The sequence below is a fragment of the Parapedobacter koreensis genome, assembly GCF_900109365.1.
GTDB lineage: Bacteria > Bacteroidota > Bacteroidia > Sphingobacteriales > Sphingobacteriaceae > Parapedobacter > Parapedobacter koreensis.
This window is the reverse complement of sequence record NZ_FNZR01000010.1, coordinates 57224-172566: the sequence shown is the minus strand read 5'-3', so window position 1 is coordinate 172566 and position 115343 is coordinate 57224. Positions and strand designations below refer to the sequence as shown.

Below are 115343 nucleotides of genomic sequence, written 5' to 3'. Positions count from 1 at the left end.
GGTGGAAGTGCAGTACCGAACGTGAATCCTGCTTGTCGGCTGTACTCAAATCCTGCTCCTCAAACGCATTACACAGTACGGTCAGAAACAGCCTATCCAGGCCGATGGACGTTTCAATCACATAAGGCACATAGTTTTGGTTGATTTCCGGATCAAAATACTGCAGCTTTTTGCCCGAGTATTTTTGGTGCTGGCTGAGGTCGAAGTCTGTCCGTGAGTGGATGCCTTCTACTTCCTTGAAGCCAAATGGAAACTCGTATTCGATATCCACAGCGGCATTGGCGTAGTGGGCCAACTTCACATGGTCATGGTAGCGGTATTTTGCCGGATTGCCCCCAATGGCGAGGTGCCATTTCAGGCGGGTAGCTTTCCACTGGTTGTACCAATCGAGCTCCGAGCCGGGCCGCACGAAAAATTGCATTTCCATCTGTTCAAATTCGCGCATGCGCATGATGAACTGGCGGGCAATCACCTCATTGCGGAAAGCTTTGCCAATCTGGGCAATACCGAAGGGCACCTTCATCCGACCGCTTTTTTGCACATTCAGGAAGTTGACAAAGATTCCCTGGGCTGTTTCCGGCCGCAGGTATACCGTCTCCGCATCTTCAGCCGAAGCGCCCATCTGCGTGGAAAACATCAGGTTGAATTGCCGCACGTCCGTCCAGTTTTTAGTACCGGATATGGGGCATACGATATCGTGAGTTTCGATGAGCGCTTTGAGTTTGGGGAGGTCATCTGCATTCAGCGCAGCGTCGAGATCGCCCTGCAATTGCTGGGCTTCTTCCGTTTTGCCGTCCGCTTCATAGCGCGCTATCTTATCTTCGATAAGCTGATCCGCCCGATAGCGCTTTTTCGAATCCTTATTGTCTATCATCGGGTCGTTGAAGCCATCCACATGGCCGGAGGCCTTCCATGTGGTGGGGTGCATGAAGATGGCGGCATCGATACCCACGATGTTCTCGTGGAGTTGTACCATGGCTTTCCACCAATAAGCTTTGAGGTTGTTTTTGAGTTCGGCACCCAATTGCCCGTAGTCATATACGGCGCTCAGGCCGTCATATATTTCGCTTGAAGGAAACACAAAACCGTATTCCTTGGCGTGTGAAATTACGTTTTTGAAGAAATCGTCCGTCTGTTTGCTCATAAGACGGCAAACTTAGATAAAATGCCCCGTATTCGCGAACACATATTCAACAAAAAATGCAGTACAGCGAGGGTCAGTGCACGTATGAGGCGGCGTTGATGTCTATCGTACTGCCGGTGGCATGGTCTGCCAATCCCGAGCAAAGCAGCGTCACCATCGGCGCGATATCCTTGGGCTCCGTGAGCATAGGCAATGCAATATCGTTCAGTGCATAATCCTCTCCGTATTGATCCATGAAATCCTGTGCCATGTCGGTACGAGTAAATCCGGGCGCTACGATAAACGCCTTAATTCCATCCTTTCCGTAGTAGCGGGCGAGCGACCGTGTAAAGCCTACGATGGCTGACTTGGAGGCGGCATAAGCCAGGTAGTCGGGCGTATCGCCACGGAATGCCGCCCGCGAGGAGATGTTGATGATCCGGCCGTTCTTATAGGCTCTTGCGTGTTCGATAAACTCCTTGCAGATGACGGCCAGCGCATGGAGGTTTACATTGATGGTTTCCTGCCAGGCTGCCAGCCAGGCATCCGTTGGGCTATTGTCTGGAATGGACAGTGCGATGCCTGCGTTGTTGACCACGGCATCGATTCGTCCGTATTGATTTGCCAAGCGGGGGATCCATCCTTTCACCGCTTCGAGGTCGGCCAAGTCGCAGGGCACCAGCGCTACCTCACCGGGGAGGTTGTCTCTGAGCTTTTCGGCAGCGGCGGCATTTTTATGATAGTGGAGCAGCACATTGGCTCCGGACTGGGCCAGTTGGTTTGCGATGGCCGCGCCTATACCCCTGGAGGCCCCGGTGACTAAGATGCGTTGCTGATCTAATGAAACGTTCATGCGTCAAAAACTAATTTCAAGGATTATGCTGGGCGGTGAGTGCATATACGGCGAAGGAGGCCAGCCAGTGTTCGCCCATGTAGTCGCCACTGGCCACCTGTGGCAAGGCAGCTTTCAGGTGCACGTTAGCCAGTGCCGTCAGGCGTTCCTCATTTTTGCCGGCGTGGTGGGCAATGCCATACAGGCACCAGGCACGGCTCAGGTTCAGGCCATCGAGATGGACAAGCTTGCCGTCGGTACGGTCGCTTACGGTACCCGGTTCAAGGTCGAAGGACTTTTTAAACAGCTGGGGGAGGAAACTTTTCAGCCATTTGCGGTACTCGGTATCCGGCAATATGCGCCACATTAAATCCGCTTCTTCCAGGCAGGGGCTTAGGAAGTCCGCGCCTCCCGGTTCCCAATTGAGCGGGCAGCCGGTATCCTGCACGTAGAAACGCACGGCCGTCTGATGGATGACGTCTTTCAGCCCTGTATCATTCACCAGCGCCGCATAGTCATAGGCCAGCCGGAGACCGAAGGCCAGGTTGGGATGTTCGCCCACGCGGATAGCATAGTTCATTTTGGGGAGGTATTCCCGGTATAACCGAGCCAGCAAATCGGCCAACGGCTGCAGGTTGTTGCTCAATTGTTTGCCCAGCGGATCTTCCCAAGATAATAGCTCGGACTGGAGCTGGAGCAGCCATGCCCAGCCATACGTCCGTTCGAAGCTCTGGTTGAGCCCTTCGAAAAGCTCCGCCTCCTTGGCAACATTTACGGCGCTGAGATTTGCGGCAAGTTTGCGTTTTATCTCGGCGGCTTCCGGCAGGTTGGGAAAAAGCTTCAGCAGCCGTATCAGCATCCAATGTCCGTGCACGCTACTATGCCAGTCAAAGCATCCGTAGAATGCAGGATGGTAGTTGATGGGTTCTTGGATGAGCGTAGTGTCAGCAAAAACAATCCCTGTTTTATACGGATAGGCCTGCTGCATGCACGCTAGGGGCAGCTGGGCAAGATGCGAAGCACCTGCTAGCGTGAGTCTGAGGGTACCTCCTTCCGCCACATAATGGGCCGGCGCTTGGGCACGGCTCATGCCATAGGTACATAACAGTAGGAATAAAAGTGTGATATTGCGCATAGTTGTTGAATATGACACCAAAGATAGGATTGCCCGCGCAATTAAAAAAATCGAGCTATGCAGTAGGCTTCGGGTCTTTCACCACGATTTCATCGCCCAAAGCCATTTCTTTCTTATTCGCCTCATAAATGCGCACGGTGATGAGAAAATAAGACAGGAGCAGCGGCCCGTACACCAGCCCCATCACGCCAAATAGCGGCAAGCCGATGATGACGCCTACTACGGTAATGATGGGATGGATATCCCCTACCCGCTTGGCAATGACCAGCCGCAAGACATTGTCGATGTTGATGACCACCACAAACCCGTATATTAACAGCCCAATCGCACCGACGTTGTTGCCCTGTGTGAACGCGATGATAGCCGCAGGCACAAAAATAAGCGGGGGGCCAAGCAAAGGGACGAACGAGAGTATGGCACATATCACTCCCCAGAATAGCGCATCGTCGAATCCGAATATCCAAAAGCCAATGGAAAGGCATCCGCCCTGTACCAATGCGATGAGCGTCTGGCCCAACACGTTGGAATAGGTGATGTTGCGCAGTTCGTGACCAAACCGTATGGCATTTTCCACCTTGAACGGCGAATAGCGGAGTAACCCCCGTTCGAAACTGCGGAAGTTGACCAAGATGAAATACAGCAAAAAATACATGACCGTGATGTCCAGAAAGAGGCCAGCAGCGCCACTAAGGAGTGAAGTAAAAAGGCCTCCCAGGTAAGAAGCACTCCGCTCCAATTGCTCTTGGAGTAAATCCGGTCTACCCAATTTGTCGCCGACAAACTCGTTGACGGTATCTACGATATTTTTAACCCACTCGGGATTTTTTACCAAGCTGATGATTTTGTTGGTCAGCATGGTGCCAATGCCCAGGAAAGGCAATACGATGATGAGAAAAGAAATGACGATGATAATTACGGCAACGAGTGGGCGGCGCCACTTCAGGTGTTCGACCATCCACATGTTGAGGGGCCTGAATATCGTATACATGACCATGGTGCCGAGCAGTGCGCCGATGATGCCTCTCACCGCATACAGGATAACGGCTCCCAATACGATCAGGAGCACAAGGGTAATGATATTCCGCTCTTTTTGGTTGAATACAGAATAGGACATACATCAAATCGATAAGCACTTTACCAATAAACGTTTAATCAGAAGTTTGGTTTTCGCTTCTCCAAAAACGCCGATACGCCTTCCTTAAAGTCTGGCGTGCCGAAGCATTGGCCAAATTCCCGGATTTCGGTTTCGAATCCCTGTTGTGTGAGGCCCGCATTCACAGCCCGGATAGCCGCTGCCACAGCATTCGGCGAGCGGGAGGCAATACGAAGGAGCAGGCTGGTAGCCTTCGGGATCAAGTCGGCAGGTTCCACCACGTGATTTACCACGCCATATTCCAGTGCTTCCGCTGCCGATATCATATCGCCAGTGAGGATGATTTCCAGCGCTTTCCCCCGCCCTACCAGTTGGGTGAGGCGTTGCGTCCCACCATATCCCGGTATCAGGCCCAGCGAGACTTCCGGTAGCCCCAGCTTGGCGTGGGTAGCGGCAATGCGGATATGGCAGGCCAATGCCAGTTCGAGGCCCCCGCCCAATGCGTAACCATTGATAGCAGCTATAACAGGCTTGTTGGCATGGTGTATGCGATCAAATACGGCGGTATGCCCTTCCTGCGCCAGCTCACGTCCTTGCTGAGCATCGAAGGCAGCAAACTCGGCAATGTCTGCTCCTGCCACAAAAGCCTTTTCGCCAGCCCCTGTAAGGATGATGCCCCGTACGCTATCCGTAGCCATCGCATCGCTTATCGCATCATGCAATGCTGCCAGCGTGGGCTTATTCAACGCATTCAATTTGTCCTCCCTGTTGATGACGATATGCCGTATCGGACCTTCGTCACGGATTACTAAGTTTTGGTATGCCATGGTGTTTATTTTAAATACTCAGCGCAGACTAAAAATCTACCTTTACGCTAAAGCGTATCCCGCCTTTGTCAATGTCGGGATGGTCAAGATACGACAATCTCCGCACATATTCCACCCGAAGTACATTCAGGATGTTTTCAAGGCCTACACTGGCTTCCATATACGGTTTGCGCGTCAGCGCAAACGTGGTGGCACGACCCTGCTCATCGGTGGGGAGCAAGAAGACATCGGGATTGTGCTGTGGTTGGTTTTCCGGCCGTACATTGCCATAGAGCAGTTTAAATCCTGCCAATTCCCGTATTTTCAATTTTTTCAGCAGCGGGATTTTATTGAGGATGAATCCATGCAGACGGTACTCGATATTCAGCTTGATGTATTGATCGCTCACAAATTCCAGGTTGTTCATCAAGCTGAAGGCATCCGGTGTCAGCACGTAGGTCTGGCTGGCATTGGGGATGTCCAGCAGCGGATAGGGTACCGTCCCGAAAATATATCCCGTCCCGACATTTACATCGGCGAGGCCCAGCTGGGAGAGGAACACCCGTTTAAACACGTTCAGCCGGAGCGCATGGTAGTTGTACTCGCCGCCCAGGATGCCACTCAGTCCCATGTTGTACCGCAGGTTGAACACAGGATATTCATTGATTATCGGCGTGCGCTCCAAATTGCGCTGATAGAACTCTTCATTTGGTGCCCAGCGCAGGTCAAGGCCAAGCTCTGACGTCCGCAGTGCACCAAGGGTATCCGCTGAAGGTCCTGCGGTGACGAAGTGCAGGCGGGCTGCGGGCGCTTGCCGTTGCATGGCTAAAAATGTTTGGAGCATCACATGGTTGCCAAATTCGATGACGTGGTTGAGTCTGAAGGCGTGGTGATACAGCCAGTTGTACTGCTCACCACTGCGAAACGAACGCGTGAAGCTATCGCCGTTGCGGAATCCGAGCAGTTGGCCCGGCTCTCGTGCATCTTGGTGATAAGTCGCCTGTAGGTAGTGCGCCGGATATTCCCCCACGCGGTGGCCATTGAGCGTGTGGGCCAGGGATCCGAATACCTTTATCCGATTGTCACGAAATCCATAAGCCGTGTACGCCTCACCGTACAGTTGTTCTGAAAATTGGCGGGTCGTCCGTCCGCTCAGCCTTATCCTGCTGCCTTCAAGGTCGTTGTGGGTGTATGAATATTCCACCGGGCCAAATTCCACCGGCCCTGCGTAGAGGAAGCTCTGGGAGAGCAGGTAGCCCAGCTTCAGCGTTCGCCGGAATGCCCGGTTGCGATGCAAGCTATCGATATTGACATACGTCTTGGCCTCTACTTCCGTCAGTTGCACGGGGCGTTTATCCTGCCAGTGACTTTCCGTTTTTAGTTCCGCATCGTCGGCTTTCACCCATTGCTGACCACTAAAGGTACCGGATGGAATGGCCGTTTCCGTATCATAGTTTTCAAAAGCGAGTGTACGCTGGCCAAAGGCCCCGCGTTTGCCTTCGAATAGTCCGAAGTTGATTTGCACATCGCTGTACGCCAGCAGGTAGATGCCACTGCGGTGGCGGCTGAAGCGCAGGGAGATATCGATCTGGTTGACCCAATTGAGGTTGGCGCGGTGGTCTATCCAGATGTCCGCACGGCGAATGCCGTAGTTGCCGTCGAGTGTTACCTGCAATTTGCCGGAGAATAGTCTGTCTTCCTCATTCCGGGGTATGAAAGTGAGCTCCACGAACTGCCCTTCCGCATTGGAGATGGTGTCTGTGATAAAAAATTTGTAAAACAACGGGGCGGCATCTGCCGTAGGGCCAAGAAACGGCTTATTGAGGATCAGGATGTTGTTTTCATAGATATCCACATCGGTGTGGATAAATTTGAAATACGTCTCAATGTTCTGATTGTTGACGTACCGTTGGTCGAGTTCCGTCTTCTTATGGGCGGTTACTATCGTTTTTCCGGCCTTGGGATGTAGCCGTTCATACCGTTGTGATAAGCTTTCCTCCAGGTAGATGGGCAATAGCGAACGCCCTGGCACTAACGTGGTGTCCACATTTTCCAAGGCAAACCGGTATCCCCGCGTTAGCGCATTGTTGGTAATGGACTTGGGTACATCGCTCACGGCCATCATGATTTTTTCGTAAGCGTCGAAGGATACATAGTCAAATCGCGAGGGACGGTTTACACGTTTGTGAGCAATGACTTGGCGGATGAGTTCCACCGCCGGATTATCGCGGTTGCGGTAGCGCCCTTTGCCGCTTACTACCACTTCATCGAGTGTTTGTGCATCCTCATCCAACTCAACATCGATGGTCTGTGATATGCCTGAGACCAGTTGCCTGATCATGGGTTTGTATCCCAATGCGTTGAATCGGATATGTGTTGCCGTCGCCTCAAGCTGTATGCGGTAGTGGCCTGCGCTGTCCGTGGAAGTGCCCTTTGAAGCATTGGGCAGCGATACTGTCACGCCCGCGATCCCCACTCCGGTAGCTGCATCCGTTACCGTTCCGCTGACGGTTATTTGCGCCAATGCTACGGAGAGGGTCAGGATCACCCCCGATATTACCAAGCCTGTCTTAACTATCGTAACATTGATGCATCTTATGCTCATAAACAACCCATTGCCGTCTTTCGTCTAACGTATACTAACGTTTATAAACGTGCCCAAGATACAATTTGTTGGGCACGTTTGGTGCAAAAGTTCAGTTTCTGTGATGACAGTCATTTTCCTACTGTTGGTATTTTTCCGACTATTTTTTGCAGCACATCAAACAAACCAAGCCTTTTGTGTTTATTTGTAACGATGGAGATGACAATTATTCGCAATCGGGGCCACAGGCGTGGCAGCTCGGGCCTGCTTTATGGTGGAATCATTTGGTTAGCATTATCACTATACGCCTGCCAGTCAATCAACGGCAGCGGAGCTACTGCAGACGCACATACCGCAGATACCTTGGCGGTCAATGTCGTCGAAGTGGCTGACGTGCCGCACCCACAGGAGCCTGCTACGGCCACGGTCGATTCTGCGGCCTATCACGAGGTGTTGCACGCGCTCGCCAATGGCGACACGACCGGTCGTTGGCCGGTAGCTGATCAGCCCCTGCCCCCATCGGACGCCATCCTACCCCACAAGCGTATTATCGCGTTTTACGGTAATTTATATTCCAATAGGATGGGCATCCTCGGCGAGCTCCCGCCGGATGAGATGCTGGACAAGCTGGATGGGGAAGTCGCGCGGTGGAACGAAGCAGATACCGCTACCGAAGCTATTCCGGCACTCCACTATATTGCCGTCACCGCGCAGGGCAGTGCCGGCAGGGATGGCAAGTACCGCGCCCGCATGCCGTTTAGCCAAATCGACTCCGTACTCCGCATTGCGGAGAAAAGGAACGCCCTTGTATTTCTGGACATCCAGGTCGGCTTCAGTACCCTGGCCGATGAGGTGCCTCGCCTGGATACGTTTCTCCGGATGCCCCATGTACATCTGGGGATTGATCCGGAGTTTTCGATGAAAGACGATTCGCCCCCCGGTAAGCGCATAGGCCATTTCACGGCGGATGATATCAATTTTGCAGCCCAGCACCTGGCTGAGCTGGTTCGTGCGCACGGGCTGCCACCAAAGGTATTGGTGGTACACCGCTTTACGCAGGGGATGGTGAGGGACTATCGGCAGATAAAGTTACAGCCGGAGGTACAGGTGGTCATCGATATGGATGGCTGGGGTGCTCCGGCACTCAAGAAAAACACCTACCACAGCTACGTCTACCGGGAGCCCGTGCAGTTTACTGGCTTTAAATTTTTCTACAAAAATGATTTGACAAGGCCGCCACACCGGATGATGACCCACGAAGAGGTATTAGCATTGACGCCAAAGCCTATTTATATCCAGTATCAGTAAGATAGGATGGCTCGTCCCATCGCGGGGCAACTGTAAATTATACCTGCCAAAATTGGATTTGGCTATCTCGAACGCTAACTTTGGCCATCATGAACATTCTGCTCATCGAAGACGACAGTCGTATCAGTGATTTTGTGATAAAGGGCTTGGAGGAGGCGGGATACAGCGTGGCGCTGGCCACGTCTGCCGAAGCTGCGCGGGAGCTGGTGAATAGCCACGATTGGGATACCATCTTGATGGACATCATGCTGCCCGGCATAGATGGGGTACAGCTTACCAAGCTCATCCGCTACCGCCGCAATCAGACGCCCATTCTGGTGATCAGTGCATTGGACGGACCCGATGACAAGGTCAACGCGCTGGACAGCGGTGCTGATGATTACCTCGTGAAGCCCTTCCATTTCAAAGAGTTGCTTTCGCGCATCAACGCACTCGTGAGGCGCTCCAAATTGGCCCATCAGGCTGACAGCAAGATTTACCGGAGCGGCATGCTCACGGTCAATGCGACCGAGCACGCCGTTTCATGGGGCGAAGACCGGGTGGAACTGTCACCCAAGGAATACAAGCTCCTGGTCTACTTTCTCGAACATCCGGGCCGCGTGCTGCCGCGTACGCAAATGCTGCATGCCGTGTGGGGGATCGACTATGACAACAGTACCAATGTCGTAGATGTATACATTTCTTACCTGCGTGCAAAAATTGAGCGCGGGGGCACAAAATTCATCCATACCGTCAAAGGTACCGGCTACCTTTGGAAGGAACCGTTATAAAACCTCGCACTATGACCATCCGCAATAGGCTCACGCTGATTTCGTCACTCACCTTCGGGGTGGTATTTGCCGTGGCAGCCTTTGCGGTATATTACACCTTCCATGTCACCTCCGAGCGCATCATCTTCAGCGAATTGCAGAAGACCGGGTTGTTGTCGGCCATGTTTTACCTCGAAGAAGACGAGCTATCCACGCGCGAGCACAACCGCATACGGACGGATTTCGAGGCCGAGATACAGCAGACGGATGTAAAGGTGTACGACAGTGCCGATCGGCTCCGGTATGGCAACGGCCAGTCCAAGGAGCAGGCGCCCGCTGCTGCGCTCCAGCGCATCCGGGAAGAAGGGCGGGTACAGTTCAAACGCGAAGGCTCCTATTATTATGGCCTTCATTATCCGGACAATCAGGGCGACTTCGTGGTAATCGTGGCCACAAGCAATGACTTCTTTGCCTCGCAGAGCAATCAATTGCTGCTCATGATGGGGGTCGCATTGGGCGTGGGCCTGCTGGTTATTTTCCTGCTCAGCTATTGGCTCTCCCGAATAGCCTATCGGCCCATTTCGTCGGTCATCCATCAGGTCAACCAGTTGCAGGCCGACAACCTGGAGACCGCGCTGACACTACCGCGGGCTAAGGACGAGCTTCACGAATTGGTCAACACATTCAATGGACTGCTGCTTCGCCTGTCAGACACCTTCGTTATCCAAAAAAATTTCATCAATTACGTGTCGCACGAATTCAAGACACCGCTGGCGTCCATCACCGGCAATCTTGAAGTATTCGCCCAGAAAGATCGTTCACCCGCCGAATACCGGGAGGTCAGCCAAACCGTATTGGCGCAGGTATCAGAGCTGGAGCGCATTTTCAACAACCTCATGATGCTCGCCGGACTACGCACTAATCCCCAGGGCAGCACCACGTACCGCGTGGATGAGCTACTGTGGGATGTACTGGATCGAATCTTTGATAGGTGGCCCGAGGCCAGACCGCTGCTCCACGTAGATGTCTCCGTACCCAATCCGGATAGCCTATCCGCGCGTGGGAATGGCCATCAGATGCAGATGGCCGTGTACAATCTGATAGACAACGCCGTTAAATATGCCAATGACCAACCCATACATGTTAGGCTGACCCAGCAAGGCAAGCTACTGCAGCTCATCATCGAGGACCACGGCAGCGGCATTGCTGCCGAAGAGCTGAAGCAGGTACACCGACCATTTTACCGGGGCGGCAATGTGGGCCATACCAAAGGAAGCGGCATCGGGCTGTCACTGGCGGTACTTATCTGCAAACAAAACGGCGTATCGTTTTCCCTCGCATCGGAGAAGGGGCAGGGCACCACCGTCACGCTGGGCTTTAGCCAACTTTAACCCCATTCTAAGCCGTTTCTAATGTTGCGGATTTACCTTTGCCGCAACTCAAAAATGCAGACTATGTTTTACGGAAGGACTATATTGCTGGGTGTCATGGGCATCGGTGGGCAGGAACTGCTCCTGATTGTCTTTGCCTGTTTGCTGCTCTTTGGCGGCAAGAAAATACCCGAACTGATGCGCGGCCTTGGCCGGGGTGTACGGGAGTTTAAGCAGGGGCAGGAAGAAGCGCCCCAATCGGAAGCGGTAGACCACCAATCGACTGAACAGTAGCGATGAGGAGCAGCTTTTTTTATTCGGTTGTAGCCCTGCTGTGCTGCCTTACGGCAACCGTTCATGGGCAGTCATCCGCCGATACCTTGGTGATGAGCCGTGCAGAGGCCGAGGCAGTCTTCTTGCAACGCAACCTGCAATTGCTGGCGGGCAAGCTGGAAATTGACGAAGCAAAAGCGAAAGTGATACAAGCCAAGCTGTGGCCCAACCCCACGCTCTCCATCGGGGAGGTCAATCTCTGGTCCAATGCCGGAGCCGAAGCGCTTGGTCACCTGTTTGGCACATGGGGCAATCACGCGCAGGTGGCCGTGGATGTAGAGCAACTCATCCAGACGGCGGGCAAGCGCAAGAAGCTCATCGCCATCGAAGAGACGGGCGCGGCGATTGCCGAGCAGGATTTCGAAGATTTGCTGCGCAGCCTCAAAGTCGAATTCCGAACCGAGCTAGCCCAGCTGTACAGCACCCAGCAGCGGCTGGGGACATACCAGCAGGTGCTCGGCCAACTGCAACGGTTGCTCGATGGCTATGGTCGGCAGGTACAGCAGGGAAACGTCAGCCGTAGCGAATACCTCCGGCTAAAAGCGTCGGAAGTAGCATTGATGAAAACCATTGACGACATCCGCAGGGAGAATGGCGAGGCCCAGCGGGCATTGAAGACCTGGATGGGCGTTGGACAACAGGAGACGCTGGTGCTGGCAGGCGAAGCCCTGCCCGATATACCCCTGGCGGCCATCCGCGCATTAGACGCCGGTACCGTGCAGGAGTGGGCACAAGCCCATAGTGCCGAGCTCACAGCCCTGCAACTGGGCGCTACTTATGCCGAACGCGAGCTCAGCTACGAGCGTGCGCAGCGCGTGCCGGATCTCACATTGAGTGCTGGCTACGACCGCGGAGGCAACATCATGCGCGATTTCATCGGGGTGGGTGTATCAGTAGACCTTCCCATATTCCATCGCAACCAAGGTCATATCAAAGCCGCCCAGTATCGATTGGAGCAAAGCTTGCTACGGGCTGAAGACAAAAAAAATGAAGTCTCGGGCCTCGCCGTCCAGGCGTGGAAAGACCTACTGGCCATTATCGCGCGCAAGGAGCATATCGGTGCCACATACGATGCCGATATGGAGGAACTGCTGGCGGGCTATCACAATAGCTTTGTCCAACGCCACATCAGTCTGCTGGAATACCTGGATTTTCTGGAGGCTTACCTCACGACCAAGGATACCTTGCTGGATACCGATAAGGAATTGCTGACGCAATATGAAACCCTACGGTACCATGTGGGAAATCAGTTTCCCTGATCGCTTTGAAGAAACAAAAAAACGCAACCCATGATACACACGATAAAATCGTACAGCTGGATAATGCTATTGCTTGCGGTCGCTTGTGACCAGCGCGAGCAACTGGTGGACGAACAGTCCGAAGGCTTCTGCCTGAGTGAAAACCTGCGTCATCAATTGGTGCTGGATACCTTGCGCGAGCGGGATATCACCCAGCATATAACGCTCACGGGCGAAGTCTCCTACAATCCCGATAAGGTGGTGCAATTCGTCAGCTGGATAGCAGGCATCGCCGTACAGACTCATTTTTCCCTGGGCGACTTCGTGCGGCAAGGGCAGGTGCTGGCCACCCTCAAAAGCCCCGCCCTCAATACGATGCTGGCCGAGCAACGGAGCCTTCAAGCCCAGCGGCAGCTGGCCGAGCGGCAATATACGGCGGCTCAGGGGATGTATGACGATAATATCGCTGCCGAGCGGGATCTCATCGAGACAAAATCCGCACTTGAAAAACTGGATGCCGAGCTGGCTAATATTGAGGCCAATCTGGCTCTTTTCCATCCCAATCCCGCACAGGGGATCTTTGAGATCCGATCGCCCTCCAGCGGCTACATCGTCGAGAAAAATATCAATCCCGGCATGCCCATCAACGATGGGGACAACCTCTTTACCGTATCGGGGCTTAGCGAAGTATGGGTAATGGCCAATGTCTACGCCACCGATATGCAATTTGTGCAGCAGGGCATGGACGTTGAGATACGGACGCTGGCCTATCCGGGGGCGGTTTTCCATGGGCGTATCTCGGCCCTTCCCCAGGTATTTGATAGCCATGAGCGGGTGCTCAAGGCCCGCATCGTGATTCCCAACGAAGGGCTTGAGCTGAAACCCGGCATGTCTGCCGATATCGCTGTGGAACGGCGCGGGGCGGGCAAGGCCGTAGCCTTGCCCGCAGACGCGGTTATCTTTGATGACAACCAGTATTTCGCTGTGGTATATGGCGGCGACTGCGATCTGCAACTGCGCCGGATCTCCTTTGTCGCGCGCGATGACCAGTGGTACTTCGTGGATAATGGGCTTGAGCCGGGCGAGCGCGTTGTTTCCCAAAACCATTTACTCATCTACGAAAGGATCAAGGGATGAAGAAGCTTGTGCAGGGAGTCGTCTCCTTTTCGCTCAAAAATACGTTTATTGTCTTTTTCTTTACCGCCCTCCTGCTGGGCGTAGGTATCTACTGCCTGGTGCATACCCCTATCGAGGCGTACCCCGACGTGACCAATACCAGGGCCCGCATCATCACCCAGTGGCCGGGTCGCAGCGCCGAGGAAGTCGAAAAGTTCGTCACGCTGCCAATATCCAAGGAGGTCAATACCATTCCGCGCAAGGCTGAGGTACGCTCCATCTCGCTATTTGGGCTATCCGTGGTGACCATTATCTTTGATGACGGGGTAGATGATTTCTATGCCCAGCAGTATGCCTCCAACCGCTTGCAGGGCGTAGACCTTCCCGAAGGCGCTGCCGCCGATATCGAGCCACCCTCCGGAGCCACGGGCGAGATATTCCGCTACGTGGTCAAAAGCGATTTGCCCATCAAGGAGGTGACGGCCATCCACGATTGGGTCATCGAACGAGAGCTGGTAGCCGTGCCGGGCGTGGCAGATGTGGTGAGCTTCGGCGGCGAAGAGAAAATCTACGAAATCAAAATCAACCCCACGGAGTTGGTCAACTATGACCTGTCGCCGCTGGACGTGTACGAAGCCGTCAGCAAAAGCAACATCAATGTGGGGGGCGATGTCATCCAGCGGGGTGACCAGGCCTACGTGGTGCGCGGTATTGGTCTGCTTGATAAAGTGGAAGACATCGAAAATATCCTCATCACCGTGCGGGGTAGTACCCCCATATTGGTAAAGCACGTGGCCGAAGTGGAAGTATCAGCTAAGCCCCGGCTGGGGCAGGTGGGCCTGCAAGACGATGATGACCTGGTAGAAGGCGTCGTCATCATGCTGCGGGGTGAGAATCCGGGCGAGGTCATCGCGCGGCTGAAAGACAAGATCACCGAGCTGAACGAACGCATCCTGCCCGTCAATGTCAAGATAGCCCCCTTTATCGACCGTACGGAACTGGTGGGCGCCACGGTACATACCGTAAGTAAAAACCTGATGGAAGGCATCGTACTGGTATCGGTTATCGTATTCATCTTCCTGTTCAACTGGCGCACTACGGTCATCGTCGCTTCCGTCATCCCGCTGGCGTTTCTCTTTGCCATCATCATGCTGCGCATCCAGGGCCTGCCTGCCAATCTCATTTCCATGGGCGCGCTGGATTTCGGATTGCTGCTGGAGGGGACGCTGGTCATCGTGGAGAGCGTGTTTGTGGGCATGCGCAAGCGCGCCGAGCTGGTGGGCATGGCGCGGTTCAACAGCTCCATCAAGCTGGGTATCATCAAGAAGAGCGTCGCCAGTGTAGCCACCTATGTGTTTTTTGCGCAGCTCATCCTCATCGTGGCCCTGCTGCCCATCTTTTCCTTCCAGAAGGTGGAGGGCAAAATGTTTTCGCCGCTGGCCTTCACGCTGGGATACGCCCTGCTGGGCTCGCTCATCCTCAGCCTTACCTATGTGCCTGCGATGTGCAAGGCATTGCTGCAAAAAAATATCCGCGAGCGCGAAAACGTGATTTCCCGCGCGTTCCACCACGGAGCTTCGCGGCTGTTTGCCTGGAGCCAGCGCCGCCGAAGGCTTACCCTTTGGGGCTTTGCCCTGTTGCTGGTAGCCTGCGTGGTGCGCTTCCTGTTTTACGGCTCGGAGTTTATCCCCAGCCTCAATGAAGGCGCCATTTATGTACGGGCTACCCTGCCCAACAGTGTCAACTTGGATGAATCCGTGAGGCTGGCGAAGGAGATGCGGCAGCGGCTACGGACATTTGACGAGGTCAAATTTGTGATGAGCCAGACCGGCAGGCCTAATGATGGTACCGACCCCACTGGATTTTTCAATATTGAGTTTCATATCCAGCTCTATCCCGAAGGGGAGTGGAAGCGGCATATCAGTAAAGAGCAACTGCTTGGCGAGATGCGCGCCGAGCTGGAGTCTTACCCCGGCATCAACTTTGGCTTCAGCCAACCCATCCAAGACAATGTGGAAGAGTATGTCGCGGGGGTCAAAAGCTCATTGGTAGTCAAGATTTTCGGGGACGACCTTTATCAATTGGAAGACTATGCCGGACAGGTGGAAAAAGCGTTAGTTTCGGTGCCGGGTATTACCGATTTGAAAGTTTATAAAAATATTGGCCTGCCGGAGCTGAGCATCCAGCTGCACGACCACAAGATGGCCCGCTACGCTGTAAACACGGCCGATGTGCAGGCCGTGGTAGCGATGGCCATCGGCGGGCAGGCCGCTACGCAGTTTTATGAAGATGAGCGGATATTTGACGTGCGGCTCCGCTTCCAGCAAGTGTATCGCGATGATGAGGAGAAGATTGGCAACATCCTGATCCCCACGATGGACGGCAAGTCCGTCCCACTGCGCGAGATTGCTACTATTGGCTTCCATACCGGGCCGGCCTTCATCTATCGGGAGGGCAGCAACCGCTACATCGGTGTAGGTTTCAGCATCGAGGGGCGCGATTTGGGCAGCACCATTGCCGAAGCCCAGCAGCGCGTGGCCGCCGAGGTAAACCTCCCGAAGAGCAACAAGATGGAATGGGCCGGCGAGTTTGAGAGCAAGGAGCGCGCATCGCGCCAGCTGGCCGTGGTGGTACCGGTGGTGCTGGTGCTTATCCTCTTTTTGCTGTATTTTAATTTCGGAAACTACAAAGACACGCTTGTGGCCGTGGGCACCATCCCCTTTGCCTTCATCGGCGGCTTCGTGTCGCTATGGGCTACCGGAACGGTATTCGGCATATCCGCCGGCATCGGGTTCATCATCCTGTTCGGCGTCAATACCATCAATGCCATCATCCTCATTGCGGTGATGAAAGAAAACCTGCTGCGCAGGAAGCTGCCGTTGGCCGAGGCTATCCGCCAGGGTGTAGACAGCCGCATCCGTCCTATCGTAATGATTGCGTTAATGGGATCAATGGGCTTATTGCCCGCCGCCCTATCCACCGGCATGGGGGCTGAAATCCAGAAGCCCCTGGCCATCATGATTGTAGGGGGGCTGCAAGTGTGCATGCTGTTGTCGTTTACCGTGTTGCCGCAGTTGTTTTACTGGATGTATCGCGGAGAGAGAAAATAGCGAGAATAACCATTGCACATGAGTTGCCGAAAGCTTAGCTTTGTTTATTATTCACCAGTTTTAAACAATAAACGCAATGAGTCAGCCCCTTAATGCGATCTGTTGGTTCGAAATCTATGTCGATGATATGGAGCGGGCCAAAATGTTTTACAGCACCGTGCTCGGCATAACGTTTCAGGATGTGCCCTCTCCTGGAGATGAGGGCGATTTCAAGATGTCCTTTTTTCCATCCGATCCCGATCCGGCAAAGATGGGTGTAGGTGGCGCCCTGGTACACATGGCCGGGTCAAGAGGCGAAAGCCAGTCCGTCAATACCATCGTCTATTTTCCCTGCATGGATTGCAGTGTGGAAGAGCGTCGTGTAGAAGCTGCTGGAGGCAGCGTACACAAATCCAAATTTTCCATTGGCGAATATGGATTCTGTGCGATCTGCCTGGATACGGAAGGCAATACATTCGGGTTATATTCCATGCAGTAACAGGAGTCAAGCCAGTAGCCGCCATACCGCTGCTGCCAGCAAGACAAAGGCCAGCGTAGTATAGATGAGCTTGGTATGCTTTGCAAGCCAATTGGGCAGGTAAATGTCAAAATTGTCCTTCCGAGAGGACGAATAGTTTCTGGCCAACAGCGTCAGCGGGCAGGTCCATCGAAAGGTCACCAGTACCACGCCTTCGACGGTTACAAGGCCAAAGCATAGCCAAAGCCATCCGTCCAGTTTGTTAGCAGCCACAGCATAGATCATATATCCGATTATCAAGTTGAAAAACACCCAGATAACGGTATGGATAGTCTTGATGAGCGCTAATTTTGCATTGCCTGTCATACCCTGCAAACATAGCCTGCAAGCGGCGATTTTAGCATGATCGCCGTCATTTCTGTATAGGACTGTTGTCACCGGGAGTTTTTCAACGCCTTCAGCTACCAAAGCATATATTATGGAAATACGAGTGAAAAACTTAACTTGTAACGCATGGAAAAAAAATATAAATCCAAAATAGGACTCGAATTGGTGATACCGTTGACGTTGATTTTTGGGGTAGCTTTATTCGCGACGGTAATAAATAAGCCTAATTGGCTTGTGGTAGCGATCCTATTGCCTGTTATGTGCTTCATTGTCCATATGTTTTTGACAACTTGCTACACCATTGAAAATAAGGTGCTGAGAATAAAGTGTGGTTTTTTGTACGATTCCCAAATCGATGTCTTTGCTATTCGAAAAATTGAGGAAACGAACAATCCTTTGAGTTCACCGGCAACATCATTGGATAGGCTCGAAATCAGCTATAACGATTATGACAGTGTTATCATCTCACCGAAAAAGAAAGTGGAATTTATCAATGACCTTAAATCCATAAATCCCGGTATTGAAGTGAAGTTTAAGAAGCTTAAGAACGCTTTATAAAGGATGCACGCGCTGCTACAGCCTCGGAAATATCCATGGCACAGCGTGATCCGAATTTTGGTCAAATAGGGTTTGTTTCTTATATTTATGAATTGAAAACTTTTATTGCCGCAATGTTTAATTGTTTGGGCTGCGAGTGCTTGCCATTATAAGCTACAGTATCTGTTTAAACGTAATTTTTATGCCTATTGTCCAATCAGCCAAATGGATGTTATTTTATGTTGTATTAGCTACGTTGCTCTCGATAATCGCGTATATTTTAATTTTTGGTGTAGAAAATTTGTTTGTTCCCGCAATAGATATAAATATTTATGATACGTATGTTGTAGTGCAACCGATCGTTGTAATAGCATACCTTATACCTGTAGTAGCGGTTTTGCTTTTTGGCATCTCATGGCTGGTACTGAAACAAAGACAGTTAGCAATTGGATTCTTTTGCAGTTTAATAATTTGGCTGATTGGGTCAATATATATCCTGTCGTGGCGGATATGATATGTCCAAGCTACACAGAAGGGATTTTATCAAATTATCCGCAACGGCAGGGCTTGCCGCATCCATTTTGAGTATGATCATGCCAAAGGCGGTATTTACATGCTGTTACGGAATGACTCATCCATTCCTTTAAATGTAGAAATTGTAGCTAATGCCTATGATTACGGAAAGCTGGATCCGATTCCCCTGGCTCCCGAGGATGAGCAGCAAAAATACGGTTTTTCATATCGATTTGCTGGAAGGGTAGAGACTGGTGAGCACGGTATTAGCGATCCGGCAATGGCGACAGAACTATAGGGGGCTACTCACATTATTTAAAGTGCAACGCCTTTTGAAGTGTGGCCTAATTTTTGTTGCTTTGTATTAGGTTTAGGTTGATAGCCCCTAATCCCATTGGGGCGGATTCCCGTTATCTATGAGGTAACGGGTTTCTTTTTTTATGTCTATTCGTGGTTCCTGACTTCAAAGGGATTAGTACCTAATCCTGATGTACAATACGAGTAGGCAAAGCGCTACCCCTAAAAAAAAACAAGTAATGCCAAAGCGCTTTATACTATTGCGCGCACTTGCTGATAGAAAAGGGTATTCATTATTTTTGGATAATAGGTACGAGCATAGGTATCCACCGGCAAATAACAGCACCACCACTAAAAAGAGTAACTTCATTGTATCCTAACTAATCGAGTCGATTGGTGCTATTCGGTCACCACTACCTGTATGGCTTCCCCGTCAGCCATGCCACTGACATTGCCTCCGTTGTACCGGATGGTATAGGTGCCGGAGGTTTCGATACGGTAGCCTTTTCTGATGTCAATGCTTACCGTATCACGGCCCATAGGGGGTACCTTACGGTAGCTTTCTGCCACTGGCGGCATCACCCTTTTGGCCATGGGGCCGATGTAGGGCATTTCTTGGCCTTCACTATTGGTAATGGTAAGAAAATTGTTCAGAAATCCTTCGAAGGGGGTGTGATATTGCGTAAATCGTAAGGTGTCAATCGTAGGATTGTATACGGCGAAGTGCAGTACAAGAGGGCCGTCCAAACGATATTCGCCATCCATTCGAAGCTCAGCCACTAAGGTTGTATCACTCGCTTCGGTATTCTGTTGGTGATTATTCGGCTGTTGGCACTGGGTGGCAAGCAACAATATACCTGCGCATACAGCAAGTAGGTTTCGTGTCTTCATTGTTTGTTGTCGTTTGCGGTATTGTGGTGCAAAATACGCGCCATAAATGCGTTAGCTATCATCCGATGGCTAGCTCGTGGGACGAGCATCCAATTCACTGCTGATACGACGCACAACGTCTACGGGCACTTCAGCTGCATATGCCGCTTGTTTATCGGTAAACCCAAATTCAGCGAGGAGGTTTTTTACCACAGTTATTTTGCCTTTTTCAATGCCGTTCTGTTCGGCTTTTTTCAGCAAATCTGTCATAGCGTTAGCAGATATGTTAGGGCTTTCTGCGCTTATTCGGTCTGCTATCTTTTCGATATTCTTCTCTCGTTTCGCTTTTATATACAATCCGAGAGCGGATGTGTTAAACCGGGCGTGTTTTTTTAGCGGTCGGAGATCCATACGCAAGGCTTCTCCGTGTTGCCATAAGTAACCACCTGCTGTCACGTAAATCCCTTTTAATGCTCGTTGGATGGTTGATCGGCCGACACCCGTTGCACTGCTGGCTTCGCGGATACTTGCATACGTCTGAATGCGTATCCCCTCATAGTTGTACTGCGTGACTTTCCGCTCCGCTGCTGATAAAAGGGAATAACGGTATGAGGTCTCGCTGACGTCGTCTTTCACGTCGACCTTGGGGGCATGTCCTTTGCGCCAAACGAAGCCTTTGCAAGTTAGTCGTCTACCATTTACAGCTGCCCGGAGATCAGATGGGCTCCCGATTTTCATAAACGATGCTGCTTCAGCCACCGAGGCAAATGTCCGGATTAATTTACCCTCTAAATCATATTGGCTTATCTTATATTGCCCAAGACTGACTTTAGGCCTCGGTGTTTTTTTTAGTATAGCTTTATGCTTTTTTGGGGTTAGTGACCAAGTGAGTATCTCGTGTCCGTTGCGCGCTAACATACGCTTAGCTTTCTCCCGTGTATCACTTAGGTACAGATTGTCAGCGCAGACATTCAATGAATCGTCGTCACGGTACAATACAACATGACCGAAATCGGTGAGATCAAAAGGTTCCACGAAACAATGGTAAATCATACGCGCGGTGTTGATTTGGCGCCGTTTGCCGCCTACCGTAATGGAAAAGCGCAGATGATACCGATATGTTTTGGCGAATGAATTGTAAGATGCATGTGTTTGCTGACACAGGATTACAGCAGGCATTGGGATGCGTACACCCTGTTTGGTCTGTCGGTAGTGAGCTACTCTGCGCGCTCTTCCTTTATTGGAAATTTGATAATGGCCAGATGCCCCAGGGATATCTTTCCATTCTTCTTCGGTTAATTGGGGAGTAGTGAGATCTTGATACGGATATGCACTTTTTTTCATAGCAGATTTAGCGAGGTTTGGTAATGTTGACGGTAAATATAATATTTTTTATGCAAAAAAAGCATTTTGCTAATTTTCTTCAAGGTCATTGAAGTCAAAAAGGCCGATCGGTCCCTACAAAGGATCGATCGGCCCGCAGTATCCAGCTATTGAAGCTAGATGACTAGACTGAACAATTTAAAAGGGCAGCGTAAGCTTCACACTGATATTACGTCCCATATTATAAATGCCTAATCGACCAGTTGGCGATGCACTGAAGTATTCAAAATACTTCAGTCGGCTTAAATGAGATTGGTAAGCCCGATCGAATAGATTATTCGCTTGTAGGCTGATTTTCAGTGAATGACTGGCGCTATATCGGATATCGGCGCCTGCGGAAATATTGAAAATCACATAGCCCGGTGTATAGGTTTCTGTGTTATTCAGCGCGAGGAAACGGTTTTGAGCCGCGTTGATATCTGCTTCAAGACCAATATTGGCAGTCGGTAGCCAACTGCTGTTGAAGGTAAACCCTTGATGCATGCTACTGGTGGCATGGATGGGTGGTATCAACGGAAGGTATTCACCCTGTATTCCATCTCCTTTGAAGATCTCATCCCGATTGAATCCATAGGTAATGGCCAGCGCGTTGTCAAAAGAAAAACCAGGCAAAAAAGGTGGGCTTAAGCTTAGGGTCGCTTCAATGCCATAGAGTTGCGCCTTGGATTGCTGGTATTGGAAGGTACGGTTTCCCTGTGCATCTGTAATGGCATCTCCGGCTTCATCTGTGAGCTGGGTGAGGTAAATGAAATTGGTCAAGTTGTTGTTGAATACACTCAATGTGGCTGATACGTATGGATTGGAATAGTCTATGCCAATATCTTCCTGCAAAGAGAATTCGGGCTCGAAGTCGCGGTTGCCGCGGTAGATGATGTGGGCCCCAGGGTCGAGGCCGTTGGCCGCATATTCGTTGATATTGGGGGCCCGGTATCCCCGTGCGATATTGGCTTTTAAACTTAGCGACGGACTGATTTCATAGGTGCCGCCCAGACTAAGCGATACGCCATGGAAGGTCTCGTCTATCGCAGGAAATTGCAGGTAAGCACCTTCGATATCCGGGGGCAGTGCGCGCTCACTAAACCCAGTAGCCGGATTAGTGCGGGTATAGAAATCATCACCAGTCAACCACCGCCGATCATAACGGATACCTCCACTTACTGTCCATTCCTCGTACTTCCATTTCGCTAGTCCGAAAATGCCTGCATCAAACAATGCATAGTTGGGTATAGGGAAATCGGTGGCGTCTACGCTTTCATTTTGCTGGTACATACCGTTGACGCCTACCGTCACCTCGGTGTTTAAGAAGGTGGGCAGGTGATAGTTTGCACCATAGTTGACGGTATTCAGCCTCACGTCCAACGACGGCTGATCCGTAGCTAATGGATGGCTGTATTCCCGGCGTCGGTTTTGCTGGTAGGCAAGTAGGGCGTCCATCGCACCGTCTCCAATGGTGTAATTGCTCTTGGCATAAAGGCGATAGTGCTGGATATGCTGATGCAATGGACTTAATGTGTAGGCGTTGAGCATGCTGGAAGGAACGATAGGCCTGTTGAGCAAATCGTCATCCTCTCCTTCGGCGATCTGCTCAGTGAATCGCCTGGATAGCGAATCCCGGCTGCCGTCCGGTATGCTTTGCAAATTGTTGTAATAGGTGGCGTTCAATGACGTGAAACCCGCTACGCTCGTATACCTGGTCGATGCGGAAGCGTTTGCTTCCTTGAAGCCGGAATTATACACCCGGCCATCGACGGAATTGGTGTAGTTCTTTGCCAATCGATAAGAACCCCGCAATGTAAATGCCCAACGTTCGTTGGCATAGGAGAGGCGTCCCCCATTTCCGATAAGGCCATTATTACCTTGATATTCCGAGGTGAAAGAGCCGTGTAATCGGCCATCGGTTTCTTTCGGCATGGTAGGCAGCAGACCTACCACGCCGGCCACAGCGTCCGAACCATAGATAAGGCTTGCCGGGCCTTTGACGACTTCAGCGCGTTCCAGGTTATAGGCATCCACCTCCAAGCCATGTTCGTCTCCCCATTGCTGCCCTTCTTGGCGGATGCCATCGAATAGCGTGAGCACCCGGTTGTAACCCAGCCCCCGGATAAAGGGCTTGGAAATATTGGGGCCGGTCTTGACAGCGGTCAGACCCGGTACATTCTTGACGAGCACATCCACGATATTGCTCTCCACGCTCTGCTCGATCTTGGCAGCGGATACTCCTACGATGGGCACCGGATTTTCCTTGGCCAATGATGCCCGGGATACACCGGTGACGATGACCTCGTCCAATGTTTGGTTGTCTGCGTCCACAAGCGTGAAATGGAGGGGCTCCAGTACAGCGGCACCGAGTGTGATGGAACGGGTCTGTATGCCGTAGCCAATAGCCGACGCTTTTACTTGGTATGTCCCTGCGGGGATGTTGATGATCCGGTATGTGCCTGTTTCGTCCGTGGAAGCGCCATAAGAGGTGTTTTCGATAATGATACTTACGGCAGGTAATGGTTGCCCTTTACCGTCGGAAACTTTCCCGGTCAATACATGCTGGTTTTGTTGGGCGTGGGTAAGGGGGGCAACCGATATGATGATTAATGATATCAAAAGTATATAGTGTAATTTCATGATGTGTAGTTTTCTGCAATGTTAAAAACGGAGGGAAATACCTGGAGCCAGCGGAAAGGCGTCATTAATCGGTGAGTCCATTGTTTCTCGTCATCAACCAACAGAAACAATCAATTCAGTAATTATAAGGAACGCTATTCTCAAAGCGGTACCCAACGGCAACAGAATAATAAAAAGAAGAAATGTAGCAGACTAACACATCGGTGGGCCACGGAGGTAGGCCGTATTTGCTGGTGGTTGTAGGGTATTAACAACCTGCGGCACGGCAAATATGCGTTTGTACGTAGATACAGCTGGCACGCAGATGGATTGCGGTGTCTCAAGCAGGAGAGCGGCATGAAACGTATAATCCAACATGTACAATCCGCGCTCGCTGTGGCGGTGCTGTTGACCGTCTTTCTTATTGAGCTTGTATGGATGGACGTGGATGATGACACGGCCATTTACCGTGCTGTGGGAGTGCATGAACAGCGTGTTGCTGGCCAAGTTCAAGCTGAACAAAACGGCGAAGAAGTAGCCGACGTATGGCCTGAAATTGATTTTTGTTTTCAATGCATCCCTATTTTAGAAAAAATGGACCTTTTCAGGCAGCAGTAATACAAAAATAGGTATTCGATGATAATTTTCTGTAACATTTATGCAAAATAATCGTTTATTTTTTTCTTCACTTCAAAAATGTTCATGGGATTACCAGTAGTTTTTGTATTTGTATAGGGTTTCACAAAAACTTGGTGTACATTTGTTTAGCGGTGTCAGCCTTATCATGACAGTTATATGCTTATGCAACAAAACCATTCCCAATCGCCTAAGGACATCCTCAAGCAGACGCTTTACCAGTTTGCGTCCGTAGACGAATCGGCATTCAATCTAAGCAGGGATTATTGGCAGGAACGGACCTACGCTAAGGGCGAATATTACAACGAATACCGAAATGTCTGCAAGTATCTGGGATTTATCCTTGATGACGTATTTCGTACTTATTTCATCGATGATAAGACAGGGGAGGAAAAAAATGTTTTTTTCTTCACGAAATATCAAGTAGTTGTATCCTTCCAAAGTTTTATCCATCAAGCACCCTGCAATTATTATACACAGTCCATGACGGATTCGCACATTTTATATATCCACTTTGATCGGTTACAAGAACTTTATCGGTCGTCCCACCAATGGGAGCGGTTTGGCCGTATCATTGCTGAAATGGCCTTCGGTATCACGATGCAGCGCACCGAAAGCTTTCTCTTCCAAACCCCCGAACAGCGATACCTTGACCTTATCGCACAGCATCCTGATATTTTCAACAGTGTCCCCTTGTATCATATCTCCTCTTACCTCGGTATCCAGGGGCCTTCATTGAGCCGTATACGCAAACGATTGGTTCTGCGGTAATTGATTTTGTTAAATGCCTGCTGAATGAAACTGTAAATCATACAGCCGCTTATAATAGCCATCTATCCGGAGCAACTCTTGGTGCGAACCCATTTCTTTCACCTCACCCTTATCCAGTACGATAATTTTGTCAGCCTTTTGTATGGTAGAGAGGCGATGGGCGATAATGATGGATGTGCGGCCTTTCATCAGGGTGTCAATGGCCCGTTGGATGAGTCCTTCGGTTTCGGTATCTACCGATGAGGTAGCTTCATCCAATACAAGTATTTTCGGGTCATGCACCAGCGCCCGGATAAACGAGATAAGCTGTGCTTGACCAGCAGATAACGTGGCACCGCGTTCTTGCACTTTATAATCATATCCGCCCGGTAGTCGTATGATAAAATCGTGTGCACCTACCTGCTTAGCGGCTTCGATGATTTGCTCACGGGTAATGGCCGGATCGTTGAGACTGATATTGCTTGCTACGGAATCAGCAAACAGGAAGACATCCTGCAATACCGTTGCGATGGTGCGGCGCAGGTAGTTGAGCTCGTATTCGCGAATATCCGTGCCATCCAATTGTATCGCGCCTCTATTGACCTCATAAAAGCGACTAAGGATATTGATGGTAGAAGATTTGCCTGCGCCGGTAGCACCTACCAAGGCCAGTGTTTCACCGGGATTGACCTTGAAGCTAATATCCTTAAGTACCCACTTTTCTTCGTCGTATGCAAACCATACCTTATCGAAAATAATCTCCCCCCGGATGGTGCTGGGGTGTTTCGTGCCGGTATTGGGTGTCTGCTCGTTGGTATCCAGTACGGCAAAAATACGCTCGGCGCTCACCATGCCCATTTGCAGCGTGTTGAACTTATCTACCAGCTCGCGTATCGGGCGGAAGATCATGTTGATATACATGATGAACGCGACAATCACACCGGGCGACAGCTCATCCGCCAGTACCTGCTTGGAGCCATACCATACCAGTAGACCAAGTGCGATGGCCATGATGATTTCGATGACGGGGAAGAAAATCGAAAAATACCAGTTAGCCCGGATATGGGCATTGCGGTGCTCGGCATTGGCCGTTTTAAATTTGCGCATTTCCTGTTCTTCGCGCGCAAAGTACTGGATAATGCCGATGCCGGATATGTGTTCTTGTAGGAACGTATTCAGGTTGGCTACCCATTGCCGCACATCCTGAAATGCGGATTTCATGGCTTCCTTGAAAACATAGGTGGCGCCGATCATCAAAGGCATCGGAATCAATACAATGAATGTGAGTCTCCAATCGGTGTAAAACATGACGCCGAGAATCACCACCAATTGCAAGATATCTCCGATGATTTGGATAAGCCCTTCGGAAAAAATGTTAGCAATGGTTTCCAGATCGGATATGGTGCGGGTGATGAGCCGGCCGATTGGTGTGTGGTCAAAGTATTTGAGGCGCAGACGCGTGATGTGGTTGAATACGGCGATACGCAGATCGCGGATGACGGATTGCCCTAAGGTACTTGTCATCAAGGTATGGTAATAGCGAATCACCGTCTGGAGTAGCAGCAAGCCCAGCATGAGCAGCAGCATGAGCCGGAGGCCGTCGGTATCATTCTGGAGAATAAACCGATCAAGCGTGTACTCCACCAGCATGGGCAGCGCAGGAGCGATACCCGCCATGAGAATGGTCAGCACTACGGAAACGACGAAGATGCCCTTGTAAGGTCTTACATAACGCATCATCCTGCGTAGCAAATGCGCGTCGTACGTCTTGCCGGTTATTTGGGGTTCGCTCATGGGTACGTGCAAAAGTACGATTTTGCGGCATATCTTCGTTCATCGATTTGTCAAACGAAGATCCGTGGTTGGTTCATTCGGTCTTAAACAACCTGTTGAGCGTTTCCGGGGAAACAGCGGCATCTACGACCTTCCCATCGGGTTGGATGAGTACATAACGTGGCAGTTCCGTAAGATACAATGAGTCTATCAAGGGCTGCTGGACCTCGTTCCGTAGCTTGTAATTGTATCGTAAGTTTAAGGACGGGCTCATTTTTTTCCATTGGCTGAATCGGCTATCGACCGACAGGTGAATGAGCGCCGTCTCTTGCGGCTTAAATGCCGTTGCCTGCGCCTCAATCCGCTTGATATCAGCATGCGCGGCCTTATCCATGCTATTCCAGAAACAAAGCAAAAGGTAGTTATAAGCATCAAAATCTGACCATGATACGCGTTTTAGCCCCTCGTCGACAGCAATTATCTGGGTTGTTGGATGCAATTGCTGAATAGGATTCGTGATGCGATCCAGGCGTTGGATGAGGTCGATGCCGTATTTGGTTTGCCGGGCCTGATCGGGAACCGCATGGTATAACTCCTTGTAAGCTGTCATGTGCCTCCGGTGGGTATTGGTGGTATACGCCAGAAACAAGGAGACAGCTAACGGTCTTTTTTGCCGGATAAAGCGTTGTGTGATATCCATTCCTTGACTTGCTGTGTCGCCCTGCTCATGATCGGCCATGCCGCTACCGAATGTATATTGGACAGCCCTTCCCTCGGCATCGGCTTGCTGGTCATTCAGCGCCTCCTGCCAATCGTTTAACAGTTCCTGTTCGTCGCTGCCGCCCTGAATGGAAAATTTAGCTTTGCTGATAGCACCGGGATGGTCAAAAAAACGATGGCCCAGCGTTAAATGGGCATTGCTCTTTTCCAAATATACGGGGACATATTCCGTCCAGCCCAGTCCACTGGTGCCACTGCGGGTTGATGTACCGTTGATTACTAAAAAATAAACTTCCTGCATGGGCAGGTGGTTGACGGTCAGTGTAAATTTGCCATTTTGGGACATGGCAGTTCCCAACGAATCTTTCTTTTTGTCATTAAGTAGCTTGATACTCGTTATTTCCGGATTGTCTACATCGCTCACTATGCGCAGAGTACCCATCGTAGGTTCGTAAGTGGCATACGCGGCTTCGGTGCCATTCTCCGTTGAGGTTGATTGGCAGCCTACAGAGCAGGTAAATAAAGCAACAAGAAGAAACAGTAGTGAAGGTGGTGTGTTCATATGAAAGGGCAGGTTTAAAGATAGGGATACGTTACTTCGGTGAGATACAAACCGCAAGCCGGTACGGATGCGCCCGCCACGGAGCGATCTTTGCTGCGAATGACGGTGTGCATGTATTCCGGCGGGTGTTCGCCCTGGCCGATTTCCATCAGGGTGCCTACGATGGCTCGCACCATGTTGCGGAGAAACCGATTCGCTGAAATATAGAAGACCAATCGTTGTTCATCGACCCATTTCCATTCGGCCCGTGTAACGCGGCAAATATTGGTATACACCTGCGTATTGGACTTACTGAAACAGGAAAAATCCTCATGTTGCAGCAAAATTGCGGCGGCTTCGTTCATTGCGCCGACATCAGGTGTGCTACGCAATTGCCATGAACGGCCATGCAAAAAAGGATCCTTTTGAAAATGGGTATGGTATTCGTATGACCGTTGTGCCGCATCAAACCGCGCGTGGGCGTCGGGCGCAACAGCAATAAGCCTTTTTGCAGCGATATCAGGCGGAAGCAATGCATTGACGCGATAAAGTAATGCATCCGTATCGCCGACGGTCGCCTCGTGCGCGACATCAAAATGCGCATAGAGTTGTTTAGCATGCACGCCGGTATCGGTACGGCCGCATCCTACCGTGCCGATGGGATCGCGTAGCAATGTGGTCAAGGCTTTATCCAGCAATTCTTGTACGGTCACCGCATTAGGCTGGATTTGCCAGCCGTGATAAGCCCCGCCATCAAAGGCGATTTCAATGAAGTAACGTCTGCGTAGGGTTTCCACAGTCACAAAGATAGGAAATTAGGTTTCAGCCGTAGGCCGACAAAAAAAGAAACGGCAAACTTACGAATCACCAAATTAACGTATCTTTGCAGCCTATGATATATCTGACACGGCGCGAACGGTTTAACGCGGCGCACAAGTTGTACCGCGATGAGTGGACGTTGGAACAAAACGAAGCGGTATTCGGCAAATGTTCCAACCCGAACTGGCATGGACACAACTACGAGCTTTTTGTGACGGTAAAGGGCGAAGTCAATCCGAAGACGGGGTTTGTCATCGATTTGAAAGAATTGAAAAACATCATCATGGCATATGTGATCGATAAGGTAGATCACCGAAACATCAACCTTGACGTGGATTTTATGCGGGGCAAGATGGCATCCACAGAAGTGTTGGCCATCGAAATATTCAACCAGTTGCGGCCGCATATCGAGGCACATGATGTGATTTTGCATTCGGTAAGGTTGGTAGAGACGGAAAACAACTCCGTGGAATATTTTGGATCATAAGGGATTCCGCAGACGAATTAATGAATACGATTATGGAAAATAATTTTCCGCTCAATGAAGAGGAGATTGACGGATACGTCAAAATCGACCGCTACAATCCGGAAAAAATAGCCCGTATCGCTGGGCACTATGCCGAGATTTTGGAGTTGTTGGGGGAAGACCCTTCCCGCGCAGGTTTGGTGAAAACCCCGGAACGGGTAGCGAAAGCACTCCAATTCCTTACCCATGGCTATGACTTGGATGCAGCAACGGTATTGCGCGGCGCCATGTTTGAGGAAGAATACAGCCAAATGGTGGTGGTAAAGGATATCGAAGTTTATTCCATGTGCGAGCACCATATGCTGCCCTTTTTCGGTAAGGCCCATGTAGCTTATATCCCTAATGGCCATATCGTAGGACTGAGCAAAATCCCCCGGGTGGTCGACATCTTTGCACGCCGCCTACAAGTACAGGAACGCCTCACCAATGAAATCCGTGATTGCATACACGAGACGTTGCAACCGGTTGGTGTGGCTGTGGTCATCGAATGCAAGCACCTCTGCATGTGCATGCGTGGGGTGCAAAAACAAAATTCAGTGACGACAACGTCTGCTTTCACGGGCGAGTTTGTGCATGAGCGCACGCGTCATGAGTTTCTCCGGCTGATCACCGCCTCATTGGACTAAGCCTGTGTCTGGCCTAAAATAGCCGCAGCCCAATCCGTATCGCGTCCTTTCCTCGCAGACCCGGCTCCGCACCGAAGGAACGGGCGTAGATGACCCGCAGATTTTGCCATTGCAATCCGAAGTGTGCTTCACCGTAATGGGATACTTCATTGGTGTTCAGGTAATGCAGCCCGATGATTTCCTGCAATTTGAGCTTGCGGAGCAAAGGCACCTTGCTGGTTAATAGTGTCGAAAGATTGTATTCGCCATGCGCCTCCACAAAATTTTCCGTTGTACTATGCTGGTAATAATCCAGCAGCAAGAATGTACTCAATTGCTGGTCGCTGATGAGCGTGCGTGTGCCATTGAAATGACGGTAATCCGTATAGTACAGCTGTTTGGCGTTTAAGAACGTGCCTGCGATGACATCAAAGGACAGGTGCCCATATAGTCCCATTCCGATTTGTGTCTTGTGCAACCGGGCCGTCAACAAATCATAGTCCGCATCAGATCCGAAAATACCCGGGATGCCTTTCGTATAGTTTATCGACAGCGTAGGCCATTTGGAAGGCAGGTATATCCGCCTATTGGGATAGGTTTCGTACCGCGTGCCAAAGTCGTAGCTGACACCCAATGAGACCTTAAACGCTTGGTTTTCGGCAAAGAGTGGTAGGTCTTCGTCGGGGATGAACGGATTGTTTGAAGTGATGTACCGCTTATTCCGCTCCCAGAAGGTATAGTCGGTACTATTAGGCAGCCACAGACGGTTTTCCCACATCGCTGATGCAGATACTTTTACGTTAGCTGGCAGTGTGTATTGCCAGGAGGCTCCGCCGAAGGCACGCTCATACACTTTCATGTAGTTACGTCCGAAGAAGGTGGTGCTGATGGTATTGAAGAGCGGCGGTAACGATCCTCGATCATTTAAATCCTGCACGCTGCTGCCGCCGTACAGGCCGAAAGTACTTTTTCCCCACGGAAACGATGTGCCCAGGTAGCCGTTGAAACGTTTGTTGGCAAAGCCATATCGGGCGTTGCCGTATAGGGTAAAGCTGCGATTGAGGATAGTATCTACCTGCTTAATATATTGTGCGCCATAATTCAACGCCAAACCTTCCACACTGTTGAAGAGCAGTGAAGTGGCTGGGCCATCAAGGGAAAGACGCCAGCGTTGCGCGCGGTTGCGGTAGGTGTACCCCGCCGCGAGGAAACCCAGGGGTTTGAACCGGTTTGCGCGGCTATCCACAGAGTCGAGGTATTCCTTTGATTCGCGCCGCCGCTGAATGCTGTCCTTACGGATGTAATCCAGCTCCTCTTCTTCGGTGAGCAGTAGCGGGCGGTTTTCAGCCCAATAGGCGGAATCCCGTTTATTGACCCCCTCGGTGATGCGCAGGGTTTCATTGAAGCGATTCTTTTTAATGTCGGGCTGGAGGTTATAATCGCTGTATACCGCAGCGAAGTAGCCGCCGATGCGGAAGCCCAGCAGTCCGCCTACAAAATCGAATCGGATGCTGGATGGTTGCCATTGCTGGTGTTCGAGCGGAATAAATTCCTGCTGGATACCGAGCGTATCGAGGATATTGATGCTTGATCCCTTGGTGAGCTGCAAGTTGACGCCATATATGCGCCAGGATTCGTCTATGATGTAGATATCGCCTGAATAGAGCGGCTCGGCCTTGCGGCGCGGAATGACCTGTATTTTGTTGATGGTGAGTCCATTCTCTTCAGTGGTGCCCAGCAGGCGGTACCGGTAGTAGCTCAGTGCATTGTCTGCTATGGGCGATACGAAAGGCCGGGGACTCAATCCCTCAATGATGGGCTGATGGTTTTCGTAGAAATTCAATTTTAAATCCGCTGCGCGGTTGAAGCTGAACCCCCGGTTGTTGCCCGAAAATTTGGAACTGATCATCTCCTCGTGGAAGTTGTCTGGCGGGCGTACCGTGATGCGGGATTCGGACTCAGAGAGGTACACGATGCCAGTGCGGTTGGAGTCGAGCCCTATTTCCTGCGCGACCTGATCGACATCAAATCCCAAGAATTTCTTCGGTGCCTGCAACAAGCGCTGCATCCCTTTGATGTATACCTTTGCCGTATAGGGGCTGGTCTCATTCAAGTGTTTCCGGCGTTCGCGGATAGCATGCCGTATAATGGCATACGCCGGATCTTCACCATTGCCGATGACTACCTCAGCGAGCAGGTAGGATTCCGTATGTAGCGTGATGGTGATGGATGTGTCGCTCGGCACCGTTAGTTGCTGAGCAACCTGCTGGTAGCCAACGGCACGGACGAGCAGCTCGTGTTCGCCGGGCGGCAACTGCAGCTGGAATATTCCTTCACTGTTGGCTGCTGTACCTATCGTGGTACTTGCTTTATAAATGCTGGCAAAAGGTACAGGCTGTCCCTGTTCGTCCCTGATTTGTCCGGTCAATTGGTACGACTGGGCGTAGGTGTATGTAACAAAGAACCCTGTAACAACGAAGGTGGCAATGACGGATTTCAGCATGATAAAGCGTTCACTATGTTTTCTCGGCTATGATTCTGATGCCCAAACTTACAAAACGTTACATCGTAGTGGTTGTTAAATTGTGTTAAGTTTATTTACTTTGCGGGTACAATGGATATGTTCGATGATATATTGACGAGCTATCTGGAGCGGACTTGTGATGCTGAGCCTGCTTTATTGCAGCGTATCAACAGGGAAACCTACCTGAAAGAAACAAGGCCCCATATGTTATCGGGCCCATATCAGGGCAGGCTGCTTGCATTGCTGAGCAAGTTGGTAGCACCCAAATTTATCCTTGAAATAGGTACTTTCACGGGGTATGCCACGCTATGCTTAGCGGAAGGCCTGGTGCCGGGGGGTGAAGTTCACACGATTGATAATAACCCTGAATTGGAAGATCGCGTGCGTGGGTATTTTGAGCAATCGGAATGGAAGCATGCCGTTCATTACCATATAGGCGATGCCGCCGCCGTTATTCCCGGACTGGTTGGTCCGTTTGATTTCGTTTTTATTGATGCCGATAAAAAAAATAATCCTATTTATTATGAGCTTGCACTTGAAAAGTGTCGTGCGGGTGGCCTGATTTTAATTGACAACGTATTATGGAAAGGGAAGGTGGTCGCCGGTGCCGGTGATTCACAAACCCAACAAATCGTCTCATTGAATGAACAGCTTGCAGCTGATGAACGCGTAGATAAACTGATTCTTCCCATTCGCGATGGATTGTTTGTGTTGCGGAAGCGGTGAAGCTAAAATCATGTACTATGAAAGGAATCAACAAGACTACCATTGCCTTATCCCTTGCTATGTGGTTGACCTCGACGTTGGCTACTCGCACCTTGGCCCAAGAATCACCGGAAACCTATATCGAACACTATAAAGATGCCGCCATCCAGCACATGGAAGCCTATGGATGTCCTGCGAGCATCATCCTCGCTATTGCGATGCATGAGAGCGCACACGGTACCAGTCGCGTAGCTCGGCATCTCAACAATCACTTTGGCATCAAGGGACCTAATAGCAGCACGGAAATCCGTTCGGCCTACAAAGGATACGATTCAGTAACCGACTCCTACCAGGATTTCATCGATTTTCTGAAACGTCGTAAAGGTACTGAAGAACTGTTTGATTTGTACCAGCCCCATGAATACCAAAAATGGGTACAAGGCATTGCCCGCTCCGGGTATGCCCATAGTGGCTCCTGGTCATCCAAGGTACTTGGTATCATCCGGAAATACAACCTGCATGAGTTGGATAAACAGCCGGAAGAGGGAATGGCGCTTGCAGCGATGGATGAACCGGAGGAAACCGCTTGGTACACCGTGAAACAGGGGGATACCTTATATGATATTGCCCGCAAGTACGGCACAACGGTGAAGACCATCCAGCGCAACAATGGACTTACCAACTCGCGCTTGCACATCGGACAACAATTACTCCTCTAACTAAATGAAAGGACAGCTATACGCATTACTCACCGTCTTATTATTTACTTCGTGCCTATCCAAGCATGACGTGCTCCAAAATCCCCGCGTGAGTAGGCGCCCTGTGCCGACCCGCAGCACCCAGCCGACCCGTACACCATCCGTAGCGCCTGCCAAACCATCTATTTCCTATACCAGTACATCGGGATATGAATACATTGATCGGTATAAAGATGTTGCCATCTCCGAAATGGACAAGTACGGGATTCCTGCCAGCATTAAGTTGGCGCAGGCGCTGCTCGAATCGGGAAACGGCAATAGTACACTGGCGCGTGAAGCGAATAATCATTTTGGCATCAAGTGCACTCCCGAGTGGATAGGAGGGAAAACCTATCAGGATGACGACCGCCGTGACGATTGTTTTCGGGTATACGAACATGCGGAAGATTCATTTAAAGACCATTCACAGTTTTTGCTTCGGAAGCGTTACGAGTCACTTTTCGAGCTCGATAAGGATGATTATAAGGGATGGGCAAAAGGACTGAAATCAGCAGGTTATGCAACCAATCCGCGGTATGCCGATATGCTGATCGATCTTATTGAGCGCTACCAACTGCACCAATACGATCGAGCGGAAAGCCGCAATGAAAAAATCAGGCGCGAGGAAGTCGTGCAAACCGAGATTGTCGAAAATAAGCCGGAAGAACTTCAGGTTGCTCAGGCGAAAGCACCTGTACGTATCGATATCCATGAGGTGAAACAGGGTGATACCTTGGCCGAAATTGCCCGCAAGTACGGGATGTCTACCGCCGATTTAATGGATTTGAACGGTTTAAAAACGGAATCCTTATTTGTCGGGCAGCTTATCTTGGTGTCACAATGACCTGTTTGTATTTGCAAAATGATGTTAAATTTTTCGCCAACTGCCAACTTAACTGTAGTTTTACGACAGTGAAACATAGGCTTTTTCTTTTTGTTGGAGTGTTCTTTTTGCTGCTGTGGTCTGGCATGACCGTAGCACAAACCGCTGTGGAAGGTATCGTGTTCGACAAGCATACCCAGCAACGCATTGCTCAGGTATATGTTTATAACACCGCAAATGATGACGGCGGATACAACAACACACGGGGCGAATTTTCGATTCAGGCGTCCCCCGGGGATATTCTGATAGCCGCGGCCAAGGGCTATCATCCCGATACCTTGGTGGTAAAAGATAAAAAGATTGTGCTCTTTAATATGGAACGTTCCACGATATGGCTTGACGAGGTGTCCGTCATCGCTAGGCGTAGCCCCGAAGAGCGATTGGAGGAAAACAAACGGGAATATAGCACAGCTTACAGCAAAGGCGATGCTGGTTCTATCTTCTCGGTGGCCCCCACTGGAGCAGGGTTGAGTATTGATGCGTTATACAAGCTAATCAGCAGGGAAGGCAAAAATTCGCGTAGGCTCCAGGAAATTATTGAACAAGACTATCGCGAAACGGTCATCGATTATCGGTTTACTCCTGAATTGGTGAGCGGGGTCACCGGTCTCAAGGGCGAGACATTGATTGATTTTATGCGGCAGTATCGACCTTCTTACTTTTTTGTCCTGAGTGCAAACGATTATAACTTGGCGTTTTATATCCGTTCGTCGCTGGCGCAATACCGGCGAAATCCAGCCGCCCGACGGTTGCCGCCGTTTCCTGAAACGGGGAAATAGGGGAGGTACTTTGGATACGCAACGCAACTGGGAGACTCGCTCCGTTCATCTCCCTAGGTTGCTTATGCGCATCCAAAGATGTCTTAGGAAGAAGAAGGGAAGCATAGCGGAGAGGGGCGGTACTTTGGATACGCAACGCAACTGGGAGACTCGCTCCGTTCATCTCCCTAGGTTGCTTATGCGCATCCAAAAGTGTCTTAGGGAAGAAGAGAAAAGCATACGGGTGGCACCGGGTCCGGACGTGAAGCAACGGCACAGAACCAATTTACTAAAAGCAAAATCCACCCGAGAAATAGCCCGCTTAATAAAAAGCAGCACGATATTTGCTAATTTTGCAACAATTATGAGACGACAGTTTTACTTTTTGCTTGCAACTCTGCTGCTAGGCGTTTCAATCGGGAAAGCCCAGATTTATAACTTGGACGAATTGCGGCGTAAGCCGGATTCCAATAGCCTCAAAGTGGACAGGCCAGCACTGAATATCCGTCCGGTTACGTTGCCCGTATCGGCTTTGGATCTGCAGGTGATTTACTGGCGACATTGGTCTTCCTTTGGCGTCAATGCCAACCAGGCGTCGTTCAGCGATAACTGGCAATCCGGTGGTGTCAACTCCATTTCCGTAGGGGCGCTTATCAGTCACAAATCCGATTATACGCGCAACAATACCAACTTTGTCACGGAGTTAAACTTGCAATACGGTAAGATGAAGAACAGGGATCAGCTGCCCCGTAAAAATAATGACCGGATTTTTTGGGATAATAAACTTTCGTTGAAAGTGGCCACCTATTGGTCACTATTTACCTCGCTCACATTTGAAAGCCAGTTTGATGTCGGCTATAATTACGCAACGAGCAGCACTGGTCGGGATAGCATCGCCAATGTGAAGTCCAATTTCATGGCTCCGGGTTACTTGACCGAATCATTCGGTCTTGAGTATAAACCGGATAATACCTTTTCCTTGCGTATTGGTACGGGTACGGCACGGCAAACGTTCGTATGGGATGATAGCGTGGCGCCGACAGCGACCGATGGATCGCGGTATGGTGTCGAGCCCGGAAGGCGATTCCGGAACGACCTTGCATTCCAGCTCACCGCCAACCTCGATCGTAACATTGGGCAAAACCTTAATCTCAAGAGCCGCTACAATATGTTTGCCAACTACGAAGAACTCGGTGATCCGGCCCACCGCTTGGATGCAACGCTAATAGCGTCCGTCACGAGGTTGATCAATGTGACACTGACCGGTATTCTGGTGTATGATAGTCGGCAGCATACCGACATCCAAACCAGCCAAACCCTGGCATTAGGCCTGCTGTTCAAGATTCCGAGGTAATCCAAAGACGTATGGCAAAGATAGGCTTCCCATCTCTGCGTATCATCATCCACGTCGCATGTGTAGGACTTGTCGTTTCAGCATGCAGTGCCAATCGCTACGCCAAGACCAACAAACAGTACAAGCAACAGGTGAAGGTGCTTGCCGAGCAAATCCGGCAGCCGCTGCCTTATGCCACACCGCGCCTTGGGGTCACTTATGATACCTCCGGGGTGGCCACCGTATCCGAAGGTCCACAGGCAAAACGTGATGCGCAATGGGTAGGTGCTATTCACTTCAACCTACGCAAACCCAATTATGTCATTATACACCATACCGCACAGGACAGCTTGGAGCAAACCTTGCATACCTTCACCGTGCCGCATTCGGAAGTAAGCGCCCACTATGTAATTGGTCGTCATGGAGAGGTGTACCAGCTGCTCAACGATTACGTACGCGGGTGGCATGCCGGAGCAGGCAAGTGGGGCAGTGTAACTGATCTCAATTCCGTTTCATTAGGTATTGAACTCGACAACAACGGGAATGAGCCATTTTCCGATCCGCAGATTTACAGCTTACTAAACGTATTGGATACACTGAAACGGAAATATAACATTCCAACGGCCAACTTTATTGCGCATTCGGATATTGCACCTACACGGAAAGAGGATCCCAGCGCCTTTTTTCCGTGGAAACGGCTGGCTGAGCGTGGATTTGGCCTTTGGCCTCATGAAGAAGAGCTGACAGTACCGCCGGAAAATTTCAATCCCATGGATGCCTTGCGCATTATCGGTTACGATACACGTGATGAGGCCGCTGCCATCAAAGCATTCAAACTGCATTATGTTCAACGTGATACGAGCGCTGAATTGACCGATTACGACCTTCAGGTGCTGTATGCTTTGTATCGGAAGCTTTGAAAAAGCAATGCAAAGAGCACGACACCCGCGCAACCCACGAGATTGAGCCACAGGAAAGCCATCGTATCAGACCACCAGAGGGCGATTACGATAATTTCGGTGAAGATAGCTGCCCATAGCACGGCCTTGCCATCGGCTCGTTTGACATAAAAGGCTACAACGAAAATGCCAAGTATAGTGCCGTAGAAAAGCGATCCTAAAATATTTACGGCTTCCAGCAAGTTGCCCAATTTGCTGGCATATAAGGCAATGATGACGCAGAATATTCCCCAAGCTAAGGTAAAAATCCGTGAAGCAGAGAGATACCCGCGTTCGCTACCTGTTTTGCTGACAAAACGTTTATAAATATCGATGACCGTCGTAGACGCCAGGGAATTGATGGCGCTCGCCGTAGCACCCATGGAAGCCATGAATACGATAGCCACCAATAAACCAATAAGTCCCTTTGGAAAATTTTCCGTGACAAAAGACAGGAAGATGTAGTTGTTATCATTGGTGTCGGCCAGGCTGTCGTGTTCCTGCATGAGCGTTATCAAATTGTGCCGTACTTCGTGAGCCTGTGTATCCGAGTGGCGCAACTGCTCGCGCACATCTGCAATGGTCGCCTCGTCGCCATGGTCAAGCGCTACTGTCAACCGGTTTATTTGCTCCTGCTTCTTTTTAAAAATCAATTCATGCTCGGCCTTTAGCTCATTTACTTGGGCAGCATATCCGCTGTTTTCAATTTTATTGAGCTCATATTTATTGAAAAATATCGGCGGGCTGTTATACTGATAGAAGGCAAATACCAATATGCCGATGAGCAAGATGGCAAATTGCATGGGCACCTTCAAGAGGCCATTCATCAGCAGGCCGATGCGGCTCTCGCGGATAGATGATCCCGTGAGGTAACGCCCAACCTGGCTCTGGTCGGTGCCGAAATACGAAAGCTGCAGGAAAAAACCGCCAATAAGGCCGCTCCATAAGGTATATTGGTTGTTCCAATCAAACGTCAAATCAATGGCATTGGCCTTGCCCGACTTGCCGGCAATATGCAATGCCTCTATCAGGCCGATGTCTTTAGGAAGCATGTGTACCACCAGTATCCCAGCTGTGAGCAATCCGCCAAAGATGATGGTCATCTGTAGCAGCTGTGTATAGGAAACTGCTTTTGTACCGCCATATACGGTATAAAGCACCACAAGTGTGCCGATGAACAGCGTGGTATAGACCACATTGATTTGGAGGATGCTGGATAAGATGATGGCAGGGGCATAGATGGTAATGCCGGTGGAAAGGCCCCGTTGGATCAGAAACAGCAGCGCCGTAAATGCACGTGTGCGCACGTCGAAACGTTTTTCCAGAAATTCGTAGGCGGTGAATACCCGTAGGCGATGAAACATGGGCACGAAGGAGATGCTGAGTACAATCATGGCCAATGGTAGGCCGAAGTAGAACTGCACGAAACTCATACCCGACGAGTAAGCCAGGCCCGGTGCTGAGAGAAAGGTAATGGCACTGGCTTGCGTAGCCATCACGGATAGTCCGACATGATACCAAGACAGGGACTTATTGCCCAATAGGTATCCGTCGATATTCTGGATACCTTTGCTCTTGTATACGCCATAGGCAACGATGAAGAGCAGCGTGCAGAACAATACAATCCAGTCCGTTGTACTCATCCGAAATACGTAGTGAATAAGTAAAACAGTAGGATTAATACCAGCAACCAGATTACGACGATCCAATAAAACCGCTTCCAGCTGCGCACAAAGGGAGGTAATCCCCTATCGGTCATGCTCGCGGCCTTTGAGCAGGCTGCCAACAAAGAAGCCGGCAAACAGCAGCCCTATCACGGCACCGATAAGGGCAGCGAGGAAGCTTTCTTGCGTGAAGCCGCCGGTCAAACCGCCAAATATCGCACCAAGCAAATAAAAATAGCCATTGGTGTTTGTACCCTTGGTAGGCTCTTCAATGTGTTGTTCCATGTTAATATATCTGTTTAATCAATTGGGTTTCGCGAGCAAATTTACAAATAATCTATAAGCCCCCGGCACGCCGGCGGGCAATTGCCTGAAAAAAGCCAGCGATGTATAAACAAAGTTACCTTTGCCATAAGAGGCCACCAATAGCGAGCCATCGCTGGCCGTTTCGCCGGGGTCAGCCATACGCAGCGGCTGTTCATAGTGTCCATCAACGCCTTCTGCGAAATACAGCCCGCGCTCCTGTATCCACCCCTCAAAGTCTGCTGCCGTGATTTTATTCGGGTAGTTCAACACCCGGCTATCGGGCGTGCGAATGGTTACGGGAGCTGTCTCATCGGTGACCCGATTGCGGGTGAGTTGGAAGGGGTAAGGTCCCAGATCCACAGGTTGCAGTCCACCACTTACATTGTATTGCACCACCAATGTGCCGCCATTTTTGACATATTCCAATAAGCGGGATTGCATATACGGTATGCGATCGTTTATGTTGTAAAGCCGAACGCCGGTGACGATAGCATCATATTGTGCAAGGTTTCCGGACAGGACCTCTTGTTCAGTAAGCATATCTACACGGAGCCCGATTTCGCGCAAGGACTGGGGAATCAAGTCGCCTGCTCCGGGCAAGTAGCCAATGCGGGTAGCCGATACACCTGTTTCCACCTTAGCGAGGCGTGCTGCCGCTGGAGGAAACCAGGTAATGCGCGGAATGTGCTCGTAAGCGATGGTACGGATAGCTTTAGCCGTTTCCGTACCATCGCCATATTGCAGTGCAATGCTCAACGAATCAGCGAGTGAAGCCTGCTGTGCAGGATAGATGGTGAATTTGGCCGTGGTCTCCTCGGCCTTCGCTGAAAAGTTCAACGGCAGTTGCTGCGGTTCTGCCCGCCATCCCGGAGGCAAGCTTAGCATCGCGACAGCCGAAACTTGCTCTTGGGTATGGCCAGTGAAGACCACTTCGAGTGTCTTGGGTTCATCACCATTAAATACCAAAGCTTTTTGGCTGAGGTTAGCCGTTATCCTCGGTGCAACGACCAGGGGCTCGTATACCTCACCGCGCACGGGATGAGTGTATTTATATACAATTGGACGTTCGAAAGTAAGCGTTTTCCCATTGATGCGTAAGGAGACCGTAGTCTTAGGATTATCCTTATTCCCTGGGTGACCTATATCCTCCTGATCATCCACTACAAAGCTGCCCAACCCATGAGGCTGGCGCAGCCAATAAGGCTGAGTAAGGGTTGAGGCGGTAAAAACGGATGATTCCTCATGTAGCTCATTAAAAGGGAGTGTGGTATTGCCCACTGTCACGGTTACATCGGGACGGCGCACGATAAATGCAGTACGGATGGGAATCTGTTCGTTTATGGCGAATTTGCCCGTAGGCGCATAGCTTTCAAACCAAATGCCACCACAAGCGAGAATAAGATCCTTGATTTCGGTCGACTTTTGGGTTTTCCAATACTCGTCGTCCAGCTTTTCCACCTCACTAAGCAAGGCCAAAAGGTCGGTGATGGAATTTTCCGGATGCTCCAGGTCAAACTGTTCGTCTATCTTAGCAATCAGCTGAGCAATGTTGTCGCTTCCATCTACGCGCTTCCACGACGTTTCAATCCCATCAAAAAGCGTTTCCGCTGGTATGTCGCCCTGTAGTGCCTCAAAACGTTCGACACTGTTGCCACGTTGGCGGGCCGATCCGAAACCTTGGCTTTTGTGGTTTGAGCGACTCTCGGCAGCAATCTCTCCATAAGATTCACCAATATAGGGATTATATTCACCGATATTCGTCAGGAAATGGCTGGAAGAAGAAGGCGATCCCTGGAAGAAGCTGGATGTGTTCCACAGCAATCGTTTGGCTTGCCATACGCTCACATCGGCAAGTTGTTCCGGGAAACGGGCGGGATCCGCTGCCGCTTTGAAGGCCTCAATGGCCAGCAAGGCAGACGCTTGGTGGTGCCCATGGCCCGCCCGTTCATCGGGCGGAAAGCGTGTGATGATCACATCAGGTCTGAATTTGCGGATGACCCATACCGCATCGGCCAGAATTTTGTCACGTCCCCAAAAACGGAACGTTTCATCCCATGTCTTTGAAAACCCGAAATCAAGGGCCCGTGAAAAGAATTGCTCACCGCCGTCTACACGCCGTGCGGCAAGGAGCTCGTTGGTGCGAATAAGGCCGAGTTCTTCCGCCTGCTCCGTGCCGATAAGGTTTTGCCCACCATCGCCGCGGGTGAGCGACAGGTAGCCCGTCCGGTAACGTTTTTCTTTGGCAAGCCAGGCAATCAACCGCGTATTCTCATCATCAGGATGCGCGGCAAAGTACAGTACGGAACCTAGGGTATTCAGTTTTTTTATCGCCTGCTTGATTTCACCAGCATGCTGCGGCTGCTGGCTCTGCGCAATGGATAAAGAGGTTATGCCAAGGAAAAAAAGCAGATTGACAAGGATTCTTACGTTCATGGCCCTAAAGATAGGGGTTTGGCGTGAACAAACAAAAGCCGTCCCGACAAACATCGGGACGGCTTTTGCAAATTAACAATTAAAAAATCATTTAAATCTTAAAACCGTTGATTTTAATAACTATTAAAACAAACGTATGCTTATTCCAACCAACAGACGAATAAAACGGCCTTAAGAAGTTAACCTTTAACAACGGTAAAGATACGAGAATAAGCCCGACGTAAGACCAGCTTTCTGCAACAAGTTTTCCACAAAAGATTCGTTTTAAACACTTTTTTGTGGAAAACCAGTCGCTTTATTTATCCCTTGTCGATGGAGCCCAGCACCCGTTTCATAAAGGTATTGAGGGCCTCTTTGCGTTCCATTCCGCCTTTTACGAGTTTGTCCACTTCGATAGCCCCGTACATGTTCGAGATAAGCTCACCAATTACATCCAGTTCCTCATCTTTCAATGAAGGCACTTCAGTGAGCGATTCAAGCGTTTCGATGGCTTCGAGCACGTAGTCTTGGTCGTTTTGCTCGATAAACTCAGTCAGGTGCTTAATTATGGGCAACTTCATTCAGCAAGTCAATTAATGGGTCAAATTTATTGGTCTGCACCTGATTCACCAATTGGCCACCCTTGAATGCCGCGAAGGTAGGCAGGTTACTGACATTGGCCAGCTGCCGCGACTGCGGAAACCGCTCGGCATCAGCAATGACAAAAGGGATTTGTTCATTTTCCGATGCCAATTTCTTGAACTTCGGTTTCATGATTTTGCAATTGCCGCACCAGGTGGCTGAGTACTGTACCAGTACCACGTCGTTATTTTTTACGATATCAGCAAGGTTATCGTTTTCTAATTCCTGTAACATAATACATTTTGTTTTTTGTTTGAATCCTCTTTTGAGGGGACAAGGACGCCCAAGAAATCAGGTTGATTTTTCAGGCATCCTTGATGAGCTTTTGTGTTAGCTCAATGAAACTTGGCTGGCCAGGTAAGTGGCTACACCATCACGGGTGGCGTTCATGGCTTCTTTGCCTTCTTCCCAGTTGGCCGGGCATACTTCGCCGAATTTCTGCACGTGTGCGTACGCATCGATTAGGCGGAGGTATTCCTTCACGTTGCGTCCTACAGGCATATCGTTCACACTTTCGTGGAAAACTTTGCCATCCTCATCGATGAGGTAAGTAGCGCGGAACGTCACATTCGAGCCTTCGAAAATGTAGCCGAATTCTTCGCTTTCCTTTTCTTCACCTTCCAATATGCCCAATACGCGGGAAAGATTGCGGTTGGTGTCAGCAAGGATGGGATACGTTACGCCCTCGATACCGCCATTATCTTTGGCCGTGTTCAACCAAGCAAAGTGTACCTCATTGGTATCGCATGATGCACCGATAACGATGGTGTTGCGTTTTTCAAATTCAGGCAATGCTTCTTGGAATGCATGCAATTCGGTAGGGCATACAAACGTGAAGTCTTTAGGATACCAGAATAATAAGACTTTTTTTCCTTTTTTGGTCGCTTCTTCAAAAACGTTGATGGACAAGTAATCACCGAGGTAATCAATCGCATCAACGGTAACACTGGGGAATTTTTTTCCTGTAAAACTCATAGCTAATCTGTTTATTTTTTGACACTGCAAAAGTACGCTTTATCTCCATGACGTGATATCGTTTTTATCAATGGGCTATATAAAATGTTTATGGGAGCGTTTTTTTGAAGTTTTCATTACATTATTTCTTGCCAGCCTGTTGTTAAAATGATTGCCATCACTTTTGTGCCGTCCGTTAGATGAGCGGGAAAATTTTTCCATTGTTCGCTTAAAAGTGTATTTTTGTCGGAGATTTAATGGCCTCGTAGTTCAACGGATAGAATAGAAGTTTCCTAAACTTTAGATATGGGTTCGATTCCCGTCGAGGCTACTGGCCCGCTTCATTTGAAGCGGGTTTTTTGTTTTTATCTTCAATTGTTGTTTCCACCAACTATCCCTTTTCTCCCACCATCCCCCGTGCGCGATGCGGGGCTGATCCGGGGCGTATCCGTAAAAAATCCAGATCCGCACCGCATCCGGGCCGGATAGCACCCGCATTATGGTAGAAGAATGGGAGGAGAATGGCGGAAGAAAGTGGGGTAAAACGTAGATGATGCCAAAACAAGCGACCCAGCGCTTCTGTAACTGCTCCAAGACTGCTGCGCGTGGGGTAGCTGTCTGCCAGCGGTGAGCTGGGTGTCTGCCGGGTGTTTGACGCACCCTTACAGCACGCTCACCGCAGCCTGATCGCCAGCTCACTGCACTGGGATGTGGGGCTTTCCGGCCGCGGGTAGGTGATCGGCAACGCCACAGGTGATCAGGTCATATTGATGAATGCATCAAAAAAATTATCTTTGTCCCATGATTTATGCATGGATAGCTGTTTTGCTGTTTGCCGCCATGTTGGTGTATTTTCGAATTGCCGACCGTTATAATATCATCGACAAGCCCAACGAGCGCAGTAGCCACACGCAAGTGACCATCCGCGGCGGAGGGATCGTTTTTTACCTCGGGGTATTGGCGTGGTTTATCTGGAGTGGCGGGGGCTATCCCTATTTTTTTGCCGGCCTTACGCTGATTATGTTCATTAGCTTTCTTGACGATATGCTTACGCTTTCAAATCGGCTGCGCATCAGCGTTCATTTGATTGCCGTATTGTTACTTTTTGCCGAAGTGCAGCTGTTTGATTTTGCTTGGTATGTCATTCCAATAGCGTTGATATTGGTCATTGGTACTATCAATGCGTATAATTTCATGGATGGTATTAACGGTATTACCGCTATGTACAGTTTCGCGGTGTTGTTATTGCTTTGGCTGGTCAACTGGGACGTTGGCTTCATCGATGACCGCCTGCTGTATTGTACCACCATTGCCAATGGCGTGTTTGCCTTTTTCAACTTCCGGGGGCGTGCAAAGTGTTTTGCAGGGGATGTGGGTAGTGTAGGCATGAGTTTTATTTTGATTTTTGCCACGTTAAATCTGATTCTCGCTACAGGTAACTTCGTATATATGATGTTTTTTGCGGTGTATGGAGTGGATAGTGTGCTTACTATCATTCACCGGCTATTCAGGCGGGAAAATATTTTTAAGGCGCACCGGACGCATTTGTATCAGTATTTGGCGAACGAGGGGGGAGGGGATAAGTTGTTCATCTCATATTGTTACGGTCTATTGCAGGTGGGGGTGGGATTGTTGGTCTTTAGACTGGCTGACTATTCCGCGGCTACACAGATTTGGGGCAGTATTGGCGTGTTGGTGGGATTAGGTATGATGTATATCGGTGTGAAGGGTTATGTATTGAAGCGACATATTAAAAACTTCTCAACGTCTTAAGCAATCCTTCCCTTGCTGATACAGGCATGTGACCGATTTTTAGAGCGTCTTTGATTTTGCTGTTATCTACTACATAGTTTTCCGTCAGTTTTTTAAGGCGTTCGGTATTGAATGGTAATGTAAGTCGGTCGCCCCATCCGGCTACACTTTTGATAATGTTTGGCGACAACCTCCAGAGCCTCGTCTTCTTTCCTCGGGCCTCTCCTAGAATCCGTATCAATTCGTTGGTAGAGAGGGCTTCGTCGTCTGCTAAGTTGTAGGTGCCGCTCGGAATATCCGGATTTTTAATTAACCACTTGACCACAAATTGGAGGTTATCAATGGAAAGGAAGGAACGGCGGTTATCAAAAGCAGCCAAAGGATAAGGGATTCCCGTTTTGACGACTTTGTAAAGTAGGTTGAGATTTCCTTTGTTCCCCGGCCCGTGAATCATACAAGGACGAAGGATAAACAGTCGTTTGCCAGGCGGTAATGGTTGACTATTGAGGTATTTCTCAGCCTGCTGTTTTGACTGTCCGTACGGCGTTTGGGGATTGGGGTGTATGGATTCTTCTAAAATGCCTTCCACAGTATCTGCTACGGCCTTCACACTGCTAAAGTAAATGAAATCTTCTGCCTTGCTTTGCAAGAAATGATCAAAAAGCTGTTTTGTCAGTTCTGTGTTGACTTGGAAATATTCATCGGCTGCGCTGGTGTTCTTTGTATCATGCGCTTTGCCAGCTAGGTGGACGACAGCGGTGTAATTGTCTATCAATTTTTGTTGCCATTTGCTGTCTCTAAGCATAACGGGTAGACAGTCCATGCCTTGTCTCTTCAGGTAAGGTGTAAGATTTTGGCCAACAAAGCCGGTGGATCCTGTGAGTAATACAATCATTCTTAATGGTTTATTTTCTCAACAGACGCAAGGTAATATAGTTTGTGATGTAATACAACGATGTAAAAAAAGGCTGTTGTTCAATATGTCGATAAATATGCCAATGGTATTTTATCAGTTTCCATTTATTGCTGGATATCGATCCTTTTCTTATACGATACCTGGCTAGGATTTCTGGCACGCAATACGCGTATTTCACCTTCTTCAACAATTGTAGCCATAGAGTATAATCTTGGCGATTTCTAATATCAGCCATGTATACTTTGCCAAAGTAGACGGTGTCATACATTGCCGTCAGGCATCCAATTTTGTTGGACATCATGGTTGAACGATAGTCGACCTTATCGGGGAAATAGTCCATTTTTTTAAGGAAATTGCCTTCTTCATCCAGCTGTTCGTAATGTGTGAATGTAAAAGGGGTTTTATTTTTCTCCATAAAGTGTAGTTGCACCTCCAACTTGTTAGGCAACCAAATATCGTCACTATCTAAAAAGGCTATGTAACGGCCAGTCGCCACCTCTATGCCTCGATTGCGTGTTCGTGCTGGGCCAAGGTTATGGTCGTTACGGATGAATTTAATTCTATTATCCTTTTTTTTGTATTCTTCCACAATTTGAGGACCACTATCCGTGGAACCATCATCAATAATGAGTAACTCTAAATTTTGATACGATTGAAGTAATACACTCGCAATTGTCTCAGATACAAATTGCGCTCCGTTAAAAAGTGGTGTGATTATTGATACTTTTTTGTTCTCAGACATTCAAGTGATGCTTCGGAGGTATTGATGATTGAATCTACGAGCAATATTAAGAAATTTTAGTAATATAATAAATATATTTAGTTCTATTTGAATATCTATCGGCAATTCAATAGTTATGATTAAACAATTATTTCTATCACTCATTTTGGTCGTTTACATTGCTGCCTTAAACGGACAGTCGGTTCAATCAGCTTCGTCTGTGATAAGTATTGGCCGAAATGGCAAAATAGCCTCCAAAAATTGGGCTGCCAATGGAGAGAAAGAAGCTATTAATATTGTGCCGGATTATTCTTATGCCGGATACAAGGGAGGAGGAGTTGCAATACCCGATGTGCCTGTCAAAATTACCCTTTCCCCAGGAAAGGGTGATCAAACGAAAATTATTCAGAATGCCATAGATAAAATAAGTAAATTGCCTTTGGATAAAAATGGGTTTAGGGGTAAAGTATTATTACGCAAAGGAACGTATAATATTAATGGGACGCTTTCCATTAGAAATGAAGGAGTGGTGCTAGCAGGCGAGGGACAAGGAGAAAATGGTACAGTGTTAAAAGCAACCAAAAAATCAAAACAAACATTGATAAGTATCGGAGGAAATTCAAAAATCAGCCCTATATCGAATACTGAACAAAATATAATAGATGACTTTGTTGGAGTCGGAGCCAGCAGTTTTTCTATCCAATCCGCGAAAGGACTCAAACTAGGAGACACAATTCTTATAGAGAAAACGCCGAACGCGGCATGGTTCAAAGTAATTGGTATGACGCAATATGGATGGACTCCCACAGCATATCGTATCAAACATGAACGGATTATTACAGGGATAAATGGTAATGAACTAAGTCTTAATATCCCTGTGGTGGATGCTATATATAAGAAGTATGGCAGTGGGATCGTATATAAAGCAAATATCACAAGGGTCGTCGCGAATTGTGGTGTGGAGAGTTTGCGTTTGATTTCGGATTACGCCAGCGAAACAGATGAAAACCATGGATGGGAAGCAGTTAAAATTGGAGGAGCTGAGCACTGTTGGATACGAAAAATTACTGCTCAATATTTTGGGCAATCTTGTGTTACCATTCTTAATGGGGCGAGCTTTATCACTGTGGAAGACTGCGCGATGCTTGATCCGAAATCGAGAGCTGTCGGAGGAAACAGATATTCCTTCAATATTGTCAATGGATCTTTTAATTTAATTCAACGATGTTATACCCGATCGGGGAGGCATGATTTTGTTACAGGGAGTAGAGTCGCTGGTCCAAATGTTTTTTTGGATTGTTATGCCGAAAATGGCCGTGCTGACACCGGGCCTCATCAACGTTGGGCTACAGGAATTCTCTTTGATAATGTGTTTGCAAACTCCATCCGAGTCATTAACGCAAAGTCCAATGGTACTGGTCATGGCTGGACCGGAGCACAAATTATGTTGTGGAATTGCGAGGGAAATAAATTAGAAGTTCAAATACCACCAACAGCTATGAATTGGAACATTAATACGAATTCCGCTATCGCTGAAAGTAATACGTTGTTTGGCAAAATTATCAATGTGGTATTTAATTCAGCTACCCAACAACCTCGCTCTTTGTATGTTAAGCAACTAGAGGATCGCTTGGGTGCAACGGCAGTTAATAATGTAACTACACCGGAACAAAGACGGGGCAATCTTTTCAATATACTTAAGCAGTGGAAAGGAGGTTAAATAAGCCTATTTATTTATATCCATCGATTAAATGATTATAGATGCCTACTAGCAGTTTTTCTTGTGATGCCCAATTTAACTCACTAGTTACGCGTCGTCGGCCGTTGGATCCCATGAAACTTCGTAATTCAGCATTTTGTAGAAGTTTATCTATCGCCTTTTGGATTTCCGTATAATTTAAAGGGTCTACAGCAATACCACATTGATTATCTTCCACAAATTGCTTCCATGCGGGGAAATCCGAACAAATTATAGGAAGGCCATTGAGCATGTATTCAAAAAACTTGGTCAATTCTTTTTTTTCATAATGTTTGGTTTTAGGAAAAAGGGCTATGCCAGCTAGCCAATCTCCTGATTTGTAAGCATCTTTTATTTTATCTTGAGGGATATATTCATTGATTCCAATAATTACAATTGCGTTTTTGCGATCTACTTGCTGCCATATTCTTTTCGCGAGATCTTCTGTACAATAGCCGATAAAGGTCACAGAGACATCGGTAACTTTATCAACTAATATGCTCTGTGTTAACGCCCCTCTTACTTCTGTGATGTTTCCTGTGTATAAGAGTTTAATATCATTTCCTGTAGGTGGTAGATTGTATTCTCTCTTTTTTTCCGTATCCGTCTTTTCGAGAATCGGATAATTTAAAATCGTATATCCATTCGGAAGATATTCTTTATAATACTTTTCTGCAAGCAATATTGTAAAATTCTCTGCCGCTCGCCTCTCTAAAAGTATATAAATTGCAGTAAACAGCTTCTTTAGAAAAACATTTAAGTACTTTTTCTGCCCGATTGACGTACGATAATCTTCGTGAACGTCATAAATCACTTTCTTGCCCCTAATATTGAGCCAATATGCTACTAATAATAATTCCGGGTCATGGATTTGATAGATGTCTGCATTTATTTTTTTCGCCCTTTTGTATATTTTGCAAGCTATACGAGTGATTCGATACAAAAGGTTCCGTTTTGCCCCTACGTCTATAATCTGCACTCCACGAAAAACTTCGTCTTGTTTCCCATCTGCCACAATTAAATATGTTTGAAATCCAGCTTTAGCCAAAGAAACACATTGTTTGTATAGAATACGGTTATCGTATCGAGGATGTACACTAGTTAAATGAGCTACTTTATATATTTTTTTCATTAATTCGTTGTTTCATCAATCCCAGTAATATTCCCAATGTTGTTAAATGGAGATAAACGACACTATTTTGAATCTGAGCTTCGATCAAAAAGTTCATTAACAGAATTATACATGTTTGAAAAATGTAGACATAAGAAAATAACTTGATTTCTTTTGTCAATTTTAATCCATGTATTGCTATCGACAATGAATAAATTACAAAGAAAAGATAAAGTGATAAGCCGATAATCCCATTCCGTAAAAGTATATATATATAGTAGTTATCAGTTGAAGACACGACTACTCCTCTTAAAGGACCTAAGCCAAATATAGGTGAGGTTCTGAATAAATCAATAGCAATGAACCATCTGTCGAACCGTCTAGAGAATGTATTTCCTGCTGCAAATAATGTCTCGAAATCTAAATTTAGAACGATTTGAATGCCAACATATAGATAATAGTTGAAGTACTTAATAACATCTAGAATAAGGCCTCGAAATAACCAAACACCAAAAATAAAAGTTACAGAGATTAAAATAAACATAAATTTATTTCTCATCCGCAGGAAAAGATATACAATTGTCAAAAATCCACATGCAATAAACCCCGTCCTTGAGCCAGATAACAACACTACCAATCCGCATATTCCAAGCATCGTTAATACTGTAAAAGATTTAATAAACCCTTTCACCAATGTGCAACCTAAGATAAACGAGGACAATAAGCAAGCCATTAAGGCTGTGGTATTAGGATTTCCAAAAATCGTCGTGACTCGCTCGGTAGAAGTCAATTTTTCGCTTTGGTGTTCGGGGGCGTATAATTTGGTTACAAATCCAAACTGGATAGGCATTATCTTTTGCATAACAGCAAAGACACCGATAATTAGTATGATAATAATGAATACACTTAAGATATTTTTAACGCTAAATTCGCTACGTAAAGCTAAGTAATAACCGAAAAGCATGAATACGGGGATCTGCAAATAACGAATAACGTCTAAAGGATCTCTAAAATTAAATTTGGTTATTCCCATTAAATATCCATTCACCAAAGAGTATAAACCAAAAAGAAAGAGAAAGAAAAAAATGAAACAAATATTTGCGACTTTAATCGTTAAATATTCGGCTGTTCTATTCAATAAAAAAAAAAGAATCGGCAATCCAAGTACGACCATATCAATCAACCTCATTGCCATTGCGCCCAGAAATGCCTGTGGATACGGCCTAAGAAAAAATAATAACAATATTAGCACGCCGTAAGTATATATAGATATACTTACGTTTGATAAGCCATTTGGCAGTTTAAAAGTGAAATTGAACACTAGTGCTTAATCAATAAACCTTTAATAAATCCGTATACACTTATAAGCCTAAAAAAATACCTAATACAATAAAGACAGAAAAAGTATCGTTTGGCTTCAGGCAAAGAGCTATTCCGAATATTTTTTGACAAGTATATTGGATTGGGAGGAACCCAAAACAAAATTATGCGCTTCATAAAAGTCAAAAAAAAAGTGCCACTTTCCAGCCAAACTTTAGGTTGGCCTGTTGCAACTCGTATGGTTTTATTTAACAACGAACGATAGTTTTTAGGTTTCATTGTTACAATTGCCGTGTCAGCAAACTTCAGTAAATAGCCATTAAGTGTTGCGTTTTTGGTCCATCGCAGGTCTCCGCCTGAGCGTAGGCCCTCTTCAAACAAGCCTAGTTCGTTAAAGAGAACTGTTTTTATAAATAAGTTACAGCCAACTGCCAATCCACGCCGTTCGATGGACTCTTTCATTTTAATATTGGATACTGAATCATAAATTTCCCAGATATTACTTTTTAAAGTCACATCGAAAATCACTTTTCCACCTATTAAATCTGCTTTTTTCAAATGTTTAGTGCCATTTAGAAGCCAGTCTTCACAGGGTTTACAAGTGGAATCGAGTAACGCTATTATTTCACCTTTTGCCACTTCAATGCCACGATTTCGTGCAGAGTATGGGCTTTTAGTATAACGTGTTTCCTTGAGAAAATGAATGTTCGGGTAACTATTAACTATCTTTTCCGGATTATCGCTGGAATCATTATCTACTACTATAATTTCAAAACGATTTGCTGGATATTTCTGACTCTTAAGCGCCTTTAATATATGTGACAAACCATTAGAGTTATTATATATTGGTATTACTATCGAAATATAAGGTAACTTAGCCATTAAGCTTGTTTAAAAAACTCAAACACTATTTTAAAAACAATAAAAGAAATTCCTATAAAAAGACCCAAAATACTAAATACTATTGCTGAAATTGGAGTATTTGGTTCACTTGGGCTGAGTGGAAGAATCGGTTTTTGAAAGATTGCTACCACGGGTTTTGACTCTTCCAATCTAAGCTTTGACTGTTCCAACTGTTGGGCTAGATTGTTATAGATATTGGATGCTAAACTGAACTCTGCTTGAAGTCGCTGCATATTTGCTTTATCCGCTTCCCAAATCAATCCAACATTGTTATCTCTAAAAGAGGCGAGATTCAGCTGTGCAGTCTTATATCTCTTCTCGGCCTCAATTAATTGGCTCTCAATAAACTTGTTATTGCGTCTCTCTCGATCAGTTTGGTACTTAATAACATAATTGATTAAATGGTCAATAATTTTTTTATTGAGAATTGCACTTACTTTTGCATCAGGCATTTTTGTTTCTATTTCAAAGATTCGGTCGGTTCTTTTGACAGTAATTCTGTTTTGCAATTTATTAATTGCACTCACTTCCTTTGCTGTTATTTGAGTATAAAAACTTACTGAATCCAAACTATTATATTCAGTTTTAAGTGATTCGGAGACCACCTCTTTATCACGCCGCTTAAAAAAAGAAAATAATTTCTTCGGTGATTGGATTGCGATTGCAATCCAATTCTGTCTTTCATACTCGGCAAAATAATCCACCAAGGTTAAAGAATCTTTAAGCTCCTCGAAATAATACTGCTCACTTGCTAATTGAAGTACAAAATCTGCATTGGTAACTATGCTAGGATACAGATCGGGCGAAAGTGTCTCGGGTTGCATTAAATTTCTGGTATTTAATCCGGCTAATGATGCCAGATTATTTAGTCCGCCCCTTCCTGTCTGATCATTTTGTTCGGTAATGACTTTTGAGTTTGTTGTATATTCGTTTGGAGAAGTAAGACCTCGAATCAATCCTATTATAAACATAAAAACGATTATCCCAACGATTGACCATTTGGCTACAAAAAAAACCTGAAAAACACTTTTTAATCGTATAGCCTCATTATCCTTCGATTCTTTAACAAAAGAACTTATATGTTTATTTATTGATCTCATCGGTAATTTAATCCTAATTAATCGCAGATTTGATTATGAAATAGCTGCCAAATTTACTGTTTATTTATGGGTATGATGACGTTATTTTTCAGGGTTCCTCTTTAAGATGTAACTCAATGTAGTTCTTATAATTCTATTATAACGATAAAAGAGCGGCACTGAAAGATATTCCTTCTTTATATTTTTCTCAAAATATTCCTTGAACTTATATTTGTTTAACCACAGATTTCTAAACACATACTTACTATATGCTCGGTGAATTTTCCGTGTATACAAATTGCGTTGTGTCAAATAATTTTTGGCCTTTCTCCTTAATTCAATTCTGGTGTTCAGAATATCTAAAAATCGCCTATTATCGGAGGACTTACTAATAGAATTTTTTTGTTTGTAAACTAATGTGGAAATAGAATCATCATATAAAACATTAAACCCCGCTTGTAAAATTCTAAACATTAATTCATACTCTTGTGAAGATTTAAGGGTCTCGTTCCAACCTTCTACGGCCAACAGGGCCGACTTCCTAAATAAATTAGCGCTAGTTATACCTAATCGAGAATCCATCAAACCAACCCATTTATCTTTTACCGCTTTTTTAGTTTCTTTTTTCCTGCTTGTTAAATCAACGGCAACGTAGTTCCCGATTATGATCCCAATATTCTCTTCACTTCCAAGAAAGTCAATTTGACCTTGAATTTTATATGGCAATAATTCATCATCTGCATCCAAAAATTGAACCCATTCCCCAGCTGCTTCTCGTAATCCTTTATTGCGCGCCGATGGTGCTCCTTTTTTTAATTCTTTAAAAATCCGAATTTTATCAGGATACTTGCGTTGCATTGAAAGCATTATACGAAATGTATCGTCTGTTGAACCGTTATCTACAAGAATAATTTCGATGTTTGGGTAGCTTTGTAAAAGAACGCTTTCCACTGCCCGATACAATGAAGATTCACAATTAAAACATGGAACAACAACAGAGACCATTTAATTCCTATCACTATTATCCGATTAAAATCGGAGTCGTTTTTCTTAAAATGTTAAATCGGCCATTTTGTCCACCCGGGACAAGCATTAGCCAGTGGCTATATATCTTATAAATACCAATACATTGTTAGAGCCAACCCAAACCAAAAGAATCGATGTATCCATTTTATAATCCTTTTCAAAAACCAGCTGCCCGATAAAATTTATTTCCTTACCAAGGTGTTTTCCTGTAAACAAAGCTACCCCCTTTTTTTTACCAGAGGAGCTTTTAAATAAAAAGCAATCTTGGCTTTTAGTATAGCCTTTACATTGTATCCCCAAGGAACCTTTATCTCCTCTTCATCCATTATTTTATTGTAATATTGGCTAAATTGGTACCTGCGTTTCCATAAAAGCCTATAGACATATTTGCTAAAAATAGAATGCATTTTGTCAGAATATCTATTTTCATTAATTAAGTGCCTTCTGATTTCTTTTCTTAGTTCGATACGTGTTTTTAAGATTTCATCAAAGGCTTCTTTATCCTTAGGTTTACTAATTGAATAATTTCTTTTATAGATATAGGTATTTAGGCCATTGTCATAAGCGACTTTACAACCTATTTTCAATAACCTAAACATTAATTCATATTCTTGAGATGAAGATAACGACTCATCCCAACCTCCTGCGTCCAACAAAACTTTTCTTTTAAAAAGATTTGCACTGGTAATTCCCAATTTAGAGTCGATGAGATTCATCCATTCATCAGTGTATTTATTCCTCGTTATCTCAACATTGCTGCCTCTATTATTATTTATTTTAATATATCCTCCTATAATGAGTGAAATATCATCATTTGTTATAAGGTTGAGTTGACCCTCTATCTTATTCGATAGTATCTCATCATCTGCGTCCAAAAATTGGATCCACTCTCCTTTAGCTTCATATAAACCCCTATTCCGAGTCGCAGGAGCTCCTTTTTTTGTTTCTTGGCATATTCTTATCTTTGTAGGATGTGCTTCCTGTAGTTTTTTCATTAATGAAAACGAACTGTCCGTTGAACGGTTATCTACAAGAATGATTTCAATATTTTTGTGAGTTTGCGCTAACACGCTGTTAACAGCACGCTCCAAAAACAACTCACAGTTGTAACATGGGATAATTACCGACACCATTAGGATTTAATTTCATTAAAAACTGTCTGCCACATAGCTTTACTTAGCTCCTTCTGTATAACTGCATGCTGTTTAATTTCGTTGCTTATGGCGGTGCGAGTTTGTTCGTGGGAAAGCATCTTAACGGCTTTGTGCAATTCATCTTTATCGGAAATATCGCGAATTAAGAGGTTCGATTGATTGTAATCAGTTAATAGCAATTCGTATTTGTGCGACCAGCCTGCTACAATAGGAGGCACACCTTGGCAAAGAGCGCTTACAACTCCATGGAATCGTGAGCATATTATAAATTTAGTTTGACCAATAATGCCCTTTATGACCAATGGATCCGGGTTGTGAATAATAGGAATCGGCGATTTCAGCTCTTGGTTGGCTTCATCCGTCAGTTTGAAATCCTTTTGGCCTTCATGTATTAAGAAAAACGGATTAAATCCCTGCTGCCTAACATTAGTCACTGCATTTCGAAGAAAACTAAAATATTCGTTTTTCTCGTATTGCGTTGCCTCCAACATCTTATAGTTTGGTATGATGGCAACCTCTAAACTGGTATCTAAATTAGTCGGAACCTTTCCATTAATCAAATTCGTGAAATCAGGAGCAAGTTTTATTTTAGGCGTATTTGAAATCTCGCGTAAATAATCAAACGACCGTGGTTCTCGTGCAAAGATCAGATCTGCATAATCAATAATCTTAACCATCACCTTTCTTAATTCATCGTCATGGAAACCTCCGAACGCTTGCGGCAGCAGGATTACCTTTTTATTTCTTTTCTTCCATTCGACGATGTGTTTTCCGAGTTGATCTTCTGCATATTTTGCCCCCCATTGATCTCCGAAAGCAAATCCTGATGCGTCCAATACAACTTTAATCTCTTCATCTCTTACATAGCCCAGCAACGCATAAAACTGTGAAGGAATAAACTTCTTTAGCGCTTTTTTCAGTGGATGACGGGAAGGCCTTATCCTAATATAAATATTAACTGCCCTAAGTTTGTCTTTTGGCGTACGGGGAGTAGGTCGCATTACAACCTTTACGTTTGAATCATGCTTACGCAATTCCGAAAGTATCGCGTGTAGCATCAATTCTGCCCCTTTATTTACGAATTCTACTCCTCTCAGCTCAACTATCATATATTGTACTTTCTAATTTGTGATAACGGTCTCTTCTCTGAAAATGCTACCATTCCTTCTGGATCGGGATATCCAACGCCTATACACATGATCGGCCGTTGGTATTTTTCTAATTTAAGGAATTTTTCCATTTTTCTCTCCCTAGCTTCAATGTCTGGCCAGTTAATAGAACAACTACTTAGCCCAAGGGTTTCCAACGCTAACATCAAAGACATGTTTGCTAACGAAGCGTCGATGTATATAACATGGCGATCTCGCTCGTCAAAGTATGCGTCTAAATTTCCGACCACAACGATCATAACCGGTATCGAATGCCCATAACCCTTTGTCCCCATCGGATAATTCACTAATTCTTTAACCAACTTGGGATCATCGAAAATTCGATATTCAAAAGGTTGTCTGTTGCATGCACTTGGAGACTGATTGGCCACTAAAACAGCTTTATCAATTAACTCCCTCGAGACAGATCTATCTAAAAACCATCTTACTGAACGCCGTTGCTTAGCTAACTTGTAAAACTCTTCAAAACTAATAGTCGATTGGTCTTGAAGAATTCTGCAATATGGTACAGATTTTTCAATTACCGATAATGCCTCTATACTCGCCTGGATATGTTTTATAAATCTATCTTGCTGTGTGGAAAGAAACGGAGTAATTTCTACACTTTTAAAATATAGCTCCAAGACATCTCTAAACCATTTAAGTTGATTGTTTTCATGTATCGTATCTGTTTTGTAAATATTTACAAAGCAATCGATTGTTTCTTCAATATAGTCAACCGCAAAAATAGCTCGGCGAGGACGCATTAGGAGCCCCTTTTCGAGTCTATGTGTGTTTCTTACCAGCAAAAAATAATTACTTTTTAGTCGCTTAGTTTCTTCAAGGTGCTTTAGCTTGCCAGCTAAGACTGCGCGGCGCTCACGCGCAAAGGCAGATGATAGAAATGTGTAATATAAACCTGAAAGGCCGATGTATCTACCCAAATATTGGATAAATGCATTGGATAGGTTCGTTCTAATCTTAAACAGGTATTTTAAAAAAGTATTCATCCGAAATGAAATTAATCCCGATGTGCAGTGATTTGTAAGGCGCGATCGAAAATGCCCCCTTCTCTGTCTAGCTCATTCTTTAAATCAAAAGTTGAGGCATACGATGATTTGAATTTTTTGTAAATCGAACTAGTAACAACCATTTTCCACCATTTCTCTACATTCGTTTTTTCAAGGAAATCTATAGCCTCTTCAACAGAAGTGAACACCAAGTTAATAGTCATCAGCGGCTGCATTTGTTTCAAATAATTAGAATGCAAAAGAGACGTGTCAGGACAGATAGCAATAACGGGGTGATCAACACTAATGCATTCCAAAAACATTGTTGAGGGATGTGTAGGAAGTAGCACTAGTTCGGATTGTTTAATAGACTCATACGATGGAACTTTAAAGTCATCAATTTTAAGCCCTAATTCTTCAACATCAATGATTTTTGATTTGGCGCTGCTTTTCTCCTTATCAAGGATATCTCGTCTATATCTAACGCATACGTTATACCTAAAAATACTGTTTGCCAAGCGAATTAACACAAAGTTTAAATAATCAATGAAGTCGGAAGACCTAGCTAAATCGTCACGAATATAAGGAAGGGGAAGCAAAATGCGCTCAACTTTGCCTATGGTCAAAAATTGTTGATATCGATTTTTAAATTTTAACAACTTATCTGATCCTAAAGGTAAATCTTTGATATTATATGCCCATCCCCACGTTACGAAACGATCGGCTATTTCGCGTTCGAAGTCTAGAATGAAGTGTTCTGCTAATTCACCATAAAATCCCCCGTGCTGATAGCAATACAATTTAGCTCCATTTAATATGCATTTTGCTATTACAAATTCTTTCAAAAAATCTTTTATTGTAAAATGAACATGAAACGATATACCTCCCGCTTTTTCCACATCAATGTGATTCCAGTAATAATCAAAATACTCAACATATACTTTAGGGATATTCTCAATGATTTTTTTTTTAAATGGGTCGGGGATCTCATTAGCAATCTTTTGCAAATTTGACCGCATGTTTGCCTTTCGATTCAGTGGCCGCAACCATAATAAACGTGAGTTTAAAGGGATCTCCTTGAGAAGATCACCCGGCAATGCTATACCAAAACTATAATTGCCTGAAGGTATCGTTAGCGTTGTTGGTGATATTATGCCTTTGATTAAACTTTTGATAGCGTTTAATACCTTGCTTATTTTAGAGACACTTCCGCTGCACGTTGATGTTGACATCTCCGCTCTTAATGCGATGTTATCAAAAGGAACATGGTTCACATTCGCAAATAGGGATTTATATTTTATAGCTGTAACAACATATCGAAATAAAAGTATCTTCCACGTCCGCTCATTACCTTTTCCATGTATTCTCATTAGCGCGTGTGCCGCGATTTGGAGAGACTGTTGAAAAACAAGGCCATACTCGTAACCATTGGCGTTTTCTAAATGAACGACAGGTTGTGTTATGCTATTTTTCTTCATCAAGATATTTTACTTACCTGTTAATCAAATTGGAGGCTAGAATTTGGAATACGCGTTTACTTCCTTTCTTGTCAACCAACCCTTTGCCTTTATTTCTCATTTCTAATAACAAACTTTTATTATCATAAAGATGGTTAATCTTGTTAATTAAATCAATGCTTTTCAATTCTTTAAAAACCCCCAAATTTATTGAGATACCAGTATCAAATATTCTCTTGCCAGTTGCATATATTTGTTCTTCTCGATCAAAAATATTTATGGTTGGCAAACCAGCATATACCGATTCCAATGTCGTAAGCCCACCTGCCAATATCGCTAATGAGCAATTTGCTAGTATACTCCAAACTGAGCGATTGGTTTTTGCTAGAATAATTTCGTGATTACTGTCTTTTGTAATGCAATCGACAAGGTCTTGATAGGAGTGCCTATAACCTTCTCCGAGTAATACCCAGAATGTACATGGAGTTTTCAGATAGGAGAGATGTTTTAACACAGCTAATGTTTTATTCGGAGCATCACCACCGCCCATGGCAATTCCAATGGTCAAATAATCATTGTTTAAATTATTAATATATAATTCGTCCGAAATAGGTTTACAATTCTCATTAAAAATAGCGAATTCAAAACCCTTGAAAATTTTGACGTTTCCAATTGGGAGGGTATCCTCATTACGCGTGAACAATAGATCAACGCGCAGCATCTGATTAAATACGGGTGAAATAGACATGAGGTTTCTGACCTTGCTTTTGATTTCAAAGAAAAACCTATCTGAGCAATAGACCGTGTCAAAAACGACAATATCGGGAGCGTAATCTAAAATTTGGTTAAGTGCATGATCCTCCGACTCACATACACGTGTGATATCGGCTAACTCATTAAAAATGTGTTTATCTTCAGCAGCCACTAACGGAAAAAGCCAGACAGAAAATCCATCCGGTGCCGACTTGGCGAATGTTTTCGACCTAAAAAAATGCCCGAAACCTAAGTTTGTGCCCCCCGTACAGTAAATAGCTACTTTCAATTTGCCTTTAATTAGCCGATCTTTTCAAAAGTAAACGCCTCATATTGCCTAATCGGAGTTTGCACGGACTTTCCGATTACCAAATCAATATCGTCTGCGTCTAATATACCTTCCGGTCGGACACAAAGCACATCATCATCTTTTAAAATCTCACCGGGAACCAAATCTCTCGCAGCGTAAAGTGACCTTCTCGCACGCTTGCGGGTATAACGTTCGGCGTCGGAAATCTTGTCTTCTTTGGGTTGAAGCGCAATTTCTGCTGTACGTATATCTTCGACATATTGAGTCAGGCCGTCTTCTTCCATCGCGTAAGCATGATCCAGGCCTTCCTGAGTATGATCGGTAGTAAAATGTTTCTCAAACCAAGTAGCTCCTAATGCTAATGCCATTACTGCGGCTAGGCTATCTCCAGTATGATCTGAGAAACCTACTTCTAAGCCAAACAAATTTTTCAATGTCGTGATAAACGACAAATTGGCTTGTTCTACTTTGGCAGGATATACAGACACACAATGCAATAAAATAAAGTTATTAAGGTTGCCAGATTTTTCGATCTCTTTAAGTGACTTTTCAATGTCACTAAGAGAAGACATTCCTGTTGATAAAACAACCTTCTTTCCGGTTTCGGCGACTTGCCTAAGGAAACGGATATTATTTAAATCACATGAAGCGATTTTGATATACGGTGGGTCTAACGAGCAAAGCAAATCCAACCCATTCTTATCAAATACTGAAGATGAAAATTCAATGCCTTGTTCGTTGCAATACATTGCCAACTCTCGATAGACATCATCCGATAGTACGGTAGATTCCCTTAGTTTAAGCACTTTCTTAATATCATAATGCCCATAGCTGTATTCTCCAGGAAGATACAGCCCCCAAGGGTTGATGATCTGAAACTTAACCGAATCGGCTTTGGCTCGAGACGCCAAATCTATCAATTCTTTGGCTTTTTGTTTTGAGCCGTTATGGTTGGTTCCCGCCTCTGCGATAATGTGAGCCATTATTATATCCTTTCGTTAACTAATGCTGCAAATTTTTCGCTATTTTCTACCATTGTATTCCGCAACTCTGCCCATCGTCCGTTTTGCCGTTGGGATTTAAGCGTTTCTAAATCTTGGAGATTGTTAAGCCTGTGCTCTAATTCAACCATCAGGTTGTCTTTTAATAAATCAATATTCCAATCATCCATGTCTAACGTCTCCAACATGCTTAACGCTCGTTGATCATAACTTATTTTAATCGCCGGCACGTCATACGACAAACAGGGGATAAACGAATGCAGGCGGAACGTTACGTTCAACCGCGTGTTTCTTAGATATGTCAAATACGTGTACACATCTTCGGTATAAAGATAATCAATCTCTTCGAATGAAGCTGCAAACGGAATGTCCCTGTGATCATGGCAAAGAAACTTTACATTCTGGTATCCTTTTCTTTTTAGCAAAGCGATCATTTCCGTTAGTTGGTCCCGTAATCGGTACTGATATTCCACAGGTATGCTCATCAATGTGGGTGTGCGGATAGAGATAAGTGTATCCGTTTTGTCCGTATCCATAATCGGAACTAAATGTTGAGGAATTTCATTGATGAAAAGCGTAGGACAGCCCCCTAAAGTATTGTCGCAACCAAGCGAATCAAGATGTGTTTTTGTTGCCTTATCTCGGGACAACGAAATATCGGTATATTGGTGCAACAGTTTAAGTTTTTCGTCAGCCATCGTGTCTGTCCGATCGACCAATTCCAACGCTCTGTTGTATACTTTTCCTCTAGAAACACTGAAGATCATCATTGGCTTTTCCAACGCCTTTAATGCAATGGGATTCACTTCCAGCTCCCCATTTTCATAAAGATTTCCTCCCCCGACAATCAAGCCATGGCCAAATTGATTCACTTCATAAATAGTTTGTGACGAAAGGCCCGCTTTCCGATGTGCTTCATATTTTCCAGTAGCAGGAAGCGATATTATGTTGTAATTCTCCTTAAATGCCATCCGAATAAAATGGTTTATCCCTAAATAGATGACGTCGTTTCCAATGTTAAACCCTTTTGGTCGAATCGAATATATGTTCTTCATATTAATTAAATTTTTGTATACGAATTAGCTGTTCTAAATGGAGGTTATATAGATCTGGATAAATGGTATGCAACTCATTAAGCCGAGCCCAATCTTCGGGCGTATCAAGTACCCATCTCAATTGAGAATAATTATGTTCATATTCAATATTAACGATGTTAAATATCGAATCATTCCTATAAAAATAACTCGTGATATGTTCTCGTTCCGACGCGTTAAAATCTCCCACATACTTAAGATAGGTTTGCGTGTTAATTAACTCAACCGCAATACCGTAAGGAAAGCTTCGTTTATACACATTACTTACGACATCAATTCGTTGGTTTTTACTAATAATTGCTAACGCTTTTCTGAATAAAAAAGGTTGAAGGAAGGGGCTATCCGCATTAACCCTAAAAAAAACGTCACAAGGATAGTCATTAATGCATTGAATTGTGCGTTCCGCAACATCTTGCAAATCCCCCCTAAAATGATGTACACCAATTGTGTCACACCATTTAGCAATCGGGTCATCTGTCTGCTTATCACTAGTCGCAACGATTAGATTAAGATTTGGGATGGTCTTCAACTTATTAATACAAATCCCTAAAACTGTCTCGTTTCCTATTTTGAAAAGAACTTTCCCCGGCAACCGAGAGGAATTAAAACGAGCATAAATAAAGACGTTTACTCGCATCGGATCAATCAATTTTCAGTAACTAAATCATATTTCTTGCAATGCCACCATTTTTTTGAACGCCGGTGAAGAATCGATCAATGCCTCGTAATCTCCTATTCCCTGTATTTTTCCATTTTGCAGAAGTACGATTAGATCGACATTTCTTATAGTCGACAACCGGTGGGCAACAATGAGTATGGTGTATTTCCCTTTCAATGCCTCGATGTTTTCTTGAATAGCACGCTCTGTTTCAGAATCCAATGCTGAGGTCGCCTCATCCATAATGAGGATATCCACTTCTTTATACAGTTCCCGCGCGATGGATAAACGCTGCTTTTGTCCTCCGCTTACTAAAATACCATTATTTCCCAGTGGGGCATTTTCTTGCTGTGGTAAGCGGCGAACAAAATCTGCAATTGCAGATTTTTCCAACGCTTCCCAGAAACGGGCCCTATTCTGGAGGGTATCATCAGCCCAAAACGTAACATTGTTATAAATGGTGTCGCTGAAGATCACAGGCTCTTGTGTGATATACCCAACACGCTCGTGATAGGTGTCCTTATTCAAAGTATTGAGTGGTACACCGTCAACCAACATATTTCCTTTTTCAATCGGCATCAAACCTGCGAGAATATTCACCAATGTGGTTTTTCCGCTACCGCTTTCACCAACAAAAGCCACCGTACTATTTTTGGATATGGTAATATCAATATTAGATAATATAGGCGTTTCATTATAAGAGAACTGTACTCCACTCAATGTAATAGCCGATTTAAGCCGATCAAAAGGAGCGCCCGTCGTCCGTTCTTGTTGAGCTGCCAACTCTTTCATAAACGCTGTGGTGTTGGTCAACGAGCCAGACATATTCAAAAAACTATTCCAATAATTTTGGAGTTGCATCAAGGCGTTGAGCGACCGGTAAAAAAACATTAAGCTCAGAATAATAGCGCCGATATTCTCGGAAAAAAACGTAACCTGTATAATAATTACTAAGACGACCACTATGATTACCAAGGGTTCACGGGTTGCAGCTAGAATCGCATTGTAAAATCCAATTCTTTTTGTATTTTGCTCAATATAATCGATGGCGTCCTTAAGTTTATTAGCATAACGTCTAATATAACCAGTAGCTTTAAGATACTTAAAAAATGCAATTTGCTGAATTAATAATCCTTGGAAGATGTGTCCTCCTTTTGTTATGTTCTTACTCGTTGCTTTAGTCCTTTTATAAATATTATTATAAACCAGATTAGATAATCCGCCTCCAATGAGGACGAGCACGGCAAATTGTGGGTCTGTTAATAACGCTAAAACAGCATAGACGCTAACCATTACACCCGATTGTACAGCTAAAAAATAATTGCGGTAAGCCTGGGAAACTCGGCCTACTTCACCTGAAAGTGTATTCTGTATTCTACCAACGTCACTCGTAACAAACGATTTATATTTTAGATTGCTTAGCTTATTTATACTTTCATATCGTAATTTCTTAATGAAGTACTGCTGAGTAATTACACTATAGTATTGTTCACAAAATTTAGCAATACCTTTTAGTGTAAAAAGAAACGCAATGATGATAAGTACGGAATAAAGCGTCAACGAAATTCCTACTGCATTGATACTGCTAATTAAGAAATTCAATCCTCCCAAACCCTCCCCACTTATCTCCTTATCCCCACCAATCATTTCAAGTAAAGGAAAAAACATAGCTAGACCGAACCCGTCCAAAATACCAACGAAGAGGCTTAGGCTCAACGCAATAAAAATGCGATGCCTGAGATGAATATAGAAAAACACGAAATACGTAAAGTATTTTCTAATTAGATCTTTAGCGTACTTTGACATGGTTTAATCTTTTCTAATTCTTTCGTCTCTCTTAAATGAGCAACAAAGGTACTCATTTTGTTCTTTTTAGAGAACATCCTGAAATATTTTTTCAAAAAGTTACTCATTTTTGAAAATTTCAAAGTTCACGCTCCCAACACCAATGTACTGCCTGAATATTCTGCCGAATTATTGAAAATCAGATTTGCGTACTCAGCACAGTTGTCGGCAATGACCACCTTTTTTACAAATCCCCATAACATCTGCCGCAACCCATCAGTTGCCATATTATAACCGAACGTTCTCGGCTTTTCCACTTGGGGCAATAAGTGTGTCGCACGCTCAATGGGTCCGGCGACCAGTAAGGGAAAGAAACTTACGAATAATGAATATTGGACAAAATTTGTAGTCGGATTTATCTTACCGTTATAAATATCAAAGACATAGGAGAGCCCATGGAAAGTATATAAGGAAATACCTACCGGAAGGATAATGCTGAGCGTTGCGGGGTGCGCCTCCAATCCAAATGCTCCCAGAAATTGAGCAAATGATTCCACAAAGAAATTGTAGTATTTAAAGAAGCCGAGGAACCCCAAATTGATGATAACGCTCAATAATAACCAAAAATTCCGCTGTTTAATAGTAGACGAGCGGAAAATGGCAAGCCCGGAATAGAAATCCAAAACTGTGGAAAATGCCAGTAGAAAAAGAAAACGCCAATCCCAGCAGCTGTAAAAGTAATAACTGCTGATAAGGAGCAAGATATTTTGTGCTTTTAATGACTTGTTAAAAACAAACCAATAAAGAATAAATACTATTGGCAGAAATATCAGAAAATCGGTTGAGTTGAAAAGCATGTTTAGGATATTAGAATTAGTGCATAATCTTCTATGAGAAGTTAATTACTGATTGCCATTTGCTATTAATGCTTCAATAAATGCCCCATAGGTTTTAAAGAGATATGCGTTCATTGTGTCAACTCCGTGCTGATTTAAATGATGGCTGTCATAATACGAGGAGGGAGGTAGAGTCAATTCATGATTTAAATTGATATATGGACCATATTGTTTATAAAAAGAATCGATTTCAGTTACATTGGTATACGATCTAAACCGTGAAGACAAAATAGGTGTTTGTATGAGTAAATAGGGAATTTGTCTATCCTTCAATTCTTGAATGATGGCCAGAAAAGCCGCCGCTTGTTTAGATTTTATCCTATATATATTTTCCTCTTCGAAAGATAGCAGTTCTTTTTCATTTATGGTTTCATACGTTTGTACGAAACCTCCTGGAATATAGACGTCTCCGTTACTTTTCGTTTTCGGTTCCTTATATCCTCTATCTAATTTTAACGCTTGCCTAAAAAGTCCGTATATTAACGTATTATAAGTTTTAATGTGATTGACCTCAAAAGCCATTTTTATAATATCGTTGTCAATTGGACTGTTTGCGATAAAATCCACTGAAGATTCAACTCCATCCGTATTTAACAATCCCGCATAGACTTCCAACAAAATGAGTTTCGGATTAAACTGATCAATGTATCTATTTACCATTACCTTTGTTTGGAGATAGGATTGTGCGCTAGACCCCAAGTTGAACATGCTTAACCGATGTTTCTTAAACAATCGAGGGTCAAAACTTCGATATGCGTGGGAAGATCCCAAAACCATCACATCGACATTTTTAACTGTGTCAGCATCTCTAATTCTGGTATATAGATTTCCTCCGGTACCAATACGATAATTTAAGTTCTTCGTTAAGCGGGGCGCAAAAATTCCGATTAAAGCAGTACCGAAAACATAAAAAATTCCGGAAAAAAGTAAGAATAAGAGCAGGTTCCTGAAAAATAAAAACATATCTTATCAAAATTGAAAATAAATGAATGGGGTCTCTTCGGTGTGCATATATAACCCTATAGTCAAAATAATTAGCGCATAAAATGACCAACGTAAAGGTCTTGGCCATAATATGCCAATTTTTTCGATGGCATATTTATCTTCTCGTCCCATCCATTCAACGATTATAAAGGTGGTAATAAGTCCAATGGTTATTAGCATACTATAGGAAAGCACCTCAGGACGGGACAATAGATTATTGGAGAAGATATCTCCAACATACTGAAACGCGTGGCGGAGACTTTCCGCCCGGAAAAAAATCCAAGCAAAGACAGTTAAGCCAAACGTTAGTGCCATCTGCAAGAGTTCTGTGATATTGGGCAGTAACCTACCCTGAGCCACTGTTTCTATGTTTTTCCTGTTGGTCTTGAACCAAACCAGGGGAACCATAAATAAGGCATTGAGCCCTCCCCAGAAAATGAATGTCCAATTGGCTCCGTGCCAAAAGCCACTGACCAAGAAAATGATAAATGTATTACGTATTCGCATCCAATTTCCGCCCTTGCTGCCTCCCAAAGGGATATAAAGATAATCTCTGAACCAGGATGAGAGAGAAATATGCCATCTCCGCCAAAATTCGGCGATGTCTCGCGAAAAATAAGGGAATGCAAAATTTCGCAGAAGATTAATCCCAAGTAGTTTGGCTGTGCCTATTGCAATATCCGTATATCCTGAAAAATCACCATAAATCTGGAAGGTAAAAAACAGCGCTCCCAACACCAATGTACTGCCTGAGTATTCTGCCGAATTGTTAAAAATCAGATTTGCGTACTCAGCACAGTTGTCGGCAATAACCACCTTTTTTACAAATCCCCACAACATCTGCCGCAACCCATCAGTTGCCATTGCATAATTGAACTTTCTTGGCTTTTCCACCTGTGGTAACAGGTGTGTTGCACGCTCGATAGGTCCGGCGACCAGTAAGGGGAAAAAACTCACGAATAACGAATATTGGACGAAATTTGTAGTTGGTTCTATCTTACGGTTATAAATATCAAAGACATAAGAGAGTCCATGAAAAGTATAGAAAGAAATACCTACCGGAAGGATAATGCTGAGCGTTGCGGGATGCGCCTCCAATCCAAGTGCTCCCAGAAATTGAGCAAATGATTCCGCAAAGAAATTGTAGTATTTAAAGAAGCCGAGGAACCCCAAATTGATGATGACGCTCAATAATAACCAAAACTTCCGCTGTTTAATAGTAGACGAGCGAAAAATGGCTAGCCCGGAATAGAAATCCAAAACTGTGGAAAATGCCAGTAGAAAAAGAAAACGCCAATCCCAGCAGCTGTAAAAATAATAACTGCTGATAAGGAGCAAGATATTTTGTGCCTTTAATGACTTGTTAAAAACAAACCAATAAAGAATAAATACTATTGGCAGAAATATCAGAAAATCGGTTGAATTGAAAAGCATAGTCGTTAAAAGTCACATTCAAAAAAAGCTATTAATGTTATTATAGATTACAACCTCCCGTCCACCATTTCCTTATCCAAACATCCCTTTGTATCAAAAATCACCCCTTTATACCTTTTTATTTTTTGATAATCAAACGTCAAAAATTCACGGTGCGCGACAGCGACGACGATGGCATCATAAATGGTACCATCGTCCATTTCATTTACGATATCCAATCCATATTCGCGCTTGACCTCCCCGGCATCGGCCCAGGGATCATATACATCCACCGAAAGGCCAAACTGCACCAGCTCGTGGTAAATGTTTACGACACCGGTATTACGGATGTCCGGGCAGTTCTCTTTGAATGTAATGCCCATGATTAGTGCACGGGCTCCTTTAATCGAAATGTTCTTTTGCAGCATCAACTTCACGACTTTACTGGCTACAAAGGCTCCCATCTGCTCGTTCACACGGCGACCCGACAGGATCACGTTGGGGGTATAACCGAGGCGCTCCGCCCGATGAGCCAGGTAATACGGATCTACGCCGATACAGTGCCCACCAACCAGGCCGGGCTTGTAGGGAAGGAAATTCCATTTAGTACCGGCTGCTTCCAAAACGTCATAGGTGTCGATGCCCATTCTATCGAAAATGAGAGCCAACTCATTGACAAAGGAAATGTTGACATCGCGCTGCGCATTCTCAATGGCTTTCGAAGCCTCTGCGACCTTGATGCTTGGGGCTTTATGTGTACCGGCTTCGACAATGGAACGGTATAAGCCATCGACCCAATTGGCCGCTTCGGGTGTGGAACCGCTTGTCACTTTTTTTATCGTGGTGAGCGCATTAATCTTGTCGCCGGGATTGATGCGTTCGGGGGAGTAGCCTACAAAGAAATCGGTATTGTAGACCAGCCCGGAAACGCGCTCTAATACGGGGATACAATCTTCTTCTGTGCAACCGGGATATACCGTAGATTCGTAAACCACAACATCGCCCTTTTTTAGCACATTGCCGACTATTTGCGAGGCCATGATTAGCGGAGCTAAATCTGGGGCATTGAACTGATCGATAGGCGTGGGAACCGTGATGATATAGGTATTGTATAGCCGGAGGACTTCAGGATCAGAAGAAAGTGAAAGCCCGGTAGTCGATGGCTGGTAATCCGTGGTTGGTGATGGGTGATCGATAGTTACCAGGTGCTTGTTCAATTCGAGTACAGCTTGAAGCTCCGTGATATCAACTTCACGGGTATGGTCTTTTCCGCTCTCCAGTTCAGTAATGCGTTTTTCATCGATATCAAAACCCAATACATCGTATTTGGTCGCAAAGGCAACCGCCAACGGTAAGCCAACATACCCCAAACCGATGACAGCAATACGGGCATCGTGTACCGCATGTAATAGGTGATTACTGCTCATACAACACCAGCCCTCCATCCATTTTTTTGTCGGTCAATGCAAAAGACACTTTTCTCCCTATTACCCCTTCCACCTTCGGGGCAAGCTGTTCCAAATAGTCGGCATTGAGTGCTTTTCCTACGATAGTGACCGCTATGATACCACTATCACGCCCTTCGGCGTAATCGCCAGTGAGTACGACCTGCTCCACATCACCCATACGGCTGAGCACCGTCTCCACAATTCGATCCAGTCCCAGATACTTATGTACGATGTCTTGCAATGAACCAAACAGTGGATGCTTCACATTGGCACGGTAAGAAACACGATTTTGATCGGCTTCTTTTTTCAGGTAACCGGCTTCCGATAAATTGTTGAGTTCTTTGCGAATAGCGTTGGTGGATTCGTTGAATTCTTCGGCTAAGCCCCGCATGTGTCCCCGATTGGCAGCGTTGATGAAAAACTTCACCAGCAGGCGCAAGCGGGTCTTCGAGGTGATGAGTGAATCAAGCATCTAAACGATAGACTAATTGAGCAACAAAGGTACTCACTTTTTTGAGAATTGCAAAGATTGTCAAGTTATTCGTACCTTTGCTTTCCAAGAACAACCATTACACACGGGATGTTATCCAAAAAAGCTAAATACGCCATCAAAGCGCTGATTGTTTTGGGCAGGAATTACGGTAAGGAGCCAATGCAGATTTTACGTATTGCGGAGGAGGAGCGTATTCCCAAAAAATTCCTCGAACAGATTTTGTTGGAGATGCGTAATGCCGGAATCCTGTATAGCAAAAAGGGAGCTGGTGGTGGCTACAACCTCAACAAAGCGCCGGAAGATATTCGGTTGTCGCAGGTAATGCGGCTCATTGATGGCCCCATCGCGCTGTTGCCCTGCGTAAGCCTCAATTTCTATCGGAGTTGCGATGAATGTAAATCGGAAGAAGTGTGTGGCATCCGGGATACGTTTATTGATGTGCGCAATGCCATGCTACAAATCCTAAACGATACCAGCATAGCGGATATTATTGATAAGGAAAAACGCTTGGCCTTGGATGTTTGACACCAAACATTTAAGCCGCTACCGCGTTTCTTATCGTAATGAAGCCCTTTTGGAAATGGGGCCTTGGCATAGCCGCTGGCCTAATCGTAATCATCATTGGAATTAATTGGTATGTAAACCATCGGTGGAAACCCCGGATGGAGGTGAAGTTGAAAGACCTTGTCGCCCGGGAGACGGGCGGCCGCTATCAACTCAACTATGACCATTTGGAGGTGTCGTTGATAGGCGGCAATGCTACGGCTACTAATATCTCCCTTACACCAGATACGTTAGCTTACAAAGGTAATGGTGGAACGAACCGAGCGGCGGACGCATCTTATCGCGTCCGGATAGGTCGCCTTCAAATTAAAGGAGTTGGTCTGATCCGGTTGCTCATCACGGATAAGGTACATATTAATTCGATTGTTATTGATACGCCGTCGGTACAGCTCATTCGTCATCGTCAGCCCGATAAAGATACCACAACCGTTGATACGACTTCCGAAAGGTTTATCGAAAACCTTGCAAAGACGTTAACGGGCACCCAGGTGAATCGTATTGAGCTGAACGGCGGTCAATTTGAGATGATGGACGACAGTAGCGCAATGGATATACGGATACCGCATATTGACTTCGCGATACAAGATTTAAGGATTGATTCAGCGTCGCTGCGCGATACGACACGCCTTTATTATGCAAAAGCGATTCAGCTGGATGTGAACTCGATAGACTTTCTCCAGCCGGATAGCCTCTATCGGTTGCAGGTAGGTCTGTTGCACTTCCAAACAGATACGCGTGAATTGTTCCTTCACAATCTCCGCTACGGACTTACGGTGAGCAAAGCTGAGTTTTACCGCCGTGTGCGACTGGCCAAAGACATTGCAGACATTGCCATTTCACGCATAGCTATGAACGACGTCAACTTAGCAAGCTGGGTGAAAACCGAGACGATAGCGGCATCAACGTTACGTATTGACAGCGGGGAGATTGCCATTTATAAAGACAAGACACAACCCAACCCGCCTACAGATAAAATCGGCAAATCGCCACATCAGCAATTGCTTCGGATGAAGCAGCGGGTGGCGCTTGATTCGGTTTTGATCAATGCGCTCGATATCAACTTCACAGAGGTGAGCGATAAGACGGCCAAGGCGGGAACAGTGACGTTTGAAGAGACCGCCGGTCTGATGCAGAATGTCACAAATGATTCCTTGGCGTTGGCCCGCAATCGTTTTCTTCAATTTAACGCAACCTCGCGAGTCATGGGTGCAGGCGATCTGACCGTGGAGTTTCGCTTTGACCTGTTGGATAGTCTGGGGGCACATACGTATCAGGCAAAAGTGGGTGCGATGGATGGAAAGCCGTTTAACCGGATGCTGACGCCGCAGATGAATGTGGAAATTGAACGGGCAGATATCCAGACCATGACCTTCGAGATGGAGGCCGATGACAGTCATACCAGCGGCACGTTGCAGTTTGATTACAAAAACTTAAAAGTGAATATGCTTAGAGAAAACGAAGCGGGAGAAACATCTCGTAAATCGCTGGTTTCTTTTTTTGTCAACCGATTCCTTGTCAACGATAGCAACCCTGATGCCAATGGCGTATATCATCAAGGTAACGTGCATTTGGTACGCGACCCAACGTATTCTTTTTTCAAAATGATTTGGCACAGCATCCGAGAGGGTACTAAGCAGTGTATAGGACTCGGTGACGGATAATCTGTATTGGAATTCAGGCGGTTGCAGACGAAACCTAGGAGACGGTAGCGGAGATGGCGGCACTTTGGATACGCACAAGCAACCTAGGTGGATGAGCGGAGCGAGTCTTCCAGTTGCGTTGCGTGTCCAAAGGTGCCTCAAGAAGGAGAGGAAAGGCATAGTGAAGCGAACCGGATCCAGTTGAGGAGCAACGCTTGAATTCATGTATTCATAGCATCTCCACACCGAGCTTCACTGCTAATGCCTGTAAGTTCTCCCACACGGCGTCGACTAGCGGAATACCGTGTTCTTTGCGATGCTGTGTTGCTTGATGCTCCGGCTCGCCGGGGATAATCACACTTTGTTGTTCATTTATCCGTTTGGCATTTTTAAACCGGGTGATCCATTGGTCGATGTTGGCCTTAAAATCAGCGACAGGCCGGAATCCATCTACGCGCATAGCACCTACGAAGTGGCCAATACCTTTGCCCGGTTGGTCGTCCAGGGGTTGCAAGTAGGCAACAAACGGTGGTACCCATGGCCCATAGTTGGCACCAGACAATACACCGGACAGAATGTCTACAGTAGCCGACAGTCCGAACCCTTTGTGGCTGCCACGATTGTATTCGCTACCCAAAGGGAGTAATGCACCGCCTGTGGTCACCGCATTGGGGTCGGTGGTGGCCTTACCATCCGGTGTGAGTGCCCAGCCTTCGGGAATAGGGACATTCATGCGTTGGGCGATTTCCAGCTTGCCGTTGGCGGCCGCTGAAGTGGCCATATCTACGACTACCGGCGGATATTTTCCCGCCGGAAAAGTATAGCACATCGGATTGGTGCCCAATAGCCGTTCGGATGAAAAAGTAGGAGCCACCAAAGGGCTGGCATTGGTCATCGCATAACCAATCATATCGTGCTCGATTGCTTTGAGTGCGTGGTAGGCTGCAATACCAAAATGGTTAGAATGGCGGATGGCGACCCAGCCGGATCCGTATTGCCGTGCTTTTTCGATGGCAATGTTCATCGCATAGGACGCCACCACTAACCCTAAGCCACCATCGCCGTCGACCGTTGCCGTAGTCGGTGTCTCATGTACCACACAGATATTGGGCGTCGGATTGAGTCGGCCATTTTCCCATAGGCGCACATAGCCGCCGAGGCGAGCCACGCCATGTGAATCGATACCACGTAAATCGGCCGAAAGGAGCACATCCGCAGCCAACACTGCATCCGCATCCGGGCATCCGATAGATTTGAAGATACGATACGTGAAGTTCCTTAGTTGCTGTTCTTGTACGATCATTTCTTATGTGCCTTTAATACGATAAGCTTTATGTTGTAGGCTTCAAGCATGTGACCTACCGCTTACAACTCATACCACCCACGACGGACTATATATCTCGATAGGAGACGGCAGCGGAGATGGCAGCTTTGGATACGCAACGCAACTGGAAGACTCGCTCCGCTCATCCCCCTAGGTTGCTTGTGCGCATCCAAAGCTGCCTTGGAAAGGAGAGGAAAAGCATCGCGAAGCGCACCATATCCAGTAGCGGATCGCCTGCTTGAATCCCCCAATAATTCCTACATCATCAAATCAAGCAGTTGCAGACGAAACCTAGGAGACGGCAGCGAAGCGCACCGGATCCAGTTGAGGAGCAACTGCTTGATTTACCTCACTGCTGCCTCGCCCGTTGCATGGGGTTCGGGCCGGCTGAGGCACCCCGTGCTGGGCCAGCACCTTGTTTAAACAATTCAAACCGCGTAGGCGTATGTTGGCGCGGCCACGCATTGTTCTCTTCGTCGATATCTGCTGTCTCCCGAAGGGGATCGATGAGAATGGCTTTTACCTCCTTGGTTTTAGCAAAGACCTTGGTTACTTCATGCTCATTTTTACGCCAAATATACGCTGGTATACGATCGATTTCCTTAGTGCCGTCGGCGAATGTCCATTGGATAAAAATGGGCATCACCAGTCCACCTTTATTACTGAAGCTGAGTTGATAGAAGTGGTACTTGCCATCGTACAATGCTTTTTCCTCCGTCGTTAAGGATTCATAGTATTGCTCAAATGCCTGCCTATCTTCATCAGCAATGGCAAAACGATCCCACTTGTTATAAAAATCTTGCAAAGAAGTATCGCCCTCTACGGCAAAATCGATGCCTTCTTCGATATTACGCTGACGGGAAATGGTGTTCAGGTCGTTTTCAAAAGCCGTCTTAGCCTCAGCTTGGGCGTCCTGCAGACTCCCCATGGGTTGGAAATGCTGTACGTCGTCCAAGGAAATATCCACAGGGTCTATACCAAAAAACCAACCCCGCCAAAACCAATCGAGATCAACGGCTGAGGCGTCTTCCATGGTGCGGAAGAAATCAGCAGGCGTGGGATGTTTGAAAGCCCAACGCTGCGAATATTCCTTGAAGGCGTAGTCGAAAAGCTCACGTCCCATGATGGTTTCGCGCAGGATATTGAGTGCGGTTGCTGGTTTTGCATATGCATTCGGCCCAAATTGCACAATGTTTTCCGAGTTGGTCATAATGGGCTCCAACTGGTCTTTGGGAAGCTTCATGTAATCCGCGATTTTATGTGCAGGCCCGCGGCGTGAGGGAAAATCCTTATCCCATTCCTGCTCGGCGAGAAACTGGCAAAAGGTATTAAGTCCCTCGTCCATCCATGTCCATTGCCGCTCGTCGGAGTTGACAATCATGGGGAAGAAATTGTGGCCCACTTCGTGTATAATTACCCCAATCATCCCGTATTTAGTAGCCTCGGAATAGGTGCCATCTTTGTCTGCACGCCCATAGTTGAAGCAGATCATGGGGTATTCCATACCATTGGAAGCTTCTACAGAGATGGCTACCGGATAAGGATAGGCGATGGTATGTTTGGAATATACTTTCAAGGTATGCGCGACTACTTTAGTGGAGTAAGGACGGTAGAGCGGGTAAGCTTCCGGGCCATAGTAAGACATCGCCATGGGTGTATTTCCTTCAATACCCTCCTTGACGCGCATGGCGTCCCACACCAGGCGGCGAGAGGTGACGAAAGCAAAGTCGCGTACGTTTTTGGCTTCATAGATCCAGGTTTTCTTAGCCGTGGCCTTGCCCTGCATGGCTTGCTTGGCCTCGTCAAGGGTGACGACCTCCACAGGCTCATTGGCCTGCTGTGCCTGTTGCCACCGATTCAGTTGCGCAGCGGTCAGTACGTTAGCATAATTACGGCATTCACCCGTGGCACCCACAACATGATCGGCCGGTACCGTAATATTTACTTTAAAATCGCCGAATGCCAGCGCAAATTCACCTCGACCGGTGAATTGCTTGTTTTGCCAACCTTGGAAGTCGGAATATACGGCCATGCGGGGGTACCATTGTGCGATGGTGTATAGGTAATTGCCATCTTCAGCAAAGTACTCATAGCCACCGCGTCCACCTTCCGTAGTACGATCACTGATATTGTATTGCCAATCAATCTGTAGCACAAACTTGGCGCCGGGCTTTAGGATGGCAGGCAATTCCACCCGCATCATGGTATAATTAATCGTGTATTGAAGTGCTTTGCCCGCACCATCGGCTACTTTCAGGATTTTGACGCCCAAATCTTTATCATCACCGATGAGTTGCTGCAGTTGACGGGTAGTCACCCGTTCGCCGAGTGAGCTTTCATCGAATTTCTTGTTTTCCGCATCGGCCTTGTGCTCGTTTTCATCCAACTGGATCCAGAGGTAATTCAATGGATCCGGCGAGTTGTTGGTATAGGTGATGGTTTCAGCGCCGATGACGCGTTGATTTTCGTCGTCTACTTCTACATCGATGACGTAATCGGCCTTCTGCTGCCAATACTGGTGCCCTGGCGCGCCCGAAGCTGTACGGTATACGTTGGGATCGCTCAATAGCGTGCCCAATTGTTCAAACTTATTGCCATGGTTTGATCCAGGATTGTTTTGATACTGTGCTACGGTCGGGAAGGAGTATAGCCCCAATCCGATAAGCATGACTAATTGATGGAATCTTCTTTTCATATTGTTTTGCTTTAAGCTTCGTCTTTCTTCAACAAATTAAAATAAAAAAGTAATATTAGTTCACGGGCAAAATCAGCTTACAGCCCGGCACTACGTTCTTTCCAGCGCCATCATCAACGCAATGCCGAAAATTGCGGCCGAAAGGAAAAACGACCAATCGCGCTTGGATACGGAAAAGATACCCGTGGCGATAAGTGATGCCATCAAAACGACAAAAACGATAGCCAACTGACCCAACTCCAATCCTACGTTGAAAGCAAACAATGGCCAGGTGATGCTGCTTTCCTTGCCCAATAGCGATCGCAAGTAATTGGAAAAACCCAACCCGTGGATGAGCCCGAAAAACAAGGCGTAACTATATGTAAGCCAGTCCGTATTTGCTGCTCGTTGGCGCTTTTTGACCACGTTACTGAAGGCCGTGATGACGATGGTGATCGGGATAAGTAATTCGATCAGTTCCGTATCTACCCGGACGAGATTAAATACGCTCAATGCCAAGGTAAGCGAATGCCCGACAGTAAAGGCCGTGACCAACACGGTGACTTTTCGCCAGTCTTTTATGAAATAGGTACAACAAAGCGCAATTACAAAAAGGATATGGTCGTATCCCGAAAGGTCTAAGATATGCTGTAAACCTAATTCGAAATAAACCCCGAAATCCTGCATGTTGAAAGTTTTGTTGTTATATTCGCAACAATATTACGTTTATTGCGGCGAAAACGCAATCTATAACAAAAAAAATGCAATAGCATACCGGTGTTAGGCTTGAAATTTCATGTTGAGTTTAATTTTTAGTGTTTTTTTAGGATTGTTCCATCCGTTTTATGTGAGCATCACGGCAGTAGATTTCAACGAAAAGACACATGCCATGGAAATAAGCTGTCGCATCTTCCATGACGACCTTGAAGATGCCCTCAAAGCGGCTTATAGTGCCCATGTGGACTTGATTAGTCCTGCTGATCGTCCTATGATTGACAGCTTATTGGCAGATTACCTCGGGAAGCAATTCAAGCTTGCCGTAGATGGCGAGTTGAAAACGCTGCACTACCTTGGCTACGAAATCGAAGACGACGTGGCGTGGTGCTACCTTGAAGTGAGCAATGTAGACAAGGTGCAACGACTTGTCATAGACAGCCGTATTTTGTTTGATCAATTTCCCAAACAAAGCAATATTTTGCATGTAACAGCCTACGGCAAACGAAAAAGCACTAAACTGGATAATCCGACGCGTAAGGCTACTTTTGTATGGTGATCGGTGAAGCCGAAACCTAGGAGACGGCAGCGGAGATGGCGGCACCCTGGATACGCAACGCAACTGGAAGACTCGCTCCGCTCATCCCCCTAGGTTGCTTGTGCGCATCCAAAGGTGCCTTGGAAAGGAGAGGAAAAGCATCGCGAAGCGCACCGGATCCAGTTGAGGAGCAGCCACTTTAATATCACCTTCCTTCAAACTCCTCATCATCAAAGTCGCCGTCAAACAAGCTGCCCAGCATGTCCGCAAATACGACTCCTCCATCGAGGTAGCTTTTGTTGAGTTGCGAATACTCGGCTAATCCATGAAGCACAAATTCCATCAGCAGCAATTGCTGGCTTTCCGCAAGCTTGGGGTGAAGTTTTTTTACCAGGGCATGCAGGCCCGGTACTTGCATCAGCGCTTTTTTATATTGGCTATCTGATAGATCATCCGTCAGCTCCAGCTGGTTGCCCATCGTGAACCAATCAACAATGGATGAGTATGGGTTTTCACTTTTGGACTTTTTTGCCTTCTCGGGATGCGGGAAGTATTGCGTAAAAAGGGTTTTTACCGCCGATCCGATTAGGCGATGCGCTACGTGTACAGGCCCTTCCAGCTCACCTTCATAAACCAATTCGATTTTTCCGGTGATGGCAGGTATAATACCGGCAAAATCTGATAGGCGAGCGATGGTTTTCCGCTGGCCGGATATCAGCATCCTACGTTCGGCCGCACTTACCAGGTTTTCAAACGCTGATATGGTAAGACGAGCAGACACGCCCGATTTCTGATCGATGAACTCACTTTCGCGGGCTTCAAACGCGACCTGTTCGACCAAGTCTTTCAATAGGCCATCTACTTCGATGGCGGTTTGCTGATCCGGCGTTATGCGCGCTTCCTGAAAAGTAATTTTGCGGGAAATATCAATATTCTTTGGATAGTGTGTCAATATTTGGCTTTCGATACGATCCTTCAGCGGTGTCACAATGGAGCCCCGGTTGGTATAATCCTCCGGGTTAGCCGTGAATACAAACTGGACATCAAGCGGCAGACGCAGTTTGAAGCCCCGTATTTGGATATCTTTTTCCTGTAGCATATTAAACAGGGCAACTTGTATCCGCGCTTGCAGGTCGGGCAATTCGTTGATAACAAAAATGCTCCGATGGGCCCGTGGGATCAATCCGAAGTGGATGACGCGCTCGTCATTATAGGTCAGCTTCAATGTGGCTGCCTTGATGGGATCCACGTCGCCTACGAGGTCGGCCACGGTGACGTCCGGGGTGGCCAATTTTTCAGTATACCGTTCTGAGCGATGCAGCCAAGCGATGGGCGTATCATCACCTTTGGTTTGGATTTCGTTCCGCGCATACCAAGAGATGGGATGCAACGGATCATCAAAAAGTTCGCTTCCGGCCACATAAGGTACGTATTCATCTAATAAATGCACCATCAAGCGGGCAATACGTGTTTTCGCTTGTCCGCGCAATCCCAGCAGCAAGATATTGTGCCTGGAAAGAATCGCTGTCTGTAATTCGGGAATGACGGTATCGTCATAGCCGACGATGCCTTTAAATCCAGCTTTTTTTTCTTGCAATTGTTTGATGAGATTGGCTCTTAATTCGTCCTTTACGGCACGGTATTGATATCCGGATTGTTTGAGTTCGCCTAATGTGTGAATATGAGTCATGTTTATTTGTAAAATCGTTATTTTTTATTGTTATCGATCACCGATCTCCACCACTGATCACCGTTTTCTAATGCCACCAATTTAAGCCGTTGCAGACGAAATCTTGGGGATGGAAGCCAAGCGAACCGGATCCCACCCAGTTAAGGAGCAACAGCTTGAATCGACACCAACACCCACTACCTTACCGTCTTTCTCCGGTTGCGAATATAATCTTCAAAAATGTATTCACCTAATCCCTGGAGCGAACTATAGAATGCTTTTCCGCCGTTGGTTTCCGTGAACTGACGGACGAATTGCTGCAAGTACGGATCGCGAGCAATCATAAAGGTGGTAATGGGAATATTCAATCGCTTACATTGGGCAGCCATATTCAACGTCTTGTTGACTACCTTACGGTCAAGGCCTACGCTATTTTTATAATAACGGCCATTTTCCTTCAGGCATGTTGGCTTTCCATCGGTGATCATGAAAATCTGCTTGTTGTGGGTCTTGCGTCTGCGCAACAAATCGGTAGCCAGCTCAAGCCCAGCCAGCGTGTTGGTATGGTAGGGGCCTACTTGAAGGTAAGGCAAATCTTTGATGCTAATCGGCCAGGCATCATTGCCAAATACTACAATATCCAAGGTGTCTTTAGGGTAGCGAGTCTGAATAAGCTCGGCTAAGGCCATTGCTACTTTTTTGGCAGGCGTGATGCGATCCTCGCCGTAAAGTATCATGCTATGAGAAATGTCGATCATCAGCACGGTAGAGGTCAATGTTTTGTAATCCCGCTCTTCCACCTCAAGATCTCGTTCGGTGAGCATGAAATTGCCAATCCCATGATTTACCTGTGCGTTATGGATAGAAGTGGTCATGTCAATCTGATCCAAGCTATCCCCATACTGGTATTCCCGACGGTCGGCATTTTTTTCCTCCCCCAGTCCGGAAAGGTTGCTATTATGGTTGCCACGCCCGCTTTTGCGCAACTTGCCAAAAATTTCTTCCAAGGCGGATTGGCGGATGGTCTGCTCACTTTTAGCAGTAATCCGGAATTGCCCAGAGCCTGGGTCGTCACTCAAATAACCCTTGTCTTTGAGATCCTGGATAAAATCGCCCATGCCGTAGTCATCCGTGGTCAGGTTGTACTGCTTATCCAGCTCATTGAGCCAAGCCAACGCCTCCATGGCGTCACCCGCCGTATATTGTAGGAGTTGCATAAAAAGCTTCAGCAATTCATCAAAACCACCTTTGGGCAATGCAGTAGGGATATATTGTGAGAAATGGTAGCCACGCATATGTTTCCGCTGTTTATTGTCTTGTTTTTACGCTGTGTTCGCTGGTTCGTTTATTTGCTTATGCGAATGGGGATTCGCGCTATGCAATTTGCATGGAGCAAGATAAGGGCAGCGAACAGCAGGTCTAAGGTAGTGCTTTTTTTGATAAGTCGCGATTCCGGCCTAGCGTTTTTTATTTTTTGTCCTTAAGCTGACATTAAGTGCCACTGGCTTGGCCACCAACCATCATATGACCTATTGGGAATTGCCACGGAAATCACTACCTTTACGAATACGAAAACATTCATAGCCAATTGTTGTTTCTCCGTCAAATGTAACTATGCGCGTCATGAAACCGATTTGGAAATGGGTAATTGGAATTGTCGTAAGCCTCTTGATGATTATAGCGGTAGGCGTTTGGTACCTGAGCAGGCATTGGCGGCCGATATTGGATGCCCGGCTCAAAGAAGCCGTCATGAACGCTACGGACAGCCTTTACCTGATCGCCTATGACGAATTGGACTTTAACTTGATCACGGGAAATGCCTCCATCAAAAACTTCCGACTGACGGTAGATACAACAATGTACGCCAAACTGGAACACCGCCAGCAAGCGCCCGACAATGTTTATAACATCAATATTGCAAATTTGAGAGTCAGGCAATTCCATCCGCGCGGCATCCTTTCCGATCGGCGATTGCGTATTGACGATATCATTATCGATACGCCAGCCATCCAAGTAATAAATACGTATCACGCTTATAACGATACTGTAGCCACTAAGCGTGATCAGCGATCGCTTTATCAGCGGATAGCGCATATACTCAATGAGGTGAGCGTGGGGGATATCCATTTCAACGATATTCAGTTTAAATTTTCAAAGCGAACCGATTCCGCGGTAAACGAGACTGCATTGAACCACCTCAATGTCCGGGTACGGGATGTACTCATTGATTCGGTTTCACAGTTTGATACGACACGGTTTTACCTGACGCAGGCCATTGATGTAGATATGCCCGGGTTTCGATACGAAACGCCCGATAGCTTTTATTATGTAAGTTTTGATCGCCTACAGCTGGCCACCTCATACAGGCAACTCTTGATTAAGGGCTTGAAATATGCTCCTCGAATGAATAGACGGGAGTTTTACAGGCGAAGCCAGCAAGCAAAAGATATGGCTATTATAGCCTTTCCGACGATTCGCCTTGAAGATGTCGATCTACAGCGGTTTGTGGATAGCAGGCAACTGTATGCCGGGAGCTTGCACATTGATAGTGGAACGGTAGCGATATCCAACGATCTGCGTTATCCCAAGCATCCGACCAATAAAATTGGCAAGTCACCCCACCAATTGTTGCTGAAAATGAAGCAGGTGATTAAGATTGATTCGGTATTGCTCAATCATCTGAGCGTTAGCTACGCCGAAGTAAGTAAAAAGTATGGAAAGGAAGGAAAAATCACATTCGACAATGCAAGCGGTGTTTTCCGGAATGTGACAAACGACACATCAGCTCTGCTGAAAAACCAAGTCATGGAAGCCCAACTGACGGCGTACCTGATGAATACCGGTAAATTAGACGTACTATTTGCATTTGATATGTTAGATAAGCGCGGAGGCTATACGTATAAAGGGACAGTTGGCCCTATGAATGGGATGCCGTTTAACCGAATCATTACGCCTTTATTGAATGCGGAAATCGGTAGCGCGAATATCAAAGGTTTGAATTTTGACGTGCAGGCGGATGACCATCGGGCACGGGGTTCCCTGCGTTTTGACTACGATAATATGCGGCTCCATTTGCTGTCTGCCGATGACGATGGAAATACATCATCAAATAAGGTAGTATCCTTCTTAACCAATAGTTTTATCATTAATGATAGCAACCCCGATGCCAATGGTCAATACCATCGGGGTCGGATAAACTATACGCGTCCGGAAACCTATTCCTTTTTCAAAATGCTGTGGCAAAGCCTATTGCAAGGCATCAAAGAATCTGCGGGTATCAGTCCTGAACGCGAACAGCGGCTTATGAATACCGCCGAAGAAGCCAAACGGGCCGCAGAAAAGACAGGTGGTTTTTTCAGGCGCGTGTTTGGTAAAAAAGGAGAAGGCGAAAAGAATCAAGACTAATGGGAGATCCCTCAGTATTTTGGCTTGAATAGGTCAAAAAACTTGGTGAAAATACCATTACGGGGAGGCAGTCCAGCTTGTTCACGTTCCAAATTGAGGGCTTCTCTGCGGGTGAGCAAGACCATATCCATGCGTTGGTCTTCCACTGGACGGTCATAGCGATCAGTCTCCACGGCAGCAATGCTGTCGATGACGGCAATTCCCGAGATCACTTCCCCGAAGACCGTATAACTCTGGTCCAGGTGGGGCGTTCCCCCCAATGTTTTATATATCTCGCGCTGGTATGCCGGAATTTTACGGCCACTGAGGCGCAATTGTTCTAAGCTATCAAGGCCATTATCGGTGAATGTCCGTCCTTGTACCAGGTAAAATTGCGAACCACTGGAAGCTTTTTCGGGATTGTCATCGCGGGCAGCGGCAATAACACCTTTTTTATGAAAAAGGCTGTCTTTAAACTCAGCAGGCACGGTGTATTCCGGCCCGCCTCCTCCCAATAGCTGCTTTTCTGCCGCGTAGCGGGAGGTGGGATCGCCCCCCTGAATCATAAAATGATGTATCACACGATGGAATAACAAGTCCTTATAATAGCCTTCCTGTACCAGTTTGGCAAAATTGTCGCGATGCAGCGGCGTTTCATCATAGAGTTTCAATAAGCATTCCCCTTTAGGCGTGATGATTCGGATATATTTGTGCGGAGGTGCGGCGGCATGTAGAGAGACAATGGATGCAACGAGTGCAATGAGTATAAGGGTTTTCTTCATGTTCGTTCTATGGCGTTTAAGTCTGTTTACTATTTGTTAGCTAATGTCGTCGAAATAGTCAATAATAAGTGATTTGATAATCAATTCTTGCTCAAGAAGCGTATAGTTAGGAATGGGCTTGATGAGTCGCCAATGTGGCCAGCCATCTTGATCCAACCCATCTAATTCATAAAAACCCATTGCGCTGAAGAGTCGGCATGTGGCAATATGCATCAATTCTTCTTTCTGCCTTTTGCTGAACTTCATGGGGCCCTTACCCAATTCTTGTACGCCGATGAGGAAGAGCATCACTTTAATATCCGGCTTTTCCATTTCGAACCGCTTTGCCGTATCAGCTTGCAGTTCGGTCCATTTTCTATTGATCAATGATGCATTCACTTGGCAAATATAATCTTTTTGGTGTTCAGAAAAGAAGGCTACATTTTGGGGAATTATTCTACAAAGTGGGGGATGGGAATCCCCTGGAATCTACCGTGATCAGGTTTTTCGATCATGGCTTGCGTTTCGTTAATGAAAAGATCTGGTTGATTTTCAAACTTATTGGTGATTTTTCTGAAAAATTGGGCACTGTGCAGCGGGTATGTTGGCAATTGGCATAATATTGTGAGGTAAGAAACACATTATAGGCAGAAATTTATAAACTTAACCACATAGCATTACCACATTGAGGGTAAAGCGAACGATAACGGTAAATTACTTAGAATAGTATGAACTGTTTGTTTTAGTATCTGGAAGAGCGTCGCTTCGGTGGCGCTTTTTTATTTTTCCCACATCCGTAATAATTCCCGACATCTTTCTTCCACCATTTGGAAGACCACTTCAAACAAACGGTTGTCATAATAGGGATCAGGAACTTCGCGATCACCCATAAACAACTGGATGCGGGCACGTTGTTCACTGGTTTTTGCTTGGGCCAGTAAGCTTTTTAGGTTATTACGATCCATTGCCAAAATGTAGTCAAATTCGTCCAAGTGGCGATTGTGTAATTGTTTAGCGCGCTGCTTGCTAATATCAATGCCGTGGCGCTTGGCTATTGCGATGGCACGGTGGTCAGGGGGATTATCTACATGCCAGCCGCCGGTACCCGCGGAATCAACGACCCAATCCAATCCTCGCTCATTGACAAAATGCTGCAATACACCGTGTGCCAACGGCGATCGGCAAATATTCCCTAAGCATACAACGAGTATTTTCATGCGTTTGTTTAAAACTGGAGGGTGAAGACGCTGCCTTTCCCTTCTTCACTTTGTACTAAAATATTGCCGCCATGCAACAGCATGATTTGTTTGCTCAGCGTGAGCCCAACGCCGCTTCCGGTCTTACGGGTTGTAAAAAAAGGAATAAAAATGCTTTCGAGCAAATCCGGGGGGATCCCTCTCCCATTGTCGCTCACTTTGATCTGCGGTTTGCCGTCATTAGCCGAAGCAGAGAGTGAAATATTGGCGTTTGGCACTTCTTTGACCGCTTCGATGGCATTGAGCAGGAGGTTGATGAGCACTTGTTCGATGAGATTCACGTCCAAATCAAGCTGCAGTTGGGTATCTTTCAAGATAATATCCAGCTCAATATTCTTCTGGATGAGGGATGGCTCCATGAGCTGGTAGAGATTTTCAAAGAGATCGGCTGCATATACCCTGTTGATATTCGGTCGTTCGATTTTATTCAATGAACGGTAGGTGCCAGCAAATTTGAGCAGTCCCTCGCTGCGGCGCTTTATCGTTTCGGTGCCCAATCGGATATCCTCCAAGTCTTCGCTATTGGGCATGCTGTCCAGACGAGTCTTCAATGTGTCCGCAAGGGACGATATGGGAGCGATGGAATTCATGATTTCGTGCGTCAGTACGCTCAAAAGCTTTTGCCATGCCTTGGCTTCTGTCTCGTCAATGGCCTCATTGACATTTTGATAGACCACCAGCTGGAACTTGCCCTCCGGAGTCTGGAAATAGCTGGAAGTAAGCAGTAGCTTGATGTTTCCTTTTGCCGAATTGACACTGAGCAGGGTTTGCTCGCCCGGCACCAGTTGCAGGGTTTTTTGGTAGAGATCCTCGTTTTTACGCTGAAGCCCATCAAATCGGTGCAAATACGGTATGCGGAAAAGTTTTTTGAATGCATCGTTCATCCAGACGACCTCGTGGGTCTCCGTGTTGTAGGAAAGGATGGCGGTGTCTACGATTTCGAGAATTTGGTGCAAGTACTGGTACTGCGTTTCCCGCTCGCCCGTAATTTTCTTAAAAACACCGTTAATTTCATTAAAAGCGCTCCGCAAAGGCAGCAATTCCGCTTTAGCGTAGCTTAGCGGAAAATGTCGGGTAAAATCGCGATAGCGGGCCGCTTCGGCAAACTCCTCCAATTCGCGGTAAGCCAGCAATTGGGAACGAAAATTCAGGGTGAGCATCCAAACGCAAAACGGGCCCAGCAGTAGCGCATACAAGTATTGTCCTTTGAATAGCAGATAAGCCAAGCTGGTCAACGCTAACAACAGTAGTATCGCCCGGAAAAAAATCAATCGCCTGAATCGTCGCATCCTCAGATATCGTATTTGCTTAGTCGCCTATAAAGCGCAGTGCGTGTGATACCGAGCTCCTTGGCTGCCTTGCTAATGTTTCCGCCATGCTTTTCCACGACATTAGCGATGGTAATGCGCTCAAGTTCAACGAGGTTATGCTCCTCCGGTACTTGCCGTTGGTTTTGGCTATTTAAGGGCACTTGTTCAATAGCGGAGAAGATGAGATCTTCCGCGCTAAGAATTTCTCCATCAGCCATGATGACAGCACGTTCAATACTATATTGAAGCTCCCTGACATTCCCTGGGTAATGGTATTTAAGCAATTTTTGTTCTGCCCTTTTATCAAAATCGACGATGGATTTCATGTATTTCTGGGCATATTTCTTTAAGAAATGCCGTGCGATCCGGACAATGTCTTCGTCCCTATCACGCAAAGGAGGTACCTGTATATCCACGGTGTTGATGCGATAAATAAGGTCCTTTCGAAAACGGTTTTCATTAGCCAAATCCGTCAAAGGTACATTGGTTGCACAAATTAGCCGGATATCCACCGCAATGGGCGTGTTGCTTCCCAAAGGAATGACTTGCCTGTTTTGCAGCACGCTGAGCAATTTAGCTTGTTGCTGAAGAGAAATATTGCCTATTTCATCCAGAAAGAGCGTACCACCATTTGCCGCTTCAAACCGACCCATCCGATCTTCGCGTGCATCCGTAAACGCACCTTTTTTGTGTCCGAAAAGCTCACTTTCAAATAGGCTTTCAGTGAGTGCACCCACATCTACCTTTACGAACGGTTTATCCGCTCTTCTGGATTGCTTATGGATGGCCGTTGCGATCAGATCTTTACCTGTACCATTTTCGCCCAATACCAGGATGTTAGCGTCCGTAGGAGCTATCTTGCTGATTTTGTACAGCAGATCTTGCATGATTTCAGATTCCCCAATAAATTCCGCGTCAGCTGTTGCCTTCTTGGGTTCGATGCTTTTTTTGCGATCTTTTTTCGACAGCAGGCCGGTTATCACGCCAATCAATTGCTCGTTTTGCCAAGGCTTCACCACAAAGTCTGCCGCCCCTTGCTTGAGAGACGTCACCGCCAGATCGATGGCCCCATAAGCCGTAATCATTACTACGGGCAGGTCTGGTTTAATGGTTTTTATACGGTTCAGCCAGTACAATCCCTCATTGCCCGTGTTGATGGTGCTTTTAAAGTTCATATCCAACAGCACGAGGTCCGGTGCTTCCTTCGCGAGGAGCGAAGGAATTTGCTCAGGGTTGGGCTCGGTAATGACTTTGTCCACATGTTGTTTGAGTAACAAGCGTACAGCAGTCAGTACATCGGGATCGTCATCCACGACTAGTATGCGCGAGTGCTTCATATCGTTTGCTTAATCTGGTATCCAAATCAAAACGTAAAACTACGATATCTGTGGCGGCTCACAAAAAAATGAAAAAATAATTTTGAATGTCGCATAACAGCGCTATATTTGCAAACCCAAAACAAAGGGAGCTTAGCTCAGCTGGTTCAGAGCACCTGCCTTACAAGCAGGGGGTCACTGGTTCGAACCCAGTAGCTCCCACATAACAGAAGCCTTCAGATAACTGGAGGCTTCTGCTTTTCTAATATTGCCTTTATTGACTAAACTCATGAGTTATTTATATTTTCCGGATCGACATGTCCGTGGTGGGGCCGGGTGACCTTGGCAAGATCGTACACGCGTGCTTTCTTGCTTTCCGTACCATTGACCAGCCCGTTGTTGAATAGGCTTTCCAGAATCGATTCTACCACATCGGTATCCGCATCAGGGTCTTTCAGTTCGACAAGCCGTTCAGCGACCTGTTTGGCCGTGCCGCTTCCGATGTCTGCCAGTGCAAAAACCACGCGGTCATCCAGTGGCGCCTGTGGGGCATGTTTGGCCGGCACTTGCAAGGGGCGGATCCGCCCGTCGTCTTCGTGTTGCTTTTTCATTTTGCTTACCGTTATTGAAACACGGTCAGGTGGAATTTGTTTTGCGCGTAGTCAGTTTCGACTATTGGAAAGCTTTCCAAGAAAAACATCCGGAATACATGAACATGAAACAACCTCCATCATAGCACTGCTACGATAACAAAAACTAACCGAGCCGTCCCTTTAAAGCTTCCTATTGCCGTAGTATAGCATTGGACGTTTGAGATTGACCCGAACGCCCCCTTAACTCGTCGCATTTGCACAACAACCGTGTCGGTTCAAAACCATAATTTTGTATAGACGGAGCTTACCTCTGATAAGAAAAAAAATAGACAGTATGAAGCCAAAAATGATTTGGGCGAATTTAGCCGTAAGCAATTTAGGACGGACAAAGGAATTCTATACGAAACTGGGATTCGAGTCTAACGGTACACATGGTTCTGACGAATTGGTTAGTTTTTCTATCGGGCAAGACAGCTTTGCCATCAATTTTTTTCGGGGTGACGTATTCAGTACCAATTTAAATGCCAATGTAGCTGAGGCACACACCGTGACCGAAGTGGTGTTTACGCTTTCCGCGGAAAGCAGGGAGCAGGCAGACGACTGGGAAAAAGAGGTCGAAAAGGCGGGTGGGCAAATCATTTCCCGACCGGAAGAATTCGGTGAAGGATATTACGGTTTCCTGTTTGCCGACCCGGATGGCCATCGGTTCAATGTCTTTTACATGAAAGGTTTTTAGCCGCCGATATTGCCATGTCTGACACAAAACCGATAATGGTAGACAAATACATCGGGGCGACTGGATGGGAAACCAGCGACAGTATTTTGACTTTCCTAATCGCACGTGTCGGACCGCTCGGCACCGAATGGTAACTATGGATGCGAAAATACCACCCGATATCATCCTGCTGGGCTGTGGTACACTGATTTGGCTGCTGGTAAAATACCTGCCAGGGTTCGGATTTGAAATAGGTTACCATGCTTTATTATCAGGGATGATATTCTTGCTCGGATTCCTCATTATTTTTTCGGCTAAGGCCACCTTATATAAGCACCGTACGACGGAACGGCCGGGCCTGCATTCGTTACCTCGGGTAACTGCTTTGGTGACCATCGGCGTTTACAGGTTCTCGCGAAACCCCATTTACTTGGGAATGGTGCTGTTGCTGATCGGTTGGACGGTAATGTTGATGAACTGGATCGGCATCATCGGGGTAGTTGTTTTTGCTGGGTTTGTTACCAAGTTCCAGATCATACCGGAAGAAAAGATGCTGGATCATATTTTCGGCAACGAATACAGAAGATATGCAAGCAGGGTACGGCGTTGGATTTGAAGCGCCTTATTGCCAGATCGTAGCGGTATCTTTGTTCTCGGATATGAGCAAGCAGGTATTATTTATATATGGAGCAGGTGATGGAAGTTATGAAGCCGACAAAGAACTCCACGCCTTACCCATTGGAGTGGGATCTGCTTTTTATCGAGTTGAATTTATAGTCGTATAGAAACAATTTTGCGATCATATTTTCCATCGCCGACGATGTTAAACCCTAATTTGAGAAAGGTGTTAAGGTGGCCGGTATAGGAGTTGGGTGAATTTCCTGGATAAGCCTCCAAAAGCGTTGCCTTTGCTTTTTGGGCATATTCAGTCGCCGCCTTTATCAACGGCGTGGTCAATCCCTTTTTACGATATGCAGATTTTATATAAAAGCAGGATATGCACCATATGTTTTTCGTGACGTCAGGGTCGCCATAACCATTTTTGGTTAACCAGGGAAGATCCTGTTTCGGTGTCAATTGGCACCATCCAGCAGCGATATTGTCAACAAGCGCCAAAAGTCCGGACGGATGTCCCGCTGAAATGATGCTGTGAAGGTCATTCTTGTTTAGTGTCCGGTCTCTTTTATGGTAGTCAGCGCCAATTCGCCAGTACATGCACCAGCATCCATTGCAGGCACCGCTCTTTCCAAACAGTTGCTCAAGTTGTGGCCAAAGCGCATCGGTTACCGGCATAATTTTTACACCCATCATCATGTTCCGCTATTCTTTTCTGGTTAATTTATACTGAATGTTTTTTTCGCTGTCCTTGTGCCCGTCTACAGGATACATCAAGCCCTGTAAAATTAACCGTAAACAGCCTATGCCAGGCATGCTATTCCCGACATTCGTGCGGGGCAATCAGGACATTTTTTGGTGTGCTTATCCGCTTGCTTTGGCATTACACCCCCATTCCACCGAATAACGGTACAGCCAGTATTCATCCGCCAAACCTGTTTTGAGCGATCGGATTTTTATGCACTGAAAATACATCCATCTGTTAAACAAAGGTATGTTCAACACGCGCGTTCTGTCCGTTTGTATTGGACATTTCCTTGCAATTATTGTTACTTCGTTGGTGGTCAACGTATCCAGTGATGTGGCCTTTTTTTTGTACCATTGCAAAGATGATGAGGTGGCCATTTCGCACCTCAAGCTTGCCGACGGTAAACGTCGGCATAAACGGCCAGCAATTGATGGACAACGAAGCTGTATTATTAAAACATACAACATGAAAACGACCCCCGAGCACGATGCGCGAATTGCAAAAATGACATTTGCATCGGTGTATCCACACTACATCACGAAGGTTGAGAGCAAAGGCAGGACAAAACAGGAATTACATCAAGTTATAGAATGGCTGACAGGGTTTGATGATAAAAAACTGCAGGAACTCATTGACGAGAAAGTAACTTTTGAAACATTTTTTAAGCAAGCAGCATTGAATCCCAATGCACAACTGATAACTGGGGTAATTTGCGGCTATCGGATAGAAGAAATTGAAAATTCATTAACAAAACAAGCAAGGTATTTAGACAAGCTGGTGGATGAATTGGCGAAAGGCAGAAAGATGGAAAAGATTTTAAGGCAATAAACTTGTACGTTGGCAACGATTTACGAGGCCTATCACTGCTCCAATGTCCGTTCCGTATGCTTAAGCAGGTTTTCGAGCATTGTCTTTTCTGCTCGATCCATACGGCTAAAAACTGGTTAGTCCGAGTACCGCGCCGAATGGATCGCTGATAATGGCATAATTGTATTTGCCTGATTCATCTTTGGATTCCTTGATTACCGTACCGCCGAGTTCAATGCAGCGCTTGACACTCGCCTCCACGTCGGTCACGTTGATATATACAATCCATTGCGGGGGGATGCCCACATTGGTACCCCGATGATGGCACACGCCACCTGCCCAATTGCCGTCTGCATCTTTCATGATGTAGTCGCTGTAGCTTTCCGCTCCGTCTTTCATTGGCATTTCATCGACGCTCCAGCCGATGACGGCTTGGTAAAAGTCCCGTGCTGCCTCGGCGTCTGCTACGGTCAGGTCCGCCGACACGATGGCGCCCTTGCTGATTGTTTTGGTTTCCATAATGTTTGATTCCGTTGGTATGTATACAAAGCTAATAAAGATTGCCTACGGACGGTCCGAAATCCGGTGATTTTCCGGGTGATGATCAATAATTGAGCTGTTCATCCACATCATATTTCATGCCCGGATAATCCAATATCCTGCGCATTAGTCCGATCTGCCCACAGAGGTAGTCTTCTCGGCCTATGCACATGCCAATGAAGTTGAGCAATGTTTCCGGGAAAAAAGGAACATCCATACCCAGCGGGATTATTTCGACCAACTTTGCATCAGTAAGCGTTAGCAGTGCGCCGTATACTGCCGGTGATATACGGTGGAAATTTTCCTTGAGTTCCACCAGTGAGGGATAGCTGAATTTTTCATTCAGTGCCTTTCCCTGAAAAAACAAATCCTCGTAAGGATCCTGCTCTCCGATGCCCAGCACATTGGCCAAGCCGAAACGCATGTTTACAAAGTTGCCAGCCATCCAAGCGACATGATTGGTCCTGCCTTCGATTCGCTTCAAGGCATCTGCTTCCGAAATACCGTCCAACACATTCACGAAGCTCTGCGTGTGCATCCTGTATGCCGGGATGATGATATTTAACTGCGGTGATAAGGGTGTGTCCATACGTCCAAAGGTAATGCGTATTACTCGTTTTTTCTGGTGACAAATGCGACAATTGGGTGGGGTAAACGGGACAGCCTGCGCACCTGGTATCCATCAGGAGGTTGTTGAAGAAACAACAGGGAAGATGACATTGGTAAGAAAATGAAAGAGAAACTTGCGCAAGTAAGTGCTTGCGTTTATATTTGCAAGCAAATACTTGCATAATATGGAGGCGCGGAGAGATGTTTTTCAGGCCATAGCGGATCCCACACGCAGGGCGATCATCAGCATGGTCGCCAGGGAGCCCACTAATGTGAACGCGATCGCCGAACGGTTCGACGTCAGTCGCCAAGCGGTGTCCCTGCACCTGAAAATCCTTGCCGAATGCGGCTTGCTGTCCATGAGACAACAGGGGCGCGAGCGCATCTGCGAAGCCAGATTGGAAAAACTTAGCGAAGTAAACGAATGGGTGGAGCAATACAGGCAATTCTGGACCCAGAAACTGGATGCGCTGGAAGATTACCTGAACAGCGTGACAGACAATAACCTATCAAACGATAAATCAGTAAACGATGAGAACCCCATTAGGAAAAATAACAAGGGAGAAAGACGGCTATAAAGTCGTTTTTGAAAGGGTGCTGCCCCATTCCATTGAAATGATCTGGAATGCCATCACCAACCCCGGGGAACTGAAATTCTGGTTCACCGATATTACGATGGACTTTCGTCCGGGAGGCACCATCACATTCCGGTTCAGGGACAAAGACCAATCCGAATCGTATGGCGAGATCGTAGCCATTGAGCCGCCCAGGCGGTTTGTCTGGACTTGGGAAGGCGAGCTGGCGGTTTGGGAACTGACTGCATTGGACGAACAGACCACAAGGTTGGTTTTCACCTACAGCAAGCTGGCAGCAGATTATGCGATAAAAGCCCCTGCAGGTTTCCACGATCTGCTTGACTTGTTGGCCGAACGGCTTGACGGCAGCGAAGAAGTATACCCGTTTGGAGCGGATGATACCGGATCCGAACATTTTGAGGTACGGATACGGTATGTCGAAGCCGTCTACGACAGCCATCCCGAGGTCATCAAAAACCCACCCGTGGTGGTTGAAAAAGAGCTCGATATTCCTGTAGAAAAAGTCTGGAAAGCGATTGCCAATAAGGATCAACTAAAACAGTGGTATTTCGATCTGGATGACTTTAAACCTGAGGTCGGTTTCCGCTTCACATTCCGGGGCCAAGGGCATAAGGGAGAGCAGTACATACACCTGTGTACGATTACCGAGGTCATCCCGCAAAGGAAACTGCAATACAGCTGGCAATATGAGGGGTATCCTGGCTATTCGCTGGTATCGTTCGAACTTTCCGAAATCGGGAGCAAAACAAGGCTGAGACTCACCCATCATGGATTGGAGACCTTCCCGCAGGACGGCCTCGATTTCGCGGGGAAGAGTTTCAATGGTGGCTGGAACGAAATCATCGGGAAAATGCTGCCGGGATTCCTAATGAAAGGAAGTCTCTGATGTCAGGATGGGAAAACGGAGATTAAAATTTAATTAAAAATATCAGAAAAATGGAAATGAACGCAACGCCAACAGTGGAATGCCAAATGATGATTCGGAAGCCGCTTGAAACGGTTTTCCAGGCATTCATCGATCCCGATGTAACAACCCGGTTCTGGTTTACCAAATCAAGCGGGAAATTGGAAGTGGGTAAAACGATTACGTGGGTATGGGAAATGTACAACGTTTCAGACGACGTGACTGTAAAGGAAATCATACCAGCTAAAAAAATTTCCATTGAATGGGACAACCCCGCGACAACCGTTGATTTTGAATTCACGGCCGTTACCGATGAAAATACTTATGTGGTGATTAGAAATTATGGGTTTCAACAAACCGGCGATGACTTAATCCGGACCATTAAAGACAACACGGGAGGGTTTACAACCGTATTGGACGGGCTGAAAGCCTGGCTGGAATTCGGTATCGAACTCAACCTGGTCAGGGATAAGTTTCCTGATATCAAACAAAATTAATGGCCAAAAAATTGTAAAATTGGGGCAGATGGATTATCAGACATTTGAACCAAGCAGGGACTTAAGTCCACTTGTGAAATGCTACTGGACACTGGAAAGTCCAATGGAAGAAAATCCCCGGCGGCAGACTATCGTGCCAGACGGCTGTATGGAAATGATTTTCCATTACGGTGACCTCTACAAACAATATATGTCAGATGGCTTGTGTGTAGTACAACCAAGGTCCTGTGTATTTGGGCAACTTACTCGGCCGCTGGAAATCGAGCCAATCGGGGAAACCGGTATTTTCTCCGTCCGATTTCATCCAGGGGGCTTTATGCCGTTTGCGACCATTCCCATAAAGGAAATGGATAACAAAGCGGTCGCATTGAAAAAATTATTCGGGAATGATGGAACCGCATTGGAATCTGCCGTCATGCATGCCAAAACCACGGTGGAAAAAATAAACGTCGTAGAATCCTTTTTATCGGGTAGGTTAACCCATGAAACCATTGACCGTTTCGTCCAGTCAGCGGTGGAAACCATCCTGTCTGCTAACGGACAAATTTCCGTCAGTTTGCTTTCTGGACAGACTAACATCGACAGGAGGCAATTGGAACGCAGATTTTCATCCGCCATCGGTCTAAGCCCTAAACAGCTTTCCAAAACCATCAGGCTACAAGCCACACTTAAATTATTGCTGGCTAAACAATATGCCAGCCTTACCGCTTTGGCTTATGCGGGAGCGTATTACGACCAGGCCCATTTCATCAGGGACTTCAAGGAGTTTACGGGGCTTACCCCAAAGGAATTCTATGGTGAAAACCTGGAAATGTCTTCCCTGTTTTACGGTACGGATTAGGCTTGTCGCGTTTATACAATTTTATATGCTGCAAGAACTGTTACTTTGCCAGCATCACATAAATAAAATGAATTCAAAACCTAAAACAATGCTTGCAGTTGTCGGTCTAATCATCTGTTGTGGTTGGACGGAACGGCAAATAGATGAAATCAAAAAGGCGGAATGGCTCTTCGGAACTTGGGAAAACAAAATGCCTAAAGGAAGCCTTTATGAAACCTGGAGCCAATTAAATGATGGTGAATTTTTAGGAAAAAGCTATTTCCTGAACGATGGGGATACGATATTGTTTGAAACCGTCCGATTGCTGGAAAAAGAGCAGAAACTGTATTATATCGTATCTGTGGCAAATCAGAACGATGGCTTGCCCGTTAGCTTTGCGTCTACGGCCGTCACGGACAATGTGCTGATCTTTGAAAATCCGCAGCATGATTTCCCGCAGGTCATCACGTACACGAAAATCAATGCCGATTCATTGGTCGCCGAGATTTCAGGAATGGCAAACGGGCAGGAACGCAAACAGCTGTTCCCAATGAAGCGGATCAGATAAAGGGCACAGGAAATCATAGCCGATGACGTTTAGTGGCTGGCGGAGCCAATCGATCGACTCAATATTAACAAAAACTCTTTTTCAGGAGCCTGAAATTCCTTTGCGAAACCGGCAAGGGATTTCCCTGTCCGGATTTTAACAAGTGATTTCTTAGCCTATTCGGGATGCATCTGTTAGAACCTTGGGACGGCAGGGTCAAGGCGACAATGGATTGTTCATCACCCAACTTAGGTATTCGCAGGGGTTTCGAATGCAGCAGCATATGAATAGCTGCGTATGCGATTGAATTCTTCGGGGCCCAAGTGAGAAAAGAACTGTTGGACGACTTCCAACGGAATTTCATAATCTCCGGATTCTGCTTTCCCTATAAAACGGAAAGCTTTCCGTTTCCAGATATGAAAAAGAATTGCAGGCGTAAGGTTGTCTCCGATCAGGGAAAACATGCTGTGGGAAAGGCCAGCCCGGCCCGAGTCATTACGATGGTGCGCAGACCATCTTTCAACAAATTCACAAAATGGAACAATCTGGTTTTCATCCAGGGTATTCATAAAATAGTCACGGAAGGTGTTCTCAACAATATTCGCGTCCTTTCCACGAAAAACCTGATCTACTGCCAGAAGAAGAAGGTCATCATGCTGATCACGCGGTGGAGTTCCTGACGTGCCTTGTTTTGGCCGAGACGTATCTGTGAGGTTGACAAGGTAGGGTTTATCCAAGAGTGACATGGCCAAAGGCAGATCAAAAGATTCTAATAATCGGCTATTTTTGGCTGAATAGTGTTGGTTATCGCGGTTTTTAATCTTATTCAAAGCGATGACCTGTTTCTTGAAAATCTCAATAGGGTGGACGCCAAAACTATTGATGTGAAAAAAAATAGATCCGTCAGAAGGTGTTTCCAACATTCCAAATCCTTTTTCCCGGTTATACCATTTTACGGCTCCCAGTATCATCTTTTTATCATTTTGGCGTAAAAATACAAGTAAATATGCGTTAATTTGTTATTTTATTGATGATTTAAAATTTCCTTCATATTCTGTTCATGCCAAGCCAATACGGTTTAGCCTCCAAATCACCGATAAATTTTTGACTTTTTATATTTCTATAAATGTCAATACTTATTATGAAACACATCCCTGCCCTTAAGAAGTACATCCCTATCATCACGGTTTTTTCTCTTCTGCTTGTCCCTTCATTAACCATCGGGCAAGATGCAAAATCAACGGTGTTGATTGGCTGATATCGCGAATTTCTGGAGAGTTTTTGACAGCGTGAAAACCACTACGGATATGTCAAACAGCAGGCATTCATCCACTCAGCAAACCATGGGCGATCTTGGCTATTTCATGGGATATGCAATTTGTAAATCGTACTATGAAAAGGCACATGATAAAAAACTGGCGATAAAAGCAATTATTGAGTTGGACTATGCTGACCTTGCTGCAACCAAGCAATTCCTGGAAAGCCGGGATACGATTTGTACAACTGAGCCATTAATCGTAAAACTTCCAAGATATTCCGATACGTAGATTGGCGTTGTTCATGGGATACCTGCGGACAGAATAGTAACCATCAGGCCACACAAACTGATTGATGAAATTGTAGCTTAGAAATAGGTTGGCACGCTTTAGCGTGGCGGTCGCCCAGACATCCACGATGGGATAGGTGGAAAATTCGATGCCTGCATTATCGTTGTAGAACTGGCCGATATTAATGGCATAAGACGGTGCGGGGAATGGTGTATTGAAACGGGTGTCAAAACCGAGGTTAAAATCTACAATTTTATAGAGCAACCCATTATAATAAAGGCTGTGCCAGGTGTATAATTCAGGGATGGCTAAGACGGCATTATAGTCGGACTTCTGATATACCGCATAATTGTCGAAATGAAATTTGCCAAACTTGAAATTTTGGCCAACGGTAATTTTCAGTAGGTTGATGTTGTTGCCAAGTTGAGCGGGCTCAATAATGCGAAGCAACCGGGCATCAACGGATGGATTGTCTATTTCCCGAAAATAAAGGTGGTTGGCAATCAAAAAATATTCAGTCTTTCCCGAAAAACCAATGGATGGGTTTTCATAGGCAAACGAAAAGTTTGTCGTCTTTGTCTTATCGAAATTGTGCTCCCATTGGTGGTACGTATAGTTGACTCGCTGGAACAGCCACTCGGGCGATTTATTTTGGAGGTACGCGCCCAGCACCACCCGACCGATGGTATTGCTGAGTAAGATGTCGGCTTTGGCTTCATAAAGATAATCGCCGAAATTTGCCCCTTGTACGATTTGGTTCAAATCACCGGTGATGCTCACCCGGTCGCTGAAGCGGTACCCGACGCCTGCTTTCAGTATGCTGTTTTGCAAAAACGTGCTATAGCCCCTATCCCGGTACCAATGCATGTCGTGTTGGTAGCCCAAGTCAAGTTTCACTTCGTTTTTGATAAACGCCAGGGATTTGCCCCTGAGGTAAAAGCTGTAACCAAAGTCATTGGTAATGGTCGTGACCTTGGTAGTATCTTGGGTTAGTACGTTGTCACCGAAAGGGAATGCATTATTAATATCTTCCTCATTCTTGTAAAATTGAAAATTGCGGAAACGCAGGTTTAAGCTATGCGACATGCGATTAGTCGGCAGGATTTGCTGCTCAGGTTTTTCGGCATTTATCGTATCTAAGCGGCCCACAAAAAGGCTTTGTCGGAGAAAAACACTGTTGTCACGCCAGGTATGCCTTGGCCGTTCATCACGTGTGCCCCGTAACCGGGTGGACTCCGAATCACTAGGCCCCCGTTCGGTATTTCGGAATAGCGTATCGTTGACTACAGACCCATTTTCGGTAGACGTAAGCCTGTTGAATACCGCGTTGGTCAATAGGTTATACCGGTGGTCGGAAGATTCATACCAGGCAAATAAGGCAGACTTTACATCGTTGTACCGTTGATTGATGTAATAGCCATCTGCCCGCGCCGCATGAAATTCGCCGCCAATATTAAGTCGGGGGGTGACGTTTTGTGTGACCTTCGCCCGGAGAATTTGATCGTCAAAAAAAAAGCCTACATTATACAATTCCGAAAACGGCGCGCGGGCTCGGTAATACTTAACGGAATCGGACTGGTAGAGAAAGCGCTCTAGGCTGTGAAACCCGGTTTGAAACCCAATGGTCTTATTAGGTACAAAAAGTAGGTCGCGCGTGGCAAGCCCATAACTGCCTAAATGGATGGATGGATTCCTTGGCTGGTTTTGTGGGTTGTAATACTGGAAGTTCTGATGCAACGTATCAATCTGATAGGTAAAGGTACCTTGTTTCATCATGGCCAAGGTCGTGTAGCGTACGTACCTCGCACTGTAGATAACCGTGTCTTCTTTGCCGTCTTCCGCGGCTCTTGCCGAGTCTAATGCACTGCTAAATTCTTCCTCCTCTTGGGCGTATACTACCGGCAGGAAAGAAATGGAGCATAGGACGAGCAGCAAAATGCGCAGAAGAACCTTCATCGCTGCAAAGCTACCAATTCTTTCAATATTAATGTCATTTTCGGTTCGGCCGTGGAAGCGACCTCCACGATCTCGGCAAGCGACACGGGCTGGAGGTCTTCATGGAATCCCTCATCGGTGACTACGGAGATGGCGAAAACGGGCAATGCCATATGGTTAGCTACAATTACTTCCGGTACAGTGCTCATGCCCACGATATCGCCGCCGATGAGGCGCATGTAGCGGTATTCGGCCCTGGTTTCTAAATTGGGTCCCGGGGTGGATACATAGACCGCACGATGGGCAGTGATGCTTTGGCGCTTGGCTATATCCAATCCTTCCTGAATCAATTGAGCGTCATAAGGACGGCTCATGTCTGGAAAACGGGGGCCGAATCTGCTATCGTTAGCTCCCCTTAAGGGATTGTCAGGCAGTAGATTGATATGGTCATCGATAATGGCCAGATCGCCTTTCAGGATAGTCGGGTTGAGGGAACCTGAGGCGTTGGATACAAACAGTTTTTGGATGCCTAATGCTTTCAGGACACGCACGGGAAAGGTGATCTGTTGCATGCTGTATCCTTCGTAGTAATGGAGGCGTCCCTGCATGGCTACCACACGCCGACCATTGAGTAGGCCAAAAATCAATTTGCCGGTATGGAACTCGACAGTGGAAATCGGGAAATTAGGAATATTGGCATACATCAATTGATGTGTGATAGCTACTTCGTCTGCCAGTTTTCCCAACCCGGTGCCGAGAATAATGCCAAACTCAGGTACAAAATCGCCGATGCGATGTTTAATGAATGCAGTGGTCTCTTCGATCAAATGGTACATGGTGATGACTTGTTTGTCAAACTTCCGTTTTTTTGAGCAAAGATGCAAAGTTTTGCATGCAAAGTACGCTGGTATTTGGGAATGAGCCTACGCGCGCGTATCATTGCCATGGTAAATACTGAGGTAGCTGTCATAGCGGCTTGGCGCAATATCGCCAGCTTCGAGTGCAGCCAATACTGCGCAACCGGGTTCGTTGATATGACGGCAATCGTTGAAACGGCAATCGTTCATCCGTTCGCGCATTTCAGGGAAAAAATGGCTCAGTTCCTGGGATTCAATGTCGATGACGCCCAGTTCGCGGATGCCTGGCGTATCGATAAGGCGGCCGCCAAACGGAAGCATGATCATTTCGGCAAAGGTGGTCGTGTGTCTCCCTTTGTCCGACCAGTCGGAGATATCTGCTGTGCGCAGCGCCGCTTGTGGATGGATGGCATTGATGAGTGTGGATTTCCCTACGCCGGAATGACCGGAAATTAACGTCGTTTTGTCTTGGAATAAATTTTTGATGCTATCGATATGCGTTCCATGAAGCGCGGAGACTTCAAAACATGGATAGCCAATGGTCTTGTAAATCGATTCGTATTCCCGCAGGATTTGTATCCCTTCCTCGCTGAATAAATCCAGCTTGTTGAATATCAACCCCGCAGGGATATCATACGCTTCGGCGGTGACCAAAAAGCGATCGATAAATCCCAACGAAGTGAAAGGAGATGCCAGGGTGACGACGAGAAACGCCTGGTCTAAATTGGCAGCGATAATCTGTGCCTGCTTCGATAGATTTACCGACTTTCGGATAATATAGTTGCGCCGCTCATCCAAGTGGACAATGATGGCCGTGTAGGGTTCGGCCTCGGGAGTGATAGCTACCCAGTCGCCAACGGCGATGGGATTCGTTGTCTTGATGTCTTTGGTTCTGAATTTTCCCTTGATGCGGCATCTGTAGATATTGCCGTCATCGGCAAGGACCTCATACCAACTTCCAGTTGACTTGGTGACGAGGCCTTTCATTTGGGTGCGAAATTATGTGCTAACGTGCATATCGTCATTGGTACAAAAGTCGGAAAAAAAACCACAATATCCCTATCTTTGTAACCACGCCAACGTGCTTTTGGGTGAAATTGTACGAACTGCCGCTAAAAAGTGGTCAACGGCTAAGGCCTGTCTGCCGATAGGCAAATAAGCTTCGCCGCCACTTAAAGACAAATTATTTGGATGAAAAAACTATTTCTTTTAGATGGAATGGCCTTGATCTACAGGGCTTATTTCGCATTGAGTAAGACGCCAAGGATTACGTCTACCGGATTTAATACATCGGCCATATTTGGATTTGCGAATACGTTGCTTGAATTGCTGCGCACGCAACAACCAACCCATATAGCCGTTGTATTTGACACCATGGCACCCACCAATAGGCATATCGAGTTTGAATCCTATAAGGCAAATAGGCAGGCAATCCCGGAGGATTTGGCGGCCGCAATTCCCTTTGTCTTTAAACTGGTTGAAGGGTTTAATATGCCCATTATCACGCTTGATGGCTACGAGGCAGACGATATTATTGGTACATTGGCAAAACAGGCGGAAGAAAAAGGGTATGCCGTGTATTGCATGACACCCGATAAAGACTTTGGCCAGCTCGTATCAGACAATATCTTTATCTATAAACCCGCGCGGCTGGGAAATGGGGCGGAAGTATTGGGTGTAAAAGAGATTCTGGAAAAATGGGAAGTGACTGATGTGAAACAGGTCATTGATATCTTGGGACTTTGGGGGGATGCGGTAGACAACATCCCGGGAATCCCGGGAATCGGAGAAAAGACAGCGAAAGACCTGATTAAGCGTTTTGGTTCGATGGAAAACCTATTGGCCAACACGGATCAGCTCAAGGGAAAGCAGCGTGAAAATCTGGAAACATTTGCTGAACAAGGGCTGATCTCGAAAAAATTGGCCACAATCCAGCTTGATGTCCCTATTGAATTGGATGAAGGGACATTGGCGATCCGCGAACCTGATAAGGAGGCGCTGGAGCCTTTATTTGCTGAGTTGGAGTTCCGCACGTTGGGCAAGCGTGTATTTGGTGAAGCGTTTAACGTGCTGGATGTAAAATCTGCAGCAGGTACCCAGATGGACCTGTTTGGTAACGTGGCCGCGGATAATAACGGCCTATCTGCCGCTGCCGTGGAATATGTACCGCCGGCCGCCGGGAAGAGCGTACACAACACGCCCCATGAATATATACTTGTGGATACTCCGGCTTTGCAGCAGGAGTTGGCGGCCCTGCTGTCACGGCAACGGTTCTTTTGTTTTGATACGGAAACTACCGGGACAGACGCCAATGCAGCGGATATCGTAGGTTTTTCATTTGCCATAGAGCCAGGCAAGGCTTGGTATGTACCCACACCTCCAGATCAGGAAGGCAGCCTGCGTATCCTGGAATATTTCAAGCCTGTGTTTGAGAATGAAGCTATTGAGAAGATCGGACAGAATATCAAGTTTGATATCTTGCTGTTGGCGCGTTATGATATCACAGTGAAAGGAGCGCTTTTCGATACCATGCTGGCGCACTACCTCATCGATCCGGACACCCGCCACGGCATGGACGTGCTGGCGGAAAATTACTTGGGCTATACGCCCATTCCGATTACCGATCTGATTGGCCCAAGGGGCAAGAACCAGGGCAATATGCAGGATGTGGATATGGAAACCATCAAAGAGTATGCGGCTGAAGATGCGGACATCACCTTGCAATTGAAAGCGGTATTCGAGCCGCTATTGGAAAAGGCAGAAGCGATGGAACTTGCCCAAAAGGTCGAATTTCCGCTGATTTACGTGCTTGCCGAGATGGAACAATGCGGTGTCAATATTGATTTGCCCGTGCTCCAGCAACTTTCGGCAATCTTGGCAACGGATATTGCGGACATCGAGAAGACTATTTATCAAAAGGCGGGTGTGCGGTTTAATATCGCATCGCCCAAGCAATTAGGCGAGGTGCTCTTTGAAAAATTACAGCTTGATCCAAAAGCCAAGAAAACAAAAACAGGGCAATATAAGACGGGAGAGGATGTCTTATTGACCCTTGCCACAAAAAGTGATATTGTAAAGGATATTTTGGAGTTCAGGCAACTGCAGAAGCTCAAATCGACTTATGTAGACGCCTTGCCCATGATGGTCAATCCAGCGACGGGCCGGGTACATACGTCTTATAACCAAGCGGTGGCGGCTACAGGGAGGCTCAGCTCGACCAATCCTAACTTGCAGAATATCCCCATTCGGACGGAGCGCGGGCGCGAAGTGCGGAAGGCATTTATCCCAAGGGGCGATGATCACGTGATCCTGTCTGCGGACTATTCGCAAATCGAACTGCGTCTCGTGGCCCACATGAGTGGTGACGAAGGTATGCTGGACGCTTTTGCCAAAGGGCTGGATGTGCATCGTGCCACGGCGGCAAAGGTATACGGTGTGCCCCTGGAGCAGGTGACCGCTGAGCAGCGCCGGAATGCCAAGGCGGTTAATTTTGGCATTATCTATGGCCAGTCGGCCTTTGGGCTATCACAAAACCTGGGCATCCCGCGCATGGAAGCAGCGCAAATCATTGACCAGTATTTTGCGCAATATCCCGGTATCAAAAAATACATGAATGATACCATCAATTTTGCCAAGGAAAACGGCTACGTGGAAACGTTGCTCAGGCGGCGGCGCTACCTGAGAGACATCAATTCGGCGAATCAGACGGTACGGGGCTTTGCTGAGCGAAATGCCATCAATGCGCCCATTCAGGGCTCAGCGGCGGATATGATTAAGGTAGCCATGATCGGTATCCATCAGGCCATCCATCGGCATGGCCTACAGGGGAAAATGACGATGCAAGTGCATGATGAATTGGTCTTTGATGTGCCGGATAGTGAGGTGGCTGTTTTCAAAGAGCTTGTGGAGGATCACATGAAAAACGCATTGGCGATGTCTGTACCTATTGTGGTGGAGCTGGGTGTGGGACGAAATTGGCTGGAAGCACATTGATGATAGAACATGGATAATCAACTTATAGGGCGGTTGCTGATAGGCTTGATGTTGCTTGTTCCGCAAGTGACCTTTGCAAATGACCGGGATACGGTACCGGCTAAACCGATATACTATGAAAAAGCGCCACATGGAATGACTCGCTTTTTCTATGATGACCATTATTTTCTCGCCGATAAAGACTGCCAGTTCAAGGCAATAGAGCGTGTTGCAGCATATGACTTTGAGGCGCAGGTGTTTGTAGGGGAATTTACAGACTTCAATAATTGGGGCAGGGCCATTTTACGGGGAAATTACCGCAATGGCAAGAAGGACGGGGCATTTAAAGCCTATCATCCCAACGGGCAATTAAAGTGGGAAGTTTCCTACATGCAGGACAGGCCACGGGGACTATGGAAATATTACTACCCGGATGGAAAACCACTACTTGAAGTGATGTATGACGATGAAAAGGTCTTGATTCGTAATTTTTGGGATCAACGGGGAAGGCAGCGCGTCGTTGACGGAAACGGGCGGTATGATTTTGCCATAGATACGGATGGTTACAATCCGTTCGGCTACATGCGCTACAGCCGCAAGGGGAAAGTGGTGGACGGGTTTCCCGATGGGGTTTGGACGATAACATATCTATTTGAGGATGGGAATACGGAAGGAGCGGGGCATGAATTGTACCAAAAGGGTAGGTTTATACGGGGATATGAGACCTATGAAGATAGGGAGTTTCACGATGCCCCGAAATACGGCATACTGCCGACGTCCTTTTTTGTCCGTGCAGACTTGATGATCGGAAAAGGCTGCACAATTGATGAATATAGCGGTTTTACAAATTATTTAAGCGAACATTTGGAAGAATGGTTTGATGGCGAATTAGACGAAATGCCTGATCCGGTGCAAATCGAGTTTTCAATTGTAGTGAGGAAAAATGGTGCACCGGAAAGGGCCGAAATGGAGGCTACATTTGGCCAAAAGCAGTATGCTGATTTGCTATTGGCAGGGCTCAGTTGGGTCAGCTTTTGGTTTCCTTCTTACGCAGATGGCGCGTATATTGATGACAAACTTACCGTCACTATGGAGGCATTTCCCGATGCTGCCGAACGTAAATTGCGGTTTTATAATGTCACCATCCAGCGTGAAAAGGGGATATGATGTGAATACTTGCACATGAACACAAGTTTGGCTAAGTTTGCCTACTAATTTTGACGCATGACCATTCATAAAGAAGGATATACCAGCATCGCAATCGTCGTCTTGGTCATTTTTGTGGCCAATGCATTGGCCCACTATTTCATTCCAGATAACAGATTCGTCATATGGACGATTTACGTCCTTTCTTTCGTGCTATTGGTGGCGATTTTGCAGTTTTTTAGAAACCCCAAAAGACGCATTATTACCGATGAAAAACTGATCCTGTGCCCGGCAGACGGGAAAGTAGTGGTCATCGAAGAAACCGAAGAATCCGAATACTTTAAGGACAAACGCCTACAAGTGTCTATTTTCATGTCGCCCGTCAATGTGCATATCAACCGTAATCCAGTATGCGGAATCGTCAGTTTCTTTCGCTACCATCCCGGTAAATATTTGGTGGCTTGGCATCCCAAATCATCAACATTGAATGAACGGACAAGCATTGCCGTGCGGACGCATACGGGAAAAGAAATTCTTTTCCGTCAGATTGCTGGTGCAATGGCACGACGGATCGTATGGTATGTACAGGAAGGCGTGGAAGTAAAGCAAGGCGAAGAATTCGGATTTATTAAGTTTGGCTCCAGGGTGGACGTTTTTTTGCCGCTGGGCACCCAGGTCGATGTGAAAATCGGTGACAACGTCTCCGGTGGACTTACAGTATTAGGGCGCTTTGCATAGCGATTTATTGTTGTCATGAGATTTATCTTACTCGTTTTTATCAATGCATTTGCAGTGGGACTTTCCATCGCCTGTGTGAATTTTTATTTTCAGCACAGCTGGCAGCATTTTTTCGTCACCTTCGCGATATCGTTGACCATCAGTTTTCTGGCGTTTTACTACCTGTTTCAACGATACATCTACAACAAGATAAAGCTTATTTATAAGCTCATTCACAACCTTAAACTGGGTAAAGATCTGAAAGAAGCGCTGGGCGAGAAGATGAGCGATGATCCCATCAATGACGTGGAACAACAGGTAAGGGACTGGGCGAAGGAAAAAAAGAAAGAAATCGATACGTTGAAAGAACAGGAGCGGTTCAGGCGTGAATTTCTTGCCAATATTTCCCATGAGTTTAAAACACCACTTTTTGCCATTCAGGGTTATGTGGATGCATTGCAAGACGGCATGATGCTGGAAGACCCGGAATTGGCGACGCAGTTTTTAATGAAGGCTTCCCAAAATCTTGACAGGTTGACATTTCTCATCAAGGATTTGGATGAAATCTCGAAGCTTGAGAGCGGCCAAATACCGATTAACTATGAAAGGTTTGATTTGGTAGCGCTTATCAAAGAAGTATTGGAGTCCATGGAAGATAAGGCAGGTATGCACGATATCACCTTGGTGTTCAAAGAAAAATATCAGCATCCAATGATGGTGCGGGCAGATCGGGAAAAAATACGGCAGGTATTTGTCAACCTTATCGACAATTCATTTAAATATGGCAAAACCAAAGGGGAGACGAATGTCCGGATTTATGAATTGTTTGAAACCGTATTGGTAGAAGTGACCGATGACGGCATTGGCATTGAAGAAAAGAACTTACCTAGGGTTTTTGAACGGTTCTACCGAACCGATAAAAGCCGGTCGCGTAAAATCGGAGGCTCGGGGCTGGGGCTTTCTATTGTAAAACACATTATCGAGGCACACCAACAAACCATCAACGTGCGCAGTACGGAGGGAGTAGGAACTACGTTTGCCTTTACGCTGGAAAAAGTGAAGCTCACGATTTAAATCGAACGGAAAGGTTTAATGCAGTGTGGCTTGTTAATTAACATTAAGTTAACATTAACATCATATTTTTGCAGAAAATATTTTGTTCTATGTCGCTTAATAGCATATTCCAGTATTTTGTTCCCAAAGACAAGAAATTCTTTCCATTGTTTGAACAAGCCAGTAGTAATCTCATCGACATGGCGAAATTGCTGAAAGAACTGGTGAACCTCTCGGATCCCGGTAAGCGAAAAGAACTTACCCGGAAAATTGAAGATTTAGAACACCGTGGCGACGATATTTCGCACCAGATACACTTGGAATTGGGGAAAAATTTCATTACGCCGTTTGATCGAGAAGATATTCACACATTGACCAGCTCGTTGGATGACGTAGCAGATTTTATCCACGGGTCTTCTAACCGGATTGAATTATATAAACTGGAAAAAATCACGGATCCCATTATCGAGATGGCGGATTTGATTTTGGAGGCCACAGAAGACGTCGCCAAAGCGGTACACGAGCTGCGCAATTTAAAGAATATCCGAAATATTACGGATTCCTGTGTGCGTATCAATAGTATTGAAAATAAAGCGGACTATATTTTTGATAAGGCCGTAGGGGAGTTGTTTGAATTTGAAAAAGATGCCATCGCGCTTATTAAATATAAAGAGGTGTTGTCTGCCATGGAAACGGCTACCGATAAATGCGAAGACGTCGCCAATGTATTGGAAAGCATTTTAGTGAAAAACGCCTAAATCAGTAATTCGCAGCGCATATGGTCACCACGCTATTGGTCATTGTCATCATCCTCGCCATTGCATTTGATTACATCAATGGGTTTCATGATGCCGCCAATTCTATTGCAACAATTGTTTCTACCAAGGTATTATCGCCTTTCCAAGCCGTGTTGTGGGCAGCAGCCTTCAATTTTGCGGCCTATTTTTACTTCACGGATCATAAGGTAGCCAATACGATAGCCAAAACGGTATTGGAAGAGTACATTACCCTGGAGGTGATATTTGCGGGACTGATGGCTGCCATTGGATGGAATTTGTTTACTTGGTATTATGGTGTTCCTTCCAGTTCTTCCCATACATTGATCGGTGGTTTTGCGGGGGCCGGAATGGCGCATGCTTTTATTTTGGGCGATAGCGCCATAGGCGCGATAAACGTAGGCGCGACATTGCAGATTATCTCATTTATCGTGCTCGCGCCATTAATCGGTATGTTTATCGCCGTGATTATAACGTTAATTATCATCAATATTTCCAAACGAGCCAGGCCTGCTGTTGCCGAATGGTGGTTTAGAAAACTTCAATTGGTTTCCTCCGCGGCATTAAGCTTTGCCCATGGTGGCAATGACGCCCAGAAAGTGATGGGTATCATCTTCGTTGCCATGGTGGCTGGAGGTTATCTGCAATCCGGAGATTCCATGCCCGAATGGATACCGCTCGCCTGTTATTCGGCCATTGCTTTGGGTACAATGAGCGGTGGGTGGAAAATCGTAAAGACCATGGGAACCAAAATCACAAAGGTAACGGCTTTGGAAGGTGTAGGGGCAGAAACCGCGGCGGCGGTGACATTAGGAATTACGGAGCATTTCGGTATCCCGGTATCTACCACACATACCATTACGGGATCCATCATTGGCGTAGGGGTAGTGAAGCGCGTTTCAGCAGTAAGATGGGGGGTCACCATAAGCCTATTGTGGGCATGGATTCTGACCATCCCGGTGTCAGCGATTTTAGCCGGCATTACCTATACCGTCATCCATTACTTGTTTTAATGAAAAAAGGCAATAGGCAGACTGAAATAAAACTTTTGTTTTTTTTAGGAAACAAGATGATTAATTGATACATTTACAACGTTTTTTGCCTGACTGACCATTAAAAAGGACATGCTGGAGGTTGAATTGTAGGTGAAGTATCAGGTGCTCCAAGGCTTTTCATGCAAGAGACAAGACAGCTGGATGAACGGATTCGGTTTCAACAAAGCCAGGGGGCCTATATAAATAGCTGTATAGTAAATAGATAAGTTCTTTTTTTTATGATTTAGCGGCTATTCACGCCCCGTTTTTTTTATAAAATCATAAAAAAAAGAAAAAACTGGAATAGTATTTGCAAATATTGCGTGAATCAAACTATTGGTTATTTTTGCGAGAAATTAGACAATTAAAAATTTTTAACCTTAAAAAAACAGAGTATGAATTATTCTACAATCAAAACGGCGGTTGCTTGCTCGCTCGTTGCGGCCTTAGGGTTTGCTGAAACAGCACAAGCTCAGGAGCCGACTGTATTTGGAGGAAGATCCCAATACAGGACGTGGACAATTGGCGTTAATGGTGGTTTTACTACGCCATCGGTGCTTATCGGTGGTTCTAATTCTTTTGGCAAGGAATTGGGTCTTTTTGAATATAAGCTTCGTGAGTACTATGGAATTTCACTCCGCAAGCAATTCTCAAACTGGTTTGGATTAGAAGGTAATGTAAACCGTGGACGCATTTTCGCCCATAACGAAGGCGGTGCTAAAACTTGGTATAACACCTCTTGGCCAGGCGTAGATCCAGCAGGATACGAATCTGCTGAGACTTCAGTACAGTATTCTGCAAGCATCAATGGTGTATTCCAATTTGCAACCATCGATTTCCTGAGAAGGGAAAATGCAGTTAATTTCTATGCAAGCGTAGGTTTGGGCTTATTGGCTTACAATCCAGTTGGCTATACCGATGCTGAAGGTTCTACCGGTGCTTGGGACAATGGTGGCAACTGGGGACAAGAGCGCAGCGACGGTGCAGAATTGACCGGCGATAAGGATTACAAGAAAGCAACTAACATTCCTGTTGGCGTTGGTGTGAAGTTCAAATTGTCCGATCGCGTAGCCCTGAACTTGGGTTACACCATGAACTTTGTAGACGACAAGACGTTGTATGGTCCAGTACTTGACCGTGCTACGAACGATAAGTTCTCTTACACTTACGCTGGTTTAGAATTCTCTTTGGGTTCTTCTTCAAAACCAGATTTGACTTGGCACAATCCGGTGTCTACCTTGTATGACGAGTTGAAAGACCCTTCATTGCGCAACGAGCTTGAAGCGTTGAAACAACGTGTTTCTACATTGGAAGGCCTTGTTGACGAGTTGAGCCGTGACGAAGATGGTGACGGTGTATCTGATAAATTTGACAAGTGCCCAGGTACTCCTGCTGGTACTCAAGTAGATGGTGCTGGTTGCCCAATCAAATTCCCTGAGCCGGTAGTAAAAGAAACAGTATCAGCTACTTATTCGAACATCCAGTTTGAGTTTGATAGCTCAGTATTGAAAACTGAATCTTATGCTACGCTTGATCGGTTGTCTTCTGAATTGCGGGAAAGTGGTGCAACGGTAACGTTGGATGGCCACGCTTCTGCTGAAGGTTCTGAAGCTTACAACTTGAATTTGTCAAGGGATCGCGCTAATTCAGTAAAACAATACTTAGTGAACTCTGGCGTAGATGCAGCTAAAGTTAACGTTCAAGCTTTCGGTGAATCAGCTCCGATTGCTTCAAACGCAACTGAAGAAGGCCGCGTGCTTAACCGCCGTGTCGAAATCAAAAAATAAGTAGGTTCTTCGTTTAGAATCCGCCTAATAAAACGGCCACCTGTTGAAGGTGGCCGTTTTTTTTGACTCAAAACGCTCTTTTTCGAAACTTTTCAAATGCCCCATTGTTTACCAATCAGAGATAAATTAAAAATTGGATTATGAGCAACTTGAAGTTAAAAGGAAATTGGAATGAGTTGAAAGGGAAGGTCAAACAGCAGTATGCGGAATTGACGGATGACGATTTGCTGTATGAAGAAGGCAAGGAAGATGAATTGGTCGGTCGTATCCAAAAGAAGACCGGCAAGGCACGTGACGAAGTGGTCGATTGGCTTAATAAGTTGTAGATAACGCCAATAGTTGAGGGGGGAGCGTTACGGATAATTGTCCGTAACGCTTTTCTTTTTAACTTAGTCCCATGACAAAGAAAAGACCTGCTATACTCGTCGTTAATGACGACGGAATCACAGCACCAGGCATTAAGGTATTGATTGAAGAAATGCAAAAAATCGGCGACGTGACGGTGGTGGCACCCGAAGGGCCACAATCCGGCACCGGCCACGCCATTACCATTGGTAAGCCGCTGCGTATTGATCGCATTTATATATATCCAGAGGTCGAAATGTATAAGTGTTCAGGTACGCCGGTGGATTGTGTGAAGTTGGCAGTGAATAAGGTGTTTAAAGGGAGGAAGCCGGATATTTGTGTGTCGGGTATCAATCACGGGCTCAATAATTCCATCAATGTGCTGTATTCCGGTACCATGTCAGCAGCGGTGGAAGGAGCCATCGAAGATATCCCCTCCATCGGTTTTTCATATGACGATCTGGAGTACGATGCCGATTTTACCCGATGCAGGCCTTATGTAAGTGCGATAACAAAGCAAGTGCTCGCTAATAAGTTGCAGAAAGGAACATTGTTGAATGTGAATTTTCCCAAGGGACACATCAAGGGAATTAAAATCTGTAGGCAGGCGGATGCGAAATGGGCGGAAGAGTTTGATGAACGGACAGACCCCAGCAACCGAAGCTATTATTGGCTTACAGGGGTATTCCAGCTACGGGATAGAGGGGAAGATACCGATGTATGGGCGTTGCATAATGAGTATGCCTCGATCGTGCCCGTGCAATTTGATATGACCGCCCATCATGCAATTCCCGAGCTCAACTCCTGGGATTTTGAAGTTTAACGAGCCAATGAAATTATCAAGATTGCAAAGGAATTCTTTCCCGTTTGGTTGTCTGGTCGGTTTACTGGCACCAATCGTTGCCTACGTCATTACAGCTTGGTTTGCTTCGTTCAATATAATTATCGGGGGCAAACCCTTGGGATTATATGTCATCGCAGCGTTAATTAACCTGTTGTTTGTCCGTTTTTTCTACCGAAACGGGCTTGAACGGAGCGCTCGTGGCGTCATTTTGGTTACCTTTGTGTCCGTATTACTGTTGATTTTTATAGAGAAGTTGTCGCTGATATGAAGCTATCCCTCGGTTTTTCCCCTTGCCCCAACGATACGTTTATTTTTGACGCATTAATCCATCATAAAATTGATACGGAAGGTTTGGAATTTGAGGTGTCTTATGAAGATGTAGAAACGTTGAATCATAAAGCATTCCAAGGGGAGCTGGACATCACTAAACTAAGCTATCATGCTTATGCATATGCGGTAGAAAATTATGTGCTGTTGGATGCAGGAAGTGCGTTAGGTTTCGGGGTAGGACCATTGCTTATCTGCCAACGCCCCGAATTGGTAGCGCAGCTATCCGCTGGATCCGACCTCAAGGTAGGTATACCGGGGAAGTATACCACGGCCAATTTTTTGTTGGGCTTGGCCTTTCCTGAATTGAAAAATAAGCAAGAGCTGGTGTTTTCAAGCATTGAACAGGCTTTGGTCGATGGGAATATCGATTTGGGGCTTATTATTCATGAAAACCGATTTACTTATCAGGACAAAGGATTGTATAAAGTAATTGATCTGGGCGACTATTGGGAAAAAATGGCGAGCGCACCCATACCATTAGGAGGAATCGTAGCGAAACGGCAATTGCCAGATGAGGTAAAACATCGGATCGATAAGGTCATTCGCAGAAGTGTAGAATATGCCTTCGCCAACCCTAAATCTGGTATTGAATTTATCCGTTCGCACGCCCAGGAGATGAGCGAAGACGTCATGTATAAGCATATTGAGTTATACGTCAATCGTTTTTCAATATCGCTTGGTGTGGAAGGCCGCGCTGCGATACTTACCTTGTTTAATAAAGCGTGGGAATTGGGTGTGGTGCCCCGGACGACCAAAGACCTATTCCTATCTTAGATTCGGCTGATACGCGGCCATTCTTGGAAAGGCTATCTCACATCTCCTATCCCAAATCTCAAATCTAATAACTAACTTTGCCCGATATGCCATAATGACGGTAATGTGTTTTGGTGCTATTATTGACGATGTTGGTGTATTATTTTAGTAAACAATTAGCTGATGTTAACATTCTTAAGTAAAATATTTGGTAGCAAGTCTGACCGAGATATTAAACATATACAACCTTTGGTAGAAAAGATCAAAGCAGAATATGTAAAACTTGAAGGTTTGACCAATGATGAGCTCCGCGCTAAAACGGCAGACTTCAAACAACGTATCACCGAATACCTTGCCGATATCGATAAGGAAATCAGTAACCTGAAGGCGGAAGCCGATCAGGAGGAGGTGGATATGATCCAGAAGACGGCCATTTATGACAAAGTGGATAAGTTGGGAAAAGAACGCGATCAAAAGCTGGAAGAAGTATTGATGCAAATTCTTCCCGAGGCCTTTGCTGTCGTGAAAGAAACGGCACGTCGATTTACTGAAAATACGGAATTGGAAGTGACAGCTTCAGATTTTGATCGGGAATTGGCAGCATCAAAGCCCCATATACAGATTGTCGGAGATGGAGATAAAGCCCTATGGAAGAATAAGTGGATAGCTGCCGGCAATGAAGTGACATGGAATATGGTGCATTATGATGTGCAGCTTATCGGGGGTATCGTGCTCCATGAAGGGAAAATTGCTGAAATGGCTACAGGTGAAGGTAAAACGTTGGTAGGTACGCTTCCTGCATACCTAAACGCATTGTCTGGCCAGGGCGTACACATCGTCACGGTAAACGATTACCTTGCGCGCCGTGACTCCGAATGGAACGGCCCGTTGTTTGAATTCCATGGGCTGCGGGTAGATTGCATCGATAAGCATCAACCGAATTCACTTGCCCGGCGTAATGCCTATGCAGCAGATATCGTATTTGGCACCAATAATGAGTTTGGTTTTGATTACCTGCGTGACAATATGGCGCAATCACCTGATGCGTTAGTACAACGAAAATTGCACTTTGCCATGGTGGATGAGGTAGACTCGGTGTTGATAGATGATGCACGTACGCCGTTGATTATTTCAGGCCCGATTCCCCGGGGCGACCAGCATGAATTTTACGAACTCAAGCCGCGGATAGAACGGTTGGTCAATACCCAAAAAGCGTTTATAAACGGCGTGCTGAACGAAGCAAAAAAAGCAATCGTTTCCGGTGATGCCGGTGTGGAAAGTGGTGGACTTGCGCTCCTACGTGCTCATCGTGGCCTGCCTAAAAATAAAGCGCTGATCAAGTTTCTCAGCGAAGGCAGCAACCGGCAGATCCTTCAGAAAACAGAAAACTATTACTTGCAGGAGCAAAGCAAGAATATGCCCAAGGTGGATGCCGAGCTTTATTTTGTGATTGACGAGAAGAACAATCAGGTGGAACTCACCGAGAAGGGCATCGAACTCATCACGGCCTCTGGCGAAGATCCCAATTTCTTTATCATGCCGGATGTAGGCACGGAGGTCGCGGAGATTGAAAAATCGGGGCTGAATCCGGAAGACAAGTTGACTAAAAAAGAAGAATTGATGCGTGATTTTTCTGTCAAGTCTGAGCGTATCCATTCCGTAAATCAACTGCTGAAAGCGTATACCTTATTTGAACGGGACGATGAGTATATCATTGATGAAGGCAAGGTGAAAATAGTGGATGAACAGACGGGCCGGATTATGGAAGGGCGCCGCTATTCGGATGGCTTGCATCAAGCGATTGAGGCCAAGGAAAATGTAAAGGTGGAGGATGCAACCCAAACTTACGCCACCATTACGTTACAAAACTACTTCCGTATGTACCATAAGCTGGCCGGTATGACCGGTACAGCAGTTACAGAAGCCGGGGAGCTTTGGCAGATTTACAAGTTGGACGTGGTGGAGATTCCGACGAACGTACTTACCCAGCGTGAAGATAAGCACGACCTGATTTACCGTACCGCCCGTGAAAAATATAATGCCGTGGCGGAGGAGATTCATCAACTCACCCAAGAGGGCCGTCCGGTGCTGGTAGGTACGACCTCCGTGGAGATTTCAGAATTGTTAAGCCGTATGCTTAAACTCCGTGGTGTAAAACACAATGTGCTGAATGCTAAATTGCACCAACGCGAGGCAGACATTGTTGCCGAGGCTGGACAGGCTGGGATGGTTACCATTGCTACCAATATGGCCGGCAGGGGTACAGATATCAAGCTTGGCCCGGGAGTAAAAGAGGTCGGTGGTTTGGCAATTATCGGTACCGAACGTCATGAGTCGCGCCGGGTAGACCGGCAATTGCGCGGACGGGCAGGGCGGCAAGGGGATCCGGGGTCTTCCCAGTTTTTTGTATCGCTCGAAGACCCCTTGATGCGTTTGTTTGCTTCTGAACGTATTTCCAACATTATGGTGCGCATGGGCGTGCAGGAGGGCGAAGTGATGCAGCATAGCATGCTCACCAAATCCATTGAACGGGCGCAAAAAAAGGTAGAGGAAAATAATTTTGGAATACGCAAACGGCTGTTGGAATATGACGACGTCATGAATTCCCAACGGACTGTCATTTATGCCAAACGTAAAAATGCACTGTTTGGCGAGCGCCTGGATGTCGATTTGAATAATACGATTTTCGACGTGGTGGAAGATATCGTGGCAACGTATAAGGAGTCTGGCACTTACGATGATTTTCAACTGGAAGTGATTCGGGTATTTTCCCTGGATCCCGAAATTGATGCAGATGAATTTGCACATAGCAACTTGGTGACACTCACCGATAAGCTGTTTGCCCAAGTCATTAGCTACTACCACGAGAAA

At 46.2% G+C, this 115343-nt stretch carries 107 protein-coding genes and 2 tRNA genes (2 of these 109 running past the window's edge); 48 read left to right on the top strand and 61 right to left on the bottom strand.

Translation table 11 applies throughout. The features are described from left to right. The 6 genes from BMW65_RS20635 to BMW65_RS20610 form a co-directional block, all read right to left on the bottom strand. Window positions 1-1144, bottom strand: the 5' portion of a protein-coding gene (locus BMW65_RS20635) for a glycine--tRNA ligase (RefSeq protein WP_090608468.1). It extends 323 nt beyond the left edge of the window; only the first 1144 of its 1467 coding nucleotides appear in the window; its start codon is at window positions 1142-1144; its stop codon lies beyond the left edge, outside the window. 73 nt (window positions 1145-1217) lie between these two features. Continuing rightward, on the bottom strand, window positions 1218-1976 hold the full coding sequence (locus BMW65_RS20630) for an SDR family NAD(P)-dependent oxidoreductase (protein ID WP_090608464.1): 759 nt from the start codon (window positions 1974-1976) through the stop codon (window positions 1218-1220). A gap of 16 nt (window positions 1977-1992) precedes the next feature. Then, the gene (locus BMW65_RS20625; protein ID WP_090608462.1) at window positions 1993-3090 is read right to left on the bottom strand and encodes a DUF2891 domain-containing protein; all 1098 of its coding nucleotides are present in this window, start codon (window positions 3088-3090) and stop codon (window positions 1993-1995) included. A 55-nt stretch (window positions 3091-3145) separates the two neighbouring features. Next, a complete protein-coding gene (locus BMW65_RS20620) occupies window positions 3146-4204 on the bottom strand; it encodes an AI-2E family transporter (protein ID WP_090608460.1) in 1059 nt (352 codons plus the stop codon). 38 nt (window positions 4205-4242) lie between these two features. Then, window positions 4243-5010: an enoyl-CoA hydratase/isomerase family protein gene (locus BMW65_RS20615; RefSeq protein WP_090608459.1), complete on the bottom strand. Its 768-nt coding sequence runs from the start codon at window positions 5008-5010 to the stop codon at window positions 4243-4245. 28 nt (window positions 5011-5038) lie between these two features. Next, window positions 5039-7594 (bottom strand): DUF5686 and carboxypeptidase-like regulatory domain-containing protein, encoded by a 2556-nt coding sequence (locus BMW65_RS20610; protein WP_090608457.1) that lies wholly within the window; start codon window positions 7592-7594, stop codon window positions 5039-5041. Between the two features lie 192 nt (window positions 7595-7786). Here BMW65_RS20610 and BMW65_RS20605 point away from each other — a divergent pair, with 192 nt between their 5' ends. From BMW65_RS20605 to BMW65_RS20570, 8 genes are all read left to right on the top strand, one after another. After that, the gene (locus BMW65_RS20605) at window positions 7787-8881 is read left to right on the top strand and encodes a hypothetical protein (RefSeq protein WP_090608455.1); all 1095 of its coding nucleotides are present in this window, start codon (window positions 7787-7789) and stop codon (window positions 8879-8881) included. An 89-nt stretch (window positions 8882-8970) separates the two neighbouring features. Beyond that, the gene (locus BMW65_RS20600) at window positions 8971-9651 is read left to right on the top strand and encodes a response regulator transcription factor (protein WP_090608453.1); all 681 of its coding nucleotides are present in this window, start codon (window positions 8971-8973) and stop codon (window positions 9649-9651) included. Window positions 9652-9662: 11 nt separating this feature from the next. Continuing rightward, window positions 9663-11021, top strand: coding sequence for a sensor histidine kinase (locus BMW65_RS20595; RefSeq protein ID WP_090608451.1), 1359 nt, complete (start codon window positions 9663-9665; stop codon window positions 11019-11021). 63 nt (window positions 11022-11084) lie between these two features. After that, window positions 11085-11294 (top strand): Sec-independent protein translocase subunit TatA/TatB, encoded by a 210-nt coding sequence (locus BMW65_RS20590; protein WP_090608449.1) that lies wholly within the window; start codon window positions 11085-11087, stop codon window positions 11292-11294. 2 nt (window positions 11295-11296) lie between these two features. After that, window positions 11297-12592, top strand: coding sequence for a TolC family protein (locus tag BMW65_RS20585; RefSeq protein ID WP_090608448.1), 1296 nt, complete (start codon window positions 11297-11299; stop codon window positions 12590-12592). Window positions 12593-12622: 30 nt separating this feature from the next. After that, entirely contained in the window at window positions 12623-13708 is a 1086-nt protein-coding gene (locus BMW65_RS20580; RefSeq protein WP_090608446.1) for an efflux RND transporter periplasmic adaptor subunit, read from the top strand. Continuing rightward, a complete protein-coding gene (locus BMW65_RS20575) occupies window positions 13705-16797 on the top strand; it encodes an efflux RND transporter permease subunit (RefSeq protein ID WP_090608444.1) in 3093 nt (1030 codons plus the stop codon). The genes BMW65_RS20580 and BMW65_RS20575 overlap by 4 nt, the downstream gene beginning before the upstream one ends. 76 nt (window positions 16798-16873) lie before the next feature. Then, complete coding sequence (locus tag BMW65_RS20570) at window positions 16874-17275, top strand: VOC family protein (protein ID WP_090608442.1); 402 nt, start codon at window positions 16874-16876, stop codon at window positions 17273-17275. 6 nt (window positions 17276-17281) lie between these two features. On the opposite strand, the gene BMW65_RS20565 is transcribed toward BMW65_RS20570, so the two are convergent. Beyond that, the gene (locus BMW65_RS20565) at window positions 17282-17692 is read right to left on the bottom strand and encodes a hypothetical protein (protein ID WP_218145478.1); all 411 of its coding nucleotides are present in this window, start codon (window positions 17690-17692) and stop codon (window positions 17282-17284) included. 75 nt (window positions 17693-17767) lie between these two features. Here BMW65_RS20565 and BMW65_RS20560 point away from each other — a divergent pair, with 75 nt between their 5' ends. From BMW65_RS20560 to BMW65_RS24310, 3 genes are all read left to right on the top strand, one after another. After that, entirely contained in the window at window positions 17768-18199 is a 432-nt protein-coding gene (locus tag BMW65_RS20560; protein WP_090608438.1) for a PH domain-containing protein, read from the top strand. 494 nt (window positions 18200-18693) lie between these two features. Further along, window positions 18694-18825, top strand: coding sequence for a twin-arginine translocation signal domain-containing protein (locus tag BMW65_RS24890; RefSeq protein WP_090608434.1), 132 nt, complete (start codon window positions 18694-18696; stop codon window positions 18823-18825). After that, entirely contained in the window at window positions 18792-18989 is a 198-nt protein-coding gene (locus BMW65_RS24310) for a hypothetical protein (RefSeq protein WP_177181240.1), read from the top strand. Before BMW65_RS24890 ends, BMW65_RS24310 begins: the two co-directional genes overlap by 34 nt. A gap of 398 nt (window positions 18990-19387) precedes the next feature. Here the strand turns inward: BMW65_RS24310 and BMW65_RS20545 are convergent, their stop codons facing one another. The 4 genes from BMW65_RS20545 to BMW65_RS23975 all read right to left on the bottom strand — a co-directional run bounded on the left by BMW65_RS20545 (window position 19388) and on the right by BMW65_RS23975 (window position 24412). Further along, complete coding sequence (locus BMW65_RS20545; protein ID WP_090608432.1) at window positions 19388-19879, bottom strand: hypothetical protein; 492 nt, start codon at window positions 19877-19879, stop codon at window positions 19388-19390. Between the two features lie 69 nt (window positions 19880-19948). Then, window positions 19949-21202, bottom strand: a complete 1254-nt coding sequence (locus tag BMW65_RS20540) for an NUMOD1 domain-containing DNA-binding protein (RefSeq protein WP_090608430.1) — start codon at window positions 21200-21202, stop codon at window positions 19949-19951. Between the two features lie 177 nt (window positions 21203-21379). After that, the gene (locus BMW65_RS20535; RefSeq protein ID WP_090608428.1) at window positions 21380-23860 is read right to left on the bottom strand and encodes a TonB-dependent receptor; all 2481 of its coding nucleotides are present in this window, start codon (window positions 23858-23860) and stop codon (window positions 21380-21382) included. Between the two features lie 192 nt (window positions 23861-24052). Further along, on the bottom strand, window positions 24053-24412 hold the full coding sequence (locus BMW65_RS23975; protein ID WP_143053957.1) for a hypothetical protein: 360 nt from the start codon (window positions 24410-24412) through the stop codon (window positions 24053-24055). Window positions 24413-24640: 228 nt separating this feature from the next. Here BMW65_RS23975 and BMW65_RS20525 point away from each other — a divergent pair, with 228 nt between their 5' ends. Then, window positions 24641-25246, top strand: a complete 606-nt coding sequence (locus tag BMW65_RS20525) for a Crp/Fnr family transcriptional regulator (protein ID WP_090608516.1) — start codon at window positions 24641-24643, stop codon at window positions 25244-25246. A 9-nt stretch (window positions 25247-25255) separates the two neighbouring features. On the opposite strand, the gene BMW65_RS20520 is transcribed toward BMW65_RS20525, so the two are convergent. The 3 genes from BMW65_RS20520 to truA form a co-directional block, all read right to left on the bottom strand. Next, window positions 25256-27019: an ABC transporter ATP-binding protein gene (locus BMW65_RS20520; protein WP_090608425.1), complete on the bottom strand. Its 1764-nt coding sequence runs from the start codon at window positions 27017-27019 to the stop codon at window positions 25256-25258. Between the two features lie 73 nt (window positions 27020-27092). Beyond that, complete coding sequence (locus tag BMW65_RS20515; RefSeq protein ID WP_143053956.1) at window positions 27093-28280, bottom strand: thioredoxin-like domain-containing protein; 1188 nt, start codon at window positions 28278-28280, stop codon at window positions 27093-27095. Between the two features lie 14 nt (window positions 28281-28294). Next, window positions 28295-29056, bottom strand: a complete 762-nt coding sequence (gene truA / locus BMW65_RS20510; protein ID WP_090608514.1) for a tRNA pseudouridine(38-40) synthase TruA — start codon at window positions 29054-29056, stop codon at window positions 28295-28297. Window positions 29057-29151: 95 nt separating this feature from the next. On the opposite strand from truA, the gene BMW65_RS20505 reads away from it, so the two are divergent. Both BMW65_RS20505 and folE read left to right on the top strand, forming a co-directional pair. Beyond that, window positions 29152-29565, top strand: a complete 414-nt coding sequence (locus BMW65_RS20505; RefSeq protein ID WP_090608421.1) for a 6-pyruvoyl trahydropterin synthase family protein — start codon at window positions 29152-29154, stop codon at window positions 29563-29565. Window positions 29566-29597: 32 nt separating this feature from the next. Continuing rightward, window positions 29598-30230: a GTP cyclohydrolase I FolE gene (gene folE / locus BMW65_RS20500; RefSeq protein ID WP_090608513.1), complete on the top strand. Its 633-nt coding sequence runs from the start codon at window positions 29598-29600 to the stop codon at window positions 30228-30230. Between the two features lie 13 nt (window positions 30231-30243). On the opposite strand, the gene BMW65_RS20495 is transcribed toward folE, so the two are convergent. Further along, the gene (locus BMW65_RS20495; RefSeq protein WP_090608419.1) at window positions 30244-32712 is read right to left on the bottom strand and encodes a DUF5686 and carboxypeptidase regulatory-like domain-containing protein; all 2469 of its coding nucleotides are present in this window, start codon (window positions 32710-32712) and stop codon (window positions 30244-30246) included. 111 nt (window positions 32713-32823) lie between these two features. Between BMW65_RS20495 and BMW65_RS20490 the strand changes: the two genes are divergently transcribed. The 6 genes from BMW65_RS20490 (at window position 32824) to BMW65_RS20465 (ending at window position 38069) form a co-directional block, all read left to right on the top strand. After that, window positions 32824-33459 carry an O-methyltransferase gene (locus BMW65_RS20490; protein ID WP_090608417.1) on the top strand — a complete coding sequence of 212 codons (636 nt, stop codon included), beginning with the start codon at window positions 32824-32826 and terminating at the stop codon, window positions 33457-33459. A gap of 17 nt (window positions 33460-33476) precedes the next feature. After that, window positions 33477-34157, top strand: coding sequence for a glucosaminidase domain and LysM peptidoglycan-binding domain-containing protein (locus BMW65_RS20485; RefSeq protein WP_090608415.1), 681 nt, complete (start codon window positions 33477-33479; stop codon window positions 34155-34157). Between the two features lie 4 nt (window positions 34158-34161). Then, the gene (locus BMW65_RS20480; RefSeq protein WP_090608413.1) at window positions 34162-35019 is read left to right on the top strand and encodes a glucosaminidase domain-containing protein; all 858 of its coding nucleotides are present in this window, start codon (window positions 34162-34164) and stop codon (window positions 35017-35019) included. Window positions 35020-35087: 68 nt separating this feature from the next. Continuing rightward, on the top strand, window positions 35088-35837 hold the full coding sequence (locus BMW65_RS20475; protein ID WP_090608511.1) for a peptidase associated/transthyretin-like domain-containing protein: 750 nt from the start codon (window positions 35088-35090) through the stop codon (window positions 35835-35837). A gap of 343 nt (window positions 35838-36180) precedes the next feature. Beyond that, complete coding sequence (locus tag BMW65_RS20470; RefSeq protein WP_090608411.1) at window positions 36181-37170, top strand: DUF3078 domain-containing protein; 990 nt, start codon at window positions 36181-36183, stop codon at window positions 37168-37170. Between the two features lie 11 nt (window positions 37171-37181). Further along, window positions 37182-38069 carry an N-acetylmuramoyl-L-alanine amidase gene (locus BMW65_RS20465; RefSeq protein ID WP_090608409.1) on the top strand — a complete coding sequence of 296 codons (888 nt, stop codon included), beginning with the start codon at window positions 37182-37184 and terminating at the stop codon, window positions 38067-38069. On the opposite strand, the gene BMW65_RS20460 is transcribed toward BMW65_RS20465, so the two are convergent. The 6 genes from BMW65_RS20460 to BMW65_RS20435 all read right to left on the bottom strand — a co-directional run bounded on the left by BMW65_RS20460 (window position 38036) and on the right by BMW65_RS20435 (window position 44086). Next, entirely contained in the window at window positions 38036-39730 is a 1695-nt protein-coding gene (locus BMW65_RS20460; RefSeq protein ID WP_090608407.1) for a sodium:solute symporter family protein, read from the bottom strand. The genes BMW65_RS20465 and BMW65_RS20460 overlap by 34 nt on opposite strands. 105 nt (window positions 39731-39835) lie before the next feature. Then, window positions 39836-40036, bottom strand: coding sequence for a hypothetical protein (locus BMW65_RS20455; RefSeq protein ID WP_090608405.1), 201 nt, complete (start codon window positions 40034-40036; stop codon window positions 39836-39838). An 18-nt stretch (window positions 40037-40054) separates the two neighbouring features. Next, the gene (locus BMW65_RS20450) at window positions 40055-42490 is read right to left on the bottom strand and encodes a PIG-L family deacetylase (RefSeq protein WP_090608403.1); all 2436 of its coding nucleotides are present in this window, start codon (window positions 42488-42490) and stop codon (window positions 40055-40057) included. 299 nt (window positions 42491-42789) lie between these two features. Further along, window positions 42790-43050: a DUF6952 family protein gene (locus tag BMW65_RS20445; protein WP_090608401.1), complete on the bottom strand. Its 261-nt coding sequence runs from the start codon at window positions 43048-43050 to the stop codon at window positions 42790-42792. Beyond that, on the bottom strand, window positions 43031-43345 hold the full coding sequence (locus BMW65_RS20440) for a thioredoxin family protein (protein ID WP_090608399.1): 315 nt from the start codon (window positions 43343-43345) through the stop codon (window positions 43031-43033). Before BMW65_RS20440 ends, BMW65_RS20445 begins: the two co-directional genes overlap by 20 nt. A gap of 96 nt (window positions 43346-43441) precedes the next feature. After that, window positions 43442-44086 (bottom strand): peroxiredoxin, encoded by a 645-nt coding sequence (locus tag BMW65_RS20435; protein WP_090608397.1) that lies wholly within the window; start codon window positions 44084-44086, stop codon window positions 43442-43444. A 238-nt stretch (window positions 44087-44324) separates the two neighbouring features. Here BMW65_RS20435 and BMW65_RS20430 point away from each other — a divergent pair. Continuing rightward, window positions 44325-44396 (top strand) — tRNA-Arg (locus BMW65_RS20430). Here BMW65_RS20430 and BMW65_RS23970 read toward each other — a convergent pair. Next, window positions 44366-44764, bottom strand: a complete 399-nt coding sequence (locus tag BMW65_RS23970; protein WP_143053955.1) for a hypothetical protein — start codon at window positions 44762-44764, stop codon at window positions 44366-44368. The two genes, BMW65_RS20430 and BMW65_RS23970, sit on opposite strands and share 31 nt — an antisense overlap. 102 nt (window positions 44765-44866) lie before the next feature. On the opposite strand from BMW65_RS23970, the gene BMW65_RS20420 reads away from it, so the two are divergent. After that, entirely contained in the window at window positions 44867-45838 is a 972-nt protein-coding gene (locus BMW65_RS20420; RefSeq protein WP_090608393.1) for an MraY family glycosyltransferase, read from the top strand. On the opposite strand, the gene BMW65_RS20415 is transcribed toward BMW65_RS20420, so the two are convergent. Then, window positions 45816-46712, bottom strand: a complete 897-nt coding sequence (locus BMW65_RS20415) for an NAD-dependent epimerase/dehydratase family protein (protein ID WP_090608392.1) — start codon at window positions 46710-46712, stop codon at window positions 45816-45818. The genes BMW65_RS20420 and BMW65_RS20415 overlap by 23 nt on opposite strands. Window positions 46713-46722: 10 nt before the next feature. Further along, the gene (locus BMW65_RS20410; RefSeq protein ID WP_090608391.1) at window positions 46723-47475 is read right to left on the bottom strand and encodes a glycosyltransferase family 2 protein; all 753 of its coding nucleotides are present in this window, start codon (window positions 47473-47475) and stop codon (window positions 46723-46725) included. 115 nt (window positions 47476-47590) lie between these two features. On the opposite strand from BMW65_RS20410, the gene BMW65_RS20405 reads away from it, so the two are divergent. Continuing rightward, on the top strand, window positions 47591-49174 hold the full coding sequence (locus BMW65_RS20405) for an SH3 domain-containing protein (protein ID WP_090608390.1): 1584 nt from the start codon (window positions 47591-47593) through the stop codon (window positions 49172-49174). Between the two features lie 10 nt (window positions 49175-49184). Here BMW65_RS20405 and BMW65_RS20400 read toward each other — a convergent pair whose 3' ends face one another. From BMW65_RS20400 to BMW65_RS20310, 19 genes are all read right to left on the bottom strand, one after another. Continuing rightward, a complete protein-coding gene (locus BMW65_RS20400) occupies window positions 49185-50324 on the bottom strand; it encodes a glycosyltransferase (protein ID WP_090608388.1) in 1140 nt (379 codons plus the stop codon). Beyond that, window positions 50308-51498: an O-antigen ligase family protein gene (locus BMW65_RS20395; RefSeq protein ID WP_090608386.1), complete on the bottom strand. Its 1191-nt coding sequence runs from the start codon at window positions 51496-51498 to the stop codon at window positions 50308-50310. The genes BMW65_RS20400 and BMW65_RS20395 overlap by 17 nt, the downstream gene beginning before the upstream one ends. A 125-nt stretch (window positions 51499-51623) precedes the next feature. Continuing rightward, entirely contained in the window at window positions 51624-52505 is an 882-nt protein-coding gene (locus tag BMW65_RS20390; protein ID WP_090608384.1) for a glycosyltransferase family 2 protein, read from the bottom strand. Next, window positions 52505-53626 carry a GumC domain-containing protein gene (locus BMW65_RS20385; protein ID WP_090608382.1) on the bottom strand — a complete coding sequence of 374 codons (1122 nt, stop codon included), beginning with the start codon at window positions 53624-53626 and terminating at the stop codon, window positions 52505-52507. The genes BMW65_RS20390 and BMW65_RS20385 overlap by 1 nt, the downstream gene beginning before the upstream one ends. A gap of 81 nt (window positions 53627-53707) precedes the next feature. After that, a complete protein-coding gene (locus BMW65_RS20380) occupies window positions 53708-54610 on the bottom strand; it encodes a glycosyltransferase family 2 protein (protein WP_090608380.1) in 903 nt (300 codons plus the stop codon). A 239-nt stretch (window positions 54611-54849) separates the two neighbouring features. Then, window positions 54850-55764, bottom strand: coding sequence for a glycosyltransferase family 2 protein (locus tag BMW65_RS20375; protein ID WP_090608378.1), 915 nt, complete (start codon window positions 55762-55764; stop codon window positions 54850-54852). Continuing rightward, window positions 55764-56894: a polysaccharide pyruvyl transferase family protein gene (locus BMW65_RS20370; RefSeq protein WP_090608377.1), complete on the bottom strand. Its 1131-nt coding sequence runs from the start codon at window positions 56892-56894 to the stop codon at window positions 55764-55766. Before BMW65_RS20370 ends, BMW65_RS20375 begins: the two co-directional genes overlap by 1 nt. After that, entirely contained in the window at window positions 56891-57943 is a 1053-nt protein-coding gene (locus BMW65_RS20365; RefSeq protein WP_090608375.1) for a nitroreductase family protein, read from the bottom strand. The genes BMW65_RS20370 and BMW65_RS20365 overlap by 4 nt, the downstream gene beginning before the upstream one ends. Before the next feature lie 11 nt (window positions 57944-57954). After that, window positions 57955-59421, bottom strand: a complete 1467-nt coding sequence (locus tag BMW65_RS20360; RefSeq protein ID WP_090608373.1) for a hypothetical protein — start codon at window positions 59419-59421, stop codon at window positions 57955-57957. Between the two features lie 13 nt (window positions 59422-59434). Continuing rightward, window positions 59435-60442, bottom strand: coding sequence for a hypothetical protein (locus BMW65_RS20355; protein WP_090608371.1), 1008 nt, complete (start codon window positions 60440-60442; stop codon window positions 59435-59437). Between the two features lie 11 nt (window positions 60443-60453). Next, window positions 60454-61446, bottom strand: coding sequence for an N-acetylneuraminate synthase family protein (locus BMW65_RS20350; protein WP_090608370.1), 993 nt, complete (start codon window positions 61444-61446; stop codon window positions 60454-60456). A gap of 2 nt (window positions 61447-61448) precedes the next feature. Continuing rightward, on the bottom strand, window positions 61449-62519 hold the full coding sequence (locus tag BMW65_RS20345) for a polysaccharide pyruvyl transferase family protein (protein WP_090608368.1): 1071 nt from the start codon (window positions 62517-62519) through the stop codon (window positions 61449-61451). A 1-nt stretch (window position 62520) separates the two neighbouring features. Next, the gene (locus BMW65_RS20340) at window positions 62521-63195 is read right to left on the bottom strand and encodes a cytidylyltransferase domain-containing protein (protein ID WP_090608366.1); all 675 of its coding nucleotides are present in this window, start codon (window positions 63193-63195) and stop codon (window positions 62521-62523) included. Window positions 63196-63222: 27 nt separating this feature from the next. Continuing rightward, a complete protein-coding gene (locus BMW65_RS20335) occupies window positions 63223-65022 on the bottom strand; it encodes an ABC transporter ATP-binding protein (RefSeq protein WP_090608364.1) in 1800 nt (599 codons plus the stop codon). Window positions 65023-65147: 125 nt separating this feature from the next. Next, on the bottom strand, window positions 65148-65762 hold the full coding sequence (locus tag BMW65_RS20330) for an MBOAT family O-acyltransferase (protein ID WP_177181238.1): 615 nt from the start codon (window positions 65760-65762) through the stop codon (window positions 65148-65150). A gap of 141 nt (window positions 65763-65903) precedes the next feature. Next, a complete protein-coding gene (locus BMW65_RS20325) occupies window positions 65904-66860 on the bottom strand; it encodes a hypothetical protein (protein ID WP_090608362.1) in 957 nt (318 codons plus the stop codon). Window positions 66861-66866: 6 nt separating this feature from the next. Next, on the bottom strand, window positions 66867-68315 hold the full coding sequence (locus BMW65_RS20320) for an MBOAT family O-acyltransferase (RefSeq protein WP_090608360.1): 1449 nt from the start codon (window positions 68313-68315) through the stop codon (window positions 66867-66869). A gap of 47 nt (window positions 68316-68362) precedes the next feature. Further along, window positions 68363-69721 (bottom strand): nucleotide sugar dehydrogenase, encoded by a 1359-nt coding sequence (locus tag BMW65_RS20315; protein ID WP_090608358.1) that lies wholly within the window; start codon window positions 69719-69721, stop codon window positions 68363-68365. Then, the gene (locus tag BMW65_RS20310) at window positions 69711-70214 is read right to left on the bottom strand and encodes a helix-turn-helix domain-containing protein (protein WP_090608356.1); all 504 of its coding nucleotides are present in this window, start codon (window positions 70212-70214) and stop codon (window positions 69711-69713) included. Before BMW65_RS20310 ends, BMW65_RS20315 begins: the two co-directional genes overlap by 11 nt. 108 nt (window positions 70215-70322) lie before the next feature. On the opposite strand from BMW65_RS20310, the gene BMW65_RS20305 reads away from it, so the two are divergent. After that, window positions 70323-70760 carry an RrF2 family transcriptional regulator gene (locus BMW65_RS20305; RefSeq protein WP_090608354.1) on the top strand — a complete coding sequence of 146 codons (438 nt, stop codon included), beginning with the start codon at window positions 70323-70325 and terminating at the stop codon, window positions 70758-70760. 38 nt (window positions 70761-70798) lie between these two features. Further along, on the top strand, window positions 70799-72460 hold the full coding sequence (locus BMW65_RS20300; protein ID WP_090608352.1) for an AsmA family protein: 1662 nt from the start codon (window positions 70799-70801) through the stop codon (window positions 72458-72460). 208 nt (window positions 72461-72668) lie between these two features. Here the strand turns inward: BMW65_RS20300 and BMW65_RS20295 are convergent, their stop codons facing one another. From BMW65_RS20295 to BMW65_RS20285, 3 genes are all read right to left on the bottom strand, one after another. Further along, window positions 72669-73742 (bottom strand): Ldh family oxidoreductase, encoded by a 1074-nt coding sequence (locus BMW65_RS20295; RefSeq protein ID WP_090608350.1) that lies wholly within the window; start codon window positions 73740-73742, stop codon window positions 72669-72671. Window positions 73743-74112: 370 nt separating this feature from the next. After that, a complete protein-coding gene (locus tag BMW65_RS20290) occupies window positions 74113-76458 on the bottom strand; it encodes a M1 family metallopeptidase (RefSeq protein ID WP_177181237.1) in 2346 nt (781 codons plus the stop codon). A gap of 90 nt (window positions 76459-76548) precedes the next feature. Beyond that, window positions 76549-77124, bottom strand: coding sequence for a HupE/UreJ family protein (locus tag BMW65_RS20285; protein ID WP_090608349.1), 576 nt, complete (start codon window positions 77122-77124; stop codon window positions 76549-76551). 109 nt (window positions 77125-77233) lie between these two features. Between BMW65_RS20285 and BMW65_RS20280 the strand changes: the two genes are divergently transcribed. After that, entirely contained in the window at window positions 77234-77710 is a 477-nt protein-coding gene (locus BMW65_RS20280) for a DUF6702 family protein (protein ID WP_143053954.1), read from the top strand. Between the two features lie 184 nt (window positions 77711-77894). On the opposite strand, the gene BMW65_RS20275 is transcribed toward BMW65_RS20280, so the two are convergent. Next, a complete protein-coding gene (locus BMW65_RS20275) occupies window positions 77895-79379 on the bottom strand; it encodes a sigma 54-interacting transcriptional regulator (RefSeq protein WP_090608345.1) in 1485 nt (494 codons plus the stop codon). 176 nt (window positions 79380-79555) lie between these two features. Continuing rightward, window positions 79556-80653 (bottom strand): vWA domain-containing protein, encoded by a 1098-nt coding sequence (locus BMW65_RS20270; RefSeq protein WP_090608343.1) that lies wholly within the window; start codon window positions 80651-80653, stop codon window positions 79556-79558. 328 nt (window positions 80654-80981) lie between these two features. On the opposite strand from BMW65_RS20270, the gene BMW65_RS20265 reads away from it, so the two are divergent. Next, complete coding sequence (locus tag BMW65_RS20265) at window positions 80982-82763, top strand: hypothetical protein (RefSeq protein WP_143053953.1); 1782 nt, start codon at window positions 80982-80984, stop codon at window positions 82761-82763. 11 nt (window positions 82764-82774) lie between these two features. Here BMW65_RS20265 and BMW65_RS20260 read toward each other — a convergent pair whose 3' ends face one another. The 5 genes from BMW65_RS20260 to BMW65_RS20235 form a co-directional block, all read right to left on the bottom strand. Next, complete coding sequence (locus BMW65_RS20260; RefSeq protein ID WP_090608339.1) at window positions 82775-83524, bottom strand: peptidylprolyl isomerase; 750 nt, start codon at window positions 83522-83524, stop codon at window positions 82775-82777. Between the two features lie 36 nt (window positions 83525-83560). Next, on the bottom strand, window positions 83561-83902 hold the full coding sequence (locus BMW65_RS20255; RefSeq protein WP_090608337.1) for a hypothetical protein: 342 nt from the start codon (window positions 83900-83902) through the stop codon (window positions 83561-83563). A 380-nt stretch (window positions 83903-84282) separates the two neighbouring features. Further along, a complete protein-coding gene (locus tag BMW65_RS20245; protein WP_090608332.1) occupies window positions 84283-84720 on the bottom strand; it encodes a low molecular weight protein-tyrosine-phosphatase in 438 nt (145 codons plus the stop codon). Between the two features lie 8 nt (window positions 84721-84728). Further along, window positions 84729-86048 carry a sensor histidine kinase gene (locus BMW65_RS20240; RefSeq protein ID WP_090608330.1) on the bottom strand — a complete coding sequence of 440 codons (1320 nt, stop codon included), beginning with the start codon at window positions 86046-86048 and terminating at the stop codon, window positions 84729-84731. A gap of 2 nt (window positions 86049-86050) precedes the next feature. Next, window positions 86051-87406, bottom strand: a complete 1356-nt coding sequence (locus BMW65_RS20235; RefSeq protein WP_090608328.1) for a sigma-54-dependent transcriptional regulator — start codon at window positions 87404-87406, stop codon at window positions 86051-86053. A gap of 126 nt (window positions 87407-87532) precedes the next feature. On the opposite strand from BMW65_RS20235, the gene BMW65_RS20230 reads away from it, so the two are divergent. After that, window positions 87533-87607, top strand: a tRNA-Val gene (locus tag BMW65_RS20230). A 65-nt stretch (window positions 87608-87672) separates the two neighbouring features. Here the strand turns inward: BMW65_RS20230 and BMW65_RS20225 are convergent. Next, entirely contained in the window at window positions 87673-87996 is a 324-nt protein-coding gene (locus tag BMW65_RS20225) for a hypothetical protein (protein ID WP_090608326.1), read from the bottom strand. A gap of 316 nt (window positions 87997-88312) precedes the next feature. Between BMW65_RS20225 and BMW65_RS20220 the strand changes: the two genes are divergently transcribed. Together BMW65_RS20220 and BMW65_RS20215 are read left to right on the top strand one after the other, a co-directional pair. Then, window positions 88313-88714, top strand: coding sequence for a VOC family protein (locus tag BMW65_RS20220; RefSeq protein ID WP_090608324.1), 402 nt, complete (start codon window positions 88313-88315; stop codon window positions 88712-88714). Between the two features lie 136 nt (window positions 88715-88850). Next, entirely contained in the window at window positions 88851-89309 is a 459-nt protein-coding gene (locus tag BMW65_RS20215; protein WP_177181236.1) for a methyltransferase family protein, read from the top strand. 155 nt (window positions 89310-89464) lie between these two features. Here the strand turns inward: BMW65_RS20215 and BMW65_RS20210 are convergent, their stop codons facing one another. Next, window positions 89465-90007, bottom strand: a complete 543-nt coding sequence (locus BMW65_RS20210) for a GNAT family N-acetyltransferase (RefSeq protein ID WP_090608320.1) — start codon at window positions 90005-90007, stop codon at window positions 89465-89467. Window positions 90008-90302: 295 nt separating this feature from the next. Between BMW65_RS20210 and BMW65_RS24780 the strand changes: the two genes are divergently transcribed. Continuing rightward, the gene (locus tag BMW65_RS24780; RefSeq protein ID WP_317040499.1) at window positions 90303-90884 is read left to right on the top strand and encodes a DUF2200 domain-containing protein; all 582 of its coding nucleotides are present in this window, start codon (window positions 90303-90305) and stop codon (window positions 90882-90884) included. Between the two features lie 105 nt (window positions 90885-90989). Here BMW65_RS24780 and BMW65_RS20200 read toward each other — a convergent pair whose 3' ends face one another. Together BMW65_RS20200 and BMW65_RS20195 are read right to left on the bottom strand one after the other, a co-directional pair. Beyond that, the gene (locus tag BMW65_RS20200; protein WP_090608318.1) at window positions 90990-91382 is read right to left on the bottom strand and encodes a VOC family protein; all 393 of its coding nucleotides are present in this window, start codon (window positions 91380-91382) and stop codon (window positions 90990-90992) included. 85 nt (window positions 91383-91467) lie between these two features. Further along, window positions 91468-91992: a hypothetical protein gene (locus tag BMW65_RS20195; RefSeq protein WP_090608316.1), complete on the bottom strand. Its 525-nt coding sequence runs from the start codon at window positions 91990-91992 to the stop codon at window positions 91468-91470. Between the two features lie 205 nt (window positions 91993-92197). On the opposite strand from BMW65_RS20195, the gene BMW65_RS20190 reads away from it, so the two are divergent. The 5 genes from BMW65_RS20190 to BMW65_RS20170 all read left to right on the top strand — a co-directional run bounded on the left by BMW65_RS20190 (window position 92198) and on the right by BMW65_RS20170 (window position 95397). Beyond that, a complete protein-coding gene (locus BMW65_RS20190) occupies window positions 92198-92590 on the top strand; it encodes an ArsR/SmtB family transcription factor (RefSeq protein WP_177181235.1) in 393 nt (130 codons plus the stop codon). Continuing rightward, window positions 92544-93494, top strand: a complete 951-nt coding sequence (locus BMW65_RS20185) for an SRPBCC domain-containing protein (protein ID WP_090608315.1) — start codon at window positions 92544-92546, stop codon at window positions 93492-93494. The genes BMW65_RS20190 and BMW65_RS20185 overlap by 47 nt, the downstream gene beginning before the upstream one ends. 50 nt (window positions 93495-93544) lie before the next feature. Further along, on the top strand, window positions 93545-94009 hold the full coding sequence (locus tag BMW65_RS20180) for an SRPBCC family protein (protein ID WP_245747706.1): 465 nt from the start codon (window positions 93545-93547) through the stop codon (window positions 94007-94009). 28 nt (window positions 94010-94037) lie between these two features. Beyond that, complete coding sequence (locus tag BMW65_RS20175) at window positions 94038-94850, top strand: AraC family transcriptional regulator (RefSeq protein ID WP_090608313.1); 813 nt, start codon at window positions 94038-94040, stop codon at window positions 94848-94850. Between the two features lie 88 nt (window positions 94851-94938). Next, window positions 94939-95397: a DUF6265 family protein gene (locus BMW65_RS20170; protein WP_143053951.1), complete on the top strand. Its 459-nt coding sequence runs from the start codon at window positions 94939-94941 to the stop codon at window positions 95395-95397. 227 nt (window positions 95398-95624) lie between these two features. Here the strand turns inward: BMW65_RS20170 and BMW65_RS20165 are convergent, their stop codons facing one another. Beyond that, on the bottom strand, window positions 95625-96299 hold the full coding sequence (locus BMW65_RS20165; protein WP_177181234.1) for a hypothetical protein: 675 nt from the start codon (window positions 96297-96299) through the stop codon (window positions 95625-95627). Window positions 96300-96626: 327 nt separating this feature from the next. Here BMW65_RS20165 and BMW65_RS20160 point away from each other — a divergent pair, with 327 nt between their 5' ends. Next, window positions 96627-96923 carry a hypothetical protein gene (locus BMW65_RS20160; RefSeq protein WP_143053950.1) on the top strand — a complete coding sequence of 99 codons (297 nt, stop codon included), beginning with the start codon at window positions 96627-96629 and terminating at the stop codon, window positions 96921-96923. On the opposite strand, the gene BMW65_RS20155 is transcribed toward BMW65_RS20160, so the two are convergent. From BMW65_RS20155 to rsgA, 3 genes are all read right to left on the bottom strand, one after another. Next, a complete protein-coding gene (locus BMW65_RS20155) occupies window positions 96888-98879 on the bottom strand; it encodes a putative porin (RefSeq protein ID WP_090608304.1) in 1992 nt (663 codons plus the stop codon). The genes BMW65_RS20160 and BMW65_RS20155 overlap by 36 nt on opposite strands. Then, window positions 98876-99694, bottom strand: coding sequence for a purine-nucleoside phosphorylase (locus BMW65_RS20150; RefSeq protein WP_090608302.1), 819 nt, complete (start codon window positions 99692-99694; stop codon window positions 98876-98878). The genes BMW65_RS20155 and BMW65_RS20150 overlap by 4 nt, the downstream gene beginning before the upstream one ends. A gap of 87 nt (window positions 99695-99781) precedes the next feature. Next, on the bottom strand, window positions 99782-100702 hold the full coding sequence (gene rsgA / locus BMW65_RS20145; RefSeq protein WP_090608300.1) for a ribosome small subunit-dependent GTPase A: 921 nt from the start codon (window positions 100700-100702) through the stop codon (window positions 99782-99784). A gap of 204 nt (window positions 100703-100906) precedes the next feature. On the opposite strand from rsgA, the gene polA reads away from it, so the two are divergent. From polA to secA, 11 genes are all read left to right on the top strand, one after another. Then, the gene (gene polA / locus BMW65_RS20140) at window positions 100907-103708 is read left to right on the top strand and encodes a DNA polymerase I (RefSeq protein WP_090608298.1); all 2802 of its coding nucleotides are present in this window, start codon (window positions 100907-100909) and stop codon (window positions 103706-103708) included. Between the two features lie 9 nt (window positions 103709-103717). Continuing rightward, window positions 103718-104854, top strand: a complete 1137-nt coding sequence (locus BMW65_RS20135; protein ID WP_090608296.1) for a toxin-antitoxin system YwqK family antitoxin — start codon at window positions 103718-103720, stop codon at window positions 104852-104854. Between the two features lie 57 nt (window positions 104855-104911). Beyond that, window positions 104912-105571, top strand: a complete 660-nt coding sequence (locus BMW65_RS20130; RefSeq protein WP_090608294.1) for a phosphatidylserine decarboxylase family protein — start codon at window positions 104912-104914, stop codon at window positions 105569-105571. A 15-nt stretch (window positions 105572-105586) separates the two neighbouring features. Continuing rightward, window positions 105587-106624, top strand: coding sequence for a sensor histidine kinase (locus tag BMW65_RS20125; RefSeq protein WP_090608292.1), 1038 nt, complete (start codon window positions 105587-105589; stop codon window positions 106622-106624). 89 nt (window positions 106625-106713) lie between these two features. Further along, entirely contained in the window at window positions 106714-107361 is a 648-nt protein-coding gene (locus tag BMW65_RS20120; protein WP_090608290.1) for a DUF47 domain-containing protein, read from the top strand. Between the two features lie 20 nt (window positions 107362-107381). After that, a complete protein-coding gene (locus tag BMW65_RS20115; protein WP_090608288.1) occupies window positions 107382-108392 on the top strand; it encodes an inorganic phosphate transporter in 1011 nt (336 codons plus the stop codon). A 416-nt stretch (window positions 108393-108808) separates the two neighbouring features. Continuing rightward, entirely contained in the window at window positions 108809-110200 is a 1392-nt protein-coding gene (locus BMW65_RS20110; protein WP_090608286.1) for an OmpA family protein, read from the top strand. A 140-nt stretch (window positions 110201-110340) separates the two neighbouring features. Continuing rightward, a complete protein-coding gene (locus tag BMW65_RS20105; RefSeq protein ID WP_090608284.1) occupies window positions 110341-110526 on the top strand; it encodes a CsbD family protein in 186 nt (61 codons plus the stop codon). A gap of 71 nt (window positions 110527-110597) precedes the next feature. Continuing rightward, window positions 110598-111368 carry a 5'/3'-nucleotidase SurE gene (gene surE / locus BMW65_RS20100; RefSeq protein WP_090608282.1) on the top strand — a complete coding sequence of 257 codons (771 nt, stop codon included), beginning with the start codon at window positions 110598-110600 and terminating at the stop codon, window positions 111366-111368. 285 nt (window positions 111369-111653) lie between these two features. Continuing rightward, window positions 111654-112493: a 1,4-dihydroxy-6-naphtoate synthase gene (locus BMW65_RS20090; protein ID WP_090608279.1), complete on the top strand. Its 840-nt coding sequence runs from the start codon at window positions 111654-111656 to the stop codon at window positions 112491-112493. 162 nt (window positions 112494-112655) lie between these two features. After that, a protein-coding gene (gene secA / locus BMW65_RS20085; RefSeq protein WP_090608277.1) for a preprotein translocase subunit SecA crosses the window boundary here: on the top strand, window positions 112656-115343 show its 5' portion. Its footprint extends 609 nt past the window's final position; the window shows 2688 of its 3297 coding nt (coding positions 1-2688); its start codon is at window positions 112656-112658; the stop codon falls past the right edge of the window.

Excerpts from the sequence above, each read along its gene's own strand:
- BMW65_RS20575 (WP_090608444.1), top strand. The coding sequence starts at position 13,705 with ATGAAGAAGCTTGTGCAGGGAGTCGTCTCCTTTTCGCTCAAAAATACG.
- BMW65_RS20300 (WP_090608352.1), top strand. The coding sequence starts at position 70,799 with ATGAAGCCCTTTTGGAAATGGGGCCTTGGCATAGCCGCTGGCCTAATC.
- BMW65_RS20190 (WP_177181235.1), top strand. The coding sequence starts at position 92,198 with ATGGAGGCGCGGAGAGATGTTTTTCAGGCCATAGCGGATCCCACACGC.
- BMW65_RS20465 (WP_090608409.1), top strand. The coding sequence starts at position 37,182 with ATGGCAAAGATAGGCTTCCCATCTCTGCGTATCATCATCCACGTCGCA.
- BMW65_RS20600 (WP_090608453.1), top strand. The coding sequence starts at position 8,971 with ATGAACATTCTGCTCATCGAAGACGACAGTCGTATCAGTGATTTTGTG.
- BMW65_RS20295 (WP_090608350.1), bottom strand. The coding sequence starts at position 73,742 with ATGATCGTACAAGAACAGCAACTAAGGAACTTCACGTATCGTATCTTC.
- BMW65_RS24310 (WP_177181240.1), top strand. The coding sequence starts at position 18,792 with ATGCTGTTACGGAATGACTCATCCATTCCTTTAAATGTAGAAATTGTA.
- BMW65_RS20415 (WP_090608392.1), bottom strand. The coding sequence starts at position 46,712 with ATGATTGTATTACTCACAGGATCCACCGGCTTTGTTGGCCAAAATCTT.
- BMW65_RS20370 (WP_090608377.1), bottom strand. The coding sequence starts at position 56,894 with ATGATAGTTGAGCTGAGAGGAGTAGAATTCGTAAATAAAGGGGCAGAA.
- BMW65_RS20240 (WP_090608330.1), bottom strand. The coding sequence starts at position 86,048 with ATGCGACGATTCAGGCGATTGATTTTTTTCCGGGCGATACTACTGTTG.
- BMW65_RS20110 (WP_090608286.1), top strand. The coding sequence starts at position 108,809 with ATGAATTATTCTACAATCAAAACGGCGGTTGCTTGCTCGCTCGTTGCG.
- BMW65_RS20570 (WP_090608442.1), top strand. The coding sequence starts at position 16,874 with ATGAGTCAGCCCCTTAATGCGATCTGTTGGTTCGAAATCTATGTCGAT.
- BMW65_RS20210 (WP_090608320.1), bottom strand. The coding sequence starts at position 90,007 with ATGATGATGGGTGTAAAAATTATGCCGGTAACCGATGCGCTTTGGCCA.
- BMW65_RS20350 (WP_090608370.1), bottom strand. The coding sequence starts at position 61,446 with ATGGCTCACATTATCGCAGAGGCGGGAACCAACCATAACGGCTCAAAA.
- BMW65_RS20490 (WP_090608417.1), top strand. The coding sequence starts at position 32,824 with ATGGATATGTTCGATGATATATTGACGAGCTATCTGGAGCGGACTTGT.
- BMW65_RS20310 (WP_090608356.1), bottom strand. The coding sequence starts at position 70,214 with ATGCTTGATTCACTCATCACCTCGAAGACCCGCTTGCGCCTGCTGGTG.
- BMW65_RS20385 (WP_090608382.1), bottom strand. The coding sequence starts at position 53,626 with ATGAGATCAATAAATAAACATATAAGTTCTTTTGTTAAAGAATCGAAG.
- BMW65_RS20515 (WP_143053956.1), bottom strand. The coding sequence starts at position 28,280 with ATGAACACACCACCTTCACTACTGTTTCTTCTTGTTGCTTTATTTACC.
- BMW65_RS20620 (WP_090608460.1), bottom strand. The coding sequence starts at position 4,204 with ATGTCCTATTCTGTATTCAACCAAAAAGAGCGGAATATCATTACCCTT.
- BMW65_RS20265 (WP_143053953.1), top strand. The coding sequence starts at position 80,982 with ATGAAACCGATTTGGAAATGGGTAATTGGAATTGTCGTAAGCCTCTTG.
- BMW65_RS20455 (WP_090608405.1), bottom strand. The coding sequence starts at position 40,036 with ATGGAACAACACATTGAAGAGCCTACCAAGGGTACAAACACCAATGGC.
- BMW65_RS20185 (WP_090608315.1), top strand. The coding sequence starts at position 92,544 with ATGAGAACCCCATTAGGAAAAATAACAAGGGAGAAAGACGGCTATAAA.
- BMW65_RS20115 (WP_090608288.1), top strand. The coding sequence starts at position 107,382 with ATGGTCACCACGCTATTGGTCATTGTCATCATCCTCGCCATTGCATTT.
- BMW65_RS20625 (WP_090608462.1), bottom strand. The coding sequence starts at position 3,090 with ATGCGCAATATCACACTTTTATTCCTACTGTTATGTACCTATGGCATG.
- BMW65_RS20525 (WP_090608516.1), top strand. The coding sequence starts at position 24,641 with ATGCAACAAAACCATTCCCAATCGCCTAAGGACATCCTCAAGCAGACG.
- BMW65_RS20630 (WP_090608464.1), bottom strand. The coding sequence starts at position 1,976 with ATGAACGTTTCATTAGATCAGCAACGCATCTTAGTCACCGGGGCCTCC.
- BMW65_RS20170 (WP_143053951.1), top strand. The coding sequence starts at position 94,939 with ATGCTTGCAGTTGTCGGTCTAATCATCTGTTGTGGTTGGACGGAACGG.
- BMW65_RS20150 (WP_090608302.1), bottom strand. The coding sequence starts at position 99,694 with ATGTACCATTTGATCGAAGAGACCACTGCATTCATTAAACATCGCATC.
- BMW65_RS20365 (WP_090608375.1), bottom strand. The coding sequence starts at position 57,943 with ATGAATACTTTTTTAAAATACCTGTTTAAGATTAGAACGAACCTATCC.
- BMW65_RS20105 (WP_090608284.1), top strand. The coding sequence starts at position 110,341 with ATGAGCAACTTGAAGTTAAAAGGAAATTGGAATGAGTTGAAAGGGAAG.
- BMW65_RS20195 (WP_090608316.1), bottom strand. The coding sequence starts at position 91,992 with ATGGACACACCCTTATCACCGCAGTTAAATATCATCATCCCGGCATAC.
- BMW65_RS20335 (WP_090608364.1), bottom strand. The coding sequence starts at position 65,022 with ATGTCAAAGTACGCTAAAGATCTAATTAGAAAATACTTTACGTATTTC.
- BMW65_RS20460 (WP_090608407.1), bottom strand. The coding sequence starts at position 39,730 with ATGAGTACAACGGACTGGATTGTATTGTTCTGCACGCTGCTCTTCATC.
- BMW65_RS20155 (WP_090608304.1), bottom strand. The coding sequence starts at position 98,879 with ATGAAGGTTCTTCTGCGCATTTTGCTGCTCGTCCTATGCTCCATTTCT.
- BMW65_RS20420 (WP_090608393.1), top strand. The coding sequence starts at position 44,867 with ATGATTTATGCATGGATAGCTGTTTTGCTGTTTGCCGCCATGTTGGTG.
- BMW65_RS20135 (WP_090608296.1), top strand. The coding sequence starts at position 103,718 with ATGGATAATCAACTTATAGGGCGGTTGCTGATAGGCTTGATGTTGCTT.
- rsgA (WP_090608300.1), bottom strand. The coding sequence starts at position 100,702 with ATGAAAGGCCTCGTCACCAAGTCAACTGGAAGTTGGTATGAGGTCCTT.
- BMW65_RS20275 (WP_090608345.1), bottom strand. The coding sequence starts at position 79,379 with ATGACTCATATTCACACATTAGGCGAACTCAAACAATCCGGATATCAA.
- BMW65_RS20395 (WP_090608386.1), bottom strand. The coding sequence starts at position 51,498 with ATGGCAATGAGGTTGATTGATATGGTCGTACTTGGATTGCCGATTCTT.
- BMW65_RS20440 (WP_090608399.1), bottom strand. The coding sequence starts at position 43,345 with ATGTTACAGGAATTAGAAAACGATAACCTTGCTGATATCGTAAAAAAT.
- BMW65_RS20215 (WP_177181236.1), top strand. The coding sequence starts at position 88,851 with ATGGATGCGAAAATACCACCCGATATCATCCTGCTGGGCTGTGGTACA.
- BMW65_RS20505 (WP_090608421.1), top strand. The coding sequence starts at position 29,152 with ATGATATATCTGACACGGCGCGAACGGTTTAACGCGGCGCACAAGTTG.
- BMW65_RS20325 (WP_090608362.1), bottom strand. The coding sequence starts at position 66,860 with ATGTTTTTATTTTTCAGGAACCTGCTCTTATTCTTACTTTTTTCCGGA.
- polA (WP_090608298.1), top strand. The coding sequence starts at position 100,907 with ATGAAAAAACTATTTCTTTTAGATGGAATGGCCTTGATCTACAGGGCT.
- BMW65_RS20125 (WP_090608292.1), top strand. The coding sequence starts at position 105,587 with ATGAGATTTATCTTACTCGTTTTTATCAATGCATTTGCAGTGGGACTT.
- BMW65_RS20410 (WP_090608391.1), bottom strand. The coding sequence starts at position 47,475 with ATGTCTGAGAACAAAAAAGTATCAATAATCACACCACTTTTTAACGGA.
- BMW65_RS20270 (WP_090608343.1), bottom strand. The coding sequence starts at position 80,653 with ATGCGTGGCTACCATTTCTCACAATATATCCCTACTGCATTGCCCAAA.
- BMW65_RS20180 (WP_245747706.1), top strand. The coding sequence starts at position 93,545 with ATGGAAATGAACGCAACGCCAACAGTGGAATGCCAAATGATGATTCGG.
- BMW65_RS20520 (WP_090608425.1), bottom strand. The coding sequence starts at position 27,019 with ATGAGCGAACCCCAAATAACCGGCAAGACGTACGACGCGCATTTGCTA.
- BMW65_RS20305 (WP_090608354.1), top strand. The coding sequence starts at position 70,323 with ATGTTATCCAAAAAAGCTAAATACGCCATCAAAGCGCTGATTGTTTTG.
- BMW65_RS20480 (WP_090608413.1), top strand. The coding sequence starts at position 34,162 with ATGAAAGGACAGCTATACGCATTACTCACCGTCTTATTATTTACTTCG.
- BMW65_RS20200 (WP_090608318.1), bottom strand. The coding sequence starts at position 91,382 with ATGGAAACCAAAACAATCAGCAAGGGCGCCATCGTGTCGGCGGACCTG.
- BMW65_RS20280 (WP_143053954.1), top strand. The coding sequence starts at position 77,234 with ATGTTGAGTTTAATTTTTAGTGTTTTTTTAGGATTGTTCCATCCGTTT.
- BMW65_RS20260 (WP_090608339.1), bottom strand. The coding sequence starts at position 83,524 with ATGAAGAAAACCCTTATACTCATTGCACTCGTTGCATCCATTGTCTCT.
- BMW65_RS20130 (WP_090608294.1), top strand. The coding sequence starts at position 104,912 with ATGACCATTCATAAAGAAGGATATACCAGCATCGCAATCGTCGTCTTG.
- BMW65_RS24890 (WP_090608434.1), top strand. The coding sequence starts at position 18,694 with ATGTCCAAGCTACACAGAAGGGATTTTATCAAATTATCCGCAACGGCA.
- surE (WP_090608282.1), top strand. The coding sequence starts at position 110,598 with ATGACAAAGAAAAGACCTGCTATACTCGTCGTTAATGACGACGGAATC.
- BMW65_RS20245 (WP_090608332.1), bottom strand. The coding sequence starts at position 84,720 with ATGAAAATACTCGTTGTATGCTTAGGGAATATTTGCCGATCGCCGTTG.
- BMW65_RS20175 (WP_090608313.1), top strand. The coding sequence starts at position 94,038 with ATGGATTATCAGACATTTGAACCAAGCAGGGACTTAAGTCCACTTGTG.
- BMW65_RS20380 (WP_090608380.1), bottom strand. The coding sequence starts at position 54,610 with ATGGTCTCTGTTGTTGTTCCATGTTTTAATTGTGAATCTTCATTGTAT.
- BMW65_RS20560 (WP_090608438.1), top strand. The coding sequence starts at position 17,768 with ATGGAAAAAAAATATAAATCCAAAATAGGACTCGAATTGGTGATACCG.
- BMW65_RS20485 (WP_090608415.1), top strand. The coding sequence starts at position 33,477 with ATGAAAGGAATCAACAAGACTACCATTGCCTTATCCCTTGCTATGTGG.
- BMW65_RS20495 (WP_090608419.1), bottom strand. The coding sequence starts at position 32,712 with ATGCTGAAATCCGTCATTGCCACCTTCGTTGTTACAGGGTTCTTTGTT.
- BMW65_RS20545 (WP_090608432.1), bottom strand. The coding sequence starts at position 19,879 with ATGAAGACACGAAACCTACTTGCTGTATGCGCAGGTATATTGTTGCTT.
- BMW65_RS20290 (WP_177181237.1), bottom strand. The coding sequence starts at position 76,458 with ATGAAAAGAAGATTCCATCAATTAGTCATGCTTATCGGATTGGGGCTA.
- BMW65_RS20445 (WP_090608401.1), bottom strand. The coding sequence starts at position 43,050 with ATGAAGTTGCCCATAATTAAGCACCTGACTGAGTTTATCGAGCAAAAC.
- BMW65_RS20470 (WP_090608411.1), top strand. The coding sequence starts at position 36,181 with ATGAGACGACAGTTTTACTTTTTGCTTGCAACTCTGCTGCTAGGCGTT.
- BMW65_RS20540 (WP_090608430.1), bottom strand. The coding sequence starts at position 21,202 with ATGAAAAAAAGTGCATATCCGTATCAAGATCTCACTACTCCCCAATTA.
- BMW65_RS20535 (WP_090608428.1), bottom strand. The coding sequence starts at position 23,860 with ATGAAATTACACTATATACTTTTGATATCATTAATCATCATATCGGTT.
- BMW65_RS20405 (WP_090608390.1), top strand. The coding sequence starts at position 47,591 with ATGATTAAACAATTATTTCTATCACTCATTTTGGTCGTTTACATTGCT.
- BMW65_RS20435 (WP_090608397.1), bottom strand. The coding sequence starts at position 44,086 with ATGAGTTTTACAGGAAAAAAATTCCCCAGTGTTACCGTTGATGCGATT.
- BMW65_RS20235 (WP_090608328.1), bottom strand. The coding sequence starts at position 87,406 with ATGAAGCACTCGCGCATACTAGTCGTGGATGACGATCCCGATGTACTG.
- BMW65_RS20450 (WP_090608403.1), bottom strand. The coding sequence starts at position 42,490 with ATGAACGTAAGAATCCTTGTCAATCTGCTTTTTTTCCTTGGCATAACC.
- BMW65_RS20285 (WP_090608349.1), bottom strand. The coding sequence starts at position 77,124 with ATGCAGGATTTCGGGGTTTATTTCGAATTAGGTTTACAGCATATCTTA.
- BMW65_RS20610 (WP_090608457.1), bottom strand. The coding sequence starts at position 7,594 with ATGAGCATAAGATGCATCAATGTTACGATAGTTAAGACAGGCTTGGTA.
- BMW65_RS24780 (WP_317040499.1), top strand. The coding sequence starts at position 90,303 with ATGTTCAACACGCGCGTTCTGTCCGTTTGTATTGGACATTTCCTTGCA.
- BMW65_RS20580 (WP_090608446.1), top strand. The coding sequence starts at position 12,623 with ATGATACACACGATAAAATCGTACAGCTGGATAATGCTATTGCTTGCG.
- BMW65_RS20120 (WP_090608290.1), top strand. The coding sequence starts at position 106,714 with ATGTCGCTTAATAGCATATTCCAGTATTTTGTTCCCAAAGACAAGAAA.
- BMW65_RS20340 (WP_090608366.1), bottom strand. The coding sequence starts at position 63,195 with ATGCGAGTAAACGTCTTTATTTATGCTCGTTTTAATTCCTCTCGGTTG.
- BMW65_RS20345 (WP_090608368.1), bottom strand. The coding sequence starts at position 62,519 with ATGAAGAACATATATTCGATTCGACCAAAAGGGTTTAACATTGGAAAC.
- BMW65_RS20090 (WP_090608279.1), top strand. The coding sequence starts at position 111,654 with ATGAAGCTATCCCTCGGTTTTTCCCCTTGCCCCAACGATACGTTTATT.
- BMW65_RS20165 (WP_177181234.1), bottom strand. The coding sequence starts at position 96,299 with ATGTTGGAAACACCTTCTGACGGATCTATTTTTTTTCACATCAATAGT.
- folE (WP_090608513.1), top strand. The coding sequence starts at position 29,598 with ATGGAAAATAATTTTCCGCTCAATGAAGAGGAGATTGACGGATACGTC.
- BMW65_RS20375 (WP_090608378.1), bottom strand. The coding sequence starts at position 55,764 with ATGGTGTCGGTAATTATCCCATGTTACAACTGTGAGTTGTTTTTGGAG.
- BMW65_RS20595 (WP_090608451.1), top strand. The coding sequence starts at position 9,663 with ATGACCATCCGCAATAGGCTCACGCTGATTTCGTCACTCACCTTCGGG.
- BMW65_RS20320 (WP_090608360.1), bottom strand. The coding sequence starts at position 68,315 with ATGCTTTTCAATTCAACCGATTTTCTGATATTTCTGCCAATAGTATTT.
- BMW65_RS20225 (WP_090608326.1), bottom strand. The coding sequence starts at position 87,996 with ATGAAAAAGCAACACGAAGACGACGGGCGGATCCGCCCCTTGCAAGTG.
- BMW65_RS20590 (WP_090608449.1), top strand. The coding sequence starts at position 11,085 with ATGTTTTACGGAAGGACTATATTGCTGGGTGTCATGGGCATCGGTGGG.
- BMW65_RS20360 (WP_090608373.1), bottom strand. The coding sequence starts at position 59,421 with ATGAAGAAAAATAGCATAACACAACCTGTCGTTCATTTAGAAAACGCC.
- BMW65_RS20615 (WP_090608459.1), bottom strand. The coding sequence starts at position 5,010 with ATGGCATACCAAAACTTAGTAATCCGTGACGAAGGTCCGATACGGCAT.
- BMW65_RS20605 (WP_090608455.1), top strand. The coding sequence starts at position 7,787 with ATGGAGATGACAATTATTCGCAATCGGGGCCACAGGCGTGGCAGCTCG.
- BMW65_RS20220 (WP_090608324.1), top strand. The coding sequence starts at position 88,313 with ATGAAGCCAAAAATGATTTGGGCGAATTTAGCCGTAAGCAATTTAGGA.
- BMW65_RS20315 (WP_090608358.1), bottom strand. The coding sequence starts at position 69,721 with ATGAGCAGTAATCACCTATTACATGCGGTACACGATGCCCGTATTGCT.
- BMW65_RS20400 (WP_090608388.1), bottom strand. The coding sequence starts at position 50,324 with ATGAAAAAAATATATAAAGTAGCTCATTTAACTAGTGTACATCCTCGA.
- BMW65_RS20390 (WP_090608384.1), bottom strand. The coding sequence starts at position 52,505 with ATGGCTAAGTTACCTTATATTTCGATAGTAATACCAATATATAATAAC.
- BMW65_RS20585 (WP_090608448.1), top strand. The coding sequence starts at position 11,297 with ATGAGGAGCAGCTTTTTTTATTCGGTTGTAGCCCTGCTGTGCTGCCTT.